Source organism: Bradyrhizobium sp. CCBAU 11357 (genome assembly GCF_028128865.1).
Lineage (GTDB): Bacteria > Pseudomonadota > Alphaproteobacteria > Rhizobiales > Xanthobacteraceae > Bradyrhizobium.
In genome coordinates, this window is sequence record NZ_LBJW01000110.1 from 222,168 (window position 1) to 333,050 (window position 110,883).

At 65.5% G+C, this 110,883-nt stretch carries 109 protein-coding genes, 1 pseudogene and 1 riboswitch (1 of these 111 cut by a window edge); of the genes and pseudogenes, 61 read left to right on the forward strand and 49 right to left on the reverse strand.

The genetic code is table 11. From position 1 onward, the window contains the following. Nucleotides 1-52 precede the first annotated feature (52 nt). Nucleotides 53-349 (forward strand): DUF4282 domain-containing protein, encoded by a 297-nt coding sequence (locus tag XI05_RS31240; RefSeq protein WP_018648333.1) that lies wholly within the window; start codon nucleotides 53-55, stop codon nucleotides 347-349. 124 nt (nucleotides 350-473) lie between these two features. On the opposite strand, the gene ychF is transcribed toward XI05_RS31240, so the two are convergent. The 4 genes from ychF to XI05_RS31260 form a co-directional block, all read right to left on the reverse strand. After that, on the reverse strand, nucleotides 474-1,571 hold the full coding sequence (gene ychF, locus XI05_RS31245) for a redox-regulated ATPase YchF (RefSeq protein WP_271509054.1): 1,098 nt from the start codon (nucleotides 1,569-1,571) through the stop codon (nucleotides 474-476). Between the two features lie 5 nt (nucleotides 1,572-1,576). Then, entirely contained in the window at nucleotides 1,577-2,182 is a 606-nt protein-coding gene (gene pth, locus XI05_RS31250) for an aminoacyl-tRNA hydrolase (protein ID WP_271509057.1), read from the reverse strand. 58 nt (nucleotides 2,183-2,240) lie between these two features. Next, nucleotides 2,241-2,960, reverse strand: a complete 720-nt coding sequence (locus XI05_RS31255; protein ID WP_271509060.1) for a 50S ribosomal protein L25/general stress protein Ctc — start codon at nucleotides 2,958-2,960, stop codon at nucleotides 2,241-2,243. 344 nt (nucleotides 2,961-3,304) lie between these two features. Continuing rightward, complete coding sequence (locus XI05_RS31260) at nucleotides 3,305-3,565, reverse strand: accessory factor UbiK family protein (protein ID WP_271509063.1); 261 nt, start codon at nucleotides 3,563-3,565, stop codon at nucleotides 3,305-3,307. A gap of 198 nt (nucleotides 3,566-3,763) precedes the next feature. Here XI05_RS31260 and lgt point away from each other — a divergent pair, with 198 nt between their 5' ends. The 7 genes from lgt (at nucleotide 3,764) to XI05_RS31295 (ending at nucleotide 10,671) form a co-directional block, all read left to right on the forward strand. Beyond that, nucleotides 3,764-4,609: a prolipoprotein diacylglyceryl transferase gene (lgt, locus tag XI05_RS31265; RefSeq protein WP_271509065.1), complete on the forward strand. Its 846-nt coding sequence runs from the start codon at nucleotides 3,764-3,766 to the stop codon at nucleotides 4,607-4,609. A 20-nt stretch (nucleotides 4,610-4,629) separates the two neighbouring features. Next, nucleotides 4,630-5,748 carry a class I SAM-dependent methyltransferase gene (locus tag XI05_RS31270; RefSeq protein ID WP_271509071.1) on the forward strand — a complete coding sequence of 373 codons (1,119 nt, stop codon included), beginning with the start codon at nucleotides 4,630-4,632 and terminating at the stop codon, nucleotides 5,746-5,748. Next, entirely contained in the window at nucleotides 5,745-6,512 is a 768-nt protein-coding gene (gene pgeF, locus XI05_RS31275) for a peptidoglycan editing factor PgeF (RefSeq protein WP_271509074.1), read from the forward strand. Before XI05_RS31270 ends, pgeF begins: the two co-directional genes overlap by 4 nt. Before the next feature lie 113 nt (nucleotides 6,513-6,625). Next, nucleotides 6,626-7,243, forward strand: a complete 618-nt coding sequence (locus XI05_RS31280) for a hypothetical protein (protein ID WP_271509078.1) — start codon at nucleotides 6,626-6,628, stop codon at nucleotides 7,241-7,243. A 194-nt stretch (nucleotides 7,244-7,437) separates the two neighbouring features. After that, nucleotides 7,438-8,391: a ribose-phosphate pyrophosphokinase gene (locus XI05_RS31285; RefSeq protein WP_225132260.1), complete on the forward strand. Its 954-nt coding sequence runs from the start codon at nucleotides 7,438-7,440 to the stop codon at nucleotides 8,389-8,391. A 220-nt stretch (nucleotides 8,392-8,611) separates the two neighbouring features. Further along, on the forward strand, nucleotides 8,612-9,640 hold the full coding sequence (locus XI05_RS31290) for a putative zinc-binding metallopeptidase (protein ID WP_172788753.1): 1,029 nt from the start codon (nucleotides 8,612-8,614) through the stop codon (nucleotides 9,638-9,640). Then, nucleotides 9,637-10,671, forward strand: a complete 1,035-nt coding sequence (locus XI05_RS31295; protein ID WP_260380975.1) for a D-alanine--D-alanine ligase family protein — start codon at nucleotides 9,637-9,639, stop codon at nucleotides 10,669-10,671. The genes XI05_RS31290 and XI05_RS31295 overlap by 4 nt, the downstream gene beginning before the upstream one ends. A 112-nt stretch (nucleotides 10,672-10,783) precedes the next feature. On the opposite strand, the gene XI05_RS31300 is transcribed toward XI05_RS31295, so the two are convergent. Then, nucleotides 10,784-11,341: a 6,7-dimethyl-8-ribityllumazine synthase gene (locus XI05_RS31300; RefSeq protein ID WP_271509081.1), complete on the reverse strand. Its 558-nt coding sequence runs from the start codon at nucleotides 11,339-11,341 to the stop codon at nucleotides 10,784-10,786. Between the two features lie 78 nt (nucleotides 11,342-11,419). After that, nucleotides 11,420-11,579: riboswitch (FMN riboswitch) on the reverse strand. 433 nt (nucleotides 11,580-12,012) lie between these two features. On the opposite strand from XI05_RS31300, the gene XI05_RS31305 reads away from it, so the two are divergent. Both XI05_RS31305 and proC read left to right on the forward strand, forming a co-directional pair. Further along, the gene (locus XI05_RS31305; RefSeq protein ID WP_271509083.1) at nucleotides 12,013-12,513 is read left to right on the forward strand and encodes a YbjN domain-containing protein; all 501 of its coding nucleotides are present in this window, start codon (nucleotides 12,013-12,015) and stop codon (nucleotides 12,511-12,513) included. A 190-nt stretch (nucleotides 12,514-12,703) separates the two neighbouring features. After that, a complete protein-coding gene (proC, locus tag XI05_RS31310; RefSeq protein WP_442869336.1) occupies nucleotides 12,704-13,540 on the forward strand; it encodes a pyrroline-5-carboxylate reductase in 837 nt (278 codons plus the stop codon). A gap of 295 nt (nucleotides 13,541-13,835) precedes the next feature. Here the strand turns inward: proC and XI05_RS31315 are convergent, their stop codons facing one another. From XI05_RS31315 to XI05_RS31335, 5 genes are all read right to left on the reverse strand, one after another. Further along, nucleotides 13,836-14,228, reverse strand: coding sequence for a thioesterase family protein (locus tag XI05_RS31315; RefSeq protein ID WP_260380978.1), 393 nt, complete (start codon nucleotides 14,226-14,228; stop codon nucleotides 13,836-13,838). A 131-nt stretch (nucleotides 14,229-14,359) separates the two neighbouring features. After that, nucleotides 14,360-14,608 carry a tautomerase family protein gene (locus XI05_RS31320; protein WP_084299094.1) on the reverse strand — a complete coding sequence of 83 codons (249 nt, stop codon included), beginning with the start codon at nucleotides 14,606-14,608 and terminating at the stop codon, nucleotides 14,360-14,362. 55 nt (nucleotides 14,609-14,663) lie between these two features. Beyond that, nucleotides 14,664-16,214, reverse strand: a complete 1,551-nt coding sequence (gene hisS / locus XI05_RS31325) for a histidine--tRNA ligase (protein WP_271509089.1) — start codon at nucleotides 16,212-16,214, stop codon at nucleotides 14,664-14,666. Nucleotides 16,215-16,255: 41 nt separating this feature from the next. Continuing rightward, on the reverse strand, nucleotides 16,256-16,780 hold the full coding sequence (locus XI05_RS31330) for a YegJ family protein (protein WP_172788759.1): 525 nt from the start codon (nucleotides 16,778-16,780) through the stop codon (nucleotides 16,256-16,258). 275 nt (nucleotides 16,781-17,055) lie between these two features. Continuing rightward, entirely contained in the window at nucleotides 17,056-18,138 is a 1,083-nt protein-coding gene (locus tag XI05_RS31335) for a branched-chain amino acid aminotransferase (protein WP_271509092.1), read from the reverse strand. Between the two features lie 337 nt (nucleotides 18,139-18,475). On the opposite strand from XI05_RS31335, the gene XI05_RS31340 reads away from it, so the two are divergent. From XI05_RS31340 to XI05_RS31350, 3 genes are read left to right on the forward strand one after another with little or no spacing between them, the layout of a single operon-like run. Beyond that, the gene (locus tag XI05_RS31340) at nucleotides 18,476-19,018 is read left to right on the forward strand and encodes a MarR family winged helix-turn-helix transcriptional regulator (protein ID WP_172788761.1); all 543 of its coding nucleotides are present in this window, start codon (nucleotides 18,476-18,478) and stop codon (nucleotides 19,016-19,018) included. Continuing rightward, nucleotides 19,015-19,746, forward strand: coding sequence for a response regulator (locus XI05_RS31345; protein WP_212259367.1), 732 nt, complete (start codon nucleotides 19,015-19,017; stop codon nucleotides 19,744-19,746). The genes XI05_RS31340 and XI05_RS31345 overlap by 4 nt, the downstream gene beginning before the upstream one ends. An 18-nt stretch (nucleotides 19,747-19,764) precedes the next feature. Continuing rightward, on the forward strand, nucleotides 19,765-21,153 hold the full coding sequence (locus tag XI05_RS31350; RefSeq protein ID WP_172788763.1) for an ATP-binding protein: 1,389 nt from the start codon (nucleotides 19,765-19,767) through the stop codon (nucleotides 21,151-21,153). 105 nt (nucleotides 21,154-21,258) lie between these two features. On the opposite strand, the gene XI05_RS31355 is transcribed toward XI05_RS31350, so the two are convergent. Both XI05_RS31355 and XI05_RS31360 read right to left on the reverse strand, forming a co-directional pair. Continuing rightward, on the reverse strand, nucleotides 21,259-21,789 hold the full coding sequence (locus XI05_RS31355; protein ID WP_271509094.1) for a DUF3617 domain-containing protein: 531 nt from the start codon (nucleotides 21,787-21,789) through the stop codon (nucleotides 21,259-21,261). Between the two features lie 45 nt (nucleotides 21,790-21,834). Further along, nucleotides 21,835-22,143 carry a hypothetical protein gene (locus XI05_RS31360; RefSeq protein ID WP_271509097.1) on the reverse strand — a complete coding sequence of 103 codons (309 nt, stop codon included), beginning with the start codon at nucleotides 22,141-22,143 and terminating at the stop codon, nucleotides 21,835-21,837. Between the two features lie 182 nt (nucleotides 22,144-22,325). On the opposite strand from XI05_RS31360, the gene XI05_RS31365 reads away from it, so the two are divergent. From XI05_RS31365 to XI05_RS31380, 4 genes are all read left to right on the forward strand, one after another. After that, entirely contained in the window at nucleotides 22,326-22,787 is a 462-nt protein-coding gene (locus tag XI05_RS31365; RefSeq protein WP_271509100.1) for a hypothetical protein, read from the forward strand. Nucleotides 22,788-22,906: 119 nt separating this feature from the next. Further along, nucleotides 22,907-23,599, forward strand: coding sequence for a ribonuclease T2 (locus tag XI05_RS31370; RefSeq protein WP_271509102.1), 693 nt, complete (start codon nucleotides 22,907-22,909; stop codon nucleotides 23,597-23,599). Between the two features lie 116 nt (nucleotides 23,600-23,715). Continuing rightward, nucleotides 23,716-24,576, forward strand: a complete 861-nt coding sequence (locus tag XI05_RS31375; protein ID WP_271509105.1) for a 23S rRNA (adenine(2030)-N(6))-methyltransferase RlmJ — start codon at nucleotides 23,716-23,718, stop codon at nucleotides 24,574-24,576. A 266-nt stretch (nucleotides 24,577-24,842) separates the two neighbouring features. Beyond that, nucleotides 24,843-25,058: a cold-shock protein gene (locus XI05_RS31380; RefSeq protein ID WP_008544396.1), complete on the forward strand. Its 216-nt coding sequence runs from the start codon at nucleotides 24,843-24,845 to the stop codon at nucleotides 25,056-25,058. A 71-nt stretch (nucleotides 25,059-25,129) separates the two neighbouring features. Here XI05_RS31380 and XI05_RS31385 read toward each other — a convergent pair whose 3' ends face one another. Continuing rightward, on the reverse strand, nucleotides 25,130-25,753 hold the full coding sequence (locus XI05_RS31385; RefSeq protein WP_271509109.1) for an outer membrane protein: 624 nt from the start codon (nucleotides 25,751-25,753) through the stop codon (nucleotides 25,130-25,132). A gap of 249 nt (nucleotides 25,754-26,002) precedes the next feature. On the opposite strand from XI05_RS31385, the gene uvrC reads away from it, so the two are divergent. The 7 genes from uvrC (at nucleotide 26,003) to XI05_RS31420 (ending at nucleotide 32,495) form a co-directional block, all read left to right on the forward strand. Continuing rightward, complete coding sequence (uvrC, locus tag XI05_RS31390) at nucleotides 26,003-28,063, forward strand: excinuclease ABC subunit UvrC (RefSeq protein ID WP_271509112.1); 2,061 nt, start codon at nucleotides 26,003-26,005, stop codon at nucleotides 28,061-28,063. 96 nt (nucleotides 28,064-28,159) lie between these two features. After that, nucleotides 28,160-28,777 carry a CDP-diacylglycerol--glycerol-3-phosphate 3-phosphatidyltransferase gene (pgsA, locus tag XI05_RS31395; RefSeq protein ID WP_172788771.1) on the forward strand — a complete coding sequence of 206 codons (618 nt, stop codon included), beginning with the start codon at nucleotides 28,160-28,162 and terminating at the stop codon, nucleotides 28,775-28,777. Continuing rightward, entirely contained in the window at nucleotides 28,774-29,025 is a 252-nt protein-coding gene (gene moaD, locus XI05_RS31400; protein WP_157286520.1) for a molybdopterin converting factor subunit 1, read from the forward strand. The genes pgsA and moaD overlap by 4 nt, the downstream gene beginning before the upstream one ends. Before the next feature lie 237 nt (nucleotides 29,026-29,262). Next, complete coding sequence (locus tag XI05_RS31405) at nucleotides 29,263-29,730, forward strand: molybdenum cofactor biosynthesis protein MoaE (RefSeq protein ID WP_271509115.1); 468 nt, start codon at nucleotides 29,263-29,265, stop codon at nucleotides 29,728-29,730. Continuing rightward, complete coding sequence (gene prmB, locus XI05_RS31410; protein ID WP_271509119.1) at nucleotides 29,730-30,689, forward strand: 50S ribosomal protein L3 N(5)-glutamine methyltransferase; 960 nt, start codon at nucleotides 29,730-29,732, stop codon at nucleotides 30,687-30,689. Before XI05_RS31405 ends, prmB begins: the two co-directional genes overlap by 1 nt. Before the next feature lie 91 nt (nucleotides 30,690-30,780). Further along, entirely contained in the window at nucleotides 30,781-31,365 is a 585-nt protein-coding gene (locus XI05_RS31415) for a phage holin family protein (protein WP_271509121.1), read from the forward strand. After that, a complete protein-coding gene (locus XI05_RS31420) occupies nucleotides 31,365-32,495 on the forward strand; it encodes a YihY/virulence factor BrkB family protein (RefSeq protein ID WP_271509123.1) in 1,131 nt (376 codons plus the stop codon). The genes XI05_RS31415 and XI05_RS31420 overlap by 1 nt, the downstream gene beginning before the upstream one ends. Before the next feature lie 47 nt (nucleotides 32,496-32,542). Here XI05_RS31420 and XI05_RS31425 read toward each other — a convergent pair whose 3' ends face one another. Then, the gene (locus XI05_RS31425; RefSeq protein WP_271509125.1) at nucleotides 32,543-33,382 is read right to left on the reverse strand and encodes a class I SAM-dependent methyltransferase; all 840 of its coding nucleotides are present in this window, start codon (nucleotides 33,380-33,382) and stop codon (nucleotides 32,543-32,545) included. A 313-nt stretch (nucleotides 33,383-33,695) separates the two neighbouring features. Here XI05_RS31425 and XI05_RS31430 point away from each other — a divergent pair, with 313 nt between their 5' ends. Both XI05_RS31430 and XI05_RS31435 read left to right on the forward strand, forming a co-directional pair. Continuing rightward, nucleotides 33,696-35,174, forward strand: coding sequence for an EAL domain-containing protein (locus tag XI05_RS31430; RefSeq protein ID WP_271509126.1), 1,479 nt, complete (start codon nucleotides 33,696-33,698; stop codon nucleotides 35,172-35,174). Between the two features lie 15 nt (nucleotides 35,175-35,189). After that, a complete protein-coding gene (locus XI05_RS31435) occupies nucleotides 35,190-36,044 on the forward strand; it encodes a TIGR01459 family HAD-type hydrolase (RefSeq protein WP_271509129.1) in 855 nt (284 codons plus the stop codon). Nucleotides 36,045-36,184: 140 nt separating this feature from the next. On the opposite strand, the gene XI05_RS31440 is transcribed toward XI05_RS31435, so the two are convergent. After that, on the reverse strand, nucleotides 36,185-36,580 hold the full coding sequence (locus XI05_RS31440) for a response regulator (protein WP_008567674.1): 396 nt from the start codon (nucleotides 36,578-36,580) through the stop codon (nucleotides 36,185-36,187). Between the two features lie 230 nt (nucleotides 36,581-36,810). On the opposite strand from XI05_RS31440, the gene XI05_RS31445 reads away from it, so the two are divergent. From XI05_RS31445 to arfB, 7 genes are all read left to right on the forward strand, one after another. Continuing rightward, complete coding sequence (locus tag XI05_RS31445) at nucleotides 36,811-37,794, forward strand: bifunctional riboflavin kinase/FAD synthetase (RefSeq protein ID WP_212259355.1); 984 nt, start codon at nucleotides 36,811-36,813, stop codon at nucleotides 37,792-37,794. Between the two features lie 202 nt (nucleotides 37,795-37,996). Next, a complete protein-coding gene (gene ileS, locus XI05_RS31450; RefSeq protein WP_271509130.1) occupies nucleotides 37,997-41,005 on the forward strand; it encodes an isoleucine--tRNA ligase in 3,009 nt (1,002 codons plus the stop codon). Between the two features lie 10 nt (nucleotides 41,006-41,015). Then, complete coding sequence (lspA, locus tag XI05_RS31455; RefSeq protein WP_260380991.1) at nucleotides 41,016-41,510, forward strand: signal peptidase II; 495 nt, start codon at nucleotides 41,016-41,018, stop codon at nucleotides 41,508-41,510. Between the two features lie 97 nt (nucleotides 41,511-41,607). Beyond that, nucleotides 41,608-42,333, forward strand: a complete 726-nt coding sequence (locus tag XI05_RS31460) for a hypothetical protein (protein ID WP_271509132.1) — start codon at nucleotides 41,608-41,610, stop codon at nucleotides 42,331-42,333. Between the two features lie 188 nt (nucleotides 42,334-42,521). Further along, nucleotides 42,522-43,916, forward strand: a complete 1,395-nt coding sequence (locus tag XI05_RS31465) for a M16 family metallopeptidase (RefSeq protein WP_442869337.1) — start codon at nucleotides 42,522-42,524, stop codon at nucleotides 43,914-43,916. Beyond that, entirely contained in the window at nucleotides 43,913-45,277 is a 1,365-nt protein-coding gene (locus XI05_RS31470) for a M16 family metallopeptidase (RefSeq protein ID WP_271509135.1), read from the forward strand. Before XI05_RS31465 ends, XI05_RS31470 begins: the two co-directional genes overlap by 4 nt. A gap of 120 nt (nucleotides 45,278-45,397) precedes the next feature. Next, the gene (gene arfB / locus XI05_RS31475) at nucleotides 45,398-45,814 is read left to right on the forward strand and encodes an alternative ribosome rescue aminoacyl-tRNA hydrolase ArfB (RefSeq protein ID WP_172788784.1); all 417 of its coding nucleotides are present in this window, start codon (nucleotides 45,398-45,400) and stop codon (nucleotides 45,812-45,814) included. 59 nt (nucleotides 45,815-45,873) lie between these two features. Here arfB and XI05_RS31480 read toward each other — a convergent pair whose 3' ends face one another. Further along, a complete protein-coding gene (locus XI05_RS31480) occupies nucleotides 45,874-46,182 on the reverse strand; it encodes a hypothetical protein (RefSeq protein WP_271509138.1) in 309 nt (102 codons plus the stop codon). Between the two features lie 316 nt (nucleotides 46,183-46,498). Between XI05_RS31480 and mutL the strand changes: the two genes are divergently transcribed. Continuing rightward, nucleotides 46,499-48,313: a DNA mismatch repair endonuclease MutL gene (mutL, locus tag XI05_RS31485; protein WP_271509140.1), complete on the forward strand. Its 1,815-nt coding sequence runs from the start codon at nucleotides 46,499-46,501 to the stop codon at nucleotides 48,311-48,313. Nucleotides 48,314-48,419: 106 nt separating this feature from the next. Here the strand turns inward: mutL and rsmD are convergent, their stop codons facing one another. Both rsmD and XI05_RS31495 read right to left on the reverse strand, forming a co-directional pair. Continuing rightward, nucleotides 48,420-48,974, reverse strand: coding sequence for a 16S rRNA (guanine(966)-N(2))-methyltransferase RsmD (gene rsmD / locus XI05_RS31490; RefSeq protein WP_271509143.1), 555 nt, complete (start codon nucleotides 48,972-48,974; stop codon nucleotides 48,420-48,422). Between the two features lies 1 nt (nucleotide 48,975). After that, nucleotides 48,976-50,985, reverse strand: coding sequence for a pseudouridine synthase (locus XI05_RS31495; RefSeq protein ID WP_271509146.1), 2,010 nt, complete (start codon nucleotides 50,983-50,985; stop codon nucleotides 48,976-48,978). Nucleotides 50,986-51,102: 117 nt separating this feature from the next. Between XI05_RS31495 and XI05_RS31500 the strand changes: the two genes are divergently transcribed. Next, entirely contained in the window at nucleotides 51,103-51,561 is a 459-nt protein-coding gene (locus XI05_RS31500) for a nucleoside deaminase (RefSeq protein ID WP_271509148.1), read from the forward strand. A gap of 102 nt (nucleotides 51,562-51,663) precedes the next feature. Here XI05_RS31500 and XI05_RS31505 read toward each other — a convergent pair whose 3' ends face one another. Together XI05_RS31505 and purD are read right to left on the reverse strand one after the other, a co-directional pair. Continuing rightward, entirely contained in the window at nucleotides 51,664-52,566 is a 903-nt protein-coding gene (locus tag XI05_RS31505) for an alpha/beta fold hydrolase (protein ID WP_271509152.1), read from the reverse strand. Between the two features lie 229 nt (nucleotides 52,567-52,795). Then, complete coding sequence (gene purD, locus XI05_RS31510) at nucleotides 52,796-54,079, reverse strand: phosphoribosylamine--glycine ligase (RefSeq protein ID WP_271509154.1); 1,284 nt, start codon at nucleotides 54,077-54,079, stop codon at nucleotides 52,796-52,798. Between the two features lie 252 nt (nucleotides 54,080-54,331). Here purD and XI05_RS31515 point away from each other — a divergent pair. Further along, a pseudogene (locus XI05_RS31515) lies at nucleotides 54,332-55,195 on the forward strand (RNA-directed DNA polymerase); the annotation flags it as partial. Between the two features lie 147 nt (nucleotides 55,196-55,342). On the opposite strand, the gene XI05_RS31520 reads toward XI05_RS31515, so the two are convergent. Genes XI05_RS31520 through XI05_RS31530 form a run of 3 tightly spaced genes read right to left on the reverse strand, consistent with a single transcriptional unit; the run spans nucleotide 55,343 to nucleotide 57,208 of the window. Beyond that, a complete protein-coding gene (locus XI05_RS31520) occupies nucleotides 55,343-55,642 on the reverse strand; it encodes a winged helix-turn-helix domain-containing protein (RefSeq protein ID WP_271509156.1) in 300 nt (99 codons plus the stop codon). A gap of 4 nt (nucleotides 55,643-55,646) precedes the next feature. Further along, nucleotides 55,647-56,201 (reverse strand): hypothetical protein, encoded by a 555-nt coding sequence (locus tag XI05_RS31525; RefSeq protein WP_271509159.1) that lies wholly within the window; start codon nucleotides 56,199-56,201, stop codon nucleotides 55,647-55,649. Then, nucleotides 56,198-57,208 carry an alpha/beta hydrolase gene (locus XI05_RS31530; protein ID WP_271509162.1) on the reverse strand — a complete coding sequence of 337 codons (1,011 nt, stop codon included), beginning with the start codon at nucleotides 57,206-57,208 and terminating at the stop codon, nucleotides 56,198-56,200. The genes XI05_RS31525 and XI05_RS31530 overlap by 4 nt, the downstream gene beginning before the upstream one ends. A 137-nt stretch (nucleotides 57,209-57,345) precedes the next feature. On the opposite strand from XI05_RS31530, the gene xseA reads away from it, so the two are divergent. Further along, nucleotides 57,346-58,965, forward strand: coding sequence for an exodeoxyribonuclease VII large subunit (gene xseA / locus XI05_RS31535; RefSeq protein ID WP_271509165.1), 1,620 nt, complete (start codon nucleotides 57,346-57,348; stop codon nucleotides 58,963-58,965). Between the two features lie 74 nt (nucleotides 58,966-59,039). After that, nucleotides 59,040-59,204 (forward strand): hypothetical protein, encoded by a 165-nt coding sequence (locus XI05_RS31540; protein ID WP_271509167.1) that lies wholly within the window; start codon nucleotides 59,040-59,042, stop codon nucleotides 59,202-59,204. 37 nt (nucleotides 59,205-59,241) lie between these two features. On the opposite strand, the gene XI05_RS31545 is transcribed toward XI05_RS31540, so the two are convergent. Both XI05_RS31545 and XI05_RS31550 read right to left on the reverse strand, forming a co-directional pair. Beyond that, nucleotides 59,242-59,385: a hypothetical protein gene (locus XI05_RS31545; RefSeq protein WP_271509170.1), complete on the reverse strand. Its 144-nt coding sequence runs from the start codon at nucleotides 59,383-59,385 to the stop codon at nucleotides 59,242-59,244. 61 nt (nucleotides 59,386-59,446) lie between these two features. Next, on the reverse strand, nucleotides 59,447-60,241 hold the full coding sequence (locus XI05_RS31550; protein WP_271509172.1) for a dienelactone hydrolase family protein: 795 nt from the start codon (nucleotides 60,239-60,241) through the stop codon (nucleotides 59,447-59,449). Between the two features lie 194 nt (nucleotides 60,242-60,435). Between XI05_RS31550 and XI05_RS31555 the strand changes: the two genes are divergently transcribed. Continuing rightward, on the forward strand, nucleotides 60,436-60,660 hold the full coding sequence (locus XI05_RS31555; protein WP_260381011.1) for a DUF2093 domain-containing protein: 225 nt from the start codon (nucleotides 60,436-60,438) through the stop codon (nucleotides 60,658-60,660). 590 nt (nucleotides 60,661-61,250) lie between these two features. Then, a complete protein-coding gene (locus XI05_RS31560; RefSeq protein WP_271509174.1) occupies nucleotides 61,251-61,436 on the forward strand; it encodes a hypothetical protein in 186 nt (61 codons plus the stop codon). Between the two features lie 257 nt (nucleotides 61,437-61,693). Here the strand turns inward: XI05_RS31560 and XI05_RS31565 are convergent, their stop codons facing one another. The 7 genes from XI05_RS31565 to XI05_RS31595 all read right to left on the reverse strand — a co-directional run bounded on the left by XI05_RS31565 (nucleotide 61,694) and on the right by XI05_RS31595 (nucleotide 68,022). Then, nucleotides 61,694-62,029, reverse strand: coding sequence for a GYD domain-containing protein (locus XI05_RS31565; RefSeq protein WP_172787163.1), 336 nt, complete (start codon nucleotides 62,027-62,029; stop codon nucleotides 61,694-61,696). 261 nt (nucleotides 62,030-62,290) lie between these two features. Beyond that, nucleotides 62,291-63,307: a tetraacyldisaccharide 4'-kinase gene (gene lpxK / locus XI05_RS31570; RefSeq protein WP_271509176.1), complete on the reverse strand. Its 1,017-nt coding sequence runs from the start codon at nucleotides 63,305-63,307 to the stop codon at nucleotides 62,291-62,293. Further along, nucleotides 63,300-64,646 carry a 3-deoxy-D-manno-octulosonic acid transferase gene (locus XI05_RS31575; protein ID WP_271509177.1) on the reverse strand — a complete coding sequence of 449 codons (1,347 nt, stop codon included), beginning with the start codon at nucleotides 64,644-64,646 and terminating at the stop codon, nucleotides 63,300-63,302. The genes lpxK and XI05_RS31575 overlap by 8 nt, the downstream gene beginning before the upstream one ends. Then, nucleotides 64,609-65,328 (reverse strand): lysophospholipid acyltransferase family protein, encoded by a 720-nt coding sequence (locus XI05_RS31580; RefSeq protein WP_271509178.1) that lies wholly within the window; start codon nucleotides 65,326-65,328, stop codon nucleotides 64,609-64,611. Before XI05_RS31580 ends, XI05_RS31575 begins: the two co-directional genes overlap by 38 nt. Beyond that, nucleotides 65,325-65,567, reverse strand: coding sequence for a DUF4170 domain-containing protein (locus XI05_RS31585; RefSeq protein WP_172787159.1), 243 nt, complete (start codon nucleotides 65,565-65,567; stop codon nucleotides 65,325-65,327). The genes XI05_RS31580 and XI05_RS31585 overlap by 4 nt, the downstream gene beginning before the upstream one ends. A 61-nt stretch (nucleotides 65,568-65,628) precedes the next feature. After that, nucleotides 65,629-66,435: a 3'(2'),5'-bisphosphate nucleotidase CysQ gene (locus XI05_RS31590; RefSeq protein ID WP_271509180.1), complete on the reverse strand. Its 807-nt coding sequence runs from the start codon at nucleotides 66,433-66,435 to the stop codon at nucleotides 65,629-65,631. Nucleotides 66,436-66,630: 195 nt separating this feature from the next. Then, nucleotides 66,631-68,022, reverse strand: coding sequence for a TldD/PmbA family protein (locus XI05_RS31595; protein ID WP_271509183.1), 1,392 nt, complete (start codon nucleotides 68,020-68,022; stop codon nucleotides 66,631-66,633). Between the two features lie 263 nt (nucleotides 68,023-68,285). Between XI05_RS31595 and XI05_RS31600 the strand changes: the two genes are divergently transcribed. Beyond that, nucleotides 68,286-68,804 (forward strand): DUF6101 family protein, encoded by a 519-nt coding sequence (locus tag XI05_RS31600; protein WP_271509188.1) that lies wholly within the window; start codon nucleotides 68,286-68,288, stop codon nucleotides 68,802-68,804. An 89-nt stretch (nucleotides 68,805-68,893) separates the two neighbouring features. Here XI05_RS31600 and ubiA read toward each other — a convergent pair whose 3' ends face one another. Both ubiA and XI05_RS31610 read right to left on the reverse strand, forming a co-directional pair. Next, nucleotides 68,894-69,832: a 4-hydroxybenzoate octaprenyltransferase gene (gene ubiA / locus XI05_RS31605; RefSeq protein ID WP_271509191.1), complete on the reverse strand. Its 939-nt coding sequence runs from the start codon at nucleotides 69,830-69,832 to the stop codon at nucleotides 68,894-68,896. Further along, nucleotides 69,829-70,494: a hypothetical protein gene (locus tag XI05_RS31610; protein WP_271509194.1), complete on the reverse strand. Its 666-nt coding sequence runs from the start codon at nucleotides 70,492-70,494 to the stop codon at nucleotides 69,829-69,831. The genes ubiA and XI05_RS31610 overlap by 4 nt, the downstream gene beginning before the upstream one ends. Before the next feature lie 210 nt (nucleotides 70,495-70,704). On the opposite strand from XI05_RS31610, the gene XI05_RS31615 reads away from it, so the two are divergent. The 6 genes from XI05_RS31615 (at nucleotide 70,705) to XI05_RS31640 (ending at nucleotide 76,644) form a co-directional block, all read left to right on the forward strand. After that, the gene (locus XI05_RS31615; RefSeq protein WP_271509197.1) at nucleotides 70,705-71,457 is read left to right on the forward strand and encodes a 16S rRNA (uracil(1498)-N(3))-methyltransferase; all 753 of its coding nucleotides are present in this window, start codon (nucleotides 70,705-70,707) and stop codon (nucleotides 71,455-71,457) included. A gap of 132 nt (nucleotides 71,458-71,589) precedes the next feature. Beyond that, the gene (locus XI05_RS31620) at nucleotides 71,590-72,741 is read left to right on the forward strand and encodes an ATP phosphoribosyltransferase regulatory subunit (RefSeq protein WP_271509200.1); all 1,152 of its coding nucleotides are present in this window, start codon (nucleotides 71,590-71,592) and stop codon (nucleotides 72,739-72,741) included. A gap of 3 nt (nucleotides 72,742-72,744) precedes the next feature. Beyond that, nucleotides 72,745-73,722 carry an ATP phosphoribosyltransferase gene (hisG, locus tag XI05_RS31625; RefSeq protein ID WP_271509203.1) on the forward strand — a complete coding sequence of 326 codons (978 nt, stop codon included), beginning with the start codon at nucleotides 72,745-72,747 and terminating at the stop codon, nucleotides 73,720-73,722. 97 nt (nucleotides 73,723-73,819) lie between these two features. Continuing rightward, entirely contained in the window at nucleotides 73,820-74,866 is a 1,047-nt protein-coding gene (locus XI05_RS31630) for a glycosyltransferase family 2 protein (RefSeq protein WP_271509205.1), read from the forward strand. After that, nucleotides 74,863-75,708, forward strand: coding sequence for a ChbG/HpnK family deacetylase (locus XI05_RS31635; RefSeq protein ID WP_271509207.1), 846 nt, complete (start codon nucleotides 74,863-74,865; stop codon nucleotides 75,706-75,708). Before XI05_RS31630 ends, XI05_RS31635 begins: the two co-directional genes overlap by 4 nt. Before the next feature lie 123 nt (nucleotides 75,709-75,831). Beyond that, nucleotides 75,832-76,644: a DUF2076 domain-containing protein gene (locus XI05_RS31640; RefSeq protein WP_271509209.1), complete on the forward strand. Its 813-nt coding sequence runs from the start codon at nucleotides 75,832-75,834 to the stop codon at nucleotides 76,642-76,644. A gap of 645 nt (nucleotides 76,645-77,289) precedes the next feature. Here XI05_RS31640 and XI05_RS31645 read toward each other — a convergent pair. Beyond that, the gene (locus XI05_RS31645) at nucleotides 77,290-78,105 is read right to left on the reverse strand and encodes a L,D-transpeptidase family protein (protein WP_271509211.1); all 816 of its coding nucleotides are present in this window, start codon (nucleotides 78,103-78,105) and stop codon (nucleotides 77,290-77,292) included. 316 nt (nucleotides 78,106-78,421) lie between these two features. On the opposite strand from XI05_RS31645, the gene XI05_RS31650 reads away from it, so the two are divergent. Beyond that, nucleotides 78,422-79,207, forward strand: coding sequence for a protein phosphatase CheZ (locus XI05_RS31650; protein WP_172787146.1), 786 nt, complete (start codon nucleotides 78,422-78,424; stop codon nucleotides 79,205-79,207). Between the two features lie 168 nt (nucleotides 79,208-79,375). Here XI05_RS31650 and XI05_RS31655 read toward each other — a convergent pair whose 3' ends face one another. Continuing rightward, complete coding sequence (locus XI05_RS31655) at nucleotides 79,376-79,897, reverse strand: hypothetical protein (RefSeq protein ID WP_271509214.1); 522 nt, start codon at nucleotides 79,895-79,897, stop codon at nucleotides 79,376-79,378. Between the two features lie 314 nt (nucleotides 79,898-80,211). On the opposite strand from XI05_RS31655, the gene XI05_RS31660 reads away from it, so the two are divergent. The 3 genes from XI05_RS31660 (at nucleotide 80,212) to XI05_RS31670 (ending at nucleotide 83,658) form a co-directional block, all read left to right on the forward strand. After that, entirely contained in the window at nucleotides 80,212-80,508 is a 297-nt protein-coding gene (locus XI05_RS31660; protein WP_025033779.1) for a co-chaperone GroES, read from the forward strand. 114 nt (nucleotides 80,509-80,622) lie between these two features. Further along, nucleotides 80,623-82,254, forward strand: a complete 1,632-nt coding sequence (groL, locus tag XI05_RS31665; RefSeq protein WP_271509217.1) for a chaperonin GroEL — start codon at nucleotides 80,623-80,625, stop codon at nucleotides 82,252-82,254. A gap of 195 nt (nucleotides 82,255-82,449) precedes the next feature. Continuing rightward, the gene (locus XI05_RS31670; protein WP_271509221.1) at nucleotides 82,450-83,658 is read left to right on the forward strand and encodes a hypothetical protein; all 1,209 of its coding nucleotides are present in this window, start codon (nucleotides 82,450-82,452) and stop codon (nucleotides 83,656-83,658) included. 153 nt (nucleotides 83,659-83,811) lie between these two features. Here the strand turns inward: XI05_RS31670 and XI05_RS31675 are convergent, their stop codons facing one another. Then, nucleotides 83,812-84,210: an META domain-containing protein gene (locus tag XI05_RS31675; RefSeq protein WP_271509224.1), complete on the reverse strand. Its 399-nt coding sequence runs from the start codon at nucleotides 84,208-84,210 to the stop codon at nucleotides 83,812-83,814. Between the two features lie 130 nt (nucleotides 84,211-84,340). After that, nucleotides 84,341-86,005 (reverse strand): L-lactate permease, encoded by a 1,665-nt coding sequence (locus XI05_RS31680; RefSeq protein WP_271509227.1) that lies wholly within the window; start codon nucleotides 86,003-86,005, stop codon nucleotides 84,341-84,343. A gap of 313 nt (nucleotides 86,006-86,318) precedes the next feature. On the opposite strand from XI05_RS31680, the gene XI05_RS31685 reads away from it, so the two are divergent. After that, on the forward strand, nucleotides 86,319-88,070 hold the full coding sequence (locus XI05_RS31685; RefSeq protein WP_271509230.1) for an ABC transporter ATP-binding protein/permease: 1,752 nt from the start codon (nucleotides 86,319-86,321) through the stop codon (nucleotides 88,068-88,070). Nucleotides 88,071-88,376: 306 nt separating this feature from the next. On the opposite strand, the gene XI05_RS31690 is transcribed toward XI05_RS31685, so the two are convergent. The 5 genes from XI05_RS31690 to XI05_RS31710 form a co-directional block, all read right to left on the reverse strand. After that, entirely contained in the window at nucleotides 88,377-89,390 is a 1,014-nt protein-coding gene (locus tag XI05_RS31690) for a TorF family putative porin (RefSeq protein WP_271509233.1), read from the reverse strand. A 437-nt stretch (nucleotides 89,391-89,827) separates the two neighbouring features. Beyond that, nucleotides 89,828-90,175 (reverse strand): histone, encoded by a 348-nt coding sequence (locus tag XI05_RS31695; protein WP_260381026.1) that lies wholly within the window; start codon nucleotides 90,173-90,175, stop codon nucleotides 89,828-89,830. Nucleotides 90,176-90,260: 85 nt separating this feature from the next. Then, on the reverse strand, nucleotides 90,261-91,583 hold the full coding sequence (gene glcF / locus XI05_RS31700; RefSeq protein ID WP_271509235.1) for a glycolate oxidase subunit GlcF: 1,323 nt from the start codon (nucleotides 91,581-91,583) through the stop codon (nucleotides 90,261-90,263). Continuing rightward, nucleotides 91,583-92,818, reverse strand: coding sequence for an FAD-binding protein (locus XI05_RS31705; protein WP_271509383.1), 1,236 nt, complete (start codon nucleotides 92,816-92,818; stop codon nucleotides 91,583-91,585). The genes glcF and XI05_RS31705 overlap by 1 nt, the downstream gene beginning before the upstream one ends. 52 nt (nucleotides 92,819-92,870) lie before the next feature. After that, nucleotides 92,871-94,364, reverse strand: a complete 1,494-nt coding sequence (locus XI05_RS31710) for an FAD-linked oxidase C-terminal domain-containing protein (RefSeq protein ID WP_271509238.1) — start codon at nucleotides 94,362-94,364, stop codon at nucleotides 92,871-92,873. Between the two features lie 229 nt (nucleotides 94,365-94,593). On the opposite strand from XI05_RS31710, the gene cycA reads away from it, so the two are divergent. Further along, on the forward strand, nucleotides 94,594-94,989 hold the full coding sequence (gene cycA, locus XI05_RS31715) for a cytochrome c-550 CycA (RefSeq protein ID WP_271509241.1): 396 nt from the start codon (nucleotides 94,594-94,596) through the stop codon (nucleotides 94,987-94,989). 120 nt (nucleotides 94,990-95,109) lie between these two features. Here cycA and XI05_RS31720 read toward each other — a convergent pair whose 3' ends face one another. After that, a complete protein-coding gene (locus XI05_RS31720) occupies nucleotides 95,110-96,066 on the reverse strand; it encodes an alpha/beta fold hydrolase (protein ID WP_271509244.1) in 957 nt (318 codons plus the stop codon). A 328-nt stretch (nucleotides 96,067-96,394) separates the two neighbouring features. On the opposite strand from XI05_RS31720, the gene XI05_RS31725 reads away from it, so the two are divergent. Further along, nucleotides 96,395-96,577, forward strand: a complete 183-nt coding sequence (locus XI05_RS31725; RefSeq protein WP_172787133.1) for a hypothetical protein — start codon at nucleotides 96,395-96,397, stop codon at nucleotides 96,575-96,577. A 7-nt stretch (nucleotides 96,578-96,584) separates the two neighbouring features. Here XI05_RS31725 and XI05_RS31730 read toward each other — a convergent pair whose 3' ends face one another. The 3 genes from XI05_RS31730 to ykgO all read right to left on the reverse strand — a co-directional run bounded on the left by XI05_RS31730 (nucleotide 96,585) and on the right by ykgO (nucleotide 97,847). Continuing rightward, the gene (locus tag XI05_RS31730) at nucleotides 96,585-96,845 is read right to left on the reverse strand and encodes a hypothetical protein (RefSeq protein WP_172787132.1); all 261 of its coding nucleotides are present in this window, start codon (nucleotides 96,843-96,845) and stop codon (nucleotides 96,585-96,587) included. A 124-nt stretch (nucleotides 96,846-96,969) separates the two neighbouring features. Further along, on the reverse strand, nucleotides 96,970-97,605 hold the full coding sequence (locus tag XI05_RS31735) for a tetratricopeptide repeat protein (protein ID WP_271509247.1): 636 nt from the start codon (nucleotides 97,603-97,605) through the stop codon (nucleotides 96,970-96,972). A 116-nt stretch (nucleotides 97,606-97,721) separates the two neighbouring features. After that, nucleotides 97,722-97,847, reverse strand: a complete 126-nt coding sequence (gene ykgO / locus XI05_RS31740) for a type B 50S ribosomal protein L36 (RefSeq protein ID WP_006611362.1) — start codon at nucleotides 97,845-97,847, stop codon at nucleotides 97,722-97,724. A 339-nt stretch (nucleotides 97,848-98,186) separates the two neighbouring features. On the opposite strand from ykgO, the gene XI05_RS31745 reads away from it, so the two are divergent. Next, the gene (locus tag XI05_RS31745; RefSeq protein WP_036021159.1) at nucleotides 98,187-99,071 is read left to right on the forward strand and encodes an amidohydrolase family protein; all 885 of its coding nucleotides are present in this window, start codon (nucleotides 98,187-98,189) and stop codon (nucleotides 99,069-99,071) included. Between the two features lie 68 nt (nucleotides 99,072-99,139). Here XI05_RS31745 and XI05_RS31750 read toward each other — a convergent pair whose 3' ends face one another. Then, a complete protein-coding gene (locus XI05_RS31750) occupies nucleotides 99,140-99,874 on the reverse strand; it encodes an SDR family NAD(P)-dependent oxidoreductase (RefSeq protein ID WP_271509249.1) in 735 nt (244 codons plus the stop codon). Between the two features lie 158 nt (nucleotides 99,875-100,032). Between XI05_RS31750 and XI05_RS31755 the strand changes: the two genes are divergently transcribed. From XI05_RS31755 to XI05_RS31765, 3 genes are all read left to right on the forward strand, one after another. Continuing rightward, on the forward strand, nucleotides 100,033-100,404 hold the full coding sequence (locus tag XI05_RS31755; RefSeq protein ID WP_271509384.1) for a winged helix-turn-helix transcriptional regulator: 372 nt from the start codon (nucleotides 100,033-100,035) through the stop codon (nucleotides 100,402-100,404). A 189-nt stretch (nucleotides 100,405-100,593) separates the two neighbouring features. Beyond that, nucleotides 100,594-103,992 carry an AAA family ATPase gene (locus XI05_RS31760; protein ID WP_271509252.1) on the forward strand — a complete coding sequence of 1,133 codons (3,399 nt, stop codon included), beginning with the start codon at nucleotides 100,594-100,596 and terminating at the stop codon, nucleotides 103,990-103,992. Nucleotides 103,993-104,230: 238 nt separating this feature from the next. Next, complete coding sequence (locus tag XI05_RS31765) at nucleotides 104,231-107,641, forward strand: AAA family ATPase (RefSeq protein ID WP_271509256.1); 3,411 nt, start codon at nucleotides 104,231-104,233, stop codon at nucleotides 107,639-107,641. 138 nt (nucleotides 107,642-107,779) lie between these two features. Here XI05_RS31765 and XI05_RS31770 read toward each other — a convergent pair whose 3' ends face one another. Beyond that, complete coding sequence (locus XI05_RS31770) at nucleotides 107,780-108,475, reverse strand: alpha/beta fold hydrolase (protein ID WP_271509258.1); 696 nt, start codon at nucleotides 108,473-108,475, stop codon at nucleotides 107,780-107,782. Nucleotides 108,476-108,586: 111 nt separating this feature from the next. On the opposite strand from XI05_RS31770, the gene XI05_RS31775 reads away from it, so the two are divergent. The 3 genes from XI05_RS31775 to XI05_RS31785 all read left to right on the forward strand — a co-directional run. Beyond that, a complete protein-coding gene (locus XI05_RS31775) occupies nucleotides 108,587-109,510 on the forward strand; it encodes a LysR family transcriptional regulator (RefSeq protein ID WP_271509260.1) in 924 nt (307 codons plus the stop codon). A 146-nt stretch (nucleotides 109,511-109,656) separates the two neighbouring features. Continuing rightward, nucleotides 109,657-110,388: a haloacid dehalogenase type II gene (locus tag XI05_RS31780; RefSeq protein ID WP_271509262.1), complete on the forward strand. Its 732-nt coding sequence runs from the start codon at nucleotides 109,657-109,659 to the stop codon at nucleotides 110,386-110,388. 38 nt (nucleotides 110,389-110,426) lie between these two features. After that, nucleotides 110,427-110,883, forward strand: partial view of a YbaK/EbsC family protein gene (locus tag XI05_RS31785; RefSeq protein ID WP_271509265.1) — the 5' portion only. Its footprint extends 11 nt past the window's final position; 457 of the gene's 468 nt are visible here — the first part of the coding sequence; its start codon is at nucleotides 110,427-110,429; the stop codon falls past the right edge of the window.

Sequence of the window (110,883 nt, forward strand, 5' to 3'; positions counted from 1 at the left end):
AGCCGAGGGCCAGAATGCATCGACGCGGCCCAAATTTGCCCTGGGGAAAGCAATGTTTTCATTCAGCGACCTGTTTCAATGGGACCGCTTCATCACGCCGACGATCATCAAGACCTTCTACTGGCTGGTGATCGCGCTGATCTGTCTGTTCGGCCTCTCCGGCATCTTCTCAGGCCTCGCTGCGATGGCGATCAGCCCGTTCGGCGGCTTCCTGGTGCTGCTGTCGTCGATCGCCAGCGTCGTGGTCGGCATCGTGTTCTCGCGCATCGTCGCGGAGTTGATCCTGATCGTCTTCCGCATCAACGAGCATCTCGGCGCGATCCGGGACCAGGGCGGCGGGATGCGGTAGCGGCACGCACAGCTGCCGTAGGGTGGGCAAAGGCGCAAAGCGCCGTGCCCACCATCATTCCGCGAGATGAGGGAGGTGGTGGGCACGCTTCGCTTTGCCCACCCTACGGCAGCGATGTTGGTGCCTACGTATTAAACCTGAAATGCATCACGTCGCCGTCGGCGACGACGTAGTCCTTGCCCTCGAGGCGGAGCTTGCCGGCATCGCGGGCACCGGCTTCGCCGCCGAGCGCGACGTAGTCCTCGTACGCGATGGTCTCGGCGCGGATAAAACCCTTCTCGAAATCGGTGTGGATCACACCGGCCGCCGCCGGCGCCTTGGTGCCGCGATGGATGGTCCAGGCGCGCGCTTCCTTCGGGCCCACGGTGAAGTAGGTGATGAGGTCGAGCAGGGTGTAGCCGGCGCGGATCAGGCGGTCGAGGCCGGCTTCTTCGAGGCCCAGCGTCTCCAGGAAGTCCGCGCGCTCGTCACGCGAGATGGTCGCGATCTCGGATTCGATCTTGGCGGAGATGACAACGGCAACCGCGCCCTCCTTCGCGGCCTGCTCCTCGACCGCCTTGGAGAAGGCGTTGCCGGTTGCGGCCGAGCCTTCCTCGACGTTGCAGACATAGAGCACGGGCTTTGACGACAACAGGCCGAGCATGGAGAACGCCCGCTCCTCCTCCGCCTTGCGCTCGACGAGGCGCGCGGGCTTGCCGTCGCGCAGCAGCACCAGGGTGCGGTTGACGAGATCGAGCTGCTCCTTGGCGTCCTTGTCGTTGCCCTTGGCCTTCTTGGTGAGGTTGTCGACGCGCTTCTCGAGGCTGTCGAGATCGGCGAGCATCAGCTCGGTCTCGATGGTCTCGATGTCGGCCAGCGGGGCGATCTTGCCTTCGACATGGGTGATGTCGGAGTCTTCAAAGCAGCGCACCACATGCGCGATGGCGTCGACCTCGCGGATGTTGGCGAGGAACTGGTTGCCGAGGCCTTCGCCCTTGGAGGCGCCGCGCACGAGGCCGGCGATGTCGACGAAGGTCAGCCGGGTCGGGATGATCTGGCCCGACTTGGCGATCGCCGCGAGCTTGTCGAGCCTGGGATCAGGCACGGCGACCTCGCCGACATTCGGCTCGATGGTGCAGAACGGATAGTTCGCGGCCTGCGCCGCGGCCGTCTCGGTCAGCGCATTGAACAAGGTCGACTTGCCGACATTGGGCAATCCGACGATCCCGCATTTGAATCCCACGAGCGTTATTCCTTGCCGTTCTCGTCCTTGGTCAAAAATCCCTTCGCCTGCATCGCAAGATGCACCCTGTTGGCAAAGGTCGCGTCCGTGCCCTTGGCGAGCAGTGCGGCGTGCTCGGCGACCGCGTCGCAGAGCGTCGCCACCCATTCGTTGTCGGCCTTGGCGAAGTCCGACAGCACATGGCCGTGCACCAATTCCTTGACGCCGGGATGACCGATGCCGAGGCGCACGCGGCGATAATCGTTGCCGATATGCGCCGAAATCGAGCGCAGGCCGTTATGGCCGGCGATGCCGCCGCCGATCTTCACCCGCACCTTGCCCGGCGGCAGCTCGAGCTCGTCGTGGAACACGGTGGTGTCCCCTGGCGCGATCTTGAAGAAGCTCGCCGCTTCCTGAACGCTGCGGCCGGACTCGTTCATGTAGGTCGTGGGCTTGAGCAGGATCACGCGCGCAGTGCCGAGCGCACCTTCCGAGGTCTCGCCCTGAAAGCGGCGGCGCCATGGCGCAAAGCCATGACGCCGCGCGATCTCGTCGACGGCCATGAAGCCGATATTGTGCCGGTTACGTGCGTATTTCGCGCCGGGATTGCCGAGCCCAACAAAGAGTCGCATGACGCGGCGCGCCCCCCGCTCGGCGCGCGGTCAAGGACCGCGCGCCAGCTTCGAGAGATTACTTCTTCTTGTCGCCGCCGGCGGGAGCCTTGGCGGCAGCGGCAGGAGCAGCAGCAGCCGGAGCCGCGGCACCAGCGGCCGGAGCAGCCGCAGCGCCCGGGGCCGCACCAGCAGCGGCAGCCGCGGCAGCGGCCTTCTGCTCTTCGGCGTAACCGGACGGCGGCACGATGGTGACGAGGGTCGCGTCCTCGCGGGTCAGCGCCTTCACGCCGGCCGGCAGCTTGACGTCGGCCAGATGCAGCGAGTGACCGATCTCGAGCGAGCCGACATCGGCCTCGATGTACTGCGGGATGCTCTCGACGCCGCATTCGAGCTCGATCGCGTGGGCGACGATGTTGACGGTGCCGCCGCGCTTCACGCCCGGGGAGGTTTCCGCCTTCACCACGTGCAGGGGAACGCTGATGCGGATGGTGGCGCCTTCGCCCAGCCGCATGAAGTCGACATGGATCGGGAAGTCCTTCACCGGATCGAGGTGGTAGTCGCGCGGAATGACGCGGTGCTTCTTGCCCTCGAGGTCGATGTCGACCAGCGTGGTCAGGAACCGGCCGGCAAGGATGCGCTGGCGCAGTTCACGATCCTCGATCGAGATCGTCAGCGGGGGCTGGTTGTTGCCGTAGATCACTCCGGGCACTCGCCCGGCGCGACGCTCAGCCCGGGCGGCCCCCTTGCCGCTCTTCGGACGTGCGGTCGCCTTCAATTCCTTGACGGTCGTCGCCATGTCGTTAAGTCCTTGTTTTTGCAAAAGTTAATGGGCCGCAAGGCGGCCCATGGCATGGTCCACAGCAAGCCTCCAGGGGTGCGGGGGCCGCGGACGTGGCGGGCTTTTACCCGGAAGCTGCGGAAATGACAAGGAGAATGGGCTGGCAGCCCGGGGGGTTGCACCCTCCCCTAGAGGGCCCGGGTTCTTACCCTCCCCTGGAGGGGAGGGTCGATCGCGCGAAGCGCGAGCGGGGTGGGGTGACAGTCTCTCCATCGAGGCGGTGCCCGTGTGGAGGGATCACCCCACCCCGGCGCTGCGCGCCGACCCTCCCCCTCCAGGGGAGGGTTAAGAGAGACCGCGGCTTACGTCGGGCTACCGCCCAGCTTCGCCTCCAGCGCCGCGATCCGCGCCTTCAGGGCTTCGTTCTCCTCGCGCGCCAGGCGCGCCATGTCCTTGACCGCCTCGAACTCCTCGCGCTTGACGAGGTCCATGTCGCGCAGGAATTTTTCGGCCTGGCTGCGCATCACCGTATCGAACTCGCGCTTGACGCCCTGGGCAGCACCGGCGGCGTCGTTCATCAGGCGGCCGATCTCGTCGAAAAACCGGTTGCTGGTCTGGGTCATTGTTGGCCTCCGATAAACTTTGCGCGAACTCACGGGAGACAATGGCAATCCGACGAGGCCGGTTCAAGGGCGAAGCGGCGGTATCCTTGTCATGCGCCGGTTTCCTTGCAATCGTATTCAACGTCCCTGCATAAGAGGAATCACGGGGCGTCTGCCGGCGCCCGACCGCCGCGATCCCGCTTGGACATAGAAGGCGCGATGCCGTTTCTGCTGATCGACTTTCCCGCCTTCAAGCCGATCGCGATCGAGATCGGCCCGTTCGCGATCCGCTGGTATGCGCTGGCCTATATCTGCGGCATCGTGTTCGGCTGGCTCTATGCGCGCTCGCTGCTGAAGAAGGAGCACCTGTGGGGCGGACCGGCGCCGATGTCGCTGGTGCAGATCGACGACTTCATCCTCTGGGTCACGCTCGGCATCATCCTCGGCGGCCGCACCGGCTACGTGCTGTTCTACAACCTGCCCTTCTTCATCGATCATCCCGCCGCGATCTTCAAATTGTGGGAAGGCGGGATGTCGTTCCACGGCGGCTTCCTCGGCTGCGTCGTCGCGGTGATGTGGTTTGCCTGGCGCAATGGCATCTCGATCCTGTCGCTCGGCGACATCACCACCGCGGTCGCCCCGGTCGGGCTCCTGCTCGGACGCATCGCCAATTTCATCAACGGCGAATTGTGGGGCCGCGCCACGGACCCGAGCCTGCCCTGGGCGATGATCTTCCCCAACGATCCGACGCAGCTGCCGCGCCATCCGAGCCAGCTCTACCAAGCCGGCATGGAGGGCATCCTGCTGTTCACCGTGCTCGCGATCATGATCCGGTTCGGTGCGCTGAAGCGGCCCGGCATGATCCTCGGCGCCTTCATCCTGGTCTATGGCCTGGCCCGCATCGCCGGGGAGCATTTCCGCGAGCCGGACGCGCAGCTCGGTTTTCTCTGGGGCGGATTAACCATGGGCATGCTGTTGTCGATCCCGATGCTTATCGTCGGCGCCATACTTATTGTATGGGCTGTCAGGCGCGGTGCGCCGACGCCCGTCCAGGCCATTCGTTAATTGATTTCGAGAAGACCGCCGTGACCGACCAGCCGCTCCTCAACGAGATCAAGGCGCTGATCAAATCCTCCGGGCCGATGCCGGTCTGGCGGTACATGGAACTGTGCCTGATGCATCCGCGCTACGGCTATTACGTCTCGCGCGATCCGCTCGGGCGCGAGGGCGATTTCACCACGGCGCCCGAAGTCAGCCAGATGTTCGGCGAGCTGTTGGGGTTGTGGACCGCCTCGGTGTGGAAGCAGATGGGCTCGCCGCAATTCCTGCGGCTGATCGAGCTCGGCCCCGGCCGCGGCACCATGATGGCGGATGCGCTTCGCGCTCTCCGCGTGCTGCCGCCGCTCTACCAGGCGCTCCACATCCACATGGTCGAGGTCAATCCCGTGTTGCGCGACCGGCAGAGCGCGACGCTCGCCAACGTGCGCAACATCGCCTGGCACGACAGCATCGACGAGGTGCCGGAGGGACCGAGCATCATCCTCGCCAACGAATATTTCGACGTGCTGCCGATTCACCAGATGGTCCGGCTCGAGAACGGCTGGCACGAGCGCGTGATCGAGATCGATCCCAATGGCAAGCTTCAGTTCGGCGCGGCGCCGGAGCCGACACCCCGCTTCGACGTGCTGCTGCCGCCCTTGGTGCGCGCCGCCCCCATCGGTGCCGTGTTCGAGTGGCGCCCCGACGGCGAGATCATGAAGCTCGCCACGCGCGTGCGCGACCAGGACGGCGCGGTGCTGATCATCGATTACGGCCATCTGCGCAGCGACGCCGGCGATACCTTCCAGGCCATCGCACGCCACACCTTCGCCGATCCCTTGAAGGCGCCGGGCCAGGCCGACGTCACGGCCCATGTCGATTTCCAGGCGCTGGCGCGCGCGGCAGAGGATGTCGGCGCGCGCGTGCATGGGCCGGTGACGCAAGGTGACTTCCTCAAGCGAATCGGCATCGACACCCGCGCCGCCGCCCTGATGCAGAAAGCCGCGCCCGACGTCGCCACCGACATTTCGGTGGCGCTCAAGCGCCTGACCGATACCGGGCGTGGCGGCATGGGCTCGATGTTCAAGGTGCTCGGCATCTCCGAGCCCCGGCTGACAAGCCTTGCCGGCCTCAGCGATCTCGAACCGGCAGGAGAGGCCTCATGACGATTGCTTCGTCGCTGCTGTCGGCAGTGCCCGGCCTCCGTCATGCCTTCTTCACCCGCGAAGGCGGCGTCTCCGGCGGGATCTATTCCGCGCTGAACGGCGGGCTCGGCTCCAACGACGATCAGGCCCTGGTCGCGGAGAACCGGCGCCGCATGGCCGAGCATGTCGGCGTTGCGCCCGAGCGCTTCCTCAGCCTGCACCAGATCCATTCGCCCGACGTGCTCATTGCCAAGGCACCGTGGCCGAGCGGGCCGCGGCCGAAAGGCGATGCGCTGGTGACGAAGACGCCGGGCATCGCGCTCGGCGTCTCCACCGCCGATTGCGGCCCGGTGCTGTTCGTCGATCCCCAGGCACGCGTGATCGGCGGTGCGCATGCCGGCTGGAAGGGCGCACTGACAGGCGTGCTGGAAGCGACCATCGACGCGATGGAGCAGCTCGGCGCCACGCGCGGCGGCATCATCGCCGCGATCGGCCCCTTGATCCGCCAGGACAGCTACGAGGTCGGCAACGAGTTCGTCGCGCGCTTCATCGAGGCGGATGCGGAGAACGCTGTGTTCTTCATCCCGTCGGTACGCGACGGCCACGCGATGTTCGACCTCGCCGGCTTCATCCGCAAGCGGCTGGAGGCCGCCGGCATCCTGATGATCGACGACCTCGGTCTCGACACCTACGCCGACGAGCGCTTCTTCAGCTATCGCCGCTCGGTGCATCGCAAGGAGCCGGATTACGGCCGCCACGTTCACGCGATTGCGCTGGAAGCGTGAACACACGGGCAACTCCGTGTTTTTCCGGGGCGATGCCCCGGTACGATGACAGTGGCCTGTGTCGCGCCTGCCCTAGACCTTAATCGATTTTAACGATATCGCTGCTCTCCATAATGAGGGATGCGTCATTCATCTTCCGCCGTGCGGGTTCGCGCGTGCTGGCGGTCATGCTGCTGGCGGCAGCGGCTGCGCTTGGCGGCTGCGCCGGGGGTGGCGGCAGTGCCGCCAATTCCTATGCGATGGCGCCGAGCGCCGGCAGCGGGGCTACGGTCGCCTTCGAATCGATCGACGGCCCGCCGCCGCAAGTGTTCGACCGCATGGTCGGCGTGCTCGACAGCGAATCCAAGCTGCGCAGCCTGTCCGTGGTCTCCCGCGAGGGCACGGCTGCCTATCGCGTGCGCAGCTACCTCTCCGCCCAGCTGGTGCGCGGCAAGACCGTGATCGCCTGGGTCTGGGACGTCTACGACGCCAACCAGCAGCGCGCGCTGCGCCTCTCCGGCGAGGAACCGACCTCGGCCAAGGCTGGTCGCGACGCCTGGGCTGCTGCCGACGACCTCGTGCTGCGGAAGATCGCCCAGGCCGGATTCAGCGGACTTTCCAACATGATCAACGGAACGCCGGACGCGCCTGGCGCGGCTCCGGCGTTGCGGGGACCGGCGGTGGCAAGCGTCGTCAAGGACGCGCCTGCGCCTGATGTGCCGGCCTCCGCGCTCGGCTATGCCGCGCAATAACCCCCGCTAAACCACGGCCGCAACTTGCGGCCAAGCCGTTGGCCCGACTCAGGATTTTCAAAGGGAAAACGTATCATCCCGGGTTGCCATTGCAGCCTTCCGCCTGATATTTCCTCGCCCGTCGTAACCGTGCTGCCTATGGGTATTTTCTGATGTTGAAGGTCGTATCCAGCAAAGCGCGGGAGGAAGCGTCCATGTCGGCCAAAAACGGCTCCATCAAGCTCGTCGCCGGCAACTCCAATCCGGCCCTCGCCCAGGCGATCGCGCAAGGCCTCGACCTGCCGCTGACCAAGGCGGTGGTGCGGCGCTTCGCCGACATGGAGATCTTCGTCGAGATCCAGGAGAACGTCCGCGGCTCGGATGCCTTCGTCATCCAGTCGACCTCGTTCCCCGCCAACGACCATCTGATGGAGCTCCTGATCATCACCGACGCGCTGCGCCGCTCCTCGGCGCGCCGCATCACCGCGGTGCTGCCCTATTTCGGCTACGCCAGGCAGGACCGCAAGTCCGGTTCGCGCACGCCGATCTCGGCCAAGCTCGTCGCCAACATGATCACGCAGGCCGGCGTCGACCGCGTCATGACGCTCGACCTGCATGCCGGCCAGATCCAGGGCTTCTTCGACATCCCGACCGACAACCTCTTTGCCGCGCCGCTGATGGTGCGCGACATCAAGGACAAGTTCGACCTGACCAAGACGATGGTGGTCTCGCCCGACGTCGGCGGCGTCGCCCGCGCGCGCGGCCTCGCCAAGCGCATCAACACCCCGCTCGCCATCGTCGACAAGCGCCGCGAGCGGCCGGGCGAGTCCGAGGTCATGAACGTGATCGGCGACGTCTCCGGCCACACCTGCATCCTCGTCGACGACATCGTCGATTCCGGCGGCACGCTGGTGAATGCGGCCGATGCGCTGCTCGCCAAGGGCGCCAAGGACGTCTACGCCTACATCACCCATGGCGTGCTCTCCGGCGGCGCCGCCGCCCGCATCGCCGGCTCCAGGCTGAAGGAGCTGGTGATCACCGACTCCATCCTGCCGACCGAGGCAGTGACCAAGGCGCCGAACATCCGCACGCTGCCGATCGCCAGCCTGATCTCGGATGCGATCGCGCGCACGGCGGCGGAAGAATCGGTGTCGAGCCTGTTCGACTGATTTTTTGCGGCCGTCATTCCGGACGCCTGGGGGAGGCCAACCGGGAATCCATCTTCCGGTCCGCGTAGATCGATGGATCCCGGCACGTGCTACGCACGCCCCGGAACGACGACCATCCCGCAACGCCACGGTCCCCGCCTCACAGCCCCCGCGGGTTGTTGCCGTCGGCGACCCATGACATCATCCAGATACCGAGTTATCTCTGCCCTCTGGATGCCTGATGCCACGCCGGAAATTTGCTTGGGAGAAGCTGTCGGATGACGAGTTGCTCAAGCAACGCCTCCGCAGCCTGAGGGTCACGGTCGAAGGCACCTGGCTCGAGGACTGCGTCGGCACGCTCTACGAGGAACTCGAAGAGCGCGGCATCCGGCTGCGGCCGCACACATGGATCTCGAGCGAATGGTTCAGTCCGGGCGACGTGCCCGGCATCGCCATCCCCTTCTATCTCGCCCATCCGCGCCTGATGAAGCTCGAGAAGAAGATGATGTTCGACGTCGAGGGCGGAACCTGGCGCGAGTGCATGGCCATCCTCCGTCACGAGGCCGGGCATGCCTTGCAGCATGGTTACCAGCTGCAGCGGCGGCGGCGCTGGCAGCAGCTGTTCGGCCCATCGTCGAAGCACTACCCGCGCTACTACCGGCCCAATCCCGCCAGCCGGCGTTACGTGCAACACCTTCGGCTCTGGTACGCACAGAGCCATCCGGACGAAGATTTCGCCGAAACCTTTGCGGTGTGGCTACGGCCGCGCTCGAACTGGCGAACGCGATATGCCGGCTGGCCGGCGCTGAAGAAGCTCGAATATGTCGACGAGCTGATGAGCGAGATCGCTGGAAAGCGGCCGTCGATCACGACGCGGGAGCGCGTCGATCCGCTGGGTCGGCTCAGCCAGACACTCGAAGAGCACTACAAGAAAAAGCAGGCGTTCTACGCGTTCACGCCACCAAAGACCTACGACCGCGACCTCTCCCGGCTGTTTTCAGCCGATCCGCGGCACCATCGGTCAACGCCGGCCTCGACCCTGATCAGGCGGCACCGCGCCCAGATCCGGCAATTGGTCGCGCGCTGGACAGGCGAAAACCAGCTCACGCTCGATGCCGTGCTTGACGAGATGATCTCCCGCTGCCGCGATCTCGATTTGCGTGCCGTGGGTCCCGAACAGAAGCTCGTTCTCGATTTCATTGTCCTCGTGACCGCAAAGACGATGCACGCGCTGTTTGGCCCGTCTCGGCGCAAATGGATCGCGCTATGAGACGTCTCCGTATTCTGGTGCTGATGCATCCGGACTTCCTGCCGCCGGACTCCTCCGACGGATACACGCCGCAGGAGATCAACATCTGGAAAACGGAATACGACGTCGTCAGCACCTTGCGTGCGGCCGGCCACGAGGTGCGCCCGCTCGGTGCGCAGGAGGAAATCAGACCGATCCGCGAAGCGATCGAGGAGTTCAAGCCGCACGTGGTTTTCACGCTGCTGGAGGAGTTCCACTACAACGTCGCCTACGACCAGCACATCGCCAGCTATCTCGAGCTGATGAAGGTGCCCTACACCGGTTGCAACCCGCGCGGCCTGATCCTGGCGCGCGGCAAGGATCTGTCCAAGACGCTAGTGCATCACCGCCGTATCGCGGCGCCGGCCTTCGCCGTCTTTCCGATGCGCCGCAAGGTGAAACGGCCAAAACATCTTGCGCTGCCGCTGATCGTCAAGGCGCTGAACATGGACGGATCCTTTGGCATATCGCAGGCCTCGATCGTCGATACCGACGAGAAGCTGGCGGAACGGGTCGCCTTCATCCACGAGCGCGTGGAGACCGCCGCCATCGCCGAGCAGTTCATCGAGGGTCGTGAGCTCTATGTCGGCGTGCTTGGCAACAACCGGCTGCGCGTCCTGCCGGTCTGGGAATTGAAGTTCGGCAGCATGGGCGGGCGCAGGTCACGCCACATCGCCACCGAAAAAGCCAAGCACGACACCGAGTACCAGGAACGCGTCGGCATCGTCGACGGGCCGGCGAACGATCTTGCGCCCGAGGTCACTGCACGCATCCAGCGTGCCGCGAAACGCATCTACCGGGCGCTCGGCCTCGACGGTTACGCGCGCATCGATTTTCGTCTCGCCGCCGACGGCACGCCGTATTTCATCGAAGCGAATCCCAACCCGGAGATCGCCAAGAGCCAGGAATTCGCCACCGCGGCTCAGCACGACGGGCTGAACTATGGGGATCTTCTGCGTCGCATCCTGACGCTTGGGATCACCCGCGCCAAGGCGGGTGTGTCGCTGGGGTGACGAGAGGCGATCGCATCGCAGGGTGGGCAAAGGCTCACAGCGTTGTGCCCACCCTTTTGTCTCGCGAGAAGAGGTGGGCACGCTTCGCTTTGCCCACCCTACGGCAGTCTGCCTACCCCACGATCCCCGCGGCGACCTGGCCGCGCAGGCGCTCCAGGCCGTGCAACGTCTCTGCGCAGGCGGTCGCGACCTCGACGCCCTTGATCGCAAAGTGCTTGCGGAAGAAATCGTAGTGCACCTCGGTCTCGTGGAATTGCTGCGGCGTCAGCACGGCCGAGAACACCGGCACCTCGGTGCGCAGCTGCACGTCCATCAGCGCCTTGATCACGGTGTCGGCGACGAATTCGTGGCGGTAGATGCCGCCGTCGACGACGAGGCCGGCCGCGACGATCGCGGTGTAGCGCCGCGTCTTGGCGAGGACCTGCGCATGCAGCGGGATCTCGAACGAGCCCGGCACCTCGAACACGTCGACATGGGTGAGATGACGGGCTTCCGCCTCCTTCATGAAGGCGATGCGGGCCTCCGCGACCACGTCGCGGTGCCAGCAGGCCTGCACGAAGGCCACCCGCTGCGGCTTGGCAAAGCGCGGATGCGCAGGTACCGGGTCCACGGGAACCGGCGGCGGCGTTTGGGACGTTTCGGTTTGGGGATCTTGCAGCATCTGATTCATGGCTTTCCTCGGTTTAAGGACCAGAATCAGGGCACACGGAACGACAAACAGCCGCATCGTCTCGATGCGTCTGCCAGCGACCGTTCTCTTTCATCCGGACTTTAACCGTCGGCTTCGGAGTTGCACCGAATCTGCTGACCCTTCCCTTCGGGATAACCCCTCGCGGAAGGCGCTCGCGGGCTTGGACCTTTCGACCCTTACCGCCGGTGGGGACTTTCACCCCGCCCTGAGAACATCGGCCGTCCGGGATGAACGGCCTAGTCGGAAATATGCCGCCGGCGGGCAGCCGCGGCAAGCGTGTTCCGCATGGGCAAAGCGCATGGTCCCATGCCCGGACGGCGGCCCAGCCCTCGCCCGGCGGAATTTGCGGCGAGCGCTTTTGCTGAATCCGATTCCGGTTTGTTCTCATCCGTTAAGAATTGTGGCGGAGATGAGCTGTGGACGAACGAGTCCTGGCTTGTGGACGGACTCGCGACCCCGTTGCGCAGATTCCGCAAATCACATCACTTGATCCGCGACAGGCCCGCGCTGATCCGAGGGATCGCAACAGCGACTCCAAGGAGATTGCATAGGCTAATCCGAGGGGACGCCGTAGCGACGTTTAGGGAGCGCGTGCCGGGCCCAACCGCGTGCGTATCAAAGACAACAAAAAGGCAAGAGGTCGAGACGGCATGTCCCTGCTCGAAGGCACTATCGATTCCAGAAACCATCCGCTCGCGGTGGTCGAGGACATCGCCGCCAGCAACAACTGGCCGTTCGAACGCTCCGGCGAGGACGAGCTCACGATTGTCTCCAAGGGACAATGGACCGACTACCAGCTCTCCTTCACCTGGATGGGCGAGATCGAGGCGCTGCATCTGGCCTGCGCCTTCGACATGAAGATTCCGCCCGCGCGCCGCAGCGAGGTGCAGCGGCTCGTCGCCGCCGTGAACGAGCAGCTATGGGTCGGCCATTTCGACCTGTGGACCAACACCGGCATGGTGATGCACCGCCAGGCCCTGGTGCTGCCGGGCGGCCTCACCGCTTCGCCCGCGCAATGCGAAGTCATGCTCGCCGGCGCTATCCATGCCTGCGAGCGCTACTTCCCCGCGTTCCAGTTCGTGGTGTGGGCCGGCAAGACCACGGCGCAGGCCATGGACGCGGCGATGTTCGACACGGTTGGGGAGGCGTAGGGCTCGCCTCGCCTCCAGACGTCGTCCCGGACAAGCGAAGCGAGGATCCGGGATCCCATACCGCGTGATTCATCTTGTGGCACAACGCTTGTTGCCACCAGCTTCATCCACTAGAACCGCCTGTGTTAGCGACGAGCGCAAGCGCTCGCGCAGGGGTCCCGGCCTTCGCCGGGACGACACCGAATTTGTGGTGACCGCAGTGGCCAATAGCAGCACCCTCCAAAACATCACCGGCACCATCCTGCTCGCCGGCGCGGGCAAGATGGGCGGCGCGATGCTGACCGGATGGCTTTCGGGCGGGCTCGATCCGCGCCGCGTCGCGGTGATCGAGCCGCACATTGCGCCCGAGATCTCCGCGCTGGCCGCCAAGGGTGTCGTGCTCAATCCTGATGTGACGACCGCAGGCGCTGTCGAGACGCTGGTCGTGGCGGTGAAGCCGCAGATGTTCCGCGAGGCCGGCGCCAAGCTGAAGGCGTTCGTCTCGGACAAGACCTCGGTGGTCTCGATCATGGCGGGCACCACGATCGCCTCGCTCCAGGAGGTCTGCGGCGGCGCCGTGGTGCGGGCAATGCCGAACACGCCGGCCGCGATCGGCCGCGGCATCACCGTCGCGGTCGCGGCCAACAACGTCAGCGCCGCGCAGCGCGCGGTAGCGGATGCGTTGCTGCGCGCCACCGGCTCGGTCGAATGGGTCGAGGACGAAGGATTGATGGACGCGGTCACCGCCGTGTCCGGCTCAGGGCCAGCCTACGTGTTCCTGCTCGCCGAAGAGCTCGCCCGCGCCGGCGTTGAAGCGGGATTGCCCGAAGCGCTGGCGACCAAGCTCGCCCGCGAGACCGTCGCCGGCTCCGGCGAGCTGCTGCACCAGTCGGAGCAGCCGTCGAGCACGCTGCGCCAGAACGTCACCTCGCCCGGCGGCACCACGGCCGCGGCGCTCGGCGTGCTGATGGGCGAGCCGGGCCTGCGCTATCTCATGATCCGCGCCATCGCGGCGGCGACGCAGCGGTCGAAGGAACTGGCGAAGTAGAAAGGTGCCCGTAGGTGCCGTAGGGTGGGCAAAGGCGCGAAGCGCCGTGCCCACCATCTTTCAATTGTCCCTCTGGAAGTGGTGGGCACGCTTCGCTTTGCCCACCCTACGGCATTCATGATCCGCGCCATCGCCGCGGCGACGCAGCGGTCGAAGGAACTGGCGAAGTAATCAGGTGCCGTAGGGTGGGCAAAGGCGCGAAGCGCCGTGCCCACCATCTTTCAATTGTCCCTTTGGAAGTGGTGGGCACGCTTCGCTTTGCCCAACCTTCGGCACTACGGCACGGCGTTCGCCGCTACGCCCCTAACCGCTTGTTGAACGTCTCGACATTCACGAGCCCCCGGGCGTGGCGGCCTTCGCCGAGCTTGCGCGTGCCCTCGAATGCCTCGACCTCGAAGCGGATGACGCGGCGCTCGACGGCGACCACCTTTGCGGTGGTCCGCACGGTGGCGCCGACCAGCGCGGCGGCAAGATGGCGGATGTCGACCTCGGTACCAACAGTGACCCAGCCCGGCTGCAGCGCGGCGCGGATCGCATCGCCCGATGTCATCTCCATCTCCAGGATCATCATCGGCGTCGCGTAGACAAAAGGCATGCCGGCCACGAAATGTCCGACGGTGCGCTCCACCGGGACCACCAGCGTGCGCTCGGCGCTCATGCCTGTTGTGATGAAGTCGCGTGCGTCCATGGTGCTTGCTCGTCATTCCGGGGCGCGCGAAGCGCGAACTATGGTGCGCGGTTGCGCACCAGAGAATCCAGAAGTTTGCTGCTCGAGATTCCGGGCTCGCGCTTCGCGCGCCCCGGAATGACGCTAACGCGTCACTTCTTCGCCGCCGCCGCGCGCTCCACGAAGGTCTTGCCGCCCTTCATCTTGTGGCGGAGCGGGGCTTCGTTGATCTGGATGACGACGGCATCGGCGTCGACGCCGAGATTCTTCACCAGCGCCTGGGTGATGTCGCGCATCATGCCGGCCTTCTGCTCGTCGGTACGGCCTTCGGCCATGCTGATGGTGATCTCAGGCATTTTTCTCTCCCTTGCGGCCGAACACCGGCCATTGACGGTCGCCATCAAACAAGACGTGGATGCCAGGGACAAGCCCGGGCATGACGGCGTCAGCGAATAGCTAGCCCCAGCTCACGTCATGGCGGGCCAGGACCTCGCGCACCTTGGCGACGAGATCGGCTTCGCTGCACGAGAACTGCGCCGGCCGCGTCTCGCGCCATTCCTGGTTGGAGGCGATCGCGGCGGCCGCCTTGGCGCCCTCGATCAGGTCCTTGACCTGCACCTCGCCGCGCGCCTTTTCATCCGAGCCCTGGATGATGACGCAAGGTGAGTTGCGGCGATCGGCATATTTGAGCTGGTTGCCCATGTTCTTGGGGTTACCCAGATAAAGCTCGGCGCGGATGCCGGCACCTCGCAAGCTCGCCACCATCTGCTGGTAGTCGGCGACGCGGTCGCGGTCGAACACCGTGACGACGACGGGGCCGAATTCGGGCCGCGTGTCGAGCTTGCCGAGCAGCGTCAGCGCCGCCTGCAGCCGCGACACGCCGATCGAGAAGCCGGTCGCCGGCACCGGCTCGCCGCGGAAGCGCGAGACGAGGCCGTCATAGCGCCCGCCGCCGCCAACCGAGCCGAAGCGCACCGGGCGGCCCTTCTCGTCCTTGGTGTCGAGCAGCAGCTCAACCTCGTAGACGGGGCCGGTGTAGTATTCGAGGCCGCGCACGACGGAGGGATCGATGCTAATTCTATCCCGACCGTAGCCGGCAGCCTGAACAAGGTCCGAAATCAACTTAAGTTCGTCGATACCTGCCTTAGAGGTTTCATTCCCCCCGAAGTGAGTCATCAGACCATCGAGCACGCCTTTGTTGCTTTCGACAAATTTTTCTCCGCCTACGTGCTCCAATTCCGTCATTCGCCCGCTCTGCAAAAGCGTGAATGCCAGCACCTTCTGGATTTGGTGCTTATCTAATCCGGCCCCTTTGGTAAAATCACCGCTCTCATCCTTTCTGCCTGAGCCAAGCAGCAGTTCGACGCCCTCGGCGCCAAGGCGATCGTACTTGTCGATCGCGCGCAGCACGGTCAGTCTGCGCGCCGCATTTTCCTCACCCGCCAGGCCAATGGCTTCCAGAACGCCGTCGAGCACCTTGCGATTGTTCACCTTCACCACGTACTGGCCGCGCGCGATGCCGAGCGCCTCCATCGTATCCGCCGCCATCATGCAGATCTCGGCATCCGCCGCCGGCGTCGCCGAGCCGACCGTATCGGCATCGAATTGCATGAACTGGCGGAAGCGGCCGGGGCCGGGCTTCTCGTTGCGGAAGACATAGCCGACGCGGTAGCTGCGATAGGGCTTCGGCAGCGTATCGAAATTCTCGGCGACGTAGCGGGCGAGCGGCGCGGTCAGGTCGTAGCGCAGGCTGATCCACTGCTCGTCGTCGTCCTGGAACGAGAACACGCCCTCGTTCGGGCGATCCTGGTCGGGCAGGAATTTGCCGAGCGCGTCGGTGTATTCCATCGCCGGCGTCTCCACCGGCTCGAAACCGTAGAGCTCGTAGACGGCGCGGATCTTCTCGACCATCTCGCGCGTCGCCCGGATCGCTGAGGGATCGCGATCCTCGAGCCCGCGCGGCAGACGCGCCTTCAGTTTCTGGGGTTTTTTGGGTTTCTCGGCCATGCGCGGCGTTTACCAGCCGCGGCGCGGGGCGGCAACTGCCCCTACGGCTGCTCCATCCGCGCCCGGAGCGCGTCGGCGTCGGCTTTCGGCATGGATTTGAGCAGCGGCTTGATGGTTTCGCCGCCGACGATCTTGCCGTTGCGCATGAACATCCAGTCCGAGATGTCGGCCTCGGTGAACTTGACCGGATCGCCTGCGTGTTTGCCCGGCAGATCGCGCGGCTCGTTGGCGAACAGGCCCGAATATGTCCCGCCGGGCTGCTTCTTCAGCTCGCCGATCCAGACGTGCTCGCCGCCCCTGCGGGTCGTGAAGTGCACCTTCAGGGCGTGTCCGGTCTCGGACGGCTTTGGCGATTCATAGGAAGTCCAGAAGGTGGGGAGCGTGGCGCGGGCTCGCGCGATCGCCGCGTTCATCTCGGGATCGCCGGTGCGCACGTCGACGATCGGCGAGCGGTCCTGCGCTGCGACCTCGTGCGTGGGGCCGATGGTCAGGATGCCGAAAACGCAAACGCCGGTGATGGCGGCGAGAACGACCCATTTCATGGGTTGGGAGAGCTTTTTTGCCATGATTGCGATGTCCAGGATGCTTGTTGTGTCCTGGCTTTGTCGCCTGTCGGCAGCAGCACGTTCACTGCGCAAGAGTCCACAAACATTGCGCTTCTTACCCTCCCCTGGAGGGCCCCTGGAGGGGGAGGGTCGGCTCGCATCTGAGCGTAGCGAAGATGAGAGACGGGGTGGGGTGACGGTCTCTCCACATCGAACACTGCCCGAGTTGAGAGATCACCCCACCCCGCTCGCGCTGCGCGCGATCGACCCTGCCCCTCCAGGGGAGGGTGACGAGATCAAAACACCTTGCGGATCCAGTTGTGGGGATCGTTGGTGCGGCCGTACTGGATGTCGACGAGCTGCTTGCGCAGGCCCATGGCGACGGGGCCGGCGGCACCGCCCGAGATCTCGAAGTCGCCGCTGACCGAGCGCACCTTGCCGATCGGCGAGATCACGGCGGCGGTGCCGCAGGCGAACGCTTCCTTGAGCCTGCCTGCGGCCGCATCCTTGCGCCACTGATCGAGCGAATAAGGCTCCTCGCGCACCGTCTTGCCCGCATCCCGGGCGAGCGCGATGATGGAGTCGCGGGTGATGCCGGGCAGAATGGTGCCGAGCGGCGGCGTCGAGAGCGAGCCGTCGTCGAACACGAAGAACACGTTCATGCCGCCGAGCTCCTCAATGTAGCGGCGCTCCACCGCATCGAGGAAGACGACCTGGTCACAGCCATGCTGGATCGCCTCGGCCTGGGCGCGCAGGCTCGCGGCATAATTGCCGCCGCATTTCACTGCGCCGGTGCCGCCGATCGCGGCGCGCGTGTAGTTCTCCGACACCCAGATCGAGACCGGCGCCGGCCCGCCCTTGAAGTAGGAGCCGACAGGCGAGGCGATCACCGCAAAAATGTATTCGGACGACGGCTTGACGCCGAGGAAGGTCTCGCTCGCGATCATGAACGGGCGCAAGTAAAGGCTGCCCTCGCCGCCCGGCATCCAGGCGCGGTCGATGCGCACGACGTGCTCGACCGCCTCGATGAAGACGTCTTCCGGCAGCTGCGCCATCGCCATGCGATCGGCCGAGTCCTTGAAGCGCCGCGCATTGGCGTCGGGGCGGAACAGGTTCACGCCGCCGTCGTCGCGCTTGTAGGCCTTCAGGCCTTCGAAGATCTCCTGGGCGTAGTGCAGGACCGCGCCGGCTGGATCGAGCTGGAAGTTGGCGCGCGCCTCGATCTTGGCCTCGTACCAGCCGCCCTTGGCCTGGTTGTAGCGGACGATGGCCATGTGATCGGTGAACACCCGCCCGAAGCCGGGATCCACCAGCTTGGCGACACGGTCCTTCTCAGGCGTCGGATTGGATGCGGGCTGGATGTCGAATGTCATGCTCATGTCCTTGCCTCCCGCTGCCGGTGGCGGCGCTGTTTCTCGCGCCCGCCTGCCCGTTCGGGCCCGGCTGGCTTGATTGGTTTCTGGCCGGACCGCCACCAGCCATGTTACGGCCGGTTTCCGCGGCCAGCATGTCCCCGAGGACATGCTTTTGCGGAAGGCGGAAGTCCAGTATGTTTTGCCGAAATGCCGCTCGACAATCGCACGGTAGATCTGCTTCGGCCGTCGCCGCCTGTCCGGCTCTCTCCGGCCGTCCTGCTCCGATGCCACCCGGCGCGAAACGATCTAAAGTTTCGTGTGGGTCGATCCTTTTGTAACATTGAACCCAAGATACGTCAATATGCCTGACATAAATTTCGCGACTCCCCCTCAAGACGCCGCCGGGACCAAGCCGGCCGCAGGCGACGGAGGCAATTTGCGCTGGGATATCATCGAGCTCCTGTTCTTCGCCTATCGCGATTTCGTCGGCGATCCCGACCAGGAGCTGGAGGCATTCGGCTTCGGCCGGGCCCATCACCGGGTCATGCACTTCGTCTACCGCTATCCCGGGCTGAAGGTCGCCGACCTGCTCGACGTCCTGCGCATCACAAAGCAGTCGCTCGGCCGGGTGCTGAAGCAGCTCCTGGACGAGGGCTATATCGTGCAGAAGACCGGCGACAATGACCGTCGCCAGCGCCTGCTCTACGCGACACCGAAGGGCGAGGCGCTGGTGCAGAAGCTCGCCGGACTGCAGACCACGCGGATCACCAGGGCGCTCGCCGAGATGGGGCCGCAGGATGCCGAGACGGTCAAGCGCTTCCTGCGCGCGATGATCGACCGCGACGATCCGGACAAGGTGCTCGAGACGATCTTCGCTTCCGTCAACCAAGACGCCAAGGAGTGACCGTGCCGCTCGCTGCCACGATCGCCCGCCCGCCGGTGCAACCGGCCGATGATGCCCCGCATCTCTTGCTGGTCGATGACGACCGCCGCATCCGCGACTTGCTCTCACGCTTTCTTGCGAGTGAAGGCTACCGCGTCACCACCGCGGCGAGCGCCGGCGATGCGCGCTCGAAGCTCATGGGCCTGCATTTCGATCTCCTGATCCTCGACGTCATGATGCCCGGCGAGACCGGCTTCGACCTCGCCCGCTTCATCCGCACCTCGTCGTCGGTGCCGATCGTGATGCTGACGGCGCGCCACGAGGCGGAAGCCCGGATCGAGGGCTTGCAGATCGGTGCCGACGATTACGTGGCAAAGCCGTTCGAGCCGCGCGAGCTGGCGCTGCGCATCAACAACATTCTCAAGCGCGCCGCGCCGCCGCCGCAGGCCACGGCCGTCGAGAAGATCGCGTTCGGCCCCTATGTCTACCATCTCGAGCGCGGCGAATTGCGCCAGGGCGAGGAGGTCATCCACCTCACCGACCGTGAGCGCGAGATGCTGCGGATTCTCGCGGAGACGCCGGGCGAGACCGTGCCGCGCAGCGCGCTGACCGGCAACGGCAGCGTCAATGAGCGCGCCGTCGACGTGCAGATCAACCGCCTGCGGCGCAAGATCGAAACCGATCCTGCCAATCCGCTGTTCCTGCAGGCGGTGCGCGGCATCGGCTACCGCCTGGTGGCCTCGCCATAAATCAGTGAAGCACGCCAGATGAGCACGATCGATACCGGCCTGACGCTTCTGAAGAGCGCCGCCGGCCGCGTCTCCGCCGCCAATGGCTGGATGGGCAACGCGTTCAAGGGCTGGATGCCGACCGGCCTCTACGCCCGCGCGCTCCTCATCATGATCGTGCCGATGGTGGTGCTGCAATCGGTCGTCGCCTTCGTGTTCATGGAGCGGCACTGGAACACGGTGACGCGCCGCCTGTCGGCTGCGGTGGTGCAGGACATCGCCGCACTCATCGACGTCTACAAGGGCTATCCGCAGGACAAGGACCGCAACGAGATCCGCCGCATCGCGCAGCAGCGGCTCGGTCTGGTCGTCGATTTCCTGCCCGCCGGCGACATGCCGCCGCCGGGACCAAAACCGTTCTTCTCTCTGCTCGACCAGACGCTGTCGGTGCAGCTCGGCCGCCAGATCGGGCGATCGTTCTGGATCGACACGGTCGGCCGCTCCAACCTGGTCGAGATCCGCATCCAGCTCGACGATGCCGTGATGCGCGTGTTCGCGCAGCGCAGCGCCGCCTATGCCTCGAACTCGGAGATCTTCCTGTTCTGGATGGTCGGCACGTCCTCGATCCTGTTGATCGTCGCGGTGCTGTTCCTGCGCAACCAGATCAAGCCGATCCTGCGGCTTGCCGATGCTGCCGAGAGTTTCGGCAAGGGCCGCGAGGCGCCGAATTTCCGCCCGCGCGGCGCGCGCGAGGTGCGGCGCGCGGCGGTCGCCTTCCTCGAAATGAAGTCGCGCATCGAGCGCACGATGGAGCAGCGCACCGCGATGCTCGCCGGGGTCAGCCACGATCTGCGCACCATCCTGACCCGCTTCAAGCTCGAGCTGGCCCTGATCGGCGACAATCCCGAGCTCGAGGGCATGCGCAAGGACGTCGACGAGATGTCGATGATGCTGGAGGATTACCTCGCGTTTGCCCGCGGCGATTCCGGCGAGCAGTCGCAGCCGACCGACATGGCGCAGGCGCTCGAGGAGCTGCGCAGCGACGCCGAACGCCACGGCCATACCGCGACCGTCGCTTTCAACGGCCTGCCCGTGGTGACGGTGAAGCCGGCCTCGTTCAAGCGCTGCCTCGCCAACCTCGTCACCAACGCAGCGCGCTACGGCAAGAACATCGCCATCACCGGCCAGCGCGATCACCGTTATCTCACAGTCACCGTCGATGACGACGGCCCGGGCATTCCCGCGCACTTGCGCGAAGAGGTGTTCAAGCCGTTCCTGCGGCTGGACAACGCCCGCAACCAGGACGAAGGCGGCACTGGCCTCGGGCTCGCGATCGCCCGCGACATCGCCCGCTCGCATGGCGGCGACATCACGCTGGGTGACAGCCCGATGGGGGGATTGAGGGCGAGCGTGCGGATACCGGTGTAGGCGCGGTCTTCCCTTCTCCCCTTGTGGGAGAACGGCCTTCGGCCGCCGTTCTTAATAACGCCGAAGCGGAGCTTCGGCTATGGCGCCGGATGAGGGAAAGAGCGCCTACTTCGGCAGCAGCGCCTTCAGCTTGTCCATGTCGCGCGTGTTCATCTTGAAGCCGCCGGGCATGACGATGTCGCCGGGCTTCTGATCCGGCTTGCAGGCCCCGAGCCACTTGGCTTGCAGCGTCGTGGTGCTATCGCGCCCGGCCGTGCCGGCGACGCCGCCTTGCGCATGCGAGGTCGTCTTCACCGTGTAGGCCGAGTTGAAATCGCCGGTGATCTCGGCATGCGAGGTCGTGCTGACGCCGGCGACGCTGCACTCGGAATCGCTGACATAGCCGGTCGCAGTCTTCTTGATCTCCTGCTTGGCGCAGATCTGCTTGGCCATCGGGGAGACGTTGTTGCTCATCTCCTTGTCGACGGTCTCGTCGGTGCAGTGCTGCATGGTCATCTCGGGCACCGGCGAGCCTGATGTGACCAGCTTCATCTCCCAAAGACCGGGTTTGCGCACCGGCAGGTCGTCGGCGCTGGCGCCGCCTGCCGACAACGCGAGGCAGAGCGTCGAGCCGAGCAAAGCGAATTTGCGCGTCATGTCGAAGGCTCCCGGCTGAGAGACGTGCGGCGTTGCGACAGCGCCTCAGTAGAGCGTGCGGATCGGCCGATCGGCGGCGCCATAGGGCACCCAGCGGCAGGCGAACGAGATGTAGCCGCCCTCATAGGCCTGCACGCCCAGGAATTTCGCGACCTTGCCGTAGCGAGCGCAGTGATCGACCGCGACCTGACGCGCATCGACCTGGGTCGCCATCGAATAGGCGATGATGCCGCCGGTGTCGTTGCCCTTGAACGGCGGCACCGGAGCAAAGATGTCGGCGCGCGCCGACTGGCTCGCCACCAGGCCCGAGACAACCAGGCTGGCAAGAAGGCCCGCGGCCGCAATGATTCGCATTCCCGTCACTCCAATTGGCTGGCGCCAGTTTACGGTGCCGGGACGGACGTGAAAAGAACCGAACCCTGTTGGCCGCGCCATCTTGGTCAAGTCCTGGCGAAGTGTTGCCGCGCTGCACTTGACCTCCCCCGACCTTCGCGGCACCGTCCGACCTTCGCAAGAGCCAGCTGTCCGGATTGACCATGCGCGCCCCCTCCCCGAAATCGCTCCGCTTTGCCGCCGTGCTCGGCCTCATGTTCGGAGCGCTGTCGCTCGGCGAGGCCAGGGCCGCCAATCCGCTCGAGCTGAATTTCTGGCTGAGCGGGCCGCGCTATGACGGCACTGTGGCCGATTGCGACAGGGCGCTGCCGACGATCGCCACCCAGTTCTGGGAGAAGGAAAGCGGGTTCTGGAATTCCCCGTTGAAGATCACCGGCTTCTCCGCCGTTCGCGAGGTCGCGTTCCGCCCCTGGCAGTCCGACAACATCCCGCGCCGCTATTGCACCGCTGACGCCATGCTCACCGACGGCAAGGTACGCAAGGTGCATTTCTCGCTCATTGAGGATGGTGGCTTCGCCGGCTACGGCAACGGCGTCGAGTGGTGCGTGGTCGGCGTCGACCGCAACTGGGCCTACAATCCGGCCTGCCGCGCCGCCAAGCCCTAATCCCGAAAGCGGCTGATTCGGGCTGATCAGCCGGCCGACGCCTGCCGCCCCAATTTTGTTCTTGAAATGTTCCCATCGCCTGCTAGGCTGTGCGCACAGTCTAGTTGAGGGGCGTCGCCATGTTTCACTCCCGATTGCGTTCGTTGTCCCGTCTGATGATCTCGCTGACCCTCGTCGCCGGGTTGGCCACCCTCGCCGGCGGTGCGAAGGCGCAGGACAAGCGGCAGAACGCACCCGGCGAGTTCGATTTCTATGTGCTGTCGCTGTCGTGGTCGCCCTCGTTCTGTGAGGAAGCAGCCGAACGCGGCGGCCGGTCCCAGATTCAATGCGGCGGACGGCCCTACGCCTTCGTGGTGCATGGGCTGTGGCCGCAATACGAGAACGGTTTTCCGGAATACTGCCAGCGGCCGGCACCGCGGCTGAACCGCAACATCGTCTCCTCGATGCTCGACCTGATGCCGGCGCCGGGCCTGATCTTCAACGAGTGGGACAAGCACGGCACCTGTTCCGGGCTCGAGGGCCGCAGCTATTTCGAGATGATCCGCAAGGCGCGCGCCGCAATCAAGATTCCGGCCGAGTATCTCGATCTGTCGCAGCCCAAGACCGTCGCGCCGGCGGACGTCGAGGAGGCCTTCATCAAGGCCAATCCGGGTCTCAGCAATGCCGCCGTCTCGGTCACCTGCAACCGGACACGGCTGTCCGAGGTCCGCATCTGCCTCAGCAAGGACCTGCAATTCCGCGCCTGCGACGAGATCGAGCGCCGCGCATGCCGCCGCGACCAGGTGACGATGCCGCCGATCAGGGGCGGCTAGGCCCCGTCATTGCGCGACGAAACAATCCAGACTGCCTCCGCGGAAAGATTCTGGATTGCTTCGCTGCGCTCGCAATGACAAGGGGATGGGATCGCGCCAGACAACGCAGTCCTATCATGAACTACCGCCACGCCTTCCACGCCGGCAGCTTCGCCGATGTCATCAAGCACATCGTGCTGGCGCGCATCCTCACTTATCTGCAGGACAAGCCGGCAGCGTTCCGCGTCATCGACACCCATGCCGGCGCCGGCCTCTACGATCTCGACAGCGACGAGGCGCGCCGCGGCGGCGAATGGCTGACCGGCATTGCCCGGCTGCTGCAGGCGCGCCTGTCGAACGAGAGCGCGGCGCTGACGAAGCCCTATCTCGACATCGTCCGCGCCTTCAATCCGAAGGGCGAGCTGAAGGTCTATCCAGGCTCGCCGTTGATCGCGCGCGGCCTGCTCAGGCCGCAGGACCGGCTTGTCGCCTGCGAGCTCGAGCCGAAGGCACGAAAAGCGCTGATCGACGCTCTGCGCCGCGACGAGCAGGCCCGCGTGGTCGATCTCGACGGCTGGGTGGCGCTGCCGGCCTTCGTGCCGCCGAAGGAGCGGCGCGGCCTCGTGCTGATCGATCCGCCCTTCGAGGCCAAGGACGAGTTCGAGCGGCTCGACGACGTCTTCTCGGCGGCGTTCGCGAAATGGCCGACCGGTATCTACGTAATCTGGTATCCCGCTAAGAACCGGCGGGCCACCGACACGCTGGCTCAAACCGTGGCGCGGCTCGCAGCTGCAGCAAAGCCGCCTGGAAAATGCCTGCGCCTCGAATTCAGCGTCGCGCCGCAAGCCGACAGCGCCGCCCTCACCTCCACCGGCCTCCTGATCGTCAACCCGCCCTACACGCTGCACGGCGAGCTCAAGACTATTCTGCCGGAGCTGGAAATACCGCTCGGCCAGGGCGGGGCTGCCAGATTCCGACTGGAGGCGCCCAAGCCTTAACGTCAGGCCGTAACACTCCGGCATTCTTGGGAAAAATATGCAGGACCGGTAGTCAATCTGCGAAGAACCGTATTATGCTATTTCCGTGACTGGCTTTACGTTCCGCTTCCGCGAATGGTTGCGGCGGAGTGAAGGCCCTAAGAAAGATCCCGCCGGACCGATCAGGTCCGTCCAAGGGATGGCCAGCTCCCGGGCTCCGTATGGCCCGGTCATGTCGCGACGTGAGTCTGCGTCGCGGCGGAGGAGCAATGAGGGGGAGTTTCCCGATGGCCATGACGGGAACGGTCAAGTTCTTCAACGGCGAGCGCGGCTACGGCTTCATCAAGCCTGACGACGGCGGTCGCGATGTCTTCGTTCACATCACCGCTGTGGAGCGGGCGGGACTGAAGGACCTTGCCGAAGGACAGCGTATTACTTTCGAAGTCGAACCGGACAAGAAGGGGAAGGGACCGAAGGCGGTCAATCTTGTGATCCTCTCCTAGCGAGCCTGGCGCGAAAAAAATCCCGGCCGCGAGCGGCCGGGAGGCTGGTCCGGTATTTTCTTCTTTGGATGTCAGAAGCGATAGTTCACGCCTGCGCGGACAACGCTGGCGCTATAGCCGTTTGATACGCCCGTAATTGCGAACTGGCTGGTCGACAGATCGATGTAGAGATATTCGAGCTTGGCGCTCCAGTTCGGCGTGAGGCCGACTTCCGCACCGGCACCGATGGTCCAGCCGGCGGTGGTGTGCGACTCCGTCCAGCCGAAGGTCTGCGCCCGCAGCTCGCCGAAGGCGAGGCCGGCGGTGCCGTAGAACAGCACGTTGTTGAACGCATAGCCGGCGCGGCCGCGCAGGGTGCCGAACCATGGATTGGAGAATTTCCACGGCGCAAAGGTGTCGTCGGCGCCGGCGGCCTGGATGTCGCCCTCGACACCGAACACCCACGGGCCGTTCTGGAAATTGTAGCCGGCCTGCACACCGCCGACGAAGCCGGACGGCTTGGTGGGGTTGTTGTCGACCGAGCCCCATTGATAGCCGATGTTGCCGCCGAGATAGGGGCCCGCCCAGCTATAGGCATTGAGCGGCTGATTGACGGTATAGGGCGCACGCTGCCCGTAATTGAGATCGGCGGCCTCTGCCGAAGCTGTCCAGCCGGCGGCAACCAACGCGGCTGCGCCCACAACGAACCTCTTCATCACTCACTCCAACGCAACTGCCGCAACCCGAGCGATGCCCGCGCCGCCGCGCAAGCAAAACCGGACGGTTACGGAACCAAGAACTTTTCGCGTAGGATTTATCGAGAGTTTTAAGTTAAAGGGCTGTTAAGTCGGGTTACCGCCCGCTTAACAGACTTAAGGAAGCGTTACCGGAAACTGGCCGCCATCCTCTTGCGTGCGGCATGGCCGGAACTTCAAATCGGCACCCCCAGCGCCTAAATTCGCCCCATGGTTCACGATTCCTCCGACAATCCGGACGACCGCGCGCGCAAGCCGCCGCCGGCTGCTGCGAGCGACGCCCCGCCCGAGCGGCTGGCCGCGCCGGACGTCGATCCTGCGGCGGCAGGCGGCGACGACGAGGACGATGCGCTGCTGCCGGACATCCTGGAAGAGAGCGGCGCCGTCGGCGAAGGCCCGCTCGCGACCGGTCACGAGGCGATCGAGCGCGCGGTCCGCCTCGCGCCGACCTCGCCCGGCGTCTATCGCATGCTCAATGCGAGCGCCGACGTGCTCTATGTCGGCAAGGCCAAGAACGTCAAAAAGCGCCTGTCCAGTTATGCGCGCCAGAGTGCACCACTGCCGGCCCGCATCCTGCGCATGATCGCGGCCACTGTCACCGTGGAGATCGTCTCGACCACGACCGAGACTGAGGCGCTGCTGCTGGAGGCCAACCTCATCAAGCAGCTGCGGCCGCGCTTCAACGTGCAGCTGCGCGACGACAAATCGTTTCCCTACATCCTGATCACCGGCGACCATTGGGCGCCGCAGATCCTCAAGCATCGTGGTGCGCAGACCCGGCCCGGACGCTATTTCGGCCCGTTCGCCTCCGCCGGCGCGGTCAACCGCACCATCACGGCGCTGCAGCGAGCGTTCCTGATCCGCTCCTGCACCGATTCCTTCTTCGAGAGCCGCACCCGGCCCTGCCTGCTCCACCAGATCCGCCGCTGCGCCGGCCCCTGCACCCGCGAGATCGATTTCGGTGGCTATTCAACGCTGGTGCGCGAGGCGAGCGACTTCCTCTCGGGCAAGAGCCATGCGGTGAAGCAGGAGCTCGCCGGCGAGATGGAGAAGGCCTCGAACGAGCTCGAATTCGAGCGCGCCGCACTCTACCGCGACCGCCTCGCCGCGCTGTCGGCGATCCAGTCACAGCAGGGCATCAACCCACGCACGGTGGAGGAAGCCGACGTGTTCGCCATCCACCAGGAGGGCGGCTTCTCCTGCGTCGAGGTGTTCTTCTTCCGCACCGGACAGAACTGGGGCAACCGCGCCTATTTTCCACGCGCGGAGAAGAGCTTTACGCCCGAGGAAGTGCTGGGGTCCTTCCTGGCCCAGTTCTACGACGACAAGCCGCCGCCGAAGAACATCCTGCTCTCGCACGAGATCGAGGAGAGCGAGCTGCTCGCCAATGCGCTGTCGATCAAGGCCGGCCACAAGGTCGAGGTCACCGCGCCCAAGCGCGGCGAGAAGAAGGAGCTGGTCGCCCACGCACTGACCAATGCGCGCGAGGCGCTCGGCCGCAAGCTCGCGGACACCGCGACGCAAAGCCGGCTGCTCGAGGCCATGGCCACGACGCTGAACCTGCCGCACGTGCCCAAGCGCATCGAGGTCTACGACAACAGCCACATCCAGGGCACCAACGCGGTCGGCGCCATGATCGTCGCCGGCCCCGATGGCTTCGTGAAGAACCAGTACCGCAAGTTCAACATCAAGTCCGAAGGGATCACGCCCGGCGACGACTTCGCCATGATGCGCGAGGTGCTGGAGCGCCGCTTCAAGCGCCTGATCAATCCGTCCGAGGACACCGCCACCAAGGCCAAGGACGACGATTTCCCGCAATGGCCCGACCTCGTCATCATCGACGGCGGCCGCGGCCAGCTCAACGCCGTGCGCGAGATCTTCGCCAATCTCGGGCTGACCCAGGTGTCGCTGATGTCGGTGGCCAAGGGGCCGGACCGGGATGCCGGCCGCGAGACCCTGTTCATGCCGGAGCGCGAGGCGATCAAGCTGGAGCCGCGCGATCCCGTGCTCTATTTCATCCAGCGCCTGCGCGACGAGGCCCACCGTTTCGTCATCGGCTCGCACCGCAAGCTGCGCAAGAAGGACATCCGCGAGGCCGGCTTGCAGGAGATTCCGGGCATCGGCCCGTCACGCAAACGTGCCTTGCTGCATCATTTCGGGACCCTGAAAGAGATCGAGCGGGCCTCGATCGCCGATCTCGGCAAGGTTCCGGGGGTCAGCGCCGAGAGCGCCCGCAGGATTTTCGAGTATTTCCATCCCCAGCCGGGGTGAACTAAAGGAGGCGGCGGTCATATGGTCGTCGCATCCTGGATCCCATTTGGGAGTGGAACGGTTGACCTTCAGGCTTGAGCGGTATTGGTAGGACGGATGAACATCGCCACGACACGAGGGACCACCAGCCGCGCGATGTCCCTCCCCAACATCCTGACCTACGGCCGGATCGCCGCGATCCCGGTCGTGGTCGGATGCATCTATGCGCAGTCGATTCTGGATCAGCCGCTCTGGCTGCGCTGGCTCGCGGTCGCCATTTTCATCGCCGCAGGGGTGACCGACTACCTCGACGGCTATTACGCGCGGATCTGGAATCAGCAATCGGCCTTCGGCCGCATGCTCGATCCGATCGCCGACAAGCTGCTGGTCGCCTCCTGCCTGTTGATGCTGGCCGCGGACGGCATCATTCACGGCTGGTCGCTATGGGCCGCGATCGTGATCCTGTGCCGCGAGATCCTGGTCTCGGGCCTGCGCGAATATCTGGCTGCGCTCCGCGTCAGCGTGCCCGTGACCAAGCTTGCGAAATGGAAGACCACGGTCCAGCTGGTAGCGATCGGGTTCCTGCTCGCGGGACCGGCCGGCGACGAGGTCGTGCCAGTGGTCTCGATGATCGGCCTCGCACTGCTGTGGGCCTCGGCGATCCTCACCATGTACACCGGCTACGACTATTTCCGCGCCGGCATCCATCACCTCATCAAGGAGGACGAGGGATGAAGGTGAAGTATTTCGCCTGGGTGCGCGAGCGCGTCGGCAAGGCCGAAGAGACGATCGAGCCGCCCGCGAGCGTGCGCACCGTCGAGGAGCTGATCGCCTGGCTCTCCGGCCAAAGCGAAGCTTATGCGCATGCGTTCGAGAAGCCGAAGGTGATCCGGGCCGCGATCGACCGCGCTCACGTCAAGCAGGACGCCGCCATTGCAGGCGCCCGCGAGATCGCGTTCTTCCCGCCCATGACCGGCGGCTAGGCTGATGCTCTCGAACAGACGAGCGTACGGTGTCGGCTCACCTCTCCCCAAAGGGGAGAGGCGTAGGCCGCCTTCGGCGGCCGTGTTAGAGAACGCCGAGGCAAAGCCTCGGCTATGTCGCGTAAGCGATCCGGGTGAGGGGGCACAGGTCTCACGAGAGGGCGGATCCCCTCACCGGCGCCTTCGGCGCGACCTCTCCCTATGGGAGAGGTGCGGCACCATCGAAGCGGCACGATCATGACCTGCCCCGTCACCATCCGTATCCAGGAAGACGATTTCGACATCGCGCGCGAGATCTCGGTCCTGACGAGCAGCCGGACCGATATCGGCGCTGTCGTGAGCTTCTCCGGGATCTGCCGCGCCGACGAGGACAGCGCCAACGTCGCGGCGCTGACGCTCGAACATTATCCCGGCATGGCGGAGGAAGAGATCAGGCGCCATGCCGACGAGGCCATTTCGCGCTGGCCGCTCAACGGCGTCACGGTGATCCACCGCGTCGGCCGCTTCATGCCGGGCCAGAACATCGTGCTGGTCGTGACCGCCTCGCAGCACCGGCAGGCGGCGTTCCAGGCGGCCGAGTTCCTGATGGACTATCTCAAGACCAGCGCGCCGTTCTGGAAGAAGGAAGAGAGCGCCACCGGCACCGACTGGGTCGAGGCCCATGCCCGTGACGACGAAGCCGCCGCACGCTGGACGAAATCCTGATGGCTAAAGTTACGAAGAAGACCGCGCGCGGCCGCGCCGCGCCGAAGCTCGCGAAGGCGGGACCCGGCGAGCTTCTCACGCTGCTCGACTTCGTCCGTTACGCGGTGAGCCGCTTCGTCGAGGCCAAGCTCGCCTTTGCCCATGGCACGACCGATCCCGTCGCGGAAGCCGCGTTCCTGGTCTGCGAGGCGCTGCATCTCACTCCCGACCAGTTCGAGATCTTTGCCAACGCGCGCGTCACCGCCGCGGAAGGCAAGACCCTCCTCGATCTCATCCATCAGCGCGTCACGACGCGCAAACCGGCCGCCTATCTCGTCAACAAGATCTACATGCGCGGCCTGCCCTTCTATGTCGACGAGCGCGTCATTGTTCCGCGCTCCTTCATCGGCGAGCTCCTGGAGTCGCATTTCGGCGCCGACGGCGAGGCCGGATCGCTGATCGACGATCCGACGGCGGTCGAGCGCGTGCTCGATCTCTGCACGGGCTCGGGATGCCTTGCGATCCTCGCCGCGCATCATTTCCCGAACGCCACCGTCGACGCCGTCGACATCTCCAAGGGCGCGCTCGAGGTCGCTGCGCGCAATGTCGGCGAATACGGGCTCGAGGACCGGATCAGCCTCTATCGCGGCGACCTGTTCGCCCCGCTCGGCGGCAACAGATACGACCTGATCATCACCAACCCGCCCTACGTCGACGCCGAGGGCATGGCGGCATTGCCGCCGGAGTGCCGGGCCGAGCCGAAGCTCGCCTTCGATGGCGGCGCCGACGGTCTCGACGTGGTGCGCCGGATCCTGCGCGATGCGCCCGATCACCTGACGCCGCAGGGCGGGCTGATCTGCGAGATCGGCCGCGGCCGCGAGCTCGTCGGCGAGGCCTTTCCGGAACTGCCGCTGCTCTGGCTCGACACCGAAGATTCCGAGGGCGAGGTGTTCTGGATCGCAGCCGCCGATCTCGCCTGATTCATCACGGCCGGTCACGCTCAATCGGAACAAGTCAAATATCGCCACGTTCATCCCCCGACGAATTTTCTAGTCCTTGGAGGATGTCCGCATGCTCGCGCCATCGGGCGAATTGCTGCGCGCCGGGATGGCGCTCAAGCTCAATCACGTCAAACGCGCTGCTCAATCCTATCTGCGTGACCAGACCAGTCAGGCAACAGGCAAGGTGACGTCCTACGCGGTCGCCGGCGGGCTGTTCGCGGTCGCCGGCCTGTTCGTTGTCGCGGCGTTCTTCGTCGGACTGATGGCCTTGTACCGCTGGGTCGCGATCACCTATGGGCAATTCTGGGGATTTGGCGCCGTCGCCACGGTGCTGCTGGTGCTGGCCGCGGTCTGCGCCGGCGTGGCCATGGCGCAGATGAAACGCAAGGCCAAGCCGGTGGTGCCGCTCGCGAGCCGTCTGCGCGTGGCGGTCGCCACGCCCCGGATCCCGCGTGGAACGGTCAAGGAGGCGGTGAAGGAGGTCGCAACGACAATTCCGCTCGCGCCGCTGGCACCGGGCGAGCGCGGCGGCATCAAGACCTGGCCGGCCCGCGCCAACCATCCCGTGCAGCTCGGCCTGATGCTCGCGGCGGTCGGCCTGGTCGGGCTGACGGCCGCCCGGCGGCGACGCAACAGGCGCAGTCTGGAGGCGTGATGCTGGCGCGGCGCTCCGAACAGATCGACTCCTGGCTGCTGGTGGCGGCGACGGCCGTGTTCGTTCTGACCGCGGAGCGCTACTTTCAGGATTCCGGCCTGGCGAGGCCCGGGCCTCCGCCAGACCACCGCAAGGGCGAAGCGAATTCCCCGGAAACGCACCCGGCCGGGGCGGCGATGCAGCCGGGCCGCGGCCGCCGGGCAAAAAGCCCGTTCGAGATCCCCTGGGCGGGCTGGAAGGATATTTTCTGGCGAACCTATCAGCGCATCGACGAGGATCGCCTGCTCGCGACGGCGGGCGGCGTCGTCTTCTTCGGCCTTCTCGCGCTCTTCCCCGCAGTCACCGCGCTCGTCTCATCCTATGCCCTGTTTGCCGATCCCGCGACGATCAGCGCCAACCTCCAGACGCTTGCGACCATGCTGCCCGAGGGCTCGTTCCAGATCGTCGAGGACCAGGTCGCGCGCGTGTTGTCGAACGGCAATACGACGCTCGGTGTCACCTTCCTGGTCGGCCTGCTGCTTGCGATCTGGAGCGCCAATGCCGGCGTCAAGGCGATCTTCGACGCCCTCAACGTCGCCTATGAGGAACGCGAGAAGCGCAGCTTCATCCAGCTGAACATGATCTCGCTGGCCTTCACCGTCGGCGGCATCGTGGCGCTGCTGTTGATGGTGGGAGCCGTCGTCGCCTTCCCGCTTGCGCTCAATCACCTCGGCATGGCGCCGGAAAGCAAGCTGATCGTGGCGCTGGCACGATGGCCGCTGCTGTTCGTCATCCTGCTGGTCGCACTCGCCATTCTCTACCGCTTCGCGCCCAGCCGTGACGCGCCGCGCTGGCAATGGCTGAGCCTCGGCGCCGTGATGGCCGCGATCCTCTGGATCGCAGGCTCTGCCCTGCTGTCCTGGTATCTCTCGGAATTCGCAAATTACAACGCGACCTACGGCTCTCTGGGCGCGGCGATCGGCCTGATGATGTGGATGTGGATGTCGGCGATCGTCATCATGTTCGGCGCCGAGCTGAATTCGGAGATCGAGCGGCAGACGCTCAAGGACACCACCGAGGGGTCTCCCAAGCCGCTCGGCACCCGCGACGCCGTCTCCGCCGACACGGTCGGCGCCACCGCGCCATTTTGATCGGTGGCGGTCGGGCCGGAGCTGGCCCGACCGCATCTCGGGCGCGGTCAGCGCTTGGTGATCACGGCTTCCAGATATTCGCTGTGCACCACGATCGTGCCGTCATCGGCGTGGTTGAACTCCCCGAGCAGCGCCAGCAGATCGCGCGTCAGCGCGGCCTGGCCGCTCGCGTCGAGCGCAGCAAACGCCTTCAGCGTGGGGCCGTAGAAGGTCTTGAAGATGTCGAGCCAATGGTCCGGCGAGCGATAGCGGAACACGAACATGCGCGGCTCGGCGGCGATCTCCGCGGCCACGCCGCCGAACATTTCCTCGAGCCGTGCCGTCGTGCCCCACATGGCGGGCGATTTCACGCCCGCCGGCGGCGGCAAATGCTTGCCGATGGTCTTGAACAGCTGGCCGATGAAGCCTTGCGGCGTCCAGTTGGCAAGGCCGATCTTGCCGCCGGATTTGCAGACCCGCGCGAGCTCCGAGGCGGCCTTGTCCTGATCCGGTGTGAACATCACGCCGAAAGTGGAGAGCACGACGTCGAAGCTGGCGTCGGCAAACGGCAGCGCCTCGGCATCCGCCTCGCGGAACTCGACGGTGAGATGTTCGGCCATTGCGCGCTCACGCCCGCGCTTGAGCAGCGCCGGCACGTAGTCGGTGGATGTGACGTCACACCAGCGCCGCGCCGCCGCCAGCGTCGCATTGCCGTTGCCGGCGGCGACGTCCAGCACCTTGCTGCCGGCGCGCAAGTCGATGGCCTCGCAGAGCTGTTCCCCGACGATCTGCAAGGTAGTGCCGACCACGGCATAGTCCCCCGACGACCAGGCGCCGTGCTGGCGTTGCTTGACGGCGGCAAGATCGGGGTGGGGGGCAGCTGGCTTGAGCGCGGCGGATGTCGACATGGCAATCTCCTGCGGTTGAACGCCGGGACGATAGAGCGCTTGCGGCTCGCTGGCCTTGAGGGCGGCATGATTTTCCGCTGAGAGCGTCTTGATTTCCGCACCGGAGCCGCAGAGGCCGTGCGAGGTTTCGCAGCCGCTGCCTCGAAAGCTTGCGGCCGCGGACCGACCGGGCTGCGAAACAGCCACTATCCCCTCGAATCAACAATGATGTTAGGCTCATGGATGCTTGGGGGAGCATGAGGCGTGACGGAGTCGAGCGCGTCCCGTGTTTTCCCGGGTGAGGCAGTCAGCTCTTAAAGGCATAACGCGCGGCATGATTCGCATTTCGACGATCTTCATCGCCATCTGCATGGTCCTGGTCGCGGCCTCGCTCGGGCTCGTGCTCTATTCGGTCGCCGGCATCAGCGGAACGGAATCGGCGATCGTGGCGCTGACCGCGCTGACCTTCCTGATACTCTACAACGCGGTGTCGATGCGGCTGCGCGACCGCAGCGACGTCGGCGGCCAGATCGCCGACCTCTCGCGCGGCACCGCCGACCTCGCCCGCCAGGTGGCCGAGTTCGGCCGCCGGTTGGCTGCGATCGAGAGCCGCATCGCCTCGTCGAATTCGACCAATTCCGACCGCATCCAGTCGGTCATCGGCGAGATCAACGAACTCGGCGGATTGGTCAGGCAGCTCGCTACCACCGTCGCGGCCCATGAGGATCTGCTCGCCGGCCACGCGCCGGCGGCCGCACCCGCCCCGGTCACGCGGCCCGAGCCGGAAACGCCGATCGATCTGGCTGCCCCCTTCGAGGAGAAGCCGTTCGCTCCTCCTCCGCTTCCGGAGCCCCCGCCACGGCCGGCGCCGCCGCCGGTCCAGGTCCAGGCCGCCAGCCCGGTTCAGGCCGCCAATGGACGCAACCAGACCCAGTTGCTGGCGACGCTGCGCAATGCGGTCGACGAGAATCGCATCGATATCTTCCTGCAGCCGATGGTGACGCTGCCGCAGCGCAAGGTGCGGTTCTACGAGGCGGTGACGCGCCTGCGCGATGAGCGCGACCAGTTGATCGCCGCCGAGGAGTTCATCAGCATCGCGGAAGCCTCAGGCCTGATCGGGCGCATCGACAACATGGTGATGCTGCGCTGCGTGCAGGTGCTGCGGCGCCTGATGGTGCGCAACAAGGACGTCGGCGTGTTCTGCAACGTCGCGGCGTCCACGCTCGGCAATTCCACCACGTTTGCGCAATGCCTCGATTTCCTCGAAGCCAACCGCGCGCTGGCGCCCTCGCTGGTGCTGGAGTTCAAGCAGTCGACCTTCCGCAATCTCGGGCCGGCCGAGACCGAGAATCTCGCGGCGCTGGCCCAGCGCGGCTTCCGTTTCTCGATCGACCATGTCACGGATCTGCGCATCGAGCCGCGCGAGCTGGCCGATCGCGGGGTCCGCTTCATCAAGGTGCCGGCCGCGCTGCTGCTCGATCCCAAGCAGGCTTCCGCCTCCGACATCCACCCCTCCGACCTCTCCGACCTGCTTGGCCGCTTCGGCATCGACCTGATCGCCGAACGGATCGAAGGCGAGCGCGCGGTGGTCGACCTGCTCGACTATGACGTGCGGTTCGGCCAAGGGTTCCTGTTCGCACCGCCCCGGCCATTGCGGCCCGAAGGGGCATCTGCTACCGGCGGGGCCTCGCCGAACCAGGCGCAGGACATTCAGGGATCCAATGGCTCCGCCACACCCAGCTCAGGCGCAACGTCTGCTGCGCCTCCGTCCCAACGCATCACAGGCAACGCGGCGCTCGCGCGCCGCATCTGATCGGCCGCGCACGTCATGACCGCGCTGCATTATGCCGAAGGCCTGCGCGAGCTCGTGGGCGGTGTGGAGGTCGTGCTCAGCGACATCTGGGGCGTGGTCCATAACGGGCTGGAATCCTTCCCCGAGGCCTGCGAGGCGCTGCACACCTATCGCAGCCGCGGCGGTACGGTGATCCTGATCACCAACGCGCCGCGCCCGGCCGACTCCGTGCAGCGGCAATTGCGCAAGCTCGGCGTCCCCGATGAGATCTATGACGCGATCGTCTCTTCAGGCGATCTGACCCGGCTCTACGTCGCCGATCATCCCGGCCGCAAGATGTTCTGGCTCGGCCCCGAGCGCGACAACTCGATCTACCGCGGCCTCGATGCGGTGACCGCGCCGCTGGAGCAAGCCGATTACATCGTCTGCACCGGCCTCTACGACGACGAGACCGAGACGGCGGAAGACTATCGCGGCATGATGCTGAAGGCGCGCGAGCGCAAGCTGACGCTGGTCTGCGCCAACCCCGACATCGTGGTGGAGCGCGGCGACCGGCTGATCTACTGCGCCGGCGCCATCGCCGAGCTCTATCGCGAGCTCGGCGGCGAGGTGATCTTCTACGGCAAGCCGCACCGGCCGATCTATGAGCGCGCCATGGCGCTCGCCGGGGAGCGCCAAGGCTATCAGATCGACCGGAAGAAGGTGCTGGCGATCGGCGATTCCGTCCGCACCGATCTCACCGGCGCACGCGAATTCGGCATCGACTGTCTGTTCGTCACCCGCGGCATCCATGCCGAGGAGTTCGAGGGCCTCGACCAGCTCGACCCGAATTCGGTGATGGAGCTGTTCGGCCACCCGCCGAAGGCGCTGATGCGCGAATTGAAGTGGTAGAAAATATCGTGCCCCGGACGCAGCTCGAAGAGCTGCAGAGCCGGGGCCTAGAACCCGCGAGCGATGTCGTGGGATAGACGGGGTCCCGGCTCAGCGTCGCGTCACTAACGTGCCGCGCCTTGTCCGGGACACGATCGCGCTTACGCGCTCGCCATGTCCGGGAAGACCGCCTCGATCTTGGTCTTCAGCGTCGCCGCGTTGAACGGCTTGACGATGTAATTGTTCACGCCGGCCTTCTTGGCCGCGATCACGTTCTCGGTCTTCGATTCCGCGGTGATCATGATGAAGGGCGTGGTGGCGAGGTTCGGATCCGCGCGGACTTCGCGCAAGAGGTCGTAGCCCGTCATCGGCTCCATGTTCCAGTCGGAGATCACGAGCCCGTACTTCTTGCCGCGCATCTTGTTCAGCGCTGCCGAACCGTCGCTGGCATCATCGATGTTCTCAAAGCCAAGCTGCTTCAGCAGATTCCGGATGATACGGATCATGGTGCTGTAGTCATCCACCACCAGAACCGGCATCGACAAATCAACCGCCATCTCGACTCCCCCAACGCAAACCAAGGAATATTACGATCGGACCTGCCAGGCCGGCGCCCGGCAGTTCCACGCCTCAAGCACTAGCACCAAGGCCTTAAACAGCGCGTTAACTGCGGGCAGCTCCGAAGGACTGAAATCGTGTTCAATGTCTGCCCGCCCCGCCGCTTGACTTCGCAGGGCCGGTCGCGCCACGGTCCGCGCCGGTCCTGCCCGGTTCGAGAATTCCCCTGATGGCTCCGCCTTTTACCGTCATCCGCGATACAACGCCGGATTCCGCCATTCCAAGGGGCGCCGTGGTCGCCATGGGCAATTTCGACGGCGTTCACCTCGGCCATCGCGCCGTCATCGCGGCTGCCCTGGAGATGGGCAGGGCGCATGGCCGCCCTGCGCTGGCATTGACCTTCGAGCCGCATCCGCGGCGGTTTTTCAGTCCCAACACCCCGCAATTCCGCCTAACGGACGAGCGGGCCAAGCTGCGGCTTCTGGCCGGCACCGGGCTTGCCGGCGCCGTGGTCATGACCTTCGACAAGGCCCGTGCCGGAACCAGCGCGCAAGATTTCATTCACCATGACCTGATCGGGCGTCTCGGGGTCAGCGGCATTGCCGTCGGCTACGACTTCCATTTCGGCAAGGGTCGGGTCGGCTCGCCCAGCCTTCTCGTCAACGAGGCGCCCCGGCTCGGCATCGAGGTCGACGTGCAGGCGCATGTCGATATCGACGAACGGCCGGTCTCCTCCAGCGCGATCCGGATCGCCCTTGCCGAGGGCCAACTCGACGAGGCCACGACCATGCTGGGCGCGCCCTGGTTCATCACCGGCGAGGTGATCCACGGTGAAAAGCGCGGCCGCGATCTCGGCTATCCCACCGCCAACATCCGCTTGGACGCCAATTGCGGCCTCAAGCATGGCATTTACGCCGTGCGGGTCGGCCGCGGCCAGGGAAAGGATCAGGAGCGTCTGGACGGGGTGGCCAGCTTCGGCCGCCGTCCGACCTTCGACAATGGCGCCCCGCTCCTCGAAATCTTCCTGTTCGACTTCAAGGGCGACCTCTACGGACAGGCGCTCGACTGCGCCTTCATCGGCTTCATCCGCGAGGAGCTGAAATTCGATGATCTAGAGGCCCTGATCCGGCAGATGGACGACGATTCCGCCCGCGCCCGCGCCATGCTCGCCGCCGCGCCGGACGCGTTTCCGCGGCTGGGCGCGATCGATTGAGCCGAAACCCGGCCTCGCCGGCCCTTTGCGCTTCCTCCGCCCCCCTGCTATGGAGAGCCCATGTTTGCGCGGCGCATCATAGGGATTAGCGGCCCGGCTTCCGCCTGAGCCTGAAGGCTCGGCGCAAGACCGGGATTTCGTCGTTTCACCCGCGATTCCGCATCGCCATCCGTTCCCGCGCCCTTCCGAGCCAGTCAGCCTCATGTCCGAAAAGCCGCAAAAGTCCCAAAAGTCTGAAGCCAAAGACTATTCGAAGACCCTGTTCCTGCCGCAGACCGAATTCCCGATGCGCGCCGGCCTGCCGCAGCGCGAGCCGGAGATCCTCAAGCGCTGGTACGAGATCGGCCTCTACGAGAAGCTGCGCCAGAATGGGAAGGGCCGCGCCAAGTTCGTGCTGCACGACGGCCCGCCCTACGCCAACGGCAACATCCATATCGGCACGGCGCTGAACAAGATCCTGAAGGATCTCGTCACCAAGAGCCAGCAGATGCTCGGCTTCGATTCCAACTACGTGCCGGGCTGGGACTGCCACGGCCTGCCGATCGAGTGGAAGGTCGAGGAGGAGCATTATCGCAAGAAGGGCAAGCAGAAGCCCGACTTCCGCGACTCCGCCGCGATGATCGATTTCCGCCGGGAGTGCCGCACCTATGCGACGCACTGGCTCGGCGTGCAGCGCGAGGAGTTCAAGCGCCTCGGCGTGATCGGCGATTGGGACCATCCCTACGCCACCATGAGCTATCCGGCCGAAGCCCAGATCGCGCGCGAGCTGATGAAGTTCGCCGCCAACGGCACGCTCTATCGCGGCTCCAAGCCGGTGATGTGGAGCGTGGTCGAGAAGACCGCGCTGGCCGAAGCCGAGGTGGAGTACGAGGACCACACCTCCGATACGGTGTGGGTGAAATTCCCGGTGACCTCGCCCGCGCACGGTGCGCTCGCCTCCGCAAGCGTCGTGATCTGGACCACGACGCCCTGGACGCTGCCCGGCAACCGCGCCATCTCGTTCTCGCCGAAGATCGCCTATGGCCTCTACAAGGTGACGGACGCCCCCGCCGACAATTGGGCCAAGACCGGCGACCTCCTGATCCTCGCCGATGCGCTCGCGGAAGACGTCTTCAAGCAGGCGCGCGTGACGGCTTACGAGAAGGTCCGCGACGTCCCCGGCGACACCATGGACGCGATCGAGTGTGCCCATCCGCTGAGGGGCGTTGGCGGTGGCTACGACTTCGTCGTGCCGCTGCTGCCCGGCGACCATGTCACCGACGACACCGGCACCGGCTTCGTGCACACCGCGCCCGGCCACGGCCGCGAGGACTTCGATGCCTGGATGGCGCAGGCGCGCGATCTCGATGCGCGCGGCATCAACACCGCGATCCCCTATACCGTCGACGAGAACGGCGCCTACACCGATCATGCGCCGGGCTTTGCCGGCAAGCGCGTCATCACCGACAAGGGCGAGAAGGGCGATGCCAACGAGGCCGTGATCAAGGCGCTCGTCGACAGAGGCATGCTGCTCGCGCGCGGTCGGCTCAAGCATCAATATCCGCACTCCTGGCGCTCCAAGAAGCCGGTGATCTTCCGCAACACACCGCAATGGTTCATCGCGATGGATAAGGACATTGCGCAGGGCGGCAAGGCCAAGAGCGGCGACACGCTGCGCGCCCGCGCGCTGCATGCGATCTCGGTGACGCAATGGGTGCCGCCGTCGGGCGAGAACCGCATCAACGGCATGATCGAGGCGCGCCCGGACTGGGTGATCTCGCGCCAGCGCGCCTGGGGCGTGCCGATCGCCGTGTTCGTGCGCGAGAAGGGTGACGGCTCCGCCGAGATCCTCCAGGACGAGGCCGTCAATGCGCGCATTGGCGAAGCCTTCGAGAAGGAAGGCGCCGACGCCTGGTACGCGACGGGTGCGCGCGAGCGCTTCCTCGGGCCCCGCGCGAACCAGGACTGGCAGAAGGTCGACGACATTCTCGACGTCTGGTTCGATTCCGGCTCGACCCACGCTTTCGTGCTCGAAGATCCCGTGCAGTTTCCCGGGCTCGCCGGCATCAAGCGCAAGGTCGACGGCGGCGCCGACACGGTGATGTATCTGGAAGGCTCGGACCAGCATCGCGGCTGGTTCCATTCCTCGCTATTGGAAAGCTGCGGCACGCGCGGCCGCGCGCCTTACGACATCGTGCTGACCCACGGCTTCACCCAGGCCGAGGACGGCCGCAAGATGTCGAAGTCGCTCGGCAACACCATCGAGCCGCAGGCCGTCATCAAGGAATCCGGCGCCGACATCCTGAGGCTCTGGGTCGCGTCCTGCGACTACACCGACGACCAGCGCATCGGCCCCGAGATCCTCAAGAACACCGTCGAGACCTACCGCAAGCTGCGCAACACCGTGCGCTGGATGCTCGGCACGCTGCATCATTACAAGCCGGCCGACGCCGTCGCGCCCGCCGAGATGCCGGAGCTCGAGCGCTTGATGCTGCACGAGCTCGCGGTGCGCGCCGCTGCGATCGGCAAGGCCTATCGGGAGTTCGACTACAAGACCGTGGTCGCGATCCTGTCCGCCTTCCTGAACAGCGAGCTCTCCGCATTCTATTTCGACATCCGCAAGGATACGCTCTATTGCGATCCGCCCTCGTCGCTGACGCGCAAGGCGGCGCTGACGACGATCGACCTGTTATGCGCCTCGATCCTGAAATGGCTGGCGCCGATCCTCAGCTTCACTGCCGAGGAGGCCTGGCGCATGTACCGGCCCGACGCCGAACCGTCCGTGCACCTGACGCTGTTCCCCGCCGATCTCGAAGCCTTGCGCGACGACAAGCTCGCCGCGAAGTGGGAGGCGATCCGCAACGTCCGCCGCGTCGTCACCGGCGCGCTCGAGCTGGAACGCGCCGCCAAGAACATCGGCTCGTCGCTGGAGGCATCGCCGGTGATCTATGTCGCCGATCGCGGCATGCTGGCGACCTTGTTCGACATCGATCTGGCTGAAGTCTGCATCACCTCGAACTACGAGGTGCGGGAGGGCGAGGCGCCCGCCTCGGCATTCCGCCTCGATGCCGTGCCCGGCGTCGCGGTCGTGGTGGAGAAGGCGGTCGGCACCAAATGCGCCCGCTCCTGGAAGATCTCGCCGATGGTCGGCGAAGACGCCGAATATCCCGACGTCACCCCGCGCGACGCCAAGGCGCTGCGCGAATGGAAGGCGTTGGGGGTGGCGGTCTGACCGGCCGGCCATGACCCCGCTCCGCGCCGGCATCCTCGCGGCCATGGTCACGCTCGTGGCCGACCAGGCCTCGAAGCTCTGGCTCCTAAACGTGTTCGACCTCGCCCGTCGCGGCGCTGTGCGGGTGACGCCGTTCTTCGACCTGGTGCTGGCCTGGAATATCGGCATCAGCTTCGGCTGGCTCCAGAACGACAGCCAGGCCGCGCAGCTCGCGCTGATGGCGGTCAAGGCCATCGCCGTGGTTGCGCTGGCGATCTGGATGGCGCGCTCGCACACCGTGCTCGCGACCGTCGCGCTCGGCCTGATCATCGGCGGCGCCATCGGCAATGGCATCGACCGCCTGGCCTATGGCGCGGTGGTGGATTTCGCCCTGTTCCACATCGAGATCGCCGGAAATACCTATAATTGGTATGTGTTTAACCTCGCGGACGTGGCCATCGTTGCTGGGGTGGCGGCGCTATTGTATGATTCCTTCCTGGGGGTACCCGCCGCAAAAGCGCCCTGATCCCGGCCGATACGGACCGGCAGGTGGAACCCTGCTTTTGCAAGGGTTTGAGCCGCGTGCGAGCGGCAATCTGCTACAATTTGAAACAGGTACGGTCATGCGCAGCTCGAAGACCAGTGGTTCGATGGTTCGAGACCCCCAATCGGGGGTCTGGCGGGCACTGAAATTGTCCGCCGTCGCGCTCGGCATCGGCCTCATCATGTCGACCGGCGCCGCCCGTGCTGCTGACGATGACGACGACGACATGACCTTCGAAGAGAAGCTCATCGACGGCCTGATGTCCGGTCTTGGCGCCAAGAGCATGGGGAAACCCGGCATCGAATACCGCGAACGTTCGCCGCTGGTCGTGCCGCCCAAGCTCGACCTGCCGCCGCCCGCCGCAGCCGAGGCCAAGGCTGCGCCAAACTGGCCGAAGGACCCCGACGAGAAGCGCCGCAAGGAAGCTGTCGCCGAGCGGAAGAAGTCCGGCAACAAGGCAACGGAGTACTGGAAAAATGCTCAGCCGCTGTCGCCCGCCGAGATGAACGCCCACAAGACGGCCGCCGCCGAAAAGACCGGTAATGATCCGGTCCAGCCAGGCGCCAACATCGCCAATCCGACGATGAGCCCAGCCGAACTCGGATATACCGGCGGGCTGTTTAAACTGTTCAAAGGGAACGCGCCCGAGTCGAAGCAGTTTACGTCGGAGCCGCCACGCCAATCGCTGGTGGAGCCGCCGCCCGGATATCAGACGCCGTCGCCGAACTACGCCTACGGCTCCGGCCCGGATGATTCGAAGCGAACCTATTTCGACGTCCTATCCGGCAAGGAGAAGGAGCGATAACGCTCCTGCCCCGCCCTGACATTTGGGCAGCCGCGCAGCTGCTGGCGGCACTGCACGCAACGTCAGCTGCTGGCTGCTCCCGAGTTGATAGCGTTCTCTGCTTCGTGACCCGAAGCCTCAGCCGGCACGGTGTAGCATGCCGTGCCTTCCGAGCCGGAGATCCGGGCTCGGCACCTCAACCAGGGATCATGATGTCCTCATACCGATCGGCTGCCTGCCTCCTTGCCGCGCTGCTTTCGACAAGTGTCCTCTCGGCCGGCGCCGCCCTTGCCCAGACCACGGTGACATCGGCTCCACCCGCCAGCTTCACGCTTACCAACGGCATGCAGGTCGTGGTGATCCCGGATCACCGCACCCCCGTCGTCACCGAGATGATCTGGTACAAGGTCGGCTCGGCCGACGAGACGCCCGGCAAGTCCGGCCTCGCACACTTCCTCGAGCACCTGATGTTCAAGGGCACCTCGAAGCATCCGGCCGGCGAATTCTCCCAGACCGTGCTTCGCGTCGGCGGCAACGAGAACGCTTCGACCTCGGTCGACTACACCAACTACTATCAGCGCGTGCCGAAAGAGCAGCTGCCGACCATGATGGAGTTCGAGGCCGACCGCATGACGGGCCTCATCCTCAAGGACGAGAACGTGTTGCCCGAGCGCGACGTCGTGCTCGAAGAGTACAATATGCGCGTCGCCAACAATCCGGATGCGCGCTTGAACGAGCAGATCATGGCCGCGCTCTATCTCAACCATCCCTACGGGCGGCCGGTGATCGGCTGGCATCAGGAGATCGAGAAGCTCGATCGCGAGGATGCGCTCGCCTTCTATCGTCGTTTTTATGCGCCGAACAACGCGATCCTGGTGATCGCCGGCGACGTCGATGCCGCCGAAATCCGACCGCTGGTCGAGCGCAATTTCGGCTCGATTCCCGCCCAGCCCGCGATCCCGGCGCGGCGCGTCCGGCCGCAGGAGCCGGAGCCCGCCGCCCCGCGCACCGTCACGCTGGCCGACCCGCGCGTCGAGCAGCCGAACATGCGGCGCTATTATCTGGTGCCCTCGGCGACCACGGCCGCGGCCGGCGAGAGCGCCGCCCTCGACGTGCTGGCGCAGCTGATGGGCAGCGGCAGCAATTCCTATCTCTACCGCGCCCTCGTGGTCGACAAGCCGCTCGCGGTCTCCGCCAACGCCAGCTATTCGAGCATCTCGCTCGACCCGACCCAATTCGCGATCTCGGCTGCGCCGAAACCCGGCGTCAGCTTCGCCGAAGTTGAACAGGCGGTCGACGGCGTCATTGCCAACGTGGCGCAGAACCCGATCCGTGCGGAGGATCTGGAGCGCGTCAAGACCCAACTCATCGCCGAAGCGATCTACGCACAGGACAACCAGGCTGTGCTGGCGCGCTGGTACGGCGGCGCGCTGACCACGGGCCTGTCGATCGAGGACATCCGGAGCTGGCCCGATCGCATCCGCGCCGTCACCGCCGAGCAGGTCCGCGCCGTTGCGCAGAAATGGCTCGAGAAGAAGCGCTCGGTGACGGGCTACCTGATCAAGGACACTGCAACCGCCAAGCGCGAGGAGAAGCGCTCGTGACCTATTCCTTCCTTCGACGCGTTGCATTCTCCGTTACTGCCGGCGCGGTCCTCGCATTCTCTGCGGCCTCGCCGTCGCAGGCCGCCGCGAAGATCCAGCACCTGATCTCGCCGGGCGGCATCGAAGCCTGGTTCGTGCAGGACGCAACCGTGCCGCTGATCGCGATGGAATATTCCTTCGCCGGCGGCTCGGCGCAGGATCCCAAGGACAAGCCCGGTGTCGCCAACCTGGTCGGCGATCTCCTCGACGAAGGCTCCGGCGATCTCGATTCCAAGACGTTCCATGAACGGCTCGACCGCCGCGCCATCGAGCTCTCCTTCAGCGCCTCCCGCGACACCTTCCGCGGCAGCCTGCGCATGCTGCGCGACAACAAGGACGAGGCCTTCGACCTGCTCAGGATGGCGCTGACCTCGCCGCATTTCGACACGGCCGACGTCGAACGCATCCGCTCGCAGGTCATCTCGGGCCTGCGCCGCGAGACCACCAATCCGACCTCGCTGGCCAGCCGCAAGTTCCTGGAGGTCGCGTTCGGCGATCACCCCTACAGCCGGCAGAGCAACGGCAACCTCGACAGCGTGCCGACCATCACGGTTGCGGACATGAGGGATTATGTCGGCCGTGTCCTCGCCAAGGATGGACTCAAAGTAGCGGTCGTCGGCGACGTCGATCCGGCCACGCTCGGAAAGCTGCTCGACCACACCTTCGGCAGCCTGCCGGCCAAGGCCAATCTGACGCCGGTCCCCGACGTCGAGGCCGCGAAGCCGCCGCAACGCGCCTTCGTGACGCTCGACGTGCCGCAGACCGTGATCACCTTCGGCGGCCCGGGCGTGAAGCGCAGTGACCCCAGCTTCATGGCGGCCTATGTCGTCAACCACATCCTCGGCGGCGGCGGACTGTCCTCCCGGCTCTATCGCGAGGTGCGCGAGAAGCGTGGGCTGGCCTATTCGGTGTACGAGTCGCTGCTCTGGATGCAGCACTCCGCGGTTTTCATCGGCAATACCGGCACCCGCGCCGATCGTGCCGGCGACACCATCGAGGCCATCGAACAGGAGGTGCGCCGCATCGCCCAGGAGGGTCCGACGCAGAAGGAGCTCGATGAGGCCAAGTCCTACCTCAAGGGTTCGCAGATGCTGGCGCTCGACACCTCGTCCAAGCTGGCGCAGGCCCTGCTGCAATATCAGCAGGACAAGCTGCCGATCGACTATATCGAGAAGCGCAACGCCATCGTCGACGCCGTGACGCTGGACGATGCCAAGGCGGCCGCCAAGCGGCTCTGGGGCCAGGGCCTGCTGACCGTCGTCGTCGGCCGGGCCCCCCAGGCCGCCGCGCAACCGGCGGCTGCGACACCGAAGTCGAACTGATCTCTTTTCTGGACGTTTCCAGAATGGCCGGGCTCACTCCCGGCCATTTGCGTGTCGCGGCAGCGCCATTGCTGAAGGCAAATGTCCGCGGTATGTCCTGACATCACGAATGGTGCCAGCATGCTGCGGATATCCCGCGATCTCGTCATCGACGAGGACGACATCGAGATCGGCTTTGTCCGCGCCTCCGGCCCGGGCGGGCAGAACGTCAACAAGGTCGCGACCTCCGCGCAGCTGCGCTTCGACACCCGCAAGCTGACCTTGCCCGAGGACGCGGCGCTGCGCCTCGCCCGCATTGCCGGCCAGCGCATGACCAAGGACGGCGTGATCGTGATCCACGCCCAGCGCTTCCGCACCCAGGAGCGCAACCGTCAGGATGCCATCGACCGTCTCGTCGAGATCCTCAAGGAGGCCATGGTGCGACCGACGCCTCGCCGCGCGACGCGGCCGACCTTCGCCTCCAAGCAGCGCCGGCTCGAGGGCAAGAAACGCCGCAGCGATATCAAGGCGAAGCGCGGGCGCGGTTTCGACGACTAGGCAATGAAAAACCTCCGATCGCGCGAGCGACCGGAGGTTTGCCGATTCGCACGCTGGCGTCAGTAGCGCTTGCCGGTGGCAGCACCACCCGTTGCCGAATCGTCGGCCGTGCCCTTGCGCGTCGCGCTGCCGGTGGTTCCGACGGACCCCTTCGTGCCGTTGCTCGACTTCATGCCGACCTTCTCGCCGGCAGCGCCCTGCTGGGCACCGAGATCCTCGTCCTCGCTGCCTGACGCGCCGCCTTGCATGGGCTTGCTTTGTACGGTGCCGCCGGGCCTCGCCCCAGACGAGGTGCCTTGGGCGAGAACGGGCGTTGCAACGAGGGCCGCGAGAGCGCAAGCGATCGCAGAGGTCTTCACCAACTTCATCCATGTCTCCTGGAATGTCGCGATGAACCGTTCGGCTGCGTTCTGCACCGTTCGCCTGCACCGGACCGGTTCATCGCGAAAGAGAGTTCGAACGGCGCGGGGTGATGCAAGCTGCGTCGTGTGGTGATCGTTTAGGGTTTTCGCGGCGCTTTCGCGGAATTGTGCTCCTCATATGCGGCGGCGCGGAACATGCCACACATTCCCGACGGCGATGCGCGCCGAAAATGTCCCCATTTCGGGTGTGGGAAGCTCGACCTCCCCCATGCATTTGTCGCTGCGCGGCATTAGACTTGAGAATATTCGCCGAGTGAGCCTCATGCCCGTCCGCCAGCTGCCAGAACAGGTCGTCAACCGCATCGCCGCCGGCGAGGTGGTGGAACGTCCGGCGAGCGTGGTCAAGGAGCTGGTCGAGAACGCCATCGATGCCGGCGCGAGCCGGATCGACGTCTTCACCGACGGCGGCGGGCGGCGGCGGATCGGCATCACCGACGACGGCAGCGGCATGACCGCGAAAGATCTGGCGCTCGCCGTCGAGCGCCATGCCACCTCCAAGCTCGACGACGAGGACCTGCTGCAGATCCGCACCCTCGGGTTTCGCGGCGAGGCCCTGCCCTCGATCGGCTCGGTGGCGCGGCTCTCCATCACAACGCGGCACGCCAGCGAGCCGCACGCCTGGGCGCTGTCGGTCGAGGGCGGCGAAAAGTCCGAGATTATGCCGGCGGCGCTGGCGCATGGCACGCGCGTCGAGGTTGGCGATCTCTTCTACGCGACGCCGGCGCGGCTCAAGTTTCTGAAGACCGACCGCACCGAGGCGGAAGCGATCCGCGAAGTGGTGCGGCGTCTCGCGATGGCACGGCCCGACATCGCCTTCACGCTCGCCGGCGAGGAGCGTGCGCCGGTGACCTGGGCTGCCGCCCTGCCCGGTGCCGCCGGTCGCCTGACGCGGCTCGGCGACATCCTCGGCGCCGAGTTCCGCAGCCACGCCATCGAGGTCCATGCCGAGCGCGAGGGCGTTGTCGTCGCCGGCTATGCCGCAGCGCCCGCGCTGACCAAGGCCAATGCGCTCGGCCAATATCTCTTCGTCAATGGCCGGCCGGTGCGCGACAAGCTCATTCTCGGCGCCGTGCGCGCGGCCTATTCCGACTATCTGCCGCGCGACCGCCATCCGGTGCTGGCGCTGTTCGTCGCGCTCGATCCGCGCGAGGTCGATGCCAACGTGCATCCGGCCAAGACCGAGGTGCGCTTCCGCAATGCCGGCCTCGTCCGCGCGCTGATCGTGCATGGTTTGAAGGAGGCGCTGGCGCGCGAGGGGCGCCGCACCGCCGCCAACAGCGGCGAGAGCGCGCTGTCCTCGTTCCGGCCCGCGTTCACGCCACAGCGTCCGGCCAGCTGGGACTGGCGCGCCTCGCCATCTGCTCCGGTCGGGCCGATGCCGTCGTTCGAAGGCGCTGCCGCGCCCGCCTTTGCCGAGCGCGCACAGGCCTTGTTCGACGTCGGCGCGCCCAGTGCCGACGTGCGGATCGAGAGCCAGCCGGTCGCCGACCTCGTCGATCGCCCACTCGGCGCGGCACGCACCCAGATCCATGAGACCTATATCGTCTCGCAGACGCGCGACGGCCTGATCATCGTCGATCAGCACGCCGCGCATGAGCGCATCGTCTACGAGCGGCTGAAGGCCTCGCTCGCCGCGAACGGCGTGCAGCGGCAGATCCTGCTGATCCCTGAGATCGTGGAGATGGACGAGGCGACGGTGGAGCGCCTCTTGGAGCGCAGCGAGGAGCTCGCGTCCTTCGGCCTCGCCATCGAATCCTTCGGCCCCGGCGCGGTGGCGGTGCGCGAGACGCCGTCGCTGCTCGGCAAGACCAATGCGGGCGGCCTCTTGCGCGATCTTTCCGAGCACATGGCCGAGTGGGACGAGGCGCTGCCGCTCGAACGCCGCCTGATGCACGTCGCCGCCACCATGGCCTGCCACGGCTCGGTGCGCGCCGGCCGCAGGCTTAGGCCGGAGGAGATGAACGCCCTGCTCCGCGAGATGGAGGCGACGCCGAACTCCGGCCAATGCAATCACGGCCGGCCGACCTATGTCGAGCTGAAGCTGAGCGACGTGGAGAAGCTGTTCGGACGGCGATGACGGTGCCGTAGGGTGGGCAAAGCGAAGCGTGCCCACCACCTATCGCAATCATGGAAAGTTCGTGGGCACGGCGCGTTGCGCCTTTGCCCACCCTACGGCACCGAGGCTACGGCCTTCTCAAGAACACGAACTCCGTGTCGTCATAAGCCCGCCGCTCCAGCTCCTCAAAACCTTCCGGCGTCGTGAATTGCGCGGCCTTGGCCTCCTCCACCACCAGCAGCGCGCCCGGCGTCAGCCAGCCGCCGTCGCGAAGGCTCGCGAGCGCTTTCTCGGCAAGTCCCTTGCCATAGGGCGGATCGAGGAACACCAGCGAGAACGGCTCGACGGGATGCGCTGGCCCGAGATCGGTCGCATCGCGGCGGTACACCTTGGTGATGCCGCCGAGGCCGAGTGCCTCGACGTTGTTGCGCAACAGCGCGCGCGCCTCCGCGCCGTTGTCGACGAACAGCGTGAACTTCGCCCCGCGCGAGGCGGCTTCGATGCCGAGCGCGCCGGTGCCGGCGAACAGATCGAGCACGCGCGCGTCCTGGATCGGATCGTCATAGGCGTGCACGAGGATGTTGAACACGGACTCGCGCAGGCGGTCCGCCGTCGGGCGGATGTCGCGCGAGGACGGTGAGGCGAGACTTCGCCCCTTCAAACGACCGCCGACGACGCGCAAGTCAGTCCTCCCGCGGCGTCAAATCGCGCTTGCCGTGGTAGCCGCGCTTGGGACGGCGGGGCGGGCCGTAGCCGTTCGCCTCCATCTCGTTGCGCTCGCGCGCTTCCTCGCTGCCGGTGCGCTGCACCAGCACGCGGCGGCCCTTGCGGTCGTTGATGACGGCGCGCTTGCTGGCGGGCTTTTTCTCGCTCGGTGCCTCGTCGTCGCGCGAAGATGATTTCGAGGGCGCGTCGAACTGCGCGCCCGACTTCTCGATCACCTTGTCGCCGAGCTGCTCGCGCAGCACGCGCGCGCGGATCTCCTCGACCTGGCCTTCGGGGATCTCGCCGAGCTGGAACGGGCCGTAGGAGACGCGGATCAGCCGGTTCACCTCGAGGCCGAGATGAGCACAGACATTGCGCACCTCGCGGTTCTTGCCCTCGCGGATCGCGAACACCAGCCAGACATTGGCGCCCTGGTCGCGTTCCAGCGTCGCCTCGATCGGACCGTATTTGACGCCCTCGATCTCGATGCCGCTCTTGAGCTCATCCAGCTGCGCCTGAGTGACGTCGCCATGGGCGCGGACGCGGTAGCGGCGCAACCAGCCGGTGTCCGGCAGCTCGAGCGTGCGCGCGAGGCCACCGTCATTGGTGAGCAGCAAGAGGCCCTCGGTGTTGAAGTCGAGCCGGCCGACGCTAATCAGGCGCGGCAGGCCTTCGGGCAGATTGTCGAACACGGTCGGACGGCCCTCGGGGTCGTCATGCGTCGTCATCAGCCCACGCGGCTTGTGATAGAGGAACAGCCGCGTGCGCTCGCGCTCCGGCAACGGCTTGCCGTCGACCATGACGACGTCGTTCTTGGTGATGTCGAGCGCGGGCGAGTTGATGACCCGGCCATTCACGGCGACGCGGCCCTGCGTGACCATCTCCTCGGCGTCGCGGCGCGAGGCAAGCCCGGCGCGGGCCAGCACTTTGGCGATGCGCTCGCCGGCCTTCTTCGGCTTCGGCGCGTCGTCGCGGCGCGGCCGTCCCTCGAAATCACGATCGCGCTCGCGATAGGCGCCGCGGCCGCCGAAGGCCGGGCGCTTCTCGAAAATCCTGCCGTCGTCCTCGTTGTCGCGGCGCGGACGATCGCCGAAACGGCCCTCGCTGCGCGGATGCTCCTGCCAGTCCCTGCGACCTTCCGGCCGCCCCTCGCGCGAGCGGTTGAAGCGCGGACGATCGTCACCGGAACGCTCCTCGCGCGGGCGTGAGAAACGCGGGCGATCATCGCCCTCGTCGCGGCGCCGTGAGAAGCGCGGACGGTCATCGCCACCATGGCCGCCGTCGCGGCGGTCATCGCGCTTTTGCCACGGCTTGTCCTCGCCGCGATCGCGGCCGCCGAAATCCTTGCGCGGGCCTTTGCCAAAATCCTTGCGCGGCGGCCGATCGCCACGCGGACGGTCGTCGCGCTTCTGCCACGGCTTTGAATCGCCGCGCTCGCCACGATCGCGCGGACGGTCACCACGGTCGCCATCGCGCGAAAACTTCCGCTCGCCCTCGAACTTGCGCTCCGGACGTTCGCCACGTGGCGCATAGGGCCGCTTGTCGCCGAACTTCTTGTCGCCGAACCGGCCGGCGGGACGGGACTCGTCGCGATCACGGCGCGGCGGACGGTCGTCACGGCCATAGGACGGGCGATCACCGCGCGGCTTGAAGGGCCGCTTCTCGCCGTCACGCGAAGAGCGATCAGAGAACGGACGATCGCCGCGCGGCTTGAAGCTGCGCTCGCCGCGCCCCTCGCTGCCGCGGTCGTCGCGCTTGAAGCGGGGACGGTCGCTGAAATCGCGGCGCGGTGCGTCGCCCTCCTCGCGGCGGCGGAATGGACGGCTGTCACGATCGCCACGGGGCGGGCGGCTGTCGCGGTCGCCCTTGCCCTCGAAGCCACGCTTGGCGAATTTCTTCTCGGGGCCGCGCGGCTTGCCGCTGCGGCCGCCTTTGGCCGGGCCTCGCCGGCCGCGGGAATCGTTGTCTTTGTCGCTGTCGCGAGGCATGACTAATCTCACTTAAGGGGTGGCGCGAGCAGTGTGCGCGCTCGTTCCGAGCCGCATGCTCAGGCAAAATCGGTATCCACTCTTGCTGAAGGCGGAGCTAGTAGCAGGTTTCTGGCGATGATACGAGGCATGAAAGCCCCTTCTTTCATGGATTTGGCGCTTCTGGCGGCCGAAAATGCCGGAAAATCGGGCGAAGTTCCGATCGGCTGCGTCGTGGTCCGCGATCACGAGGTGATCGCCACCGGCGCCAACCGGACGCTGACCGACCGTGATCCGACCGCCCACGCCGAGATCGTCGCGCTGCGCGCGGCCGCCGCGAAGATCGGCAGCGAGCGGCTGGTCGACTGCGACCTCTACGTGACGCTGGAGCCCTGCACCATGTGTGCGGGCGCGATCTCGTTTGCAAGGGTGAGGCGGCTCTATTACGGCGCGGCCGATCCCAAAGGCGGCGCGGTGGACTCGGGCGTGCGGTTCTTTGCCTCGCCGACCTGTCACCACGCGCCGGACGTCTATTCCGGCGTCGGCGAAAGCGAGGCGGCGCGGCTGCTCAAGGCGTTCTTTCGGGAGCGGCGGTAGGTGCCTCCCCGTCATTGCGAGGAGCGAAGCGACGAAGCAATCCAGAGTCTTGCCGCGGAGACAGTCTGGATTGCTTCGCTGCGCTCGCAATGACGCGGTGGATCAAGCCGAGAAGAAGTCCAGCAGCGCCTTCGCGGTCACATCCGGATTCTCCTCCGTCAGGAAGTGTCCCGAATCCACCGGCATGCCGTCGACGTTGGTGGCCCATTGCTTCCACGTGTCGAGCGGCGTCGCGGCGGCCTGGGCGATGCCGGCGTTGCCCCACAGGATGAGCATCGGCACGGTGATCTTCTTGCCGGCTTCGAAATCGGCCTTGTCGAGGTCGTAGTCGAAATAGGCGCCGGCGCGGTAATCCTCGCACATCGCGTGAATGCGGGCGGGATCGCGGAACGGGGCGAGGTAGTGCTCGAGCGCGCGCTCGTCGATCGCGTCCAGCGTCTTCGACTTGGTCTGGCTCGCCATCTTGAAGCGCAGGAAGAACTCGCCATTGCCGGAGATCAGCGTCTCCGGCAGCGGATAGGGCTGCGCCAGGAAGGTCCAGTGATAGATCTTCAAGCCATAGGCGCGGTTCATCCGCTCCCAGTAATCATAGGTCGGCAGGATATCGAGCACGGCGAGCTTCGACAGCCGGCCGGGATGGTCGAGCGCGAGGCGATAAGAGACGCGGCCGCCGCGGTCGTGGCCGGCGAGCGCGAAATGCACATGGCCGAGGCGCTCCATGACCTCGACCATGGCCTTGGCCATGGCGCGCTTGCTGTAGGGGATGTGCAGCGCATCGCTCGCGGGCATGTCGGACCAGCCGTAGCCCGGCAGGTCGGCGATGATCAGCGTGAAGTGCTCGGCGAGCTCAGGCGCCACCTGGTGCCACATCACGTGGGTCTCGGAGAAGCCGTGCAGGAGCAGCAGCGGCGGGCCCTTGCCGCCGACGCGGGCGAAGATGCGGCCGAACGAGGTATCGATCCATTCGGCGGCGAAGCCCGGATAGAGGTCGGCGAGATCGGACATCTTGTTGCATCCTTATGGGTCAGTCTTATTGGTCAGTCTTATTGGTCAGTCTTGGGGCCGGCCTCAACAAAACGTCGAAAACAACCCCATGCACAGTACCGGTATTATGGTCGGGGCAACTAACCCCAACTGCTGATTGCACATTCTGGATTGTAGATGTGGCGGCGCGGTGACGCGAACGTCGAGATTCCGGATCGACGCGTCGGCGCGTTTGCGCGCCGTCAAGGCGCTAATTTTTGGCCTTTTCCGCCTCCACCGCCTGCCAGCCGATGTCGCGGCGGCAGAAGCCGTCCGGCCAGTCGATGCGATCGACGGCCTGATAGGCGCGGCGCTGCGCCTCGGTCACGGTCGCCCCGAGCGCGCAGACATTGAGCACGCGGCCGCCATTGGCGAGGATCGCCCCGTCCTTCTCAACCGTGCCGGCGTGGAAGATCTCGACGGTGTCGACCTTGGCGGCCTCCTCTAACCCGCCGATGCGCGTGCCCTTCTGGTAGTCGCCGGGATAGCCCTTCGCGGCCATGACCACGGTGATGGCGGATTCCGGATACCAGCGCAGATCGAAGTTCTTGAGCTGCCCGTCGCAGGCGGCGAGCAGCGCCGGCACGATGTCGCTCATCATGCGCAGCATCAGCACCTGGCACTCGGGATCGCCGAAGCGCACGTTGAACTCGAACAGCTTTGGCCCCTGCGTCGTCAGCATGATCCCGGCATAGAGCACGCCGCGGAACGGCGTGCCGCGCTGCTTCATGCCTGATACCGTCGGCAGGATGATCTTCGCCATGATCGCGTCGTGGATGGCGGGCGTGACCAGCGGCGTCGGCGAATAGGCGCCCATGCCGCCGGTGTTCGGGCCGACGTCGTGGTCGAACACGCGCTTGTGGTCCTGGGCGGAGGCCAGCGGGATCGCCGTCTCGCCGTCGCACAGCGCAAAGAAGCTGATCTCGCGGCCGGGCAGAAACTCCTCGATCACGACCTCGGCGCCGGCCTCGCCGAAGGCGCCCTCGAACATCATGGCGATGGCATCCTCGGCCTCGCGCACGGTCTTGGCGACGACGACGCCCTTGCCGGCGGCAAGGCCGTCGGCCTTGACCACGATCGGCGCGCCCTGGCTCTGCACATAGGCGCGCGCGTCATCGGCATTGGTGAATCGCTCATAGGCGCCGGTCGGAATGCCGAACTCGGTGCACAGCGCCTTGGTAAAGCCCTTGGAGCTTTCGAGCTGGGCCGCCACCTTGCTCGGGCCGAACGCCTTGATGCCGGCTTTGGTGAGATCATCGACGATGCCGGCGGCGAGCGGCGTCTCCGGCCCGACCACCACGAGCGCGACCGCGTTCTTTTTGCAGAAGTCGATCACGGCGGCATGGTCGGCGACATCGAGCGCCACGCACTCCGCCTCCTTGGCGATGCCGGCATTGCCGGGCGCGCACCAGAATTTGGTCACCAGGGGAGAGGCCGCGATCTTCCACGCCAGGGCATGTTCGCGGCCGCCGGAACCGAGCAGGAGAATGTGCATCGAAGGCTCAGGATGAGGGGTTTTGCTGGGCGGGGAGGTCGCACGAATCGGGGTGGGGCTCAAGGCGCTAGACTCGAACCCCCGTCATCCGGGGGACGCGAAACCTTCTTCCCTTCTCCACTTTCCGGGTGAAGGGTGAGCACGAAATAGCAACGATTTCAATAGTATATAAAACCCATTTCTCTGTAGTGTCCCAATTGGATGGACAAGGCTGAGCAGTGAGCAGCCGGTTCGCCCCTAAGCAGGCTTGCAGGATATCGGTTCATAGCAAAAACCGACATTTCTCGGTTCTATCACTCGATTTATACGCATTCGGTTTCATGGGCCTTTCATGGTAAGGATGTCGCCAAGAAGACAAGAAAATTCGATGCTAAGGACGTGTATTTCAATCGACTCGATTTCACTTTGCGACAAGGGCAGGATGGCCAGACTATTGGAATTCCAGTCGGGCCGGACGCTTCTCGATATGTCGCAGAGCTGATCTGCACGAGTATCGATACGGACTTTCACTCCCGGTTTGGAAGCACTGAGATTGGATTTATTCGGCACGTTGACGATGTTTGGATCGGTGCACAATCGCATTCGGAAGTCGAGCGAGCGTTATGGTTATATCGAAACTGCCTGCGAGAGTTTGAGCTCGACATCAATGAGAGCAAGACTCGCATTTATGGTGCGAACTTTCGTTTTACAGATGCATGGCCGTCAGACGTTGCAAATCGCTTAGAAGTTGCCTTAGTGGCTCCCGATCACCGCCGAGAGGAACGCTTAAGGGCCGCGCTTGAATATGCATTCGAATTGTCCCTCGCTGAGAGCGATGACGGCATATTGAAGTACGCCATTCGGCAGCTCGATAGGTCTGACCACCAATGGGACGAGTGGGAGACGCTCCAACCCTTCTTAATGCGCTCAGCAATTCACTTTGGGCACACACTGGACTATGTCATTCGCGTTTTGGTGTGGCGCAAACTGACCAAGGACGATCTAGACCATGAGCGGTGGTCCGAACTGATCAAGTCGATGCTGGGCTATCACGGCCGTCTCGGCAACGATAGTGACGGTGCACAAGATTCCAAAGCCAACGCATCAGTTGACTCCGTTTGGTGCACTGGACCGTAATCCTCCGTCATTCCGGGGCGCGCGTAGCGCGAGCCCGGAATCCATCGGGCCACAGCGTCGGTGGATGAATGGATTCCGGGTTCGTCGCTTCGCGACGCCCCGGAATGACGGAGGACGGATACGTCCGCGTCGTGACGGCGGCGGAGGCTAAACCTGCCTCCCCGCAATGATCTCCTGCAACGTCGCCACATGCCGCGCAAACGCGCCGCGGCCGGCGGCGGTGGCGGTGACGGTGGTCTGCGGCTTCTTGCCCACGAACGCCTTCTCCACCGACACGTAGCCGGCCCTGGCCAGGGTCTCGATATGGGCACCGAGATTGCCGTCGGTGGCGCCGGTGAGCTTCTTCAGGCGGGCGAATTCGAGGCCGGTGGTGATCGGGAGCGCGTTCAGCGCGGCCATGATCTTCAGCCGCAGCGGCTGGTGGATGATGTCGTCGAGCTCGGCCATCCCGCTAGATCCGCCGCATCCAGAGGCCGCCGAGGATCAGGCCGCCGCCGTTCACGAAGGCCATCCAGAGCGGGAAGGCTTCGCCGATATAGAAGAAGCCGATCAACGTCAGCGCGGCAATGCCGAGGCCGATCGCCACGAAGGCGGAGCCGAACCAGAGGCCCGCCAGCGTATAGAACAGCATGAAATAGAGCGGCCAGAACGTCCCCAGCTGGCGCGGGCCGAAATGGCCGATCACATCGGTGCAGAGATAACCGAAGGCGAAGAACAGCACGAGCACTAGGAGCATCCTGATGCTGGCCGCGGTGCTGTTGGTGTGTTGCGGCGGATTCAGCAAGCGGAGCAAGACCAGCCCGCCGACGCCGAGGACGTCCACGGCAACCCAGGCATAGACCGCGTAGACCGGCCAGAGCCAGGTCACGAGATTGGCCGCGAACACCAGCACGCCCCACCATATCGCGGCGAGGCTCGCGAGCTCATAGAGCTGCGATTGCTTCACGCGCTGGACGATGTCGTCGATGTCGGCCAGCGCGGCGGATGCCTCCTTGCTGTCGATCATGATTGCCCACCTCCGCGCGTTGCGACGTCCTCGGCGATGACCGAGATCGCCTTCGCCTGGGTGACGATGCCCATGTGGTTGATGCCGGCGATGATCTTGACGTCGATCGTCGGCTTGATCGCCTGCACGGCTTCCGCATACTTGTCCGAGATCATCATCTCGTCCTCGGCGCCACTGATGATCGTGAGCGGACGCGTCGTCGCCGGAAGATCGATGCGATAGCCGTGCGTGGCAAAGTTGCGCATCAGGCGATCGGAATAGGTGGAGGTGAGATACTTCGCCGAGCTCACCGGCACCGCGAATGCGAGCACCGGAAGCTGCGAGCAGCAGTCGATCCCAAGCTTGCGCAGCGCCGCAAGGCCCAGGAAACGTGGAATGTCGGCACTGACCCAACCACCGTTGCTCGGCCGGTTGGTTGGCGCGTCATAGCCGAGATAGGGCGCGAGCAGCACGGTGCGCACGAACATGTCCTGCATGATCGGTGTCGCGGCGACGCGCAGCGAGAAACCGGCGCCGGCGGAATGGCCTATCAGGGTGAGCGGCAGGTCCGGGGCACTTTTTCGGACATGCGCGACGAAATCGACGAGATCGTCCTCGAGCTGACCGACATAGCCGATGTCGCCGCGCGTGCCGGAGCCGCCATGGCCGCGGATGTCGAGCGCCCAGGTCTCGACGCCGCGCGCGGCGATCGCATGCGTCAGAGCGTGGTTGACAGCACCGCTGGACCCGGAGGAGCCGTGGATGAAGACCGCCCCGCCGCCGGTCGCGGAGCCGCTCGGCGAATAGTGGCGATAGCCGATCCAGGTCCCGTCACGGGCCTGAAAGCGCTCGAGCGGGGGCAGCGTGGACCAGTCGATGCCCTTGGTGGAGTCGGAGACCGACCGCATCTCAGGCGGCCGCTGCAGTGGCGTTGCGATCATCGCAGCCAGGATCAGCGCCACGGCGCCGACCGCGCACAGACCCCATTTCAGGCCGTTCAAGACGCCGCGCAGCAACCGGATCGTCATGGATCACTCCTCAAACTCATCAATCAATAGAGTACTCTATAATACAGAGTACTCTTCCGATCAACCCAGGGATTGGCGCCGGCCGGCGAAAATCCTTAACGTCGGGCCTGACCCCAAAATGCCGAATCGTTTTTGAGATGCCGCCTGCGGAACAACTGCTCAACGCGCCTGAATTCACCGTCTCCGAACTGTCCCTGTCCCTGAAGCGGACGGTCGAGGACGCGTTTGGCCATGTCCGCGTCCGCGGCGAGATCTCCGGTTTTCGCGGGGCCCATTCCTCCGGCCATTGCTATTTCGCGCTGAAGGACGAGAGCGCCAAGATCGAGGCGGTGATCTGGAAGGGCGTGCATAGCCGGATGCGCTTCAAGCCCCAGGAGGGGCTCGAGGTCATCGCCACCGGCAAGCTGACGACCTATCCGGGCTCCTCGAAGTACCAGATCGTGATCGAGGCGCTGGAGCCGGCCGGCATCGGCGCACTGATGGCGCTGATGGAGGAGCGCAAGAAGAAGCTCGCCGCGGAAGGGCTGTTCGACGAGGCGCGCAAGCAGCTCCTGCCCTGGCTGCCGGAGGTGATCGGCGTCGTCACCTCGCCGACCGGCGCCGTCATCCGCGACATCCTGCATCGGCTGGAGGACCGCTTCCCCCGCCGCGTGCTGGTGTGGCCGGTCAAGGTGCAGGGCGACGGCTCGGCCGAGCAGGTCGCGGCCGCGATCCGCGGCTTCAACGCGCTGCCGGAAGGCGGCAGGATTCCGCGGCCCGATGTGCTGATCGTCGCGCGCGGCGGCGGCTCGCTGGAGGACCTCTGGTCCTTCAACGAGGAGATCGTGGTGCGCGCAGCAGCTGAGAGCATGATCCCGCTGATCTCGGCGGTGGGGCACGAGACCGACATCACGCTGATCGATTTCGTCGCCGACAAGCGCGCGCCGACGCCGACGGCGGCGGCCGAGATGGCCGTGCCCGTGCGCAGCGACTTGTTCGTCGAGGTGGGCGATCTCGCCCGCCGCACCCGCGCCTATTGGCAACGCGCCCAGGAGAGCCGCCGCAGCGAGCTGCGCGCCGCCGCGCGCGCGCTGCCGGCGGCCGGCGATCTGCTCGCGATCCCGCGGCAGCGGCTGGATTCGGCAGGTAGCTCCCTGCCGCGCTGCCTCAAGGCCAACACGCATGCGCACTTCCGCAGGTTCACCGCCGCAAGTTCAAAGCTGACGCTGCGCGTGCTGCACGGCCAGATATCGCAGGCCGATCATCGCCTCACGGTTTGCGGCGAGCGGCTGGGCCTGTCCGCGCGTTCGCTGCTGCGTCGGCGGCGCGACCTCTTTGCCGGGCTCGAGATTCGCCTGCGCGCCTCGAAGCTTGCGAATGCGCAGGCGCAGCGCAACGCGATTCTCCGCCAGCGCGAGCGCACGCATCGTCTGACTGAGCGGGCGCAACGCGCGCTGGCGACGCTGCTGCACCGGCTGGAGGCGCGGGTCGAGAACAGCGGCAAGCTGCTCTCCGCGCTGTCCTACCGCAGCGTGCTCGCGCGCGGCTTTGCCCTGGTGCGCGACGAGGCCGGCCATCCCCTGCATGCGGCGGATGCGATCGGCCCCGGCGCGCGGCTCGAGATCGAGTTCGCGGACGGCCGTGTCGGCGCGACGGCGGATGCGGATCGTGTGGCGCCCGCGGCCAAGCCCGCAGCGGCGCAGCCGAAGCCGGCGGCGGAGACCAAGCCAGCGCCGAAGCGCCTGGCCAAGCCGGTGGATCAGGGCAGCTTGTTCTGAAGAGCGAGGGCAGTGCGCCGCCCTCATTGTCATTCCCCGCGCAGGCGGGGAATCCAGTACGCCGCGGCTTCTCGATGACCCACAGCCGCCCCGGCGTACTGGATCGCCCGGTCAAGCCGGGCGATGACACCGAGTGTGTGGAACGCGCCTTGCCACAAACTCGTCATTGCGAGCGCAGCGAAGCAATCCAGAGTCTTTCCGCGGCGGGATTCTGGATTGCTTCGCTGCGCTCGCAATGACGACGTGGCGGCAGCGCGTCGCCCATTCAAATCTACTTCAGCGGCAGGACAATCCCGCCTCGATCGTGGTCCAGAAGCCGCAATGTTCCGGCTGCGGGGCGCCGGCGTGGGCTTCGAACAACAGGATCGCGACGGTGAAGACGATCAGGGCGGAGGCGAAGAGCGTGATGCGGCTGCGCATGTGAGATGCGTTGAATCGACATCGTGGTCGAATGATGGCACGGCCACGCGGTGGCACCACCTCACCGCGCCAGCCATTGCGCCACGTCCTTCTGCGAGGCGGCGCGGGCCTCGGCATCGGTGGAATCGGGCGCTGCGGCGGCGTGCAGCGGTGGGGTGGCGCGGTCGAAATCGTGATCGGCGCCGGGATAGACCACGATGCGCGCCAGCGCGCTGCGGCCGCGCGCGCCGTCCACCATCTGGCGGCAGGCCGGCGGCGACGACACCTCGTCATCGGCGCCGATCAAGACCAGCGTCGGCACCCGCGTGCTCCAGCCGAGGCCCGCCGAGATCCGGCAATCCGGATAGAACGCGATCGCGGCGCGGAAGTCCGGGCCGGGATCGCGCCCCGCGCTTTGCGGACGCACCGCCCAGAGCAGCGCGCTCGCTCCATTGGCCCAGCCGATCAGGCTGACACGATCCTGCGCCACGAAAGGCTGCTGCATCAGCCAGGCGCGTGAGGCCGCGATATCGGCGACGCGTTCGCGCCGCGCCTTGACGTGCATCTCCTTGACCCGGCATTGCGGGCCGAGCTCGCGCGAGCCGTAGCTGTCGGGCAGCAGCACGGCATGACCAGCCTTGAGCAGGCGCTCGGCCCAATCGCGATAGCGCGGCAGCACGGGATCGGCATGGCCACTGAGCCCGCCGCAGCCGTGCAGCGCGATCACGGCCGGAAACGGCCCCGCGCCCTCGGGCTTGTAGAGCTGCGCATGGAGCACTCCGGAGGCGAGCGGAATCTCGACCGGCTGCGGCGCCGGGGCGGCGTGCGCAGCCGACATCAGCAGCGTCAGGAACACAGCGGTCAGGCGAAGGCGCATCGGACTCTGCCGCAGGAGCTGCCGGAACCAGCGTCCCTTCGACCGAAGCCCTATCATGCGAAAACGGCGGCAAATCATCACGAACCGGTGGGTTTAACGGGCGGACAAGCCACCCCATCTATGCTACATCCCGTCCAACACATCGTGCCTTCCACGGGTTTCCATGGAGAGGCCTTCCGCGGAGACTTTCGACCGTGCTGAACAAGTTCGGCCCCTCGGGCCATGGCGAAGCGCAGGTGCAATATCTCGACGGCGATTTCCGCGTGATCTCGCCGGGGACGTTCGTGCGCTGCGCGATCACCGACGCCCGAATCCCGCTCGACGAGCTGAAGTACTGGAGCGTGGATCTGCAGGAAGCCTATTCCACGCCCGCCGCGGTGCTGCAGCGGCATTTTCCCGGCGCGCTGAAGCAGCCGTGATCCCTCGGCTCTCATGACTCTCGTAGGGTGGGCAAAGGCGCGCTTGCGCCGTGCCCACCATTTTATCCGCATTTCGCGACATTGGTGGGCACGCTTCGCTTTGCCCACCCTACGGCATCGCACTTGTTCACTGCTCCGTGGCATCTCCGCCCACGCAATTCTTGATCGCGTTCTTGCGCGCCTCGCCGACAATCTTCTGATCGAACGCTCCTGATCGTGTGAAACTGGTAGGAGGGTTGCTATGAATGAGGCGTGAATGGCTCAGTCGTGCCGACCAGCGTGCATTGAATGTTCCTTGCACTCCGAGATAAATCATTTCGCGCTGGGGTTGGATTTTTTTTGCAGTTCCGCGTCTTTAAGTTGTTTGACGAAGTCTTTCTGAAACAGAGAGCTGCTATATCGCACGCCAGGTAACCGGCCCCCGTTCGTTTTTATCGCACAGGCAATCGACCAACCAATCAGCCACTGAGCTCTGGAATTGGAAGATCTGTGAACGGGCTCATATCGCAGAGCCATTTTAGCGGGCTACGATCACCTCGAAAATCAGCAGTGGAATATCTGTAGATCAAATCAAGCGGTGGGGGTGGATCATGCCCGCCATATTCGAACTGCTCTACCGTGAATATTGCCGCGCCCGTCTCGCTGAAATGCGCAAACAGCTTCTGATCGCAGCCGAACGATCCGAGGCTCTCGAAGCGCTTTGTCATCCTGCGGCTCAGAGTGACGACGAGACAACGGACGCATACAGCAAGTCCGGTCACGGCCTGCCGAATTGAAGCGGCTCCAAGACCGGCGATCACTCCCGCGTAGCAGTGACCAAGCAATTGGCAACAGTTTGGGAGACGGCAATGAATACACCCGAATGCTACACCGTCGTCGTGGCCTGCATGTCGTGCCTGACCATCATCGGATTGATGGCCACCGGCGCGTGGTGAGCATGCTCCCTCGGCTCGTCGCAAACATGACTTCGGCTTTGACATGAGTACAGCCGCCGCGTCGTCCGACAACGGCGGCTGCGCCCTGGGTCCGGAGGTCAGCTGCCCGGCGGCGAATACGACGGACGCAGCTTCGCCGCGTTCTGGCGGACCTGCTTAATCTCGTCCTGCGTGAACAACCGAACCAGCTTCACGTTCTGCAGCGTGCCGGCCGTCACGGTCAGGCCGGAAATGGCCGGAGCCGCGCTGGGATCAGGCACATCGAAAATCACGAGGACGCCGGGGCCGTCGGCCGCGACGCTGTACATCGAGACCAATTTTCCGCCGGCCGCTTCGATGAGCTTTCGAGCTGCCTCCTGGCGATTGGTCGTGGGATTCTCCAAAATGGCATTGAGAGCGCGTGGCGTGTATTGTCCGGTGAGGCAAAAATGCATGGCAAGCTCTCCTCTGAACTATTGGCAATAATTCTCCGTGCCGTTGCGAACTGGTCGTTACGGCCGCTGCACCTGACATGATGAAGATTCATTGCCCGCCGTGGGCATCAACGCCGTCGATGATTTCCGGGAGTTCGGCACGTCCCGGTAACGGCTCTCGTGCAAGGCTACATCAACTGCCGAACGCGCGGAAGGAAATTCGCCGGCCACGACACTTCGCGTTTTGCGACTAGGGCAGAGACGTTGCCTCACGTTGCGAGATCAGCGCGCGCTGAACCTTCGCTCGCGCGCTCTGTACAGATGATCGCCGATCAATTGCCGCAGCTTTGCCGGGTCATCGAACTCGAGCCGGACGGCGAACGGCACGATGCCGTCAGGCACGCCTTCGCGGCCGCGCAAGCGTGCAAGATCCTTCTCCGTGGTCACCAGCGTGAGCTGCTCGCGCTGAGCGTCCGCTGCGAGCGCTGCGATCTCGTCCTGCGAAAACATGTGATGGTCGGCGAAGGCGCGCGTGCGCGCGACCTCGACGCCGCTCGCACGCAGGGTGCGGAAGAAACGCTCGGGATCGCCGATGCCGGCGAAGGCGAACACCCGCTTGCCGAGCAGCTGCGCGAGCGAGGCCGCATCCGGCTTCAGGCGCGCACGCAGCTCGGGCTTGTTCCGTTTCGCGATCTCCGCCGCGACGTCGTTGGCGGCATTGCCGTCGCCGATCAGCACCAGCGCGTCGGTGCGCGCGAGCTGCACCTCGAGCGGGGCGCGCAGGGGGCCCGCGGGAAACACCTTGCCGTTGCCGAGGCCGCGCTCGCCGTCGATCACGATCAGCGAGGCGTCCTTGAACAGAGCCGGATTCTGGAAGCCGTCATCCATCAGGATCACGGTGGCTCCTTGCGACTTCGCCAGCGCGACGCCGTCGAGGCGGTCGCGCGCGACGGCGACCGGGACGTCGCGCGACATCATCAAGGGCTCGTCGCCGACGTCGGACGCATCGTGGCGCGCGCGGTCGACCACGACAGGACCCTTCAGGCGCCCGCCATAGCCGCGGCTGAGCACGACCGGCGTCTCGCCGAGTTCGCGCAGGAGCTTGGTCAATGCCAGCACGGTCGGCGTCTTGCCGGCACCACCGACATGGTAGTTGCCGACGCAGATCACGGGGATGCCGGCGTCAAAGCCCTGGCGCAGCATGCGCCGTGCGGTGATCGCCCCGTAGAGCGCACCGAGCGGCCATAGCGCATACGATTGAAGGGAGCGTGGCCGGTACCAAAAGGCCGGCTCACGCATTGGCGGCCCCCATCTCGATCCGCAACTGCAACAGATAGGGCTCGAGCGCGGTCATGGTGCGATCGAGCGCACCGCCAAGCTGTTCGACCACGCCCGTGCCTGCGCGCTGCATCTTGTCGCGCGTAGTGGGATCGGCCAGCAGCTGGCCGAGCTGCTTGACCAGCGCTTCCTGCGAGTCGGCCCGCCGCGCCCCGCCGCTCGTATCGAGCGCCTCATAGACGTCGGCAAAGTTGAACACGTGCGGACCGTGGACGATCGCGGCGCCCAACTTGATCGCCTCGATCGGATTCTGTCCGCCATGGTGGATCAGCGATCCGCCCATGAAGACAATTTCCGAGAGCCGATAGAACAGGCCGAGCTCGCCCATCGTGTCGGCGACATAGACGTCGGTCGTCGCCGTCGGCAGCTCCTCGCGCGAGCGCAAGCTCGGCTTCAGGCCGGAGGCCGTGACCTGGCCTGCGATCGAAGAGCCGCGATCCGGATGCCGCGGCACGATCACGGTGAGAAGCTGCGGGAAGAAGCCGACCAGGCTGCGATGCGCCGCGATCAGCATCTCGTCCTCGCCCGGATGGGTCGAGGCCGCGACGATGATCGGACGCCCACGCGTCATGGCCATCAGCCGTTCGAGCTTGGCGGGATCGGCCGGCGGCGCCGGCACGTCGAGCTTGAGATTCCCCGTCGTGACGACGTCGCGGCCGCCGAGCGCGGCAAAGCGCTCGGCGTCGGTCTTCGACTGCGCAAGGCAGATGTCGAACCGCGACAGCAGCGCCGAGATGGTGCCGTGCATGCGCCGCCAGCGCGGGAACGAACGCGGCGACATCCGTCCGTTGATCAGCACCATCGGCACCCGGCGCGCCGCGCCGGCGAGGATCAGGTTCGGCCACAGATCGGATTCGATGAACAGCGCCAGCGACGGCTTCCAATGATCCAGGAAGCGCGCGACATAGCGCGGCGAGTCATACGGCACGTATTGATGGATGACGTCGGGCGGAAAGCGTTTGGCGACGACCGCCGCCGAGGTGACCGTGCCCGAGGTGAGCAGGATGCGCAGATTGAGATCGCGCAGGCGTTCGATCAGCGCCGCCGAGGCCAGCACCTCGCCGACGCTGGCGCCGTGAATCCAGACCAGCGGGCCATGCGGCCGCACGTCGCGTGACAGGCCACGCCGCTCGCCGACGCGCGCGGGATCCTCCTTGCCCTGCTTCAGCCGCCGCTTGATCAGCGCAGGCGCGAGCGGCACCAGGCCGGCGGCCAGGCGCCGGTACATCCGCAGCGTGATCGGCAGCGCAATGGGCAGCGACTTAGGCATCTTCCGGTCCCGGACGGCCGAGCTGCGCATAGGCGCGCCGGGTCGCCTCGTTCAAGGTGTCTTCCAGCTCCTGCCGCAACATCTCCATCATGGCGGCGTCGGCATCTGCGGGAACGTGGATTTCCTTGATGCCGACCAATGCGCCCCGCCCGAATGGCAAATTGATGGTGGTGCGGTCCCAGTTCTTGAGCCGGACGAAGCGGCTGGTCGCCATCGCGAAAGGCATGATCGGCCGTCCCGATTCCCGTGCCAGCATGATAATGCCGAGCCCCGCCACGCGCGAGCGCTTGGGGACGTCGGCGGTCAGCGCGACATTACAACCGGCTTGGAGCGTCCGCACCATTTCCTTGAAGGCGCCGACGCCACCTTTACGGTGAAACGCGCCGCCATGGTCGCCGGAACCGCGGATCGTGCCGATCCCGAGCCGCTCGGCGGCGATCGCATTGAACTCGCCGTCGCGGTGCCGGGAGATCAGCACCTTGGCCCGATAGGAGGCCTTGTTCTGGTTCTTGATGAAGGGCGTCAGGAAATGCTGGCCGTGCCAGAACGCGAAGATCGCAGGGAGCTGCGGCTCGACGCGCTCATAGATGTCGGGCGGATCGATCGAGAAGGTGTTGGTCCGCCAGACCAGACGCAGATATTCGGCCGCCAGGATCCCGACGGCACGCTGAAACCAGCTGCTTCGCAGCGTATTGCGAAGCAGTTTTTTCAACGCGCCGGTTCTTGATTCGGATCGAGCAGCCGATGCAGGTGGACGATGAAGTAGCGCATCTGCGCGTTGTCGACCGTGCTCTGCGCCTTGGCCCGCCAGGCGGCGTGGGCGCTGGCATAGTTCGGATAGAGGCCGACGATGTCGACCTCGTCCAGGTTCTTGAAGGTGTTGTGCTCGAGATCGACGAGCTCGCCGCCGATGACGAGATGGAGCAGTTGTTGCGGGGCATTATCTGGCATGAGTTCTGTTCCTAACGGGCTGCCCGGCAAAGCAGTGTTCGAGAAGCACGACGAAAGCGCCTTAGGCTAACGGACGGTTGCGAAAATGCGCGACAATGCCCGCATGACGATCGCGTCCCGCTGCCACCAGCACTCCGTGCGCCACTTCCCGGCGGTTATAGAGGATGGGTTCTCCGGAGAGGTCGCTCATCCTACCATCCGCTTCCTGCACGATCAAATCGGCCGCCGCAAGGTCCCAATCATGGCTGTTGCCGCCCGCAAAAGCCGCATCCAACGCGCCATGGGCGACCCGGCACAGCCGCAGCGCCAGCGAGCCGATCCGCCGATGCAGCTTGATCTCGCCGAGGGACGGCTTCAGCCGCTCGACCAGCGGCTTCGGGCCGGCGACGCGGGCGAAGTCGAGCTCGGATCCGCGCGTCGCGCGCACCGGCTTGTCGTTGAGCGTCGTGCCCTGGCCGCGCGTTGCGAAGAAGAATTCGTCGGTGGCCGGGGCGAACACGGCGGCAAGCACCGGCGAAGCGTCCGCCACCAGCGCCACGCTGACGCACCATTCGTCATGGCCGCCGAGATAATTGCGGGTGCCGTCGATGGGATCGACGATCCAGGTCAGCCGCCGCGACAGCCGCGCCGCATCGTCGGCGCTCTCCTCGGACAGCCAGCCATAATCGGGCGTCGCAGCGCGCAGGCGCGCTTCGAGCAAATCGTTGACCGCGATGTCGGCCTCCGAGACCGGCGAGGACGCGCCCTTGGTCCACTTCCGCAGCTCGGTGCGGAACATCGACTGCGCCAGCGCGCCCGCCTCCCGCACCGTATGCTTCAGCAGCGCCGCGTCGCGGGTCAGGATCGTGTCGTCGAGAGCAGCTGCCATCGGGTTCAATCGCGCGGCACGGCGAGAACACCTCTCCCCATCGGGGAGAGGTCGATTTGCTCCTCGCGATGCGAAGCATCGTCGAGTGCAAATCGGGTGAGGGGGCTCAGGTCCCACGAGAGAGCGGTCCCCTCACCCGCGCCTCCGGCGCGACCTCTCCCTACGGGAGAGGTGAGCCAAGCAGCAACAGCTCGATCAGCGTCCGCCAAGCGTCAAACCCTCGATGCGCACCGTCGGCGCATTGACGCCGTAGCGGAATTCGAGATTGTTCGCCGGCTGCATCGACTTGAAGATCTCGAACAGGTGCCCGGCGATCGTCACTTCGCTGACGGGATAGGTGACCTCGCCGTTCTCGATCCAGAAGCCGGAGGCGCCGCGGCTGTAATCGCCGGTGACGCCGTTGACGCCGGAGCCGATCAGATCGGTGACGTAGAAGCCCTGCTTGATGTCGGCGATCAGCTCGGCCGGCGTTGGCGTGCCGGGCTCGAGATGCAGATTGTACGGCCCGGGCGAGGGCGAGGAGGACACGCCGCGATGGGCGTGGCCGGTGGTGGTGAGGCCGAGCTCGCGCGCGGTGGCGCAATCGAGCAGCCAGGTCGTCAGCACGCCGTCGTCGACCAGCGCGGTCCGCTTCACCGCGACGCCTTCGGCGTCGAAGGTCTGCGAGCGCAGGCCGCGCTTGCGCAAGGGATCGTCGATGATGCGGATGTTTTTCGCGAACAGCTGCTGGCCGAGCTTGTCCTTCAGGAAGCTGGTCTTGCGCGCGATCGAGGCGCCGTTGATGGCGCCGACGAGATGGCCGACAAGCGAGCCGGCGACGCGCGGATCGAACACCACCGGCACCTTGCAGGTCTCGACCTTGCGCGGATTGTAGCGCGCCACGGTGCGCTCGCCGGCGGAACGGCCGACGACCTCCGGCGGCAGCAGATCGGCGCCATGCGGCGCCGAGGTGAAGTCGTAGTCGCGCTCCATGCTCGTGCCATCGCCCGAGATCGCGGTGGCGGAGATCCCCTGGCTGGAGCGCAGGTAGGAGCCGTGGAAGCCGGTCGAGGTGACGAGCACCATGCCGCCGATGCCCGCGGAGGCCGAGGCGCCGCCGGACTTGGTCACGCCCTTGACGCCGAGTGCCGCAGCTTCGGCCGCGAGCGCGCGGCGCTCGAGCTCGGCGGTCGTGGGCACGGCGGGATCGAGCAGGTCGAGATCGGGGAAGTCGCGCGCGAGCAGCGCAGGATCGGCGAGGCCGACAAATTTGTCGTCGGGTGCGACGCGCGCCATCGCGACCGCGCGCTCGGCGAGCTTGGTGACGGCATCACCGCTGACATCGTTGGTCGAGACCACCGCCTGGCGCCGGCCGACCAGCACGCGCAGGCCGACATCGTCGCCCTCCGACCGCTCGGATTCCTCCACGCGGCCGTCGCGGACCTCGACGCCTTGCGAGACGCCGCGCACCGCGACCGCATCGGCCGCATCGGCGCCGGCGCGCCTGGCTGCCTCGACCAGCCGCTGCGCGAGATCGGAGAGTGCGGACTGATCGAACAGGTCGCGATTGGCGGTAGTCGAAAGCGTCGAGCTTGGTGAAGAGTTCACGAACGAAATCCTGTTGGGGCGGGGTTCGGGACCGGAACCCACAGATGTGCCCTGATAGCGCGGACTTCAAGCATTTTCAGCCCGCCAAAAGCTCAGATTCGCGACGTCGGCGCAACGTCTCGTCAATCATGCGCGCCAAGGTCTTGTCAATCATGAGGTGCAGTGACGGTGGGTTAACCAGCCTTTTTAAGCGGTTTCGGACCGCCGCGCGCTAAGGTCCTCGCATCGACCGGGAACATAATCCCGGCGGGGAGAACGAAGCCGTGAGGCGTCAAACAGCAACATGCGGGGCTAACCCCGCCGGGTCGAGCCGCTCCCTGCGGCTCGACCCTCTTTCCCTTCCGGTCCGCTTCGATGCGCATGACCCGCGCGCCGACGGACATGTCAGGCAGATCGAGCTTCATCGCGAGCGCGTCGTGCTGCGCCGTGCCGTGCGCGGCATGCAGATGGCGATCAACGTGCGCGTCGCCGACTTCACCGGCGTTGCCTTGCGCGGCAACGACGAGGCGCAGACGCTCGTTCTCGTGCACCGCGATCCCTCGCTGTCCATCCCGCTGCTGATCAGCACTGACGCGGACGAGATCGCGCAGGCCTGGACGATCTGGAGCGAGATCTTCGCGCTGCCGCAGCTCGACGAGGGCGCCCGCAAGCCCGCACCGCGCCGCCGCCGCGCCAACGCAATCCGCGCCCGCCGTCCGAAATTCTTGATGCGCCGGCGCACCGCAATGGCGCGCGAGCTGCCGATTCACCGCGACGAACGCGAGATCATCGCGAGGAATTAATGGTACCGTAGGGTGGGCAAAGCGAAGCGTGCCCACCTCTTTAGAAGCTGAGAAGGAACGTGGGCACGGCGCAAGCGCCTTTGCCCACCCTACGAGAGCTGCGCTCGCAGCATCGCATCCACCAGCAATCCCGCGAACAGCAGCAGGCCCGCATGCTTGTTCGACTTGAACAGGCGAAGGCACAGCCCGGGATCGTCGATCTTCAGCCGCACGATCTGCAGGGCCAGATGGGCTGCGAAGGCGGCAAGCCCGAGCCAGGCCGGCCAGCGCGCTTCGCCAGATGCCAGCGCGACGCCGATCAACATCACCGCGAGCCCGTAGAACAGCACCAGCGCCTGGCGCGTATGCGCACCGAACAGGCGCGCAGTCGACTTGATGCCGATCAGCGCATCGTCCTCGGCGTCCTGATGCGCATAGATCGTGTCATAGCCGATCACCCAGGAAACCGCGCCGGCATAGAGCACGAGCGCGGTGACGTCGATGCGGCCGAAGGTGACGGCAAAGCCCATCAAGGCGCCCCAGGAGAAGGCGAGCCCGAGCACGATCTGCGGCCACCAGGTGATGCGCTTCATGAAGGGATAGATCGCAACGATCAGGAGCGAGGCGATGCCCGTTGCAATCGCGAAGCGGTTGAACTGCAGCAGCACCACGAGACCGACCAGCGCCTGCGCGACCATGAAGACCAGCGCCTGCCTGGTGGTCACCTGCCCCGACGGCAGCGGCCGCGAGCGCGTACGCTCGACCTTGTCGTCGAGGTCGCGGTCGGTGATGTCGTTCCAGGTGCAGCCGGCCCCGCGCATCACGAAGGCGCCGATGAAGAACAGCACGATGGTGAGCGGCAGACGACGCACGTCATGCGCCATGCCGGCGGCCAGCGCCGCCGACCACCAGCATGGCATCAAGAGAAGCCAGGAGCCGATCGGGCGATCGAAGCGGGACAGGCGCAGGTAAGGCCGCGCCCAATGCGGCGCGAGCGTATCGACCCAGTTGCCGGTGGAATCGGCAACGCGGGCGGATGTATCGCTCATCGGGTCAGGACGTTGCCGTTGAGCGTATCGAAGGTGCTGCCGCCCTTCTTGCCGGCATTGGCCTCGGGCGCCGAGCCCGAGCCCAGCACCTCGCTCAGCGACGGACCGGCCGGACCGCGCGGCTGATTCTGCATCTGCTGCGCGACGTTGCAGACCTTGGTCTGCATGGCCTCGGTGTTCTTGTGGCCGTCCTTCATTTGCGCGCCGATCTGCGGCGGGATTCCGCACTTCGAGGCATTGGCCTCGATGTACTTGATCATCTTCAACTCGGCCTGGCTGAAGTTGCGGATCAGCTTGCAGGCCTCGTCCGGCTGCGCATGACGGTCGCTCGCGGCCTTGATCAACTTGCCGCGCTTCTCGGCCTCTTCGCGCAGGGGCATGAACGCCTTCATGCAGTCCTCACCGGGACCGGCCTGCGTCGGCGGAGCCGCGCTGAAGGCGCCGGCGCCGCCGCCGATCGGGGCAGCGCCGTGGACGGGAAAGGACGATTGCGGCGCGCTCCCCATCGACGCGGTGGGCGCCGAGCCGTTCACGGGTGGAAACGGCGAGCTGTTCGAAGCCTGGTTGGGCAGTGGCGCCGGGAAGGCGCTTTGCGCACAAGCGCCGGCGGCACTCATGGCGACCATGGCGGCAGCGAGCGGAACCATCAAATGACGGATCATCAAGACAGTCTCTCCGGCAGGAGCTTACGGGGGTCAGGGCTTCCCAATTGAATCGTGACCAGCGTGTTCGCGTTTTTACGATTCCCGCCGGCGCTTAACAACCCGTGGAATTGGGCGAGAGCGCGGCGCTGGGACGCACCAGTTTGGCAATATTTACCCCGGAATGGCGCCTTTCGGTTAAGAACAGCCGGTAACCGGACCCCCAAAGCGATGCCTTCCCACGATTTTCGCGCCCCGCGCCTGTTCGTCGATGCCCCCCTGGCCCAGGACGCCAGGGTGCCGCTCGACCGCGACCAGAGCAACTATCTCGGCAATGTGCTGCGGCTCGGCGCCGGAGCCGAGGTCCTCGCCTTCAACGGCCGGGATGGCGAGTGGCAGGCCGCCATCGAGGGCCGCAAGCGGCCGGACAGCCTCGTGATCCTCCAACAGACCCGGCCCCAGGACCGGCTCGCCGACCTCACCTACGTCTTCGCCCCGCTCAAGCATGCCCGGCTGGATTACATGGTGCAGAAGGCCATTGAGATGGGCGCCGCTGCCCTGCAGCCGGTCCTGACCCGGTTCACCCAGGCCTCACGGGTCAATACCGAGCGGATGCGCGCCAATGTGGTCGCGGCGGCCGAGCAATGCGGCATTCTCAGCATCGCCAGCGTGGCCGAACCGGTGCCGCTGGAGCGCTTCTTGAGCCAACGTCCCGCCGATCGCCTGCTGATCTTCTGCGACGAGGCAGCGGAGGTCCAAGATCCGCTACAGAGCCTGCAAGGCGCGCGCGAGGCCAGGCACGGGATCGACCTGCTGATCGGCCCGGAGGGCGGTTTTGCCGAGGAAGAGCGGGCGCTGCTGCTCCAGCCCAAGATCCTGCGGCTGGCGCTCGGCCCCCGCATCATGCGGGCGGACACCGCCGCCGTCGCCGCCCTGGCGCTGGTGCAGGCGGTGCTGGGCGATTGGGGCGGCAAGAGCACCTGATCCTGCGCATTGCCCACCCGTTAAGCGATTGATCCTTTGGAGGTCGAAACCGCTGTCGGGCCATGCTAAGGCCTGCGCCAAATTCGCCTCCCCTTGCCCTGCCCGGTTCCGCCGGGACGATGGACTCCTGAGATGACCGCGACTGCCACCTCAAATGCTGCCGGCTCCGCCGCCTGGGCGGATACGCTGCTCTTGTCGTTCGCGCAGGCCGGCTATGTCAGGGCCGAGCCCGCCATCCTGCAGCCGGCCGAGCCGTTCCTGGACCTCTCCGGCGAGGACATCCGCAAGAGCCTGTACCTGACCACCGACCTCTCCGGCGAGGAGCTCTGCCTGCGCCCGGACCTGACCATTCCCGTCGCGCGCGACTATCTCGCCTCAGGCCGGGCCGGCCAGCCGGCGGGGTTCAGCTATCTCGGTCCGGTGTTCCGCTACCGCAGCGGCCAGACCAGCGAATTCCTCCAGGCCGGCATCGAATCATTCGCCCGTCAGGACCGCGCCGCGGCCGATGCCGAGATGCTGGCGCTGGCGCTGGAGGCGACGGCCGCCTTCGGCGTCCGCGATGTCGAGATCCGCACCGGCGATGTTGCCTTGTTCAATGCGCTGCTCGACGCGCTCAACCTCTATCCGGTCTGGCGCCGCCGCCTGGTCAAGGATTTCAACCGCAAGATCAGCCTGGAGCAGGATCTGGAGCGGCTGGCGGCCGCGACCACCGCGACGCGCAGCGAATATGAGGGCGTGCTGGCGGCCCTTGCCGGCTCCGACCGCAAGGCGGCGCTCGCCTTCGTCACCGATCTGATGTCGATCGCCGGCACCACCAATGTCGGCGGCCGCACCACGGCCGAGATCGCCGATCGCTTCCTCGAGCAATCGACACTGAAGGGCGGCGCGTTGCCGCGCGAGGCGATCGCCGTGCTCAAGCGCTTCCTGTCGATTGCGGGCAATCCCGACGATGCCATCGCCGAGCTGCGCGCCCTCACGACGGAGGCGAAGCTCGATCTCGCTTCCGCGATCGATCAGTTCGAGAGCCGGGTCGGCTTCATGGCCGCGCGCGGCATCGATGTGAAGCAGACCCGCTTCTCGACCGCGTTCGGACGCGGGCTCGACTATTACACCGGCTTCGAATTCGAGCTGCACCACAGGGGCAACGGCGCCGAGCCGCTGGTCGCCGGCGGCCGCTACGACGGGCTGATGACCCAGCTCGGCTCGACCGAGCCGATCCCCGCGGTCGGCTTCTCGGTCTGGGTGGACGCGCTGAACCGGATCGGCCGCAAGGTGGGAGCTTAAGTCATGAGCGCGCCATTCGTTCTGGCCGTTCCCTCCAAGGGCCGCCTGCAGGAAAACACCGAGGCCTTCTTCGCCCGTGCCGGCCTCAAGCTGTCGAAAGCCGGCGGCGCCCGCGACTATCGCGGCACCATCGCAGGGCTCGACAATGTCGAGGTCGCCTATCTCTCGGCGAGCGAGATCGCCTCGCAATTGTCCCGCGGTTTGGCCCATCTCGGCGTCACCGGCGAAGATCTCGTGCGCGAGAACATCGCCGATGCCGACAAGCGCGTATCGCTGATCGAGGGGCTCGGCTTCGGCTATGCCGACGTCGTCGTCGCGGTGCCGCAGGCCTGGATCGACGTCCGCACCATGGCCGACCTCGACGACGTCACCACCGGCTTCCGCGAGCAGCATCACATGCGGATGCGGGTCGCGACCAAGTTCGTCAACCTCACCCGCGGCTTCTTCCAGGCTCACGGCATCACCGATTACCGCATCGTCGAAAGCGCGGGCGCCACCGAGGGCGCGCCGGCGGCCGGCAGCGCCGAGCTGATCGTCGACATCACCACGACCGGTGCGACGCTCGCCGCCAACGGCCTGCGGGTGCTCGACGACGGCGTGATCCTGCGCAGCCAGGCCAATCTGGTGGCCGCCAAGGAGGCCGACTGGTCGCCGCAGGCGCGCGAGACGGCGCGCGTCATCCTCGACCACATCGCCGCAAGGGCAAGGGCCAACAAATACCGCGAGGTCCGCACCCGCTTCCGGCAGTGCGATGCCGCCCTGCTCGGCGAAGCCCACAGCCGGTTCGGCGTGGAAGCGCCGTTCGGCGGCCCGACCTCGTCAGGCATGCTGACGCTGCACTGCCCACCGGGGCAGCTCTACGCGCTGGCGAGCTTCCTGCGCGAGCATGGCGCCGAGACCGTCTCGGTCGTCTCGCTCGACTACGTGTTCGACCGGGAGAACCCGCTGTTCGCCAAGCTCGAAGCTTTCTTGCGGCGGTGAGCCCGACGTTTTGAGCAGCTCCGTTCAGCGTAGCGACAGCAAACGGCTGCTACCATATGCTGTTGAGAAGACCTAAACGCCTCTGGAACCTTGATCGATGACGCTGGGCTCTGACGTTTCCGGCATGACGACCACCGCAGCCAACGCCGCAGCGAAGGGGCTGTCGATCGTCATCCCCGTCTACAACGAGGCGGCGGGCCTCGCCTCCCTGCACCAGCGCATCTGCGAGCTCGCCAGGACCCTGCGGCAGCGCTATCGCCTGTCTTGCGAGGTCGTCTATGTCGACGACGGCAGCAAGGATGCGACGCTGTCGATCGCGCGGTCGTTGCCGGCCGACGCAATCGACGTTCAGGTGGTGTCGCTGTCGCGCAATTTCGGCAAGGAGGCCGCGCTGATGGCGGGCCTGGACCATGCCCGCCTCGGCGCCGTCATGTTCATGGACGGCGACGGCCAGCATCCGCCGGCGCTCGTCGAACAGCTGGTGCGGCACTGGATCGATGACGGCTATGACGTCGTCTACACCGCGAAAGCGCATCGCGACAACGAGCCATTCCTGCGCCGGGTCGCGGTGCACGGCTTTTACGCGCTGATCAATTGGGGCGCCCGCCAGAAGATTCCGGAGGACGCCGGGGATTTCCGCCTGCTGTCGCCGCGCGCGGTCGCTGCGCTGAGGCAGCTGCCGGAACGCAACCGGTTCTTCAAGGGCCTCGCCAGCTGGATCGGTTTCCGCCAGATCCGCGTCGACTACGAGCCCTCAGCGCGTGCCCATGGCGTCACCACCTTCAACGCCGCGAGCCTGCTCGGCCTCTCGATCGAGGGTCTGACGTCGTTCTCGGTGGCTCCGTTGCGCTTCGCCAGCCTGTTCGGCGTCATTCTCGCCGGCGGTGCATTCCTGTTCGGCCTTTCGATTCTCTGGGAGGTGTTCACGACCGGCAAGCAGGTCCCGGGCTATCCCTCGCTCGTGGTCGGCCTGATGACGATCGGCGGCGTGCAGCTCATCATGATCGGCATCGTCGGCGAATATATCGGCAAGATCCTCTCCGAGCTGAAGGCCCGTCCGATCTACTTCGTCGCCGAGCACAGCGAGAAGCATTTCGAGACCGGCAAGGCCGACGAGGCCGCGAGCAGGACGGCGGCCGAATGAGCGTGGCCGCGAGGGTGCGGCGGATCTGGCTCTGCGCCGACGATTACGGCATCAGCCCGGGGGTCAACCGCGCCATCCGCGACCTGATCGAACGCGGCCGCCTCAACGCCACCTCGGTGATGATGGTGGGGCCCGCGATCGCGCGCAGCGACGTCGAGGCGCTTCAGGCTTCGGCAACGAAAAGCCCGCGTTGCGCGATCGGACTACATGTGACGCTGTCGGCGCCGTTCCGGCCGCTCACCATGCATTTCCGCCCCTTGGACGGCGACATGTTCTTCGCCTTTCCCAAGCTGCTGCGCGCCGGATTGATGCGGCGGCTCGACCGTGAATTCATCCGCAACGAGGTGAAGGCACAGCTGGCCGCCTTCACGGACGCGTTCGGACGCGCCCCCGACTTCGTCGACGGTCACCAGCATGTGCAGCTCTTCCCGCAGGTGCGCGACGGCTTCGTCGATGCGGTGGTCGAGGCTGCGCCAAAGGCCTGGGTGCGTCAGGGCGGCCGCAACCTGCCGCTTCGGCAGCGGCTGGCCTCACCGAAGGCGCTGGTGCTCGATGGTCTCAGCGCGCAATTCCGCCGCCGCGCCGGCCATGCCGGCCTCAGCTTCAACCCCGGTTTCGCCGGCGCCTATGATTTCACGCGCGCCGCCGATTTCGGCGCGCTGATGCGGCAATTCCTGGACGGCCTCCCCGACGGCGGCCTCGTGATGTGCCATCCCGGCTTCGTCGACGATGTCCTCACCGGCCTCGATCCCATGACCGACGTCCGCGAGCGCGAGCACGCCTATCTCGCGGGCGATGCCTTCGCGCGCCTGCTGGCGGATAGCAACGTGACACTGGGATGAACGGCGAAAAGCGCGCCAGAGGCAGCTTGTCGCATACCGAAATTTAATCCGGCCGGCACTGTTGGGGCCATAATGGAACCCTACATCTCCTCCGCGCTTGGTTTTGCGCGAAGGAGACAGATCATGACGCCGCAGGAACGCCAGCTCGTCGACGACCTTTTCGACCGGCTTTCAAAGCTGGAAAACGCACCGCGCGATCCCGATGCGATCGCCGCGATCTCCGACGGCCTGCGCAAGGCGCCCGGCGCCATCTACGCGCTGGTGCAGACCACGCTGGTCCAGGACGAAGCGTTGAAGCGCGCCAATGCCCGCATCCAGGAGCTGGAAGCGGCCCATGCGCCCGAGCAGGCGCAGTCCGGCGGCTTCCTCGACACCATGCGCGACACCCTGTTCGGATCGAGCCCATCACGCGGCTCGGTTCCGAACGTGCCGCCGCGTGAGCAGCGGCCGGTCTGGAACAGCGGCCCGGCGATGCAGCAGAGCCAGCCGGGCTACGGCGCGCCGCCTTACGGGCAGGCCTATGGCCAGGGTCCGGGTCAGGGCTATGGCGCTCCGCCGGTTGGCGGTGGCGGCGGCTCGTTCCTCGGCACGGCGGCGGCAGCCGCGGCGGGCGTCGTCGGCGGCTCCCTGCTGCTCTCGAGCATCCGCGGCATGATGGGCGGATCGCACCAGCAGGCTTTTGGCGACACCAACGCGCTCGGCGACCGCAGCCCCTGGAGCGGCGGCGGCGACCAGTCCAGCGGCTCGCTCGCGCACGATGCCGGCGTCGACGACATCGGCTCGAACCGGGAGTCCCGCCACGGCTTCTTCGACCAAGCGTCGAACGACCGCGACAACAATGACCAGAACTACGGCGACGATCGCGACGACAGCTTCGACACGGCCGACAACAGCGACTTCGGCGGCGACGACGACGGCGGCAGCGATTCCGCGTAGGCCATTCGACCGACAGATGTGAAGCGGCCGCCTCCGGGCGGCCGATTTCTTTTCAAGCAGGGCTCAACGCGCGCTGCTCTGCACCACAGGCCAAGAGGCCATTGATATAATATGACTAGTGCATGCGTTGTCGGACGGCACCTTGCAGAACGTCACGACGCGCGCGTGACTTCACCATACAGAGCGAAATCGTCTACCGACACACGCTGCCGTAGACTCCCGGATTTCCAAATTTGGACATGGGTGTTCAACTGGAAGAACACGTTGCTTATGCCACACGCCGTGGCTGCCTCTCTTGGCTACAGTCGGGAGTTTCAAGAATGAGCCCACTTCAACAGCGCATCGCGAACCTGAGCGACGCCACAACCCATCTCATCACCGAATTGTACGAGTTGGAGGGGCTGCACGAGCGCCTCAGGAAGGCCGAGCTGTCGGTGCGGCGGTTGAAGCGCTTTGCTCGCGCACCGCATTCGGCTACATCAACTCGCCGTCGCCGCTCCGCTGTTGCTCGGCCTGGGTCGAGGCAACGTCAGTAGACGTGACCATTCAGGCAGGCGTTCGGCGACAGCAGCGCCCCCTTCGATGCCCCGCAGGTCGAGCCGACGCGGCACGCGGATCCGATCGCTCCATCGATCGCATGACCCTTCACATCACGACGACCTTGGTGCCGACATTGACGCGGCCGTAGAGGTCGATGACGTCCTCGTTGCGCATGCGGATGCAGCCGGAGGAGACGTTGGTGCCGATGGTCCAGGGCTCGTTGGAGCCGTGGATGCGATAGAGCGTCGATCCCAGATACATCGCACGGGCACCGAGCGGATTTTCCGGGCCGCCTTCCATGTGCCTGGGCAAATCGGGCCGGCGCGCGAGCATTTCCGCCGGCGGCGTCCAGTCCGGCCATTCGCGCTTGGCGGTGATCGATTTCACGCCGGACCAGGTGAAGCCGGGACGGCCGACGCCGATGCCGTAGCGCAGTGCCCGGCCGTTGCCCTCGACGAGATAGAGGAACTTGTTGGGCGTATCGACCACGATCGTGCCGGCACTTTCCTTGCCGCTATAGTCAACGAGTTGTTTCTCGAATCTCGGATCGAACGGGCGCTGCCGCGGATCGACCGACTCCTGCTGGAGAGACGCGCCCTGCTGATAGCCGCCCTGCATCTGCGGCTCGCCCATCGGCGGCAGGCGCCGCGGATCGTAATAGCCCGGCTGCTGCTGATACACCGGCTGCTCCGGCGCGTAGGCCGGGCCGCGGCCGGGGCCGTCGCCGAACAGGAATTCGATGAAGCCGCCGCCCATGTTGGAATTGGACGCGACGCGCACCGGCGCCGGCGGCACGCGCGGCTGGTAGAGCACCGCAGGCGGATCGTTCGGCACGCTGTTGTCGAAGGCGCTGGCCTCGTTCGCGCCGGCCATGAAGGTGCAAGCGCTGCCGAGCAGCGCGACAGACATTTTCTTGAACATCGACGTACTCTGTACTGTTTCGTCTAGATCACATGCGTCGTGGAGAGCCGGTGGCTGATCCGCGCCCTTCGACGTGGTCAATAAAAAGCAAAAGCCGTTTTGTTTGGTAAACGGAAAGCGCGTTTCGATTCACCACGTCGCGAGCGCGCCTGCAATTTGGCGATCAGCGTTTATTTTCGATGAACGCAGCGCGGCCATGGTTAATCGCTTCTTTGCACCGCGTCGCGCGACGCCGCACAACAGTTCCGGTTGTGAACTTCGTGTTAAATCGCTTCTGCCTACAAAGACGCGTGAGTGAGGTGGGGGGAGTATCCTGATGGCTGTTCACCGCAAGCGTTTTCGCGTCGAGGATATCGCCGGTGGCGAGATGCCGATTTTGGACGTAACCGAAGAGGCAATCCCGATGCATAGCGAGATCATGGCCGAGCTGCGCGCGATCCGCGCCCAGATGGCGAAAGGCATCGTCGCGGCCCCGCTGTCCGGCAGCGCCGCCATGGCGGCGATCGACGCCTCCACGGCCCACGAGCTGTCCGAAGCGCGCACCATGCTCGAGACCTACCGGGCGCAGATCGAGCAGTGCGAGAAGCTGAAGGTGGAGCTCGACCTCATCCACGACGCCATCGACCGCACCAAGCGCGAGATCGCGACGCTGCACGGCAAGAGCTTCGACGGCGGCGAGATGGCCAAGGTCAATGGCGAGCTCGGCGCGGTGGTCGGCGGCACCGAGCAGGCGACCCAGCAGATCCTCGAAGCCGCGGAATCGATCGACCAGGCCGCCAGCGCGATGTCCAAGGTGGACTCGGTCGATCAGCAGAAGCGCCTTGCCGACGACATCCAGGAACGCGTCATCTCGATCTTCGAAGCCTGCAACTTCCAGGACCTGACCGGCCAGCGCATCAGCAAGGTCATGACCACGATGAAGTTCATCGAGCAGCACATCAATGCGATGATGGAGATCTGGGGCGGCGTCGACGCGATCAAGTCCCATGTGCCGGCGCCGGTCGACAGCCGCAGCGAGGACGAGAAGCTCCTCAACGGCCCCAAGCTCGCCGGCGACGTCGGCCACGCCTCGCAGGACGACATCGACGCGCTGTTCGACTGAACGGGGGCGATATGGAAATAGCAAAGCGCCGGCCTTGGGGCCGGCGTTCTTTGTTTTTTCGTCATTGCGAGGAACGAAGCGACGAAGCAATCCAGGCTGTCTCCGAGGAGGCAGTCTGGATTGCTTCGATTCCGCTCGCAATGACGAGACGTTAGGCCAAAGGCTGCCTCACGCCCTCGGCGCGCAGCGGACGTAGACCATGTTGCCGTAGCGGGTGGCGGCGTCCTTGTCGATGAAGCGGGTGATCATGACGCGACCGTCGAAGGAGACGATCTCGCGATCCTGCTCGCCGGGGGTCGGGCCGGCCGGTCCGATGTAGTTCTTGCCGCTCGGCGAGCCCTTCAGCCGCAGCTCCTGCGGCGTCGCCTGGTCGGCGAGATGCATGATCACGCCGCCGGAGGAGCCGGCGGTGATCACATAGGGATTCTTGCATTGCTCGCGCGCCATCTTCTCGGTACGGGCGCGGTCGGCCGGGTTCTGGAACGAGGCGAGGCCCCAGCGGCCGACGATCTCGTCGCCGCGGATGGTGGCCGGCATTTCGGGAGCAACCCCCGTGTCAGCTTCCGGGGGCGGCGAGGACGACGTGAGGGACGGCAGGCTGAAGCCGCCGCCGCAGGCGCCCAGCAGCAGCGCCAGACAAGAGGCGGCCGCCAGATTGGCAACCGTGCGCGCGTGAGCCGAACTGATCATGGCATTCCCCCGAACAAGACCATGGCCGCACCCCTCGAGCAGCCAAGCGCAAAATCGCTGCCGGAGCAATGACGTCGTTCTCTAAGCCGGCGCCCCGAGCGAGTTTCCAATGCCACCATCCTATATCCGCCTCAACAACCGCTTAACCACCTTTGCTTGACAGGATCGCGGCCAAGCCATATTTCCGGACCCACTATTAGCACTCGGAAAGCCCGATTGCTAAGCGCGCCGTTCGATCCTCGACGAGAGGGTGGACGGAAGCGCCGCCCCACCGACCCCACTACTTCCGAAGCGAGCCTCCAAAGGGAAACGTCATGGCTAAATCCAAATTTCGTCCGCTGCATGACCGTGTCGTGGTCAAACGTATCGACGCCGAGGAAAAGACCAAGGGCGGCATCATCATTCCGGACACCGCCAAGGAAAAGCCGTCCCAGGGCGAGGTCGTCGCCGTCGGTCCCGGCGGCCGCGACGAGACCGGCAAGCTGATCCCGATCGACCTCAAGGTCGGCGACCGCGTGCTGTTCGGCAAGTGGTCGGGCACCGAGGTCAAGATCGACAACGAAGAGCTCCTGATCATGAAGGAGTCGGACATCATGGGCGTGCTGGCCTAAGGCCATCCGCCTGAACGGCCGCTGAATGTCATGCCCGGATCCAGGCGATCCGGGCATCCATCGTTCCGCCGCGACTAGACAAGACACATCACGTAACACGAGGGATTGCAGACCATGGCTGCCAAAGACGTCAAGTTTTCCGGAGACGCGCGCGATCGCATGCTGCGCGGCGTCGACGTTCTCGCCAACGCCGTCAAGGTGACGCTCGGCCCGAAGGGCCGCAACGTCGTCATCGAGAAGAGCTTCGGCGCCCCCCGCATCACCAAGGACGGCGTCACCGTCGCCAAGGAGATCGAGCTCGAGGACAAGTTCGAGAACATGGGCGCCCAGATGGTGCGTGAGGTCGCCTCCAAGACCAACGACCTCGCCGGCGACGGCACCACCACCGCGACCGTGCTGGCCCAGGCGATCGTGCGCGAAGGCGCCAAGGCCGTCGCCGCCGGCATGAACCCGATGGACCTCAAGCGGGGCATCGACATTGCGGTGGCCGCCGTCATCAAGGACATCGAGAAGCGCGCCAAGCCGGTCGCCGCCTCCTCCGAGGTCGCCCAGGTCGGCACCATCTCCGCCAACGGCGATGCCGCCATCGGCAAGATGATCGCCCAGGCGATGCAGAAGGTCGGCAACGAGGGCGTCATCACCGTCGAGGAGAACAAGTCGCTCGAGACCGAGGTTGATATCGTCGAGGGCATGAAGTTCGACCGCGGCTATCTCAGCCCCTACTTCGTCACCAACGCCGAGAAGATGACCGCCGAGCTCGAGGACGCCTACATCCTCCTGCACGAGAAGAAGCTCTCGGGCCTGCAGGCCATGCTGCCGGTGCTGGAAGCCGTCGTGCAGTCGGGCAAGCCGCTCGTCATCATCGCCGAGGACGTCGAGGGCGAGGCGCTGGCCACCCTGGTCGTCAACCGCCTTCGCGGCGGCCTCAAGGTCGCGGCCGTCAAGGCGCCGGGCTTCGGTGACCGCCGCAAGGCCATGCTGGAGGACATCGCGATCCTGACCGGCGGCCAGCTGATCTCCGAGGAGCTCGGCATCAAGCTCGAGAACGTCACGGTGAAGATGCTCGGCCGCGCCAAGAAGGTGGTGATCGACAAGGAGAACACCACGATCGTCAACGGCGCCGGCAAGAAGCCCGACATCGAGGCCCGCGTCGGCCAGATCAAGGCCCAGATCGAGGAGACCACCTCGGACTACGACCGCGAGAAGCTGCAGGAGCGCCTCGCCAAGCTCGCCGGCGGCGTCGCGGTGATCCGCGTCGGCGGCGCCACCGAGATCGAGGTCAAGGAGAAGAAGGACCGGGTCGAGGACGCGCTCAACGCCACCCGCGCCGCGGTGCAGGAAGGCATCGTCCCCGGCGGCGGCGTCGCGCTGCTCCGCGCCAAGAAGGCGGTCGGCCGTCTCACCAACGCCAATGACGACGTCCAGGCCGGCATCAACATCGTGCTGAAGGCGCTGGAAGCCCCGATCCGCCAGATCTCCGAGAACGCCGGCGTGGAAGGCTCGATCGTGGTCGGCAGGATCCTGGAGAACAAGTCCGAGACCTTCGGCTTCGACGCCCAGAACGAGGACTATGTCGACATGGTCGAGAAGGGCATCATCGATCCCGCCAAGGTGGTGCGCACCGCGCTGCAGGACGCCTCCTCCGTGGCCGGCCTCTTGGTGACCACCGAAGCCATGGTCGCCGAGCTGCCGAAGAAGGAAGCCCCGCCCGCCATGCCCCCCGGCGGCGGCATGGGCGGCTTCTAAGCCTCCGTTCCGTGACAGAGTTGCGAAGGCCGCCTCCGGGCGGCCTTCTTTTTTTGCCGATCCTGCCTGTTTCGCTTTCCGATTCAACCAGCGGCCAAAACCCACTACGGTGGCGCGCCGATTCGATTGTTTGGGCATGATCCTCTCGGAAAACCGCTTTTTCCGGATCATGCCCGTTGCGCGAGGATGTCATCAATGCGTGCGCTTCTGGTCTGTTCGACGGCCGTTCTGGCGGCCCTGCTCGCCGTTCCGCCGCAGGCGTCCGCCCAGATGAAGCTGTCGCCGAAGGCGACCGCGCCGGGCGGAACCGAGACGCGCTATTTCACCTCGATCGACGGGCTGATGGACGGCAATGCCGACGTGATCCTGAAGGAGACGCGCCAGGGCAAGACGGTGACCGCAGCGGTGCTCGACGTCTGCTACCCCATCGCGAAGAACTCCGACCGCAAGGATCGCTTCGTCGTCAACCTCCAGGTCGCGGGCCAGACGCTGACGGGAACGACGCAAAGCGTCGGCGAGAAGTCGCCGGTCAGCGTCAAGCTGATGCGCAAGCAATCCGGCGATACGTTCGAATTCCGCGGCCAGATCGCGATCGGCCAGGCGGTGACCGAGGTCACCTCGCCGGACAATTCCGATCTCAGCGAAAAGGAATTCCTGGACAGTCAGACCTCAGACGACGGCATCACGCCGCAGCCGAAGGATTTCACCGACGTCTCGCCGGAGGCGATCGCGGTCAAGGTCAAGCTCGACGCGGCGACCGACTTCCTGAAGAGCCTGAAGGGCCAGGAGGTCGAGGTGACGCTGGCGAGCCTCAATGTCGGTTGCGACGCGCTGCGCGCGGGCGAGCAGACCATCACCATGTCGGTCGACCCGGAGCGCGCCGGCGCGCTGCTGGCGAAATTCAAGGCGATGCCCGGCGTCACCGCCGCAGGCTGGACGGCGGGCATGACCGAGATGGACCGCACCATCCGCTTCGCCGCGGCGGACTGGCGCGAGGGCGACAAGATCAACAAGGGCAAGCTGGCAACGGCGGTCGCGAACGTGCTGAGCAGGACGCTCGAGGCAAAGCCGGTCTCGCAGAACTTCAACCCCGCCACCGGCAAGCTCAAGCTGGTGTTCAAGCGGCCGAACCAGGATTTCCCGGCGCTCGAGCTCACCGACACGATCGAGCTCGCAGCGCTGGTCTCGCCCGACAAGCCGGGCACCACCGACAAGCTCATGCTCTGGATCGGCAGCCCGGCGACGACGACGGCCGACGAGGGCAGCGGGGCGAGGCTCAATCTGTCGGACGACGCTTCGGCCGAGGAGGAAGGCGATCTGCCCGACGACAACGGCTCGATCGAGGCGCTCGTCAAGGAGCTGAAGGGTCAGCGCTGGGACGCCGACAAGTCGGTGTGGAAGTAGGCTCTCGTGCCGCGGACGCAGCGCGAAAGCGCTGCGAGCCGGGGCCCAGGGGCTGCAAGCGAAGTCGCGGATGAGAAACTGGGTCCCGGCTCTGCGGCGCATCGCTTACGCGACGCGCCTTATCCGGGACACGAGAGCAACGTTCGAGAGACCTTAGTTCCCCGTCGTCCTGAAGCGCAGCGGCTTCGGGCCGATCAGCGTCAGCACGTCGCCCTGGCGCTTCCAGGTCTCGACGCTGGCGAGGGCGGCCACGAGCTCGTCATCGGCCTGCGCTCTCGCCGCCGGACAGTTGCGGTCCTGGATCTGGCCGGGGACGAAGACCACGGTGTTGCCGGCGACCGAGAACTGGCCCTTGCCGCCCTTGCACCAGAGCTCCAGCACGACCTCGCCATTGTCCCCGATCTCGATGTTGGGAATCCGCTTCGAGCCCGCTTGCGGCAACGCCTCCAGCGTCATCTCGGTGCCGAAGGGAAACCCCTCCTCGGCACGCGCGAGCGTGGACATCGCGAGCATTGCAACCGCCGCACACAGCAAGCGCAGAAGCGAAACCATGAGACCTCTCGACCGACCTGATTTGCGGCATCTTCTATAGGACAGCCGTGCCGTTGAGAAGGTTCGCGGCAGACGCACAAATCCCCGCGGGGGACGAGCCTCGCGGGGATTTGCGGGTGCGGCGCGACAGCTACTTCAGCACCATCGCCGTGAACGGCCAGACATAGGCCTGCAACGTCACGAGCACGCCGACGAGGCACGCCAGCACGATCGAGTGCCAGAACACGAAGCGCAGGATCGTGCCCTCATGGCCGTACCAGTTGGTGGCGGTGGAGGCGACCACGATCGACTGCGCGTCGATCATCTTGCCCATCACGCCGCCGGAGGAGTTCGCCGCCGCCATCAGCACCGGCGACAGGCCGAGCTGCTCGGCGGTGATCTTCTGCAGGTTGCCGAACAGGATATTGGACGACGTATCCGATCCCGTCAGCGCCACGCCGAGCCAGCCGAGCAGCGTGCCGAAGAAGGGATAGAGCACACCGGTCGCGGCGAAGGCGAGGCCGAGCGTTGCGTCGACGCCGGACAGACGCGTCAACGTGCCGATCGCGAGCATGGCCGAGATCGTGATCAGCGAGATCGCGCAGAGCCGGATGGTGCGGCCATATTGGGCGATAAGCCTTCCGGGACCGACGCCCATCAGAACGCCGGAGATGATCGCCGCGATCAGCATGCCCGTGCCGGTGAAGGACAGATAGGTGAAGGCGAACACCGCGCTCTCCTTCGTCGGTCCCGGCGCGACCGGCGGCATCTTGTTGATCATCTGGTGCAGCTCGGGAATGGGATAGTTCCAGACGAAGATCGCGTTTGCCCATGTCTTGAAGGCGCCATTGCCCCAGATCAGCATCACGATGCAGACGATGATCCACGGCAACAGCGCGTCGAACAACTCCTTCTGGGTCAGCGGCGTCTTGTCGAGCGGCCTGCCCGCAGCCATGGTGGCGGCCGATTCATCGCGGCCACGCAGCGCGGGGGACAGCCAAAGCTGCTTCGGTTGCCAAACCTTCAGGAACAGGATCAACGCCCCCATCGAGATCAGCGACGCACCGATGTCGACGATCCAGGGATTGATGTAGTTCGAAATCACGAATTGCGGGATCGCGAACGACAGGCCGGTGACGAGGATCGCCGGCCAGACGTCCTTCATGCCCCTCCAACCGGCGAAGGCCCACACCACCCAGAACGGCACCAGCAGCGAGAAGAACGGCAATTGCCGCCCGACCATGGCGCCGAGAATGTAGGGATCGAGGCCGGTGACCGAGGCGAGGCCCTGGATCGGCGTGCCCAGCGCGCCGTAGGCGACCGGCGCGGTGTTGGCGATCAGCGACAGGCCGGAGGCCGCGAGCGGCGAGAAGCCGAGCCCGATCAGCACCGCGCCCGTGATCGCGACCGGCGTGCCGAAGCCCGAGGCGCCTTCGAAGAACGCGCCGAACGAGAACGCGATCAGCAGCAATTGCAGCCGCCGGTCCTCGGTGACGCCGCCGACCGCGCGCTTGAGCAGCTCGAAGCGCCCGGTGGTCACCGTGACCTGGTAGAGGAAGATGACGTTGAGAACGATCCAGCCGATCGGGAAGAACCCGGTGACGATCCCCAGCACCGAAGCGCGGATCGACATGTTCGCCGGCATGGTGAAGACGAAGATCGTGATCAGGTTGGTCACGATCACGGCGATGACGGCGGCGATATGCGCCTGGACGCGACCGCTCGCGATCAAAACCAGCAGCGTGACGACGGGCACCGCCGCCGCGATCGTCGACAGCACCGGGCTGTGCAGCGGATCATAGATCTGATTCCACATAAGTCTTCCTCCCCACGCATGTTGCGGCAGGCGGCCCGCGTGGAGAGCCGGTCCTGCTTGACGCCGGAAGCGATAGCCCCCGCGTTGGACGTGAATTCCTCGTGAATGCAGCGGTTCCCGGCCGCTCACAAGGTCGCGAAATCCCGGAGCACCCCGCCCCGCGCCATCCAACCCCATGCTAGGGTTGCAAGCTGCGACAAGCCAACGCAAATTGCAGACCTTGCGACTTTAGTCTAAGTGCGCCCATTTTCGCCGTTGCCTCAGGTCTCTGGCTCCGGGCATTTGTGCACATCCCCCGAGGAGATCCTGCTCTGTGAAGAACATCAGCGCCACGCTCGCGATCGTCTGGCGAATCGCCGCCCCCTATTTCCGATCTGAGGACAAATGGGCCGGCCGCGGCCTGCTCGCGGCGGTGGTCGCGATGGAGCTGGCGCTGGTCGCGATCGACGTGCTGGTGAACCAGTGGCAGAACCGGTTCTACAGCGCGCTCCAGAACAGCGACTGGGACGCGTTCGTCACGCAGATCTGGATCTTCGTCGCGCTGGCCTCGACCTATATCGCGCTGGCTGTCTACAAGCTGTACCTGAACCAATGGCTCCAGATCCGCTGGCGGCAATGGCTGACGCGACATTATCTCGGCGAGTGGCTGGCGGGCTCGACGCATTATCGCATGCAGCTCAAGGGCGATGCTGCCGACAACCCGGACCAGCGCATCACCGAGGACGTCAAGAACTTCGTCGAGCAGACGCTGACCATCGGGCTCGGCCTGCTCTCGTCGATCGTGACGCTGTTCTCCTTCGTCATCATCCTTTGGGGCCTTTCCAACGCCGCGCCGCTGCGCCTGTTCGGCACCGATGTCATGATCCCCGGCTATCTGTGCTGGGGCGCGCTGATCTACGCGATCTTCGGCACCGCGCTGACGCACTGGATCGGCTCGCCGCTGGTCAACCTCAATTTCGAGCAGCAGCGTTATGAAGCCGACTTCCGCTTCAACCTCGTCCGCGTGCGCGAGAATTCCGAGCAGATCGCGCTGCTGAGGGGTGAAGGCGCCGAGCGTGCCCGCCTGCTCGATCGCTTCGGCTTCGTGATCGCCAATTGGTACGGCATCATGAGCCGGACCAAGCGCCTCACCGCGTTCACGGCCAGCTACCAGCAGGCGGCCGTGCTGTTCCCCTACGTGCTGGTGGCGCCGGCGTTCTTCGCCAAGAAGATCCAGCTCGGCGACATGATGCAGACCGCATCCGCCTTTTCCAGCGTCCAAGGCGCGCTGTCGTTCTTCGTCACGGCTTACCGGTCGCTGGCGGAATGGCGCTCGATCGTTGCCCGTCTCGATGGCTTTGAGATGTCGGTCGCCTCGGCCGTCAATTTGCCGGCGCATGAGCCGGCCATCACGCTGGAGGTCGCCGGCCGCCATGTCGATCTCGCGCAGCTCTGCGTGAACCTGCCCAACGGCACCCCGCTGGTGGCCGCCAAGGCCTTCACCATTCAGGCCCCGGAGCGCGTGCTGGTGACCGGACCGTCCGGCTCCGGCAAGTCCACGCTGTTCCGGGCCATCGCCGGCATCTGGCCGTTCGGCACCGGCACGGTTGTCGTCCCGGAGAAGGCCAAGCTGATGATGCTGCCTCAGCGGCCCTATTTCCCGCTCGGCATGTTGCGCGATGCCGTGGTCTATCCGGCAGCGTCCGGCGCGTTCGAGGCCACGCAGGTCCGCGACGCCCTGATCGCGGTCGGGCTGCCCGATCTCGCCGAACGGCTCGCTGAGGACGGCCACTGGAACCGGATGCTCTCGCTCGGCGAGCAGCAGCGTCTCGGGCTTGCGCGCGCGCTGCTGCATGCGCCGGACTATCTGTTCCTGGACGAAGCTACCGCCTCGCTCGACGAGCCGTCGGAAGCCCGGCTTTACCGGCTGCTGGCGGAGAAGCTGCCGCAGGCCACCATCGTCTCGATCGGCCACCGCTCGACGCTCGACGCCTTCCACACCCGCAAGGTGACGCTGGTGAAGGACGGCGCGATCCACGTGGTCGGCGGCGAGCGGGCGGCGGCGGAGCCGAGCGCGGCGCGCTGAGGCGTAGGCGCCCTCGCCGGCTGTTCTTACGATCTGAGGGACGACCCCAACTCGGGCCTCGTCATTGCGAGGAGCTTTTGCGACGAAGCAATCCAGACTGCCTAGGCGGAAAGACTCTGGATTGCTTCGCTGCGCTCGCAATGACGGAGTGTGAGGCAGCGGCGGCGCCCTGCCGGTTCTCAAGCCCCTTACGCAGCTTAGTAGTATCTTGGCCGGGCCCGCCCCGTCTCTTCCCTACCTCCGCGCCCAAAGCAAAAGGGCGGCAGGTTGCCCTGCCGCCCTCGCGAAGTCATTTCGGAAAGAAACTTACTTCAGGTTGGTCATCGCCGTCAGGTCGAACGAGAGCTTGGCGACGCCGGCCGCGCTGCACCAGTTGGAGCCGAAGCCGCCCGGGTTGATGGGGGTGAAGCTGCTGCTGAACTTCGCGGTGTGATCGCTGGTGAAGGCGTTGCAGTCACCCTTGTTCAGATCGGTGTCGTAGTAGCGCAGATCGAGCGTGAACACCTTGTAGGTGAAGCCGACGCCAACGTTCCAGGTGTTATAGCTCGGCTCCTTGATGCCGTTCGCATACACCGGATCGCCCGCGATGCCGTAGAAGATGTCCGAAGTGCCGAGCCACTGCCGGCCGAACTCACCCGACACGTACATGCCGACGCCACTGGCACCGAAGACCGTGCTCGGCGCGGTCCACTTGGCGGTGACCGAGGCGTAATTGCCCCAGGCACCGAGGTTCAGGAAGTTCGGCGAGTAGTACTCGTTGAAGCCGACCGTCCACTGATCGTTGAGGGTGACGTTCAGCTTGGCATAGGCCTCGAAGAAGCTCGCGTCCTTCTTGGCGAAGTTGCCGTTGATGGGAAGGCCGATGGCGCCCTGCGAGTAATCGATGTCGCTGCCGCAATTGCCCTGCGGCAAGGTCCCCTGCGAGCCGAAGCAGCTTCCGCCCGGATAGAGGTAGCCCCAGACACCGAAGTCGAAGGCGAACATGCCGAAGGTCGGGCGGATACCGCCGTAGATGTCGACTTCGGCCGCAGCACGGTTCGGGAACGAGATGCTCGAGGCAGACGTACCGATGTAGAGCTGGAGGTCCTTGTTGACGTTGTAGCGCGGCTCGAAATAGGCCGTGACCGACGGATTATGGTTGGACTGGGTGATGCCGCGGAAGATGTAATCACTCATGATGCCGGCGCCGAAGGCGATATCCCACGGATCGAAGGCCGGCGGCGGCGGGGCTTTCAGTGCCTTTACGCGCAGATCTGCCGCGAAAGCCGAGCCCGTCGTCACAATTGCCAGCGCCGTTGCCAACAAAGCCACTTTTTTCATTTCGGTCCCCATTTACCCGTTCTTACTCAGCAGTCGCCCCCGGAAGCCCCCCGGGGCATGCGGCCTACCTGCAAAATTGCGTTACTGCGGCAATTTGGATCGGTGGATCGGAACGGTGAAGCAAAAAGCGCGGGCATCTGCCGACTTTTTGGGCGTTTTGACGATTCCAAGAAAGGTTGTCAGCCGGTGTGGCTTCTGGATCACATCATTTGCCCTCTAGAGGGCACGGCAGACCCGTGTAAGCCCGGTGACCACCCGGCGGCGTGACATCTGCGCTTACGAATCAGGCTGGGCCGGGCACGGCGGCCGAGGCTGGACGGCGGCGATGCAAAAAGGCCGCAGCATCAGGATGCCGCGGCCTGCTTGTTAAAGTCCCAAGCTGTAGTCTGAAGTGACAGTCCGAAGTGACAGTCCGAAGGCGATGAAAGGTCGCCTTCCTACCCCTGTCCCTCGGCAGGCGCCGCTTCCGCAGAAGACGAAGGCATCGCCCAGCTTGTCTCGGCGGGCGCCGGGGTCTCCGCCGGTGCCGACGGCTTCGGAGCAGGCGCTGCCTTCGCCTTCTTCGGTGCCGCCTTCTTCGCGGCCTTCTTCGGAGCAGCCTTCTTGGCCGCCGCCTTCTTTGCTGTCTTCTTGGCAGCCTTCTTCGGGGCGGCCTTCTTGGCAGACTTCTTCGCGGTCTTCTTGGCTGCCTTCTTCTTCGTCGCCTTCTTCGCGGTCTTCTTCGCCGCTACGGCCTTTTTGGCCTTCTTGGCCTTCTTGCTTTTCTTCTTCTTCGCTTTCGCCATCGTGGTCCTCCTGTTGCCGCCGAACAATGATCGATCGGGCGTCTTCAGTCGTCACCTCGGGAGGACAGTTCAGGCTCCTGAAAGCTCAAACCTGCGCGTTCAGTGCCGGCCGCGCCCCGCCCGTCGCCCAATCGAGAAGCTCAATCGTGTGTACGACCGGAACTGACGTGCCACTGGCAATCTGCACCATGCAGCCGATATTGCCCGCGGCAATCATGTCCGGCTTGACGCTTGCGATGTTGGCGACCTTGCGATCGCGCAACCGGCCCGCAAGCTCGGGCTGGAGAATGTTGTAGGTCCCCGCCGAGCCGCAACACAAATGGCTCTCGGGTACATCTTTCACCACGAATCCATTCTTGGAAAGCAATTCTTTCGGAAGGGCTGTGATTTTCTGTCCATGCTGCAACGAACACGCGGAGTGATAGGCAACGACGATGTCGTCCGCTCTCGCCGCCGTCGCGAGCTCGAGGCCGGCGACGTATTCGGTGATGTCCTTGGCGAGCGCCGACACCTTCGCCGCATCGGCCGCGAACGCAGTGTCCTCGCGCAGGAGATAGCCGTAATCCTTGATCACCGTGCCGCAGCCGGAGGTCGTCACCAGGATGGCATCGAGCCCCTCGCCGGCCATTTCCTTGCGCCAAGCCGCGACGTTGGCGCGAGCCCGCGCCAGCGCATCCTGGTCGTTGCCGAGGTGATGGGTCAGCGCGCCACAGCACTGCTCGTCCCTGACAAGGACGACCTCGATGCCGTGGCGGGTCAGGAGACTGATGGCGGCCTGGTTGATGCGGGGCGCCAGCACCTGCTGGGCGCAGCCCTGGAGCAGCGCCACGCGTCCGCGCTTCTTGCCGAGCGCCGCGAACACGCTGCCGGCGGCGGGTCCGGCGGGCGGCAGCCGGTTCGGCGCCAGCGCCAGCATCGCCTTGATGCGCTGGATCAAGCCGGGCGTCGCCGCAGGCCGGGGCGTCGGCAGCAAGTCGCCCAGCGGACGGGCGAGCCGCGCCAGCCACATGCTGATGCGAAAGCGCTGCGGGTCCGGCAGGACGAAGGCCAGCACCTGGCGCAGCAGCCGCTCGGTCAGCGGCCGCTTGTAGCGCTGCTCGATCCGGACCCGGGCCTGGTCGACGAGGTGCATGTAGTTCACGCCCGAGGGGCAGGTCGTCATGCAGGCAAGGCACGATAGGCAACGGTCGATATGCTTGACGACATCGGCGGTCGGCGCCTGGTCCTTCTCCAGCATCTCCTTGATCAGATAGATGCGGCCGCGCGGGCTATCGAGCTCGTCGCCAAGCAGCACATAGGTCGGGCAGGTTGCGGTGCAGAAGCCGCAATGGACGCAGGCGCGCAGGATCTTGTCGGCTTCCGCGATATCGGGGTCGGCGAGCTGCGCGAGTGAGAATTCGGTCTTCATCAGCCAGCGCTCCGCGTGAGCCGCCCCCGGTTGAGAATGGTCTTCGGATCGAAGCTGGCGCGCACCCGCTCACTGAGTGCCGCAATGCCCGGTGCTTGCGGATGGAACACATCGACGTCGCGCCTGACATCATCAGTCGCCCGGATCAGCGTGGCATGCCCACCGAGCGCGTTCGCGCGCGCCCGCACGAGCGCGGCATGCGCGTCCGGCTTCGGCGGGAGCGCCGCCCAGATCAGGCCGCCACCCCAATCGTAGATCACATCGCCGCCGGTCTCGCGCGCCAATTGAGTGCCGAGCACCGCGCCCGAGGCCGGCGGGCAGACGATCCGCCAGACTGGCCAGGCGCCGAGCGAACCGCTGGCCGCGAACGGCAGCGCGTCGCGGATGGCGGTCCACAGCCCCGCGGATGCCGCGTCCTCGATCAGCGTCGCGGTTCCAAACGGCGCCAGCAATTCGCGCAGCGAGCCGGCGCGGTGCGCAGCAGACGCGGTGATGCCTTCGAGCCGCAGCACCGTCAGCGCCTCGCCCTCCCCTGCGAGATCGCCGAGCCCCTCGGTCCTGGCCCGGAGCGCCGATTTAGGCAGATGCGCGGCGGCAGAGACGTCGAACGGCGAGCCGAGCGCTGCGGTCATGGACTTGTTGGCGGCGGCTTCGTCGAGACCGCGCAGCAGCAGCGTCCGCTCGGCCTCGGGCTTGGGCATCACCTTCAGCGTCACTTCCGTCATCACCGACAGCGTGCCCCAGGACCCCGCCAGCAGCTTGCAGAGGTCGTAGCCGGTGACGTTCTTCACCACCTTGCCGCCGGTCTTGAAGCTGTCGCCGAAGCCGGAGACGGCATGGGCGCCGAGCAGGTGGTCGCGCGCCCCGCCCGCCCGGATACGTCGCGGCCCGGCAAGCCCGGCCGCGATCATGCCGCCGATGGTTCCTGATACCGGCGTGCCGAGCAGCGGCGCGGTATCCATCGGCTCGAAGGCGAATTGCTGGTTCTTGGCATCGATCAGCGCCAGCACGTCGGCGAGCGGCGCGCCGGCCTGGAGCGTGATGATGAGCTCGTTCGGCTCGTAGGAGGTGACGGCATTGAGCGCGGAAACATCGAGCACGGCGTTGGTCGCCATCGCGTGGCCGATGCCGCGCTTGCCGCCATGGCCGATGATCTCGAGCGGCTGCTCATTGGCAATCGCCGCGCGCACCACCTCTTCGACGTCTTTGGCGTCTCTGACCTTGAGCGTATCCACCACTGAGCCGGTATCGAAGTTCACAAAGGAAAGCAATTCGTTCATCGCGGATCTAAAACCGCGGCAAATCCGGGAACGCCAGCTTGCCCGCGTGGACGTGCATGCGGCCGAGCTCGGCGCAGCGGTGCAGGGTCGGAAATACTTTTCCGGGATTGAGCAGGCCCTGCGCGTCGAAGGCGCATTTCAGGCGCTGCTGCTGGTTGAGGTCGATCTCGCTGAACATGTCGCCCATCAGGTCGCGCTTCTCGATGCCGACGCCGTGCTCGCCGGTGAGCACGCCGCCGAACTCGACGCAGGCGCGCAGGATGTCGGCGCCGAAGGCTTCGGCGCGCTCGATCTCGCCGGGCTTGTTGGCATCGTAGAGGATCAAGGGGTGCAGATTGCCGTCGCCGGCGTGGAACACGTTGGCACAGCCGAGCTGGTATTTTTCGCCGAGCTCGCGGATACGCGCGAGCGCCTTCGGCAGCGCGCCGCGCGGGATCGTGCCGTCCATGCAGAGATAATCGGGCGAGATGCGGCCCACCGCGGGGAACGCGGCCTTGCGGCCGGCCCAGAACAGGTTGCGCTCGGCCTCGGAATTGGAGATCTGCAGCGTCACCGAGCCGCAGCCTCGTGCGATGGTCTCGACCCGCGTGATCAGCTCGTCGACCTCGATCTTGGGCCCGTCGAGCTCGATGATGAGCAGCGCGTCCACATCGAGCGGATAGCCGGCATGGACGAAGGCCTCCGCGGCGTGGATCGCGGGCTTGTCCATCATCTCCATGCCGCCCGGGATGATGCCGGCGCCGATGATGCGCGCGACGCATTCGCCGGCCGCCTCGACTTGCGCGAAGCCGACCATCAGCGCGCGCGCGGTCTCCGGCTTCTGCAGGATGCGCACGGTGATCTCGGTGATGACGCCGAGCAGGCCTTCGGAACCGGTGATGACGCCCATCAGGTCATAGCCAGGATTCTCGCACCCCTTGCCGCCGATGCGCAGGATCTCGCCGCTCATCAGCACGATCTCGCAGCCGAGCACGTTGTTGGTGGTCATGCCGTATTTCAGGCAGTGCACGCCGCCGGAATTTTCCGCCACGTTGCCGCCGATCGAGCAGGCGATCTGGGAGGACGGATCCGGCGCGTAATAGAAGCCGGCATGCGCGACTGCCTGGCTGATCGCGAGATTGGTGACGCCGGGCTCGGTGACGACGACGCGGTTGTCGAAATCGATCTCGCGGATGCGCTTGAACTTGCCGAGGCCGAGCAGCACGCCGTCCTCGAGCGGCAGCGCGCCGCCGGACAGCGAGGTGCCGGAGCCGCGCGGCACCACCTTGATGCCCTGCGCGGCGCAATATTTCAGGATGAGCGAGACCTGCTCGGTCGTATCCGGCAACACCACGACCATCGGCGGCTGCCGATAGGCGGTCAGCCCGTCGGATTCATAGGCTCGCATTTCGGCAGGCGTATCGATCACGCCCTCGCCCGGCACGATGGCGCGCAAGGCGGCGACGATTTCGCTGCGACGCGCCAGCACGGCCTGGTCGCTGGCGGGCATCATGATGGCCATTTTAAGAAGCCCTCGTCCGACGGATGGAATTGTCTCGGCAAATCAATCATGTCTTGCCGTCCTTGGGTAGCTCCTCCGAAGGTCCCATTGCTTTGTTGCAGCGCAAGTTCTCTCTGGGGCAAGTCTGCTAGCGGGAAACCTGTCAAAGTTTCGCGGCTTGTCCCCTTGCAACGGACCTGCCAAAACCACGACCCTCCATCTGACCCGGGAAGAGACGAAGAGCACACTTATGACAAAACTGACTTTCGGCGCGCTGACGATCCTCACCGTCATTGCCACCGCACCCGCCGCGATGGCGCAGGATGTCGCGGCCGGCAAGACATCGTTCAACAAGTGCCTGGCCTGCCACGCGATCGGCGAAGGCGCCAAGAACAAGGTCGGCCCCGAGCTCAACGGCCTCAACGGCCGCAAGTCGGGCACGGTTGAGGGCTATAGCTACTCGGACGGCAACAAGAATTCCGGCATCACCTGGGACGAAGCCACGTTCAAGGAATACATCAAGGACCCCAAGGCCAAGATCCCCGGCACGAAGATGGCGTTCGCCGGCATCAAGAATGAGACCGAGATCAACAATCTCTGGGCCTTCCTTGCTCAATACGACAAGGACGGAAAGACCAAGCAGTAAGCGCGCAAGAGGCGGCCGCTAGAGCTTCGGTTCTGATTGGATCAGAGCCGAAAGCTCTAGCTTTCCTATTTTGACGCGTTTTCTTCGCGCGAGCCGGTATCCACTTCGCTCGAAAACGCTTTAGTCGGCGGCCGCCTGCGCCGAGGCGATGTGTCCGATCATCGTCTCGATCTCCGCCTTCACGAGGTCCGGCACGGCGTTCTGCACCATGTGGCCGAGATCGGGCAGCACGATCAGCTTTGCATTTGGCACCGCCGCGGCGAACGGGCGCGCGTGGATGCTGGTTCTCACGGTCTTGTCGGGCTCGCCCGCGATGATCGTGACCGGCGCCGCGATCTCGCCGTAGCGCGCGACTTGCGCGGCGACCGACTCTTTCAGCGTCACCAGATCATAGGCATTGGCGATGAACTCGCGCGGGCGCAGCAGGAGCGGCGTCGCGGAGTCCCGCACGAAACCATCCGGCATCGTCTGCGGCAGGAACACGTTGCGCGCCCCGGCTTCGGTGACGAAATAGCCGAGCGGCAGCGTGATCGTGTAGGCGAGCAGCGGGCCAATGACTGGCGTTGCGATGATCTCGTTGTAGCGCCCGACGCCGCCGCGCCAGGGATGCGTGACGGGCGCGAGCATCACGAGACCCGCAACGCGGTGCGGATGATCGAGCGCGATCCGCGCGCCGAGGGCGCCGCTCCAGGAATGCACCACGAAGACCGCACGGCCGATCCCGAGCTTGCCAAGCGCCTCGTCGATCATGCGCGCCTGGATCTGCGGCGTCGAATCCTGCCGGCTCGCGCGCGTGCTCCAGCCATGGCCGGGACGGTCGATCAGAATCACGCGGTGATCCCTGGCGAGGAGATCGCCGAGCGGCCGCCGCATCGCTTCGAGATTGGAGCTCGCGCCGTGCAGCATCACGATCGGAGGACCGGAATCGCGTGGGCCGATGTCGACGAGATGAAGCGTCGCGCCATCGACCTCGATCATGCGGCCCTGCGGCGGAAAGGCACGCTGCAGGGCGACGACCCCGGCCTGCGTGAGCAGCGCCAGCAGAACCAGCGCCGTCACGACTGACATCACGATCATGGAGAGAATCCGGGTGATCCTGGGCACGGGGCAGTTACGGGTCTGATCAGGCGGCAGTTTCGCCGCCGGCAGTCAGCGCTTCCACTGAAAATGCAGGGGCTGTGGATATGTGCATAATTGCCGATCGAGAAAACTCAACAAAATCAGAGGCATTCCAAGCGGCACGCAAGCTTCGGACCAGCTTCATGCAGGCGTCATCGCGGCTTCCATATAATCGCCACGGTCGGTTCCGCCATCTAGGCGCGGATGGGCGCCGATCCTCCTCGCAGCTTAGGGGATGCGAGAAAGACCGGCAGGATATGTCCTGGTTTGAACCGGAGAATTTTCGATGAGCTTCAGATCGAACGACACTGCAATCGACGAAATCGTCGCGAGCTGCAACGGCGACCTGCGCGGTGCCGTGCGGGCGCTGCTGCTGATCAACGAGCATCTCGAGGCGGAGCTTGCCAGGGCTTACGCCGCAGCCGCCGACCGCGGCCTAGTCGAGCGCGGCAGCAGCGTCCTGCATTGAGGACCGGCTAGTTCGCCCCGTCCTCTTCTTTTTCCTGCTCGGGTGTGACCGGGGGGCAGACGCGGATCGTCGAGCGGGCAAGCTTGGCATCGGCCCTGGACTTGTAGGGACCGTCGCCGAACCAGATGTCGCCGATGATGACCGGATTGCTGGTCACGATAGCGCATTTGCCGGTGGCGCGGTTGCCGACCACCCAGAACAGTCCGTCGGCGAGGCTCACCGTTCCCGACGCGAGCAGCAAGACAGCTGCGACCACCAAACGCTTCATGGCTTTCGCTCCTGCCATGCAGGTAGGCCTGCAACAGGTCCCGCAATAGTGCTTGCGACGCCTTGGCTCGGATCGTGGTTAATCCGCGCCGGCCGCGATCGCTCGAGCAATCATCGACTTATAGCTAGATGTCGCGGCCTTCGACCTTCTCGGTCAGCGCCTTGACCTGATCGGGGATCTTTTCCAGGTGCGGATTGACGGCGAGCGCCTTGCGATAGGCCTCGAGCGCGCGCCTCTCGTCACCGACCTCCTGCATGATCATGCCGAGGCCAGCAAGCGCGCCGAAATGGCGCGGTTCCCGGATCAGCACTTGCTGGATGTCCGCGAGCGAGCGGCCATAGTCGTTCTGCATGTAATAGAGCGTCGCCCGCCGGTTCCAGGCCTCGATGTAATCGGGCCTGAGCTTGATGACTGAATCCAGGAGCTTGATCGCGACGTCGATCTTCTTGGCGTCGACCGCAGACTTGGCGCGCGACATCAGAAGCGCGGCGGTGTCGCTCGGGGTCTGCAGCCAGATCGCCCAGATCCGCGCCTCGACATGCTTGGCGCTGGCCTCGTCGGGCGCCGCCTTCAGCGCGCCGAACAGGAAATCCAGATTCTTGCTGCGGTCGACCTTCGGCAGCTTTGACGGCGCCTCGGGCAGCTTCTTCTGCTTGCCGGGCGGCTCGACCTGCTGGGCCAGGGCGGCCGGCGCAAGGCCGACGGTTCCCAGCACGAGGGCCAGACACAGGGTGCGCGCGAAACGGAATCTCACTGCCATGGTGAAAGTCTAAACGCGCAAAGCCGCCCTTGCAAAGCAAAGGCGGCGTCAAACTCGTGTGAAACCGTGGTCTTGCGGGCGCGCAGCAGCGCCCGGCGGTGGATCAGCCGCTCAGGTCAGCCCTGACGCGCCTTGAAGCGGCGCTGCACCTTGTTGATCACATAGACCCGGCCCTTGCGGCGGACCAGGCGGTTGGCGCGATGGCGACCGCGCAGCGATTTCAGCGAGTTACGGACCTTCATGGCAGAATCCTGAACGTTCGAAAGGCCGTGTTCGGCACTACCGTTTCGGCACGCGCGAATGTGGCAAAATGAGATTTTCCCCGCCGGCGGACCAGCCGCCCGGGACGGGGCGGTTCTTAAGGCATGGCGGGAGGTGATGTCAATGTTAACTGCCCCACGGTCCCGCAAATCCGTGAAAACAACCCCATGCACAGTAGAAGCGGCCGGATCGGCCCGATCCGGCGCATGGGAGGTCAGGCTCCACAAAGACTTTCGCCGCCAGCGCTTTCGCCGCCACCAGCGCCTTGCCAAATTCGTTATATACTATAATCAATTCGGCAACCCGTCGGGAGGACACAAATGCCAAAGCTGAAGCTGCCTGATATCGACAAAGTCGTCGCGATCGACATCCACACCCATGCCGAGGAGCCCTGCGGCACCCATCCTGACGACGGCTATGACGATTTCCAGGCGCAGATGGCGGAGTATTTCAAGTCGCCGCACAAGCATCCGCCGACGGTGCCGGAGACCGCGGCCTATTACCGCTCCAAGAACATCGCCGCGGTGATCTTCCCTGTCGATGCCGAGCGCGAGACCGGCTTCCGCCGCTACAAGAACGAGGAGATGCTGGAGATCGCCTCCGAGCATCTCGACGTGCTCATCCCGTTCGTCTCGATCGACCCGCACAAGGGCAAGCTCGGGGCGCGCGAGGCGCGCAAGCTGATCGAGGAATACGGCGTCCGCGGCTTCAAATTCCACCCGACCATGCAGGGCTTCTATGCCAACGACCGCATGGCCTATCCGCTCTATGAAGAGATCAACAATGGCGGCGCGATCGCGCTGTTTCACACCGGCCAGACCGGCGTCGGCTCCGGCATGCCTGGCGGCATGGGGATGCGGCTGAAATATTCCAACCCGATGTACATGGACGACGTCGCGGCCGATTTCCCCGACCTCAAGATCATCCTCGCCCACCCGTCCTTCCCCTGGCAGGAAGAGGCGCTCTCGGTCGCGACCCACAAGCCCAACGTCTACATCGACCTCTCGGGCTGGTCGCCGAAATATTTCCCGCCGATCCTGGTGCGCTACATCAACTCGATCCTGCAGGACAAGATGCTGTTCGGCTCGGACTGGCCGGTGATCACGCCGGACCGCTGGCTGTCGGATTTCGCCAAGATCGAGATCCGCGACGAGATCCGGCCGAAGGTGCTGAAGGCGAACGCAAGGAAACTGCTGGGGATCTAAATTGGGCGCTCAACGATCTCCGCAGCGCATTGAGGGCTTCGATCGATGACCGAAGCCCTCTCGCTCACTCAGACCTGCGCCAAGCCGCCATCGACGAAGACCTCGCCGCCGGTCATGTAGCTGCTGTCCGAGGACGCCAGGAACGCGGCCACCGCTCCGGTCTCGCTGGGGTCACCGACACGCCCGATGGGCGTCGAGCTGCCGAGTGCATCGAATGCTTCCTCGCCCACGACCTCCAGCGCCAGCTCCGTCTTGGTCGGCCCCGGCGACAGCACGTTGACGCGGATGCCCGTGCCGCGCAGGTCCTGCGCCCAGCTGCGCGCGAGATTGCGGATCGCCGCCTTGGTCGCGCTGTAGATGCTGAATTGCGGCGTCCCCATCACGCCCGTACTCGATCCGGTCAGGATGATCGACGATCCCCTGCGCATCAGCGGCAGGGCTTTCTGGACGGTGAACACCAGCCCTTTCACGTTGACGTCGAATATCTGGTCGTAATGCTCGACCGTGATCTGGCCGAGCGGCGCAAACGCGCCGGTCCCGGCATTGGCGAACAGAACGTCGACGTTGCCGCGTTCGGCTTTCACCGTCGCATACAATCGGTCGAGGTCGGACAGATCGGTGACCGATCCCCTGACGGCGCGCGCCGAGGATCCCAGCTGCGCGAGCGCAGCGTCGAGCGGCTCCTGCCGCCGCCCGAACAGATAGACGAATGCGCCCTCATCGACGAACCGTTTGGCGGCTCCGAGCCCGATACCGGTCCCGCCGCCCGTCACCACCGCCGTCTTGCCTTGTAGTCTGCTCATGATGTGCTCCCTTCATTGAGGTTGCACTGAGCTGGCGGCGTACCCACCTATCGACAAGTATGCACCTTTTGGTAAGTACCCAAAAAATGTCAGATCGTTCAGACCCCATCTCCCCGCCGGCGCAAGCTGAAGCAGACGTCCAGCGTTGCACGCCGACTTTGCCCGGCTTCACCTGCGGCCTCGACGCGACCCTGCGGGTCGTCTCGGGCAAGTGGAAGCCGCTGATCCTGTACTTCGTTGCTCAGGACGGACCGACCCGTTACGGCGAGCTCCGGCGCGCCATACGCGACGTCAGCGACAAGGTGCTGATCCAGCAGCTGAAGGAGCTGGAGGCCGATGGCCTCGTGAAGCGGACCGACTACAAGGAGGTGCCTCCGCGGGTGGATTATAGCCTCACGCCCTTGGGTCAGAGCCTCGCCCAGGCCCTCGTGCCGCTTTGCACATGGGGCACCGAGCACATGGCGGAGGTCAGCCGGGTATTCGCCGAGCGGGAGGGCTGGACGCGGCCAGGACGTCGGCCGACCGTGTAGCTTGCGCGGCTTCGTCCGTGGTGCTCCGCCCCCGATCGCAGCGCTTTGGCGCAACTCGCCTCGAGTCCGGCCTGGGCCAGAAGTTGTTCTTGCTCGGAGTTCGTATCTTGGCGTTTCATCGCGCAGCGCACGCCATCTTGAGCTAGACTGGAGCACCTTAGCGCTGAAGACGAGAGCCGGGAGGAGCCCATGGATATCGGGGCCTGGCTGTGCGGTCTGGGGCTGGGACAGTACGAGCAGGCGTTCCGGGAGAACGACATTGATGCCGAGGTCCTCACGGACCTCACGGCTGAGGATCTGATCGGTCTTGGGGTCGTCTCGATCGGCCATCGCCGCAAGCTGCTCGCCGCCATTGCCGCTCTGCGCGACGGCTCAATGTCGGCGCCCCTCCCTACCATCACCCCCGGAAACGCTTCGCTTGCACCCGAGGCCGAGCGCCGCCAGCTCACCGTGATGTTTGTCGACCTTGTCGACTCGACCGCGCTCGCGGCCCGGCTCGATCCGGAGGAAATGGCCGAAGTCCTGCGGACCTATCAGAACGCGGTGGCGGGCGCGATCGGAAGGTTCGAAGGGCACGTCGCGAAGTACATGGGCGACGGTGTCCTAGCCTATTTTGGCTATCCGCGCGCCCACGAAGATGAGGCCGAACGCGCGGTGCGGGCCGGCCTCGCCGCGGTCGCGGCGGTCCATAGTCTGGCATCGGCGCATGGTGAGATGCTGGCGGTCCGCATCGGCATCGCGACCGGCCCGGTCGTTGTCGGTGAGCTGATCGGCGAAGGCGCAGCGCGCGAGGAGACGGTGGTCGGCGACACGCCAAACCTTGCCGCGCGCCTGCAAACCCTGGCCGAGCCCGACACCGTGGTGATCTCCACACGCACCCGAGAGCTCATTGGCGGCCTGTTCGAGCTCGCCGAGCTCGGCCTGCAGATCTTAAAGGGATTTCCCGATCCCCTGCGCGCGTGGCGTGTGGTCGGCGAAGGCGCCGCCGAGAGCCGGTTCGAGGCGTTGCACGGCGCAGGCCTGACGCCGCTGGTCGGTCGCGACCATGAGATCGGTCTCCTGCTCGAGCAGTGGGAGCGCGCCAAAGAGGGGGAGGGCCAGGTGGTGCTGCTGGCGGGCGAGCCTGGTATCGGCAAGTCGCGCCTCGTGCGGGCGCTGCGCGAGCGACTTGAAAACGAGCCGCATACGGCCCTGAGCCACTACTGCTCATCGCACCATCAGACCAGTCCGCTGCATCCGGTGATCGGCCTGTTGGAGCGGGCGGCAGGATTTGCCGCGGACGATCTCGTCGCGACGCGGCTCGACAAGCTCGAGGCGCTGCTTGCGCTATCGAGCGATGATGTTCCCGTGGTGGCCCCGCTGCTCGCGGCATTGCTGTCGGTCGAGGCCGGTGCGCGCTACCCGCCGCTCGACCTGAGCCCGCATCGGCAGAAGGAGCGGACGCTCGAGGTGTTAGTCGATCAGGTCTTGGGCCTCGCAACGCGCCGTCCCGTCCTTGCCCTGTACGAGGACGTGCACTGGGCAGATCCGACCTCGCTCGAGCTGCTCGATCTCCTGATCGACCGGGTGCAAGGCGCCCCCGTGCTCGTTCTCATCACCTTCCGGCCCCAGTTCGAGCCCTCCTGGACACGCTATGCCCATGTCACCGCGCTGACCCTCAGCCGATTGAGCCGTCGTCAGGGAGCGGCCATCGTTGGTCGGCTGAGCGGTGGCAAGGCGCTACCCCCTGCGGTGCTCGACCAGATCGTCGCCAAGACGGACGGCGTGCCGCTGTTCGTCGAGGAGCTAACACGCGCGGTGCTGGAGACCAACCTGCTCCGCGATGAGGGCGACCACTACGCGCTCGCGGGACCGCTGCCGCCGATGGCGATTCCGGCCACGCTCCAGGAGTCGCTGCTGGCCCGCCTCGAACGGCTGGCTCCGGCCCGTGAGGTCGCCCAGGTCGCGGCCGCGATTGGCCGGGAATTCTCTCATGAACTGCTCGCGAGGACGACGGCGCTGCTGGAGAGCGAACTACAGGCTGCGTTGGACGACCTCGTCGGCTCGGGCCTGGTGTTCCGGCGCGGGACGCCGCCCCTGGCGACCTACAGCTTCAAGCACGCGCTCGTGCAGGACGCCGCCTATGCGACGCTGGTGCGCGCGAAGCGGCAGCGCTTGCACGCCCGGATCGCCGCCGCGCTCGAGCAGCATTTTCCGGAGACAGTGCAGGCGCAGCCCGAGCTGCTGGCCCATCATTATACGGAAGCAGGCCTGGCCGAACCGGCGATCGACTATTGGCTGAGGGCGGGGCAGCGAGCGATCGCTCGCTCGGCGATGACCGAAGCGGTGACGCAGTTGCGAAACGGCTTGAACCTGCTCAAGGGTGTCCCCGAGGCCGATCGGAGCCGGCGCGAGCTTGACCTCCAGATAACCTTGGGCGTGGCGCTGATGGCCACGCAGGGCTGGGCAGCACCCGAAGCGGGACGCGCCAACGCCCGGGCTCGCGAACTCTGCGAGCAGATCGGGGCCACTTCCCAACTCTGGCCCGTGCTCTACGGTCAATGGGTATTTCACGGCGTACGCGCCGAGCACACAGCGGCGCGCGAAGTGGCAGACGAGTTTCTGCGCCGGGTGCAGGACCATCAAGAGACCTCCGCAACCCTGGTGGCTCACCGCGTCAGCGGGACCGGTTCCTTCTGGCGCGGCGAGGTGGCTGCTGCCCGCAGCCATTTGGAGCAGGCGCTCGCTCTCTATGACCCGGAGCGGCATCGCTCCCTCGCCTTTCTCTACGTGCAGGATCCGCGCGTTGCGGCCTTGTCGGGGATCTCATGGACATTGTTTGCGCTAGGCTATCCGGAGCAGGCCCGGGCGCGGAGCCGCGAGGCGCTCGACTCCGCCCGCGAACTCGCTCACCTCAACACGCTGGGATACGCCCTGTTGTTCTCGTGCTTCTTCGAGCAGTACCGCGGCGCGTGGCGAGAGGCACAGGAACGAGCCGAGACACTCGTCGAGCTCTCGACGGAGCAGAACTTTCCGCATTTTCTCGCGGCAGCCACGGTGATCCGGGGATGGGCCTTGACTCAGTCGGGTGAGCTGGAGACAGGTCTCGCGCAACTTCTGCGGGGCCTTCCCGCGTGGCGCGCCACCGGAGCTGGGCTCTATGAGCCTTATTTCCTCGGTCTTCAGGCCGAGGTGCTCGGCCGTTCCGGCGCGGCGGAAGAAGGCTTGGATCTGGTCGCACAGGCGTTGCACCGAGTGGAAGAAACCGGTGAGCGATGGTTCGAGGCCGAGCTGCATCGGATGACAGGCGAGCTCATGCTGCGGCTGCCTAACGCCGATGCGAGGGCCGCGGGAGCACGGTTCGGCATTGCGGCTGCAACCGCGCGCCAGCAGGGCGCCAAGCTGTGGGAGTTGCGTGCGGCGACACGCCTCGCTCAATCGTGGAAAGAACAGGGTCGGTGCGGTGAGGCGCACGACCTGCTGAGTCCACTCTACAGCCAGTTCACCGAGGGCTTTGGGACGCCGGATCTGCAGGCTGCCAGCGCAGTGCTTCGGGAGACCATTGCCAGCTCCGAGCCGAAGAAGCCGATCCCAGGTTCCGGCAGTTAATTCCGCATTCGGGCATGGGGATCTCTTGGCCAGATCGTCTGTGGATCTCGTCGGTTTTGCTCCCATAGGGCCGGACCGGACCTGGAGAGCGTTGCACCGCGCGGTTATCTATCCGAGTGCCTGCTCCCAGGAATTGCCGTTTTCCCGCAGTCGTTCGTGACGTTTTATCGCGCTTCGCTCAGACCGTATTGCGGTAGGCTGATGTACCTGGTGCTGAGACAAGAGCCGGGAGGCGCCCATGGACGTCATGGCTTGGCTGTGCAGTCTGGGGCTGGGACAGTATGAACAGGCGTTCCGCGAGCATGACATCGATGCCGAGGTCCTCATGGACCTCACGGCGGAGGATCTGATCGGTCTTGGGGTCGTCTCGATCGGCCATCGCCGCAAGCTGCTCGCCGCCATTGCCGCTCTGCGCGACGGCTCAATTTCGGCGCGGACTCCCGCCAACGCCGCGAGCGCTGCTATCTCCTGGAAGGCCTCGCTTGCATCCGAGGCCGAGCGCCGCCAACTCACTGTGATGTTTGTCGACCTTGTCGACTCGACCGCGCTCGCGGCACGGCTCGATCCGGAGGAAATGGCCGAAGTCCTGCGGACCTATCAGAACGCGGTGGCGGGCGCGATCGGAAGGTTCGAAGGGCACGTCGCGAAGTACATGGGCGACGGTGTCCTAGCCTATTTTGGCTATCCGCGCGCCCACGAAGATGAGGCCGAACGCGCGGTGCGGGCCGGCCTCGCCGCGGTCGCGGCGGTCCATAGTCTGGCATCGGCGCATGGTGAGATGCTGGCGGTCCGTATCGGCATCGCGACCGGCCCGGTCGTTGTCGGTGAGCTGATCGGCGAAGGCGCAGCGCGCGAGGAGACGGTGGTCGGCGACACGCCGAACCTTGCCGCGCGCCTGCAAACCCTGGCCGAACCCGACACCGTGGTGATCTCCACACGCACCCGAGAGCTCATTGGCGGCCTGTTCGAGCTCGCCGAGCTCGGCCTGCAGATCCTAAAGGGATTTCCCGATCCCCTGCGCGCGTGGCGTGTGGTCGGCGAAGGCGCCGCCGAGAGCCGGTTCGAGGCGTTGCACGGCGCAGGCCTGACGCCGCTGGTCGGTCGCGACCACGAGATCGGTCTCCTGCTCGAGCACTGGGAGCGAGCCAAAGAGGGTGAGGGCCAGGTGGTCCTGCTCGGAGGCGAGCCTGGCATCGGCAAGTCACGCCTCGTGCGGGCGCTGCGCGGGCGACTGGAACATGAGCCGCATACGCCTCTGAGTCACTACTGCTCACCGCACCATCAGAGCAGCCCACTCTATCCGGTGATCGGGCTTTTGGAGCGGGCAGCGGGCTTTGCTGCGGACGATCCCGCTGCAACCCGGCTCGACAAACTCGAGGCGCTGCTTGCGCTATCGACCGAACACGTCATCGCGGTGGCTTCACTGCTCGCGGCGTTGTTATCGCTGGAGACAGATGCGCGCTACCCGCCGCTCGACATGAGCCCGCATCGGCAGAAGGAGCGGACGCTCGAAGTTCTGGTCGATCAGGTGCTCGGTCTCGCGACGCGCCGGCCCGTGCTAGCGCTTTACGAGGACGTGCACTGGGCAGATCCAACCTCCCTTGAGCTGCTCGATCTTCTGACCGACAGGGTGCAGCGCGCCCCGGTGCTCGTCCTCATCACCTTCCGGCCCGAGTTCGTGCCGCGCTGGACGCGCTATGCCCACGTCACCTCGCTGACCCTCAGTCGGTTGAGCCGCCGGCAGGGCGCAGCAATGGTCGCGCGGCTGAGCGGTGGTAAGGCTCTGCCGCCTGCGGTGCTCGATCAGATCGTCGCCAAGACGGACGGCGTGCCGCTGTTCGTCGAGGAGCTGACGCGGACGGTGCTGGAGACCAACCTGCTCCGCGATGAGGGCGACCATTACGCGCTCGCCGGGCCGCTGCCGCCCATGGCCATCCCAACCACGCTCCAGGAGTCGCTGTTGGCCCGGCTCGACCGGCTGGCCCCCGCTCGTGAGGTGGCCCAGGTCGCGGCCGCGATTGGCCGGGAATTCTCTCATGAACTGCTCGCGAGGACGACGGCGCTTCCGGAGAGCGACCTGCAGGCGGGGTTGGATGACCTCGTCGGTTCGGGCCTCGTGTTCCGGCGCGGCACGCCGCCTCAAGCGATCTACAGCTTCAAGCATGCACTCGTGCGGGACGCCGCCTATGCGACCCTGGTGCGGGCGAAGCGGCAGCGCTTGCACGCGCGGATCGCCGTCGCGCTCGAGCAGCATTTTCCGGAGACAGTGCAGACGCAGCCCGAGCTTCTGGCCCATCACTACACGGAGGCAGGATTGGCCGAACCGGCGATCGACTATTGGCTGAAGGCGGGACAAGCAGAGATCGCGCGGTCGGCCACAGCAGAGGCGATCACGCAATTGACCAAAGGGCTCGACTTGATTCCTGCTCTCCCCGACGACGCCCCACGATGGAGGCGGGAACTCGAGCTGCAAATCGCGCTCGGCGTCGCCTTGATGGCGGCAAAGGGCTGGGCCGCACCGGAGGTCGGCCGGACCAACGCACGGGCCCGAGATCTGTGCGAGCGCCTCGGCGAGACCTCGCGGCTCTTTCCCGTTCTCTATGGGAAGTGGGTTTTTCACGTCGTACGGGCGGAGCTCGAGGCCGGTCGAACTGCAGGCGAGGATTTGCTCCGCCGCGCCCAGGCACAGAACGATGCTGCCGCCGAAACCATCGGCAAGCGCATCGTCGGAACCGCTGAATTGCTTCGCGGCGAGTTGACAGCTGCGCGCACCCATTTGGAGCGGACGCTCGCCCTCTACGATCCGACCGCTCACGGGTCGCTTGCCTTCCTGTTCGCGCAGGATCCCAGTGTGGCGGGACTTTCCGTTCTATCCTGGGCACTGTTTGCCCTCGGCTATCCTGAGCAGGCTCAGGCGAGGAGCCGAGAGGCACTGAGCGGCGCGAAGGAGTTGTCCCACCGCAACACCCTCGGCTATGCTCTACTGTACGGCTGCATCCTGTCGCAGCTTTGCCAGAATCACGACGAGGCCGGCGATCGGGCGAATGCGCTGATCGCACTGGCAGCCGAGCAGGATTCCCCACACTTCCTCGGAGCCGGTATCATTGTTCGCGGTTGGACGCTGGCCGAGGCTGGAGATCTTCGGGCCGGTCTCGCGCAGATCCGAGACGGGCTTTCGATGTGGCAGGCCACCGGAGCAGGCTTCCTCGTGCCCTATTTCCGAAGTCTGTTTGCCGAGGTCCACGGCCGGTCCGGTGCAGTGAACGAGGGCCTGGATATTATTAGCGAGGCGCTGCACCGCGTGGAAGAAACCGGCGAGCGATGGTTCGAGGCCGAGCTGCACCGGATGATGGGCGAGCTGATGCTACGGCTGCCGAACGCCGATGCGAGCGCCGCGCAAGCTCGGTTAAGCCATGCCGCGGCAACCGCGCGCCAGCAGGGCGCCAAGCTCTGGGAGTTGCGCGCAGCAACACGCCTCGCAGGATTGTGGAGAGAACAGGATCGGTATGCCGAGGCACGAGACCTGCTCGCACCACTCTATAGCCAGTTCACGGAGGGTTTTGCGACACCGGACCTACAGGCGGCCAGGGTAGTACTTCGAGAGATCACCGCCCGCTCCGAGACGACGACGGATTCCAAATACCCGTAGGGATGCAAGCGCCTGGCCGATCCGACCTCGACCTGAATCTCGTGTGTTGAGCAGTGGCGCGCTGCCGTTCATGCGCACGCCTCTCGCCGGGGCGAAGCCGCCCCATGACGGCTTCGTCCCTGCCAACACCTGGTTCGATCAGCCTTTTTGAAGGGCGGCTGCCGCCTTGCGGATGACGTCGATGACGAGGTCGGGCTGCGACAGCATGGTGACGTGGCTGCTGTCGGTCTCGATCGTGGTGGCGTTGATGCGCTTGGCCAGAAAGCGCTGAAGATCGGGATGCACGGTCTGGTCCTTGCGGGCGAGGATGTACCAGCTCGGCTTCGTCTTCCAGGCGACCTCGTCGAGATCTTGCTGATCGAGCAGGTCGGCGGCGGGCGGGTAGTGGGTCGCCCACACCAGCTTCTGCTCCTGCTGGGGAAGATCTCCAGCAAAGTACTTGACACCTTCCGGCTTGATCCAGACGCGTCCGCCGGCGACCTCGATCCGGGAGAATATCTCGGTGGGGTATTTGTTGAGCTCGCTCTGTACGGTCTCGTGAACATCCGGAACGACGGCGGCGATGTAAACCAGGCCAGCGACGCGCTCGTCGGTCCCCGCGCCCGTGATGGTGGCTCCTCCGTACGAGTGACCGACGAGGATTGCGGGACTGTTGACCCGCCCCAGCGTGCGCTTCACGGTCGCGACGTCATCTGTATAGCTATTGAGGCCGTACTGGACGGCGATCACTTGGTGACCGTCGGCCTGCAGGGTGGGGATGACCTTGCTGAAGCATGAGCCGTCGGCCCAGAGGCCGTGACAGAACACGATGCTAGGCTTGGAGGTTGTCGACATTTTCTTTCTTGTCCCTTCGTGGTTGGAAACTCCGCGAAGCTAAATCCTCCTTCTGTTGATGACTAAGACCTTGTAGGCTCGGAGCTATGCCTTGGAGATATACGAGGGCAAATGGAACTTCGGCACTTGCGCTACTTCGTTGCCGTCGCGGAGGAAGGCAGCTTGTTGACCGCAGCCCAGCGGCGGCTGAACACCTCGCAGCCGTCCTTGAGCCGGCAGATTCGCGATCTGGAAAACGAAGTTGGCGTACAATTATTCGAGCGCCAGGCGCGCGGCGTGACGCTGACGGCCGCAGGAAAAGTGTTTCTCGATCACGCACGGCTGGCGCTGTTGCAAGTCGAGGCGGCGATGGATGGCGCTCGGCGGACGGCCGAGCCGCAAAGACCCGTGCTTTCGATGGGCTTCCTGGTTGGATTGGAGGTGACTTGGCTGCCTCACCTATTGCGCATCCTCCGCGAGGAAGCACCCGAGGTCGAAGTCACGCTGTGTACTCTATCTTCCCCAGAAATCGCCCTCGCATTGATGCGGGGAAAGTTGGACGTCGGTTTCCTACGGCCTGAAAAGGAGAGTGTTGGTCTGGTCTTCAAGACGCTGGCGAAGGAGCCCTTGATCGCCGTGCTGCCGGCTGACCACCGTTTGGCATCGCGCAAGAAGATTCGGCCGCAGGATCTCGCTCGGGAAGTCTACGTCAGCTCGGCAAGAACCTCTCCGGTGCTCCAAGCCGTCATTCAAGACTACGCAGCAAGGGCGGGTATCGCGCTCAAGGCAAAGTACGAAGGCGAAAACATCTCCTCGGCCATGTCGCTGGTCGCGTCCACGGGCGGAGTTAGCCTGGTTCCCCTCTATGCGCAGAATATGCTGGCACCCAACGTTGTCGCCAGAGCGCTCGACGGGGGAACGCCGACGGTCGATTTAGCCTTGGGATACAACCAGGCAAATTTCTCACCTTTGCTCCATCGGCTGTTGTCTCGCGCAGATGAATTGATCGCAAACGTTCAGAACCAGAGCATCATCCGCTATGTCGAGGTTCAATAGTTTGCGATACGAGAAGTCCGATGAAGGTTGTGGGCCGCCGATCCGGCGTGTAGCGCCAGACTTCCGCTATTCTTTGGTAAGCCGACGATGGACGCACATTCCCTGATCAGAGCTTTTGTGACCACAACTGCCTGGAAGGACAACCAATGAGCATAAAAGCCGTCGTCTTCGACGCCTATGGCACGCTCTACGACATCCAGTCGGTCGCTGACGTGACCGAGGATGCGTTTCCCGGCTATGGCGCGATCATCACGCAGGTCTGGCGCCTCAAGCAGCTCGAATACACCTGGCTGCGCTCGCTGATGCAGCGCTACCAGGATTTTGACGCGATCACGCGCGACTCGCTCGCCTATACGCTGCGCGTGCTCGGGCTGGCCTACGACCACGAGACGTTCGAGCGCGTGATCGAGAAGTATCTGCATCTCGATCTCTATCCTGATGCGGCGGAAACGCTCGCGACCTTAAGACCGCGCAAGCTCGCCATCCTCTCCAACGGCAGCCCGGACATGCTCAATGCGCTGGTGCGCAATTCCGGGCTCGATGCCCTGCTCGATGCCACCATCAGCGTCGACGCGAAGCAGGTCTTCAAGCCGAGCCCACAGGCCTATGAGCTGATCGGCGAGGTGCTCGGCACCGCGCCGGATGAGGTTCTGTTCGTCTCCTCCAATCCCTGGGACGCCGCCGGGGCGAAATCGTTCGGATTGAAGGTCGCCTGGATCGAGCGGGTGACGCCGGACGCGATGGCGCTGGCTTGCGTCGAGACCGAACTCGTGGCACCGCTCACCATGTTCAGGGCGATCCGCACCCAGATGGACGAGCTCGGCTTCGCACCGGATCATCGCGTCCGCGCGCTCTCCGAGCTGCCGAGAATCGCTTAAAACGTCGCCGCCTGTGAGATTGGAATGAGCTACCCGGAATGAGCCTGCAATCCGTTCGCGCCTTCTTCGCCGCGCAAGCCCCCGATATTTCCGTCATCGAATCCCCGATCAGCTCCGCGACCGTGGCGCTGGCGGCCGAGGCCTATGGTGTCGAGCCCGGAATGATCGCCAAGACGCTGAGCTTGCGCGTCGGCGAGCGCGTGATCCTGATCGTCGCGAGCGGCACCTCGCGCATGGACAACAAGAAGGTGAAGGCGCAGTTCGGTGGCAAGCCGAAGATGCTGGGCCTGGAGGAAGTCGCCGAGATCACCGGGCACGAGGTCGGCGGCGTCTGCCCGTTCGGGCTGAAGTCGCCGCTGCCGGTCTATTGCGACGTCTCACTGAAGGCGTTCGATGTCGTGGTGCCGGCCGCCGGCTCGACCCACAGCGCGGTGCGCATCACCCCCGATCGCATGGCCGAGCTGACCGCGGCCGAATGGGTGGACGTCTGCGAGC

Excerpts from the sequence above, each read along its gene's own strand:
- XI05_RS31240 (WP_018648333.1), top strand. The coding sequence starts at position 53 with ATGTTTTCATTCAGCGACCTGTTTCAATGGGACCGCTTCATCACGCCG.
- pth (WP_271509057.1), bottom strand. The coding sequence starts at position 2,182 with ATGCGACTCTTTGTTGGGCTCGGCAATCCCGGCGCGAAATACGCACGT.
- XI05_RS31255 (WP_271509060.1), bottom strand. The coding sequence starts at position 2,960 with ATGGCGACGACCGTCAAGGAATTGAAGGCGACCGCACGTCCGAAGAGC.
- XI05_RS31260 (WP_271509063.1), bottom strand. The coding sequence starts at position 3,565 with ATGACCCAGACCAGCAACCGGTTTTTCGACGAGATCGGCCGCCTGATG.
- lgt (WP_271509065.1), top strand. The coding sequence starts at position 3,764 with ATGCCGTTTCTGCTGATCGACTTTCCCGCCTTCAAGCCGATCGCGATC.
- pgeF (WP_271509074.1), top strand. The coding sequence starts at position 5,745 with ATGACGATTGCTTCGTCGCTGCTGTCGGCAGTGCCCGGCCTCCGTCAT.
- XI05_RS31280 (WP_271509078.1), top strand. The coding sequence starts at position 6,626 with ATGAGGGATGCGTCATTCATCTTCCGCCGTGCGGGTTCGCGCGTGCTG.
- XI05_RS31285 (WP_225132260.1), top strand. The coding sequence starts at position 7,438 with ATGTCGGCCAAAAACGGCTCCATCAAGCTCGTCGCCGGCAACTCCAAT.
- XI05_RS31290 (WP_172788753.1), top strand. The coding sequence starts at position 8,612 with ATGCCACGCCGGAAATTTGCTTGGGAGAAGCTGTCGGATGACGAGTTG.
- XI05_RS31295 (WP_260380975.1), top strand. The coding sequence starts at position 9,637 with ATGAGACGTCTCCGTATTCTGGTGCTGATGCATCCGGACTTCCTGCCG.
- XI05_RS31300 (WP_271509081.1), bottom strand. The coding sequence starts at position 11,341 with ATGAATCAGATGCTGCAAGATCCCCAAACCGAAACGTCCCAAACGCCG.
- XI05_RS31305 (WP_271509083.1), top strand. The coding sequence starts at position 12,013 with ATGTCCCTGCTCGAAGGCACTATCGATTCCAGAAACCATCCGCTCGCG.
- XI05_RS31315 (WP_260380978.1), bottom strand. The coding sequence starts at position 14,228 with ATGGACGCACGCGACTTCATCACAACAGGCATGAGCGCCGAGCGCACG.
- XI05_RS31320 (WP_084299094.1), bottom strand. The coding sequence starts at position 14,608 with ATGGCGACCGTCAATGGCCGGTGTTCGGCCGCAAGGGAGAGAAAAATG.
- hisS (WP_271509089.1), bottom strand. The coding sequence starts at position 16,214 with ATGGCCGAGAAACCCAAAAAACCCCAGAAACTGAAGGCGCGTCTGCCG.
- XI05_RS31330 (WP_172788759.1), bottom strand. The coding sequence starts at position 16,780 with ATGGCAAAAAAGCTCTCCCAACCCATGAAATGGGTCGTTCTCGCCGCC.
- XI05_RS31335 (WP_271509092.1), bottom strand. The coding sequence starts at position 18,138 with ATGAGCATGACATTCGACATCCAGCCCGCATCCAATCCGACGCCTGAG.
- XI05_RS31340 (WP_172788761.1), top strand. The coding sequence starts at position 18,476 with ATGCCTGACATAAATTTCGCGACTCCCCCTCAAGACGCCGCCGGGACC.
- XI05_RS31350 (WP_172788763.1), top strand. The coding sequence starts at position 19,765 with ATGAGCACGATCGATACCGGCCTGACGCTTCTGAAGAGCGCCGCCGGC.
- XI05_RS31355 (WP_271509094.1), bottom strand. The coding sequence starts at position 21,789 with ATGACGCGCAAATTCGCTTTGCTCGGCTCGACGCTCTGCCTCGCGTTG.
- XI05_RS31360 (WP_271509097.1), bottom strand. The coding sequence starts at position 22,143 with ATGCGAATCATTGCGGCCGCGGGCCTTCTTGCCAGCCTGGTTGTCTCG.
- XI05_RS31365 (WP_271509100.1), top strand. The coding sequence starts at position 22,326 with ATGCGCGCCCCCTCCCCGAAATCGCTCCGCTTTGCCGCCGTGCTCGGC.
- XI05_RS31370 (WP_271509102.1), top strand. The coding sequence starts at position 22,907 with ATGTTTCACTCCCGATTGCGTTCGTTGTCCCGTCTGATGATCTCGCTG.
- XI05_RS31375 (WP_271509105.1), top strand. The coding sequence starts at position 23,716 with ATGAACTACCGCCACGCCTTCCACGCCGGCAGCTTCGCCGATGTCATC.
- XI05_RS31380 (WP_008544396.1), top strand. The coding sequence starts at position 24,843 with ATGGCCATGACGGGAACGGTCAAGTTCTTCAACGGCGAGCGCGGCTAC.
- XI05_RS31385 (WP_271509109.1), bottom strand. The coding sequence starts at position 25,753 with ATGAAGAGGTTCGTTGTGGGCGCAGCCGCGTTGGTTGCCGCCGGCTGG.
- uvrC (WP_271509112.1), top strand. The coding sequence starts at position 26,003 with ATGGTTCACGATTCCTCCGACAATCCGGACGACCGCGCGCGCAAGCCG.
- pgsA (WP_172788771.1), top strand. The coding sequence starts at position 28,160 with ATGAACATCGCCACGACACGAGGGACCACCAGCCGCGCGATGTCCCTC.
- moaD (WP_157286520.1), top strand. The coding sequence starts at position 28,774 with ATGAAGGTGAAGTATTTCGCCTGGGTGCGCGAGCGCGTCGGCAAGGCC.
- XI05_RS31405 (WP_271509115.1), top strand. The coding sequence starts at position 29,263 with ATGACCTGCCCCGTCACCATCCGTATCCAGGAAGACGATTTCGACATC.
- prmB (WP_271509119.1), top strand. The coding sequence starts at position 29,730 with ATGGCTAAAGTTACGAAGAAGACCGCGCGCGGCCGCGCCGCGCCGAAG.
- XI05_RS31415 (WP_271509121.1), top strand. The coding sequence starts at position 30,781 with ATGCTCGCGCCATCGGGCGAATTGCTGCGCGCCGGGATGGCGCTCAAG.
- XI05_RS31420 (WP_271509123.1), top strand. The coding sequence starts at position 31,365 with ATGCTGGCGCGGCGCTCCGAACAGATCGACTCCTGGCTGCTGGTGGCG.
- XI05_RS31425 (WP_271509125.1), bottom strand. The coding sequence starts at position 33,382 with ATGTCGACATCCGCCGCGCTCAAGCCAGCTGCCCCCCACCCCGATCTT.
- XI05_RS31430 (WP_271509126.1), top strand. The coding sequence starts at position 33,696 with ATGATTCGCATTTCGACGATCTTCATCGCCATCTGCATGGTCCTGGTC.
- XI05_RS31435 (WP_271509129.1), top strand. The coding sequence starts at position 35,190 with ATGACCGCGCTGCATTATGCCGAAGGCCTGCGCGAGCTCGTGGGCGGT.
- XI05_RS31440 (WP_008567674.1), bottom strand. The coding sequence starts at position 36,580 with ATGGCGGTTGATTTGTCGATGCCGGTTCTGGTGGTGGATGACTACAGC.
- XI05_RS31445 (WP_212259355.1), top strand. The coding sequence starts at position 36,811 with ATGGCTCCGCCTTTTACCGTCATCCGCGATACAACGCCGGATTCCGCC.
- ileS (WP_271509130.1), top strand. The coding sequence starts at position 37,997 with ATGTCCGAAAAGCCGCAAAAGTCCCAAAAGTCTGAAGCCAAAGACTAT.
- lspA (WP_260380991.1), top strand. The coding sequence starts at position 41,016 with ATGACCCCGCTCCGCGCCGGCATCCTCGCGGCCATGGTCACGCTCGTG.
- XI05_RS31460 (WP_271509132.1), top strand. The coding sequence starts at position 41,608 with ATGCGCAGCTCGAAGACCAGTGGTTCGATGGTTCGAGACCCCCAATCG.
- XI05_RS31465 (WP_442869337.1), top strand. The coding sequence starts at position 42,522 with ATGATGTCCTCATACCGATCGGCTGCCTGCCTCCTTGCCGCGCTGCTT.
- arfB (WP_172788784.1), top strand. The coding sequence starts at position 45,398 with ATGCTGCGGATATCCCGCGATCTCGTCATCGACGAGGACGACATCGAG.
- XI05_RS31480 (WP_271509138.1), bottom strand. The coding sequence starts at position 46,182 with ATGAAGTTGGTGAAGACCTCTGCGATCGCTTGCGCTCTCGCGGCCCTC.
- mutL (WP_271509140.1), top strand. The coding sequence starts at position 46,499 with ATGCCCGTCCGCCAGCTGCCAGAACAGGTCGTCAACCGCATCGCCGCC.
- XI05_RS31495 (WP_271509146.1), bottom strand. The coding sequence starts at position 50,985 with ATGCCTCGCGACAGCGACAAAGACAACGATTCCCGCGGCCGGCGAGGC.
- XI05_RS31500 (WP_271509148.1), top strand. The coding sequence starts at position 51,103 with ATGATACGAGGCATGAAAGCCCCTTCTTTCATGGATTTGGCGCTTCTG.
- XI05_RS31505 (WP_271509152.1), bottom strand. The coding sequence starts at position 52,566 with ATGTCCGATCTCGCCGACCTCTATCCGGGCTTCGCCGCCGAATGGATC.
- purD (WP_271509154.1), bottom strand. The coding sequence starts at position 54,079 with ATGCACATTCTCCTGCTCGGTTCCGGCGGCCGCGAACATGCCCTGGCG.
- XI05_RS31520 (WP_271509156.1), bottom strand. The coding sequence starts at position 55,642 with ATGGCCGAGCTCGACGACATCATCCACCAGCCGCTGCGGCTGAAGATC.
- XI05_RS31525 (WP_271509159.1), bottom strand. The coding sequence starts at position 56,201 with ATGATCGACAGCAAGGAGGCATCCGCCGCGCTGGCCGACATCGACGAC.
- XI05_RS31530 (WP_271509162.1), bottom strand. The coding sequence starts at position 57,208 with ATGACGATCCGGTTGCTGCGCGGCGTCTTGAACGGCCTGAAATGGGGT.
- xseA (WP_271509165.1), top strand. The coding sequence starts at position 57,346 with ATGCCGCCTGCGGAACAACTGCTCAACGCGCCTGAATTCACCGTCTCC.
- XI05_RS31540 (WP_271509167.1), top strand. The coding sequence starts at position 59,040 with ATGACCCACAGCCGCCCCGGCGTACTGGATCGCCCGGTCAAGCCGGGC.
- XI05_RS31545 (WP_271509170.1), bottom strand. The coding sequence starts at position 59,385 with ATGCGCAGCCGCATCACGCTCTTCGCCTCCGCCCTGATCGTCTTCACC.
- XI05_RS31550 (WP_271509172.1), bottom strand. The coding sequence starts at position 60,241 with ATGCGCCTTCGCCTGACCGCTGTGTTCCTGACGCTGCTGATGTCGGCT.
- XI05_RS31560 (WP_271509174.1), top strand. The coding sequence starts at position 61,251 with ATGCCCGCCATATTCGAACTGCTCTACCGTGAATATTGCCGCGCCCGT.
- XI05_RS31565 (WP_172787163.1), bottom strand. The coding sequence starts at position 62,029 with ATGCATTTTTGCCTCACCGGACAATACACGCCACGCGCTCTCAATGCC.
- lpxK (WP_271509176.1), bottom strand. The coding sequence starts at position 63,307 with ATGCGTGAGCCGGCCTTTTGGTACCGGCCACGCTCCCTTCAATCGTAT.
- XI05_RS31575 (WP_271509177.1), bottom strand. The coding sequence starts at position 64,646 with ATGCGCAGCTCGGCCGTCCGGGACCGGAAGATGCCTAAGTCGCTGCCC.
- XI05_RS31585 (WP_172787159.1), bottom strand. The coding sequence starts at position 65,567 with ATGCCAGATAATGCCCCGCAACAACTGCTCCATCTCGTCATCGGCGGC.
- XI05_RS31590 (WP_271509180.1), bottom strand. The coding sequence starts at position 66,435 with ATGGCAGCTGCTCTCGACGACACGATCCTGACCCGCGACGCGGCGCTG.
- ubiA (WP_271509191.1), bottom strand. The coding sequence starts at position 69,832 with ATGAGCGATACATCCGCCCGCGTTGCCGATTCCACCGGCAACTGGGTC.
- XI05_RS31610 (WP_271509194.1), bottom strand. The coding sequence starts at position 70,494 with ATGATCCGTCATTTGATGGTTCCGCTCGCTGCCGCCATGGTCGCCATG.
- XI05_RS31615 (WP_271509197.1), top strand. The coding sequence starts at position 70,705 with ATGCCTTCCCACGATTTTCGCGCCCCGCGCCTGTTCGTCGATGCCCCC.
- XI05_RS31620 (WP_271509200.1), top strand. The coding sequence starts at position 71,590 with ATGACCGCGACTGCCACCTCAAATGCTGCCGGCTCCGCCGCCTGGGCG.
- hisG (WP_271509203.1), top strand. The coding sequence starts at position 72,745 with ATGAGCGCGCCATTCGTTCTGGCCGTTCCCTCCAAGGGCCGCCTGCAG.
- XI05_RS31630 (WP_271509205.1), top strand. The coding sequence starts at position 73,820 with ATGACGCTGGGCTCTGACGTTTCCGGCATGACGACCACCGCAGCCAAC.
- XI05_RS31635 (WP_271509207.1), top strand. The coding sequence starts at position 74,863 with ATGAGCGTGGCCGCGAGGGTGCGGCGGATCTGGCTCTGCGCCGACGAT.
- XI05_RS31640 (WP_271509209.1), top strand. The coding sequence starts at position 75,832 with ATGACGCCGCAGGAACGCCAGCTCGTCGACGACCTTTTCGACCGGCTT.
- XI05_RS31645 (WP_271509211.1), bottom strand. The coding sequence starts at position 78,105 with ATGTTCAAGAAAATGTCTGTCGCGCTGCTCGGCAGCGCTTGCACCTTC.
- XI05_RS31650 (WP_172787146.1), top strand. The coding sequence starts at position 78,422 with ATGGCTGTTCACCGCAAGCGTTTTCGCGTCGAGGATATCGCCGGTGGC.
- XI05_RS31655 (WP_271509214.1), bottom strand. The coding sequence starts at position 79,897 with ATGATCAGTTCGGCTCACGCGCGCACGGTTGCCAATCTGGCGGCCGCC.
- XI05_RS31660 (WP_025033779.1), top strand. The coding sequence starts at position 80,212 with ATGGCTAAATCCAAATTTCGTCCGCTGCATGACCGTGTCGTGGTCAAA.
- groL (WP_271509217.1), top strand. The coding sequence starts at position 80,623 with ATGGCTGCCAAAGACGTCAAGTTTTCCGGAGACGCGCGCGATCGCATG.
- XI05_RS31670 (WP_271509221.1), top strand. The coding sequence starts at position 82,450 with ATGCGTGCGCTTCTGGTCTGTTCGACGGCCGTTCTGGCGGCCCTGCTC.
- XI05_RS31675 (WP_271509224.1), bottom strand. The coding sequence starts at position 84,210 with ATGGTTTCGCTTCTGCGCTTGCTGTGTGCGGCGGTTGCAATGCTCGCG.
- XI05_RS31680 (WP_271509227.1), bottom strand. The coding sequence starts at position 86,005 with ATGTGGAATCAGATCTATGATCCGCTGCACAGCCCGGTGCTGTCGACG.
- XI05_RS31690 (WP_271509233.1), bottom strand. The coding sequence starts at position 89,390 with ATGAAAAAAGTGGCTTTGTTGGCAACGGCGCTGGCAATTGTGACGACG.
- XI05_RS31695 (WP_260381026.1), bottom strand. The coding sequence starts at position 90,175 with ATGGCGAAAGCGAAGAAGAAGAAAAGCAAGAAGGCCAAGAAGGCCAAA.
- glcF (WP_271509235.1), bottom strand. The coding sequence starts at position 91,583 with ATGAAGACCGAATTCTCACTCGCGCAGCTCGCCGACCCCGATATCGCG.
- XI05_RS31710 (WP_271509238.1), bottom strand. The coding sequence starts at position 94,364 with ATGGCCATCATGATGCCCGCCAGCGACCAGGCCGTGCTGGCGCGTCGC.
- cycA (WP_271509241.1), top strand. The coding sequence starts at position 94,594 with ATGACAAAACTGACTTTCGGCGCGCTGACGATCCTCACCGTCATTGCC.
- XI05_RS31720 (WP_271509244.1), bottom strand. The coding sequence starts at position 96,066 with ATGATCGTGATGTCAGTCGTGACGGCGCTGGTTCTGCTGGCGCTGCTC.
- XI05_RS31725 (WP_172787133.1), top strand. The coding sequence starts at position 96,395 with ATGAGCTTCAGATCGAACGACACTGCAATCGACGAAATCGTCGCGAGC.
- XI05_RS31730 (WP_172787132.1), bottom strand. The coding sequence starts at position 96,845 with ATGAAGCGTTTGGTGGTCGCAGCTGTCTTGCTGCTCGCGTCGGGAACG.
- XI05_RS31735 (WP_271509247.1), bottom strand. The coding sequence starts at position 97,605 with ATGGCAGTGAGATTCCGTTTCGCGCGCACCCTGTGTCTGGCCCTCGTG.
- ykgO (WP_006611362.1), bottom strand. The coding sequence starts at position 97,847 with ATGAAGGTCCGTAACTCGCTGAAATCGCTGCGCGGTCGCCATCGCGCC.
- XI05_RS31745 (WP_036021159.1), top strand. The coding sequence starts at position 98,187 with ATGCCAAAGCTGAAGCTGCCTGATATCGACAAAGTCGTCGCGATCGAC.
- XI05_RS31750 (WP_271509249.1), bottom strand. The coding sequence starts at position 99,874 with ATGAGCAGACTACAAGGCAAGACGGCGGTGGTGACGGGCGGCGGGACC.
- XI05_RS31760 (WP_271509252.1), top strand. The coding sequence starts at position 100,594 with ATGGATATCGGGGCCTGGCTGTGCGGTCTGGGGCTGGGACAGTACGAG.
- XI05_RS31765 (WP_271509256.1), top strand. The coding sequence starts at position 104,231 with ATGGACGTCATGGCTTGGCTGTGCAGTCTGGGGCTGGGACAGTATGAA.
- XI05_RS31770 (WP_271509258.1), bottom strand. The coding sequence starts at position 108,475 with ATGTCGACAACCTCCAAGCCTAGCATCGTGTTCTGTCACGGCCTCTGG.
- XI05_RS31775 (WP_271509260.1), top strand. The coding sequence starts at position 108,587 with ATGGAACTTCGGCACTTGCGCTACTTCGTTGCCGTCGCGGAGGAAGGC.
- XI05_RS31780 (WP_271509262.1), top strand. The coding sequence starts at position 109,657 with ATGAGCATAAAAGCCGTCGTCTTCGACGCCTATGGCACGCTCTACGAC.